Origin of the sequence: Neorhizobium sp. DAR64860/K0K1 (assembly GCF_050500205.1) — a bacterium.
GTDB lineage: Bacteria > Pseudomonadota > Alphaproteobacteria > Rhizobiales > Rhizobiaceae > Neorhizobium > Neorhizobium soli.
In genome coordinates, this window is record NZ_CP191459.1 from 3,167,232 (window position 1) to 3,279,373 (window position 112,142).

109 protein-coding genes, 1 tRNA gene and 1 other RNA gene (2 of these 111 cut by a window edge) are annotated in these 112,142 nt (G+C 61.0%); 61 read left to right on the top strand and 50 right to left on the bottom strand.

Annotation, left to right across the window (positions count from 1 at the left end; all coding sequences use genetic code 11):
* The 5 genes from phnE to ACQY1J_RS19995 all read left to right on the top strand — a co-directional run.
* Window positions 1-1,291, top strand: partial view of a phosphonate ABC transporter, permease protein PhnE gene (gene phnE, locus ACQY1J_RS19975; RefSeq protein WP_430250663.1) — the 3' portion only. The gene continues 62 nt to the left of window position 1, outside the view; the window shows 1,291 of its 1,353 coding nt (coding positions 63-1,353); its start codon lies beyond the left edge, outside the window; the stop codon is at window positions 1,289-1,291.
* 113 nt (window positions 1,292-1,404) lie between these two features.
* Entirely contained in the window at window positions 1,405-2,118 is a 714-nt protein-coding gene (locus tag ACQY1J_RS19980) for a DUF1045 domain-containing protein (protein ID WP_430250664.1), read from the top strand.
* Complete coding sequence (locus ACQY1J_RS19985) at window positions 2,115-3,254, top strand: alpha-D-ribose 1-methylphosphonate 5-triphosphate diphosphatase (RefSeq protein ID WP_430250666.1); 1,140 nt, start codon at window positions 2,115-2,117, stop codon at window positions 3,252-3,254. Before ACQY1J_RS19980 ends, ACQY1J_RS19985 begins: the two co-directional genes overlap by 4 nt.
* Window positions 3,254-3,847, top strand: a complete 594-nt coding sequence (phnN, locus tag ACQY1J_RS19990; RefSeq protein WP_062454168.1) for a phosphonate metabolism protein/1,5-bisphosphokinase (PRPP-forming) PhnN — start codon at window positions 3,254-3,256, stop codon at window positions 3,845-3,847. Before ACQY1J_RS19985 ends, phnN begins: the two co-directional genes overlap by 1 nt.
* A gap of 80 nt (window positions 3,848-3,927) precedes the next feature.
* Window positions 3,928-4,230 carry a hypothetical protein gene (locus tag ACQY1J_RS19995; RefSeq protein WP_156466409.1) on the top strand — a complete coding sequence of 101 codons (303 nt, stop codon included), beginning with the start codon at window positions 3,928-3,930 and terminating at the stop codon, window positions 4,228-4,230.
* 10 nt (window positions 4,231-4,240) lie between these two features.
* Here the strand turns inward: ACQY1J_RS19995 and polA are convergent, their stop codons facing one another.
* A complete protein-coding gene (polA, locus tag ACQY1J_RS20000; RefSeq protein WP_430252014.1) occupies window positions 4,241-7,231 on the bottom strand; it encodes a DNA polymerase I in 2,991 nt (996 codons plus the stop codon).
* Here polA and ACQY1J_RS20005 point away from each other — a divergent pair.
* The 3 genes from ACQY1J_RS20005 to ACQY1J_RS20015 all read left to right on the top strand — a co-directional run bounded on the left by ACQY1J_RS20005 (window position 7,169) and on the right by ACQY1J_RS20015 (window position 9,624).
* Window positions 7,169-7,381, top strand: a complete 213-nt coding sequence (locus ACQY1J_RS20005) for a hypothetical protein (protein WP_430244053.1) — start codon at window positions 7,169-7,171, stop codon at window positions 7,379-7,381. The two genes, polA and ACQY1J_RS20005, sit on opposite strands and share 63 nt — an antisense overlap.
* Window positions 7,382-7,629: 248 nt before the next feature.
* Entirely contained in the window at window positions 7,630-8,061 is a 432-nt protein-coding gene (locus tag ACQY1J_RS20010) for a MarR family winged helix-turn-helix transcriptional regulator (RefSeq protein ID WP_062454171.1), read from the top strand.
* 174 nt (window positions 8,062-8,235) lie between these two features.
* On the top strand, window positions 8,236-9,624 hold the full coding sequence (locus tag ACQY1J_RS20015) for a dipeptidase (protein WP_062454172.1): 1,389 nt from the start codon (window positions 8,236-8,238) through the stop codon (window positions 9,622-9,624).
* Window positions 9,625-9,927: 303 nt separating this feature from the next.
* On the opposite strand, the gene ACQY1J_RS20020 is transcribed toward ACQY1J_RS20015, so the two are convergent.
* Entirely contained in the window at window positions 9,928-10,137 is a 210-nt protein-coding gene (locus tag ACQY1J_RS20020) for a cold-shock protein (protein ID WP_062454173.1), read from the bottom strand.
* A gap of 550 nt (window positions 10,138-10,687) precedes the next feature.
* Between ACQY1J_RS20020 and ACQY1J_RS20025 the strand changes: the two genes are divergently transcribed.
* Complete coding sequence (locus ACQY1J_RS20025) at window positions 10,688-11,167, top strand: YbaK/EbsC family protein (protein ID WP_430250668.1); 480 nt, start codon at window positions 10,688-10,690, stop codon at window positions 11,165-11,167.
* Between the two features lie 15 nt (window positions 11,168-11,182).
* Here the strand turns inward: ACQY1J_RS20025 and ACQY1J_RS20030 are convergent, their stop codons facing one another.
* The 5 genes from ACQY1J_RS20030 to ACQY1J_RS20050 form a co-directional block, all read right to left on the bottom strand.
* On the bottom strand, window positions 11,183-11,557 hold the full coding sequence (locus tag ACQY1J_RS20030) for a hypothetical protein (RefSeq protein ID WP_139283901.1): 375 nt from the start codon (window positions 11,555-11,557) through the stop codon (window positions 11,183-11,185).
* 95 nt (window positions 11,558-11,652) lie between these two features.
* Complete coding sequence (locus tag ACQY1J_RS20035) at window positions 11,653-11,865, bottom strand: hypothetical protein (protein WP_062454175.1); 213 nt, start codon at window positions 11,863-11,865, stop codon at window positions 11,653-11,655.
* Between the two features lie 277 nt (window positions 11,866-12,142).
* Window positions 12,143-12,340 (bottom strand): hypothetical protein, encoded by a 198-nt coding sequence (locus tag ACQY1J_RS20040; protein ID WP_062454176.1) that lies wholly within the window; start codon window positions 12,338-12,340, stop codon window positions 12,143-12,145.
* A gap of 104 nt (window positions 12,341-12,444) precedes the next feature.
* Entirely contained in the window at window positions 12,445-12,687 is a 243-nt protein-coding gene (locus ACQY1J_RS20045) for a hypothetical protein (protein ID WP_174195417.1), read from the bottom strand.
* 114 nt (window positions 12,688-12,801) lie between these two features.
* On the bottom strand, window positions 12,802-13,005 hold the full coding sequence (locus tag ACQY1J_RS20050) for a hypothetical protein (RefSeq protein WP_062454178.1): 204 nt from the start codon (window positions 13,003-13,005) through the stop codon (window positions 12,802-12,804).
* Between the two features lie 240 nt (window positions 13,006-13,245).
* On the opposite strand from ACQY1J_RS20050, the gene ACQY1J_RS20055 reads away from it, so the two are divergent.
* From ACQY1J_RS20055 to ACQY1J_RS20070, 4 genes are all read left to right on the top strand, one after another.
* Complete coding sequence (locus ACQY1J_RS20055) at window positions 13,246-15,807, top strand: PBP1A family penicillin-binding protein (protein ID WP_430250670.1); 2,562 nt, start codon at window positions 13,246-13,248, stop codon at window positions 15,805-15,807.
* Between the two features lie 194 nt (window positions 15,808-16,001).
* On the top strand, window positions 16,002-17,903 hold the full coding sequence (dnaK, locus tag ACQY1J_RS20060; protein ID WP_430250672.1) for a molecular chaperone DnaK: 1,902 nt from the start codon (window positions 16,002-16,004) through the stop codon (window positions 17,901-17,903).
* 94 nt (window positions 17,904-17,997) lie between these two features.
* The gene (gene dnaJ / locus ACQY1J_RS20065; RefSeq protein ID WP_062454181.1) at window positions 17,998-19,134 is read left to right on the top strand and encodes a molecular chaperone DnaJ; all 1,137 of its coding nucleotides are present in this window, start codon (window positions 17,998-18,000) and stop codon (window positions 19,132-19,134) included.
* Window positions 19,135-19,289: 155 nt separating this feature from the next.
* Entirely contained in the window at window positions 19,290-20,468 is a 1,179-nt protein-coding gene (locus ACQY1J_RS20070; RefSeq protein ID WP_174195415.1) for a low temperature requirement protein A, read from the top strand.
* A gap of 3 nt (window positions 20,469-20,471) precedes the next feature.
* Here ACQY1J_RS20070 and ACQY1J_RS20075 read toward each other — a convergent pair whose 3' ends face one another.
* Entirely contained in the window at window positions 20,472-20,678 is a 207-nt protein-coding gene (locus ACQY1J_RS20075; protein WP_425503195.1) for a SlyX family protein, read from the bottom strand.
* A 197-nt stretch (window positions 20,679-20,875) separates the two neighbouring features.
* On the opposite strand from ACQY1J_RS20075, the gene recF reads away from it, so the two are divergent.
* From recF to ACQY1J_RS20090, 3 genes are read left to right on the top strand one after another with little or no spacing between them, the layout of a single operon-like run.
* Window positions 20,876-22,000 (top strand): DNA replication/repair protein RecF, encoded by a 1,125-nt coding sequence (gene recF / locus ACQY1J_RS20080; RefSeq protein WP_062578603.1) that lies wholly within the window; start codon window positions 20,876-20,878, stop codon window positions 21,998-22,000.
* A gap of 37 nt (window positions 22,001-22,037) precedes the next feature.
* Window positions 22,038-22,826 (top strand): molybdopterin-synthase adenylyltransferase MoeB, encoded by a 789-nt coding sequence (gene moeB, locus ACQY1J_RS20085; RefSeq protein ID WP_156461793.1) that lies wholly within the window; start codon window positions 22,038-22,040, stop codon window positions 22,824-22,826.
* On the top strand, window positions 22,823-23,305 hold the full coding sequence (locus tag ACQY1J_RS20090) for a GNAT family N-acetyltransferase (RefSeq protein WP_430250674.1): 483 nt from the start codon (window positions 22,823-22,825) through the stop codon (window positions 23,303-23,305). Before moeB ends, ACQY1J_RS20090 begins: the two co-directional genes overlap by 4 nt.
* Here ACQY1J_RS20090 and ACQY1J_RS20095 read toward each other — a convergent pair.
* Window positions 23,302-24,306, bottom strand: a complete 1,005-nt coding sequence (locus tag ACQY1J_RS20095) for a 2-hydroxyacid dehydrogenase (protein ID WP_062454186.1) — start codon at window positions 24,304-24,306, stop codon at window positions 23,302-23,304. The two genes, ACQY1J_RS20090 and ACQY1J_RS20095, sit on opposite strands and share 4 nt — an antisense overlap.
* A gap of 164 nt (window positions 24,307-24,470) precedes the next feature.
* Between ACQY1J_RS20095 and ACQY1J_RS20100 the strand changes: the two genes are divergently transcribed.
* Window positions 24,471-25,013, top strand: a complete 543-nt coding sequence (locus tag ACQY1J_RS20100) for an SH3 domain-containing protein (RefSeq protein ID WP_062454187.1) — start codon at window positions 24,471-24,473, stop codon at window positions 25,011-25,013.
* On the opposite strand, the gene ACQY1J_RS20105 is transcribed toward ACQY1J_RS20100, so the two are convergent.
* On the bottom strand, window positions 25,006-25,998 hold the full coding sequence (locus tag ACQY1J_RS20105; protein ID WP_062578597.1) for an adenosine kinase: 993 nt from the start codon (window positions 25,996-25,998) through the stop codon (window positions 25,006-25,008). The two genes, ACQY1J_RS20100 and ACQY1J_RS20105, sit on opposite strands and share 8 nt — an antisense overlap.
* Window positions 25,999-26,347: 349 nt before the next feature.
* Between ACQY1J_RS20105 and ACQY1J_RS20110 the strand changes: the two genes are divergently transcribed.
* On the top strand, window positions 26,348-27,292 hold the full coding sequence (locus ACQY1J_RS20110; RefSeq protein WP_062454189.1) for an AEC family transporter: 945 nt from the start codon (window positions 26,348-26,350) through the stop codon (window positions 27,290-27,292).
* Between the two features lie 25 nt (window positions 27,293-27,317).
* Here the strand turns inward: ACQY1J_RS20110 and ACQY1J_RS20115 are convergent, their stop codons facing one another.
* Window positions 27,318-27,905: a c-type cytochrome gene (locus tag ACQY1J_RS20115; protein WP_062454190.1), complete on the bottom strand. Its 588-nt coding sequence runs from the start codon at window positions 27,903-27,905 to the stop codon at window positions 27,318-27,320.
* A gap of 150 nt (window positions 27,906-28,055) precedes the next feature.
* On the opposite strand from ACQY1J_RS20115, the gene ACQY1J_RS20120 reads away from it, so the two are divergent.
* Together ACQY1J_RS20120 and ACQY1J_RS20125 are read left to right on the top strand one after the other, a co-directional pair.
* The gene (locus tag ACQY1J_RS20120) at window positions 28,056-28,814 is read left to right on the top strand and encodes a 3-deoxy-manno-octulosonate cytidylyltransferase (RefSeq protein WP_430250676.1); all 759 of its coding nucleotides are present in this window, start codon (window positions 28,056-28,058) and stop codon (window positions 28,812-28,814) included.
* A gap of 12 nt (window positions 28,815-28,826) precedes the next feature.
* The gene (locus ACQY1J_RS20125) at window positions 28,827-29,690 is read left to right on the top strand and encodes a prephenate dehydratase (protein WP_062454192.1); all 864 of its coding nucleotides are present in this window, start codon (window positions 28,827-28,829) and stop codon (window positions 29,688-29,690) included.
* 18 nt (window positions 29,691-29,708) lie between these two features.
* On the opposite strand, the gene nudC is transcribed toward ACQY1J_RS20125, so the two are convergent.
* Both nudC and ACQY1J_RS20135 read right to left on the bottom strand, forming a co-directional pair.
* Window positions 29,709-30,665: an NAD(+) diphosphatase gene (gene nudC, locus ACQY1J_RS20130; RefSeq protein WP_113109292.1), complete on the bottom strand. Its 957-nt coding sequence runs from the start codon at window positions 30,663-30,665 to the stop codon at window positions 29,709-29,711.
* Entirely contained in the window at window positions 30,662-31,072 is a 411-nt protein-coding gene (locus ACQY1J_RS20135) for an HIT family protein (protein ID WP_113109291.1), read from the bottom strand. The genes nudC and ACQY1J_RS20135 overlap by 4 nt, the downstream gene beginning before the upstream one ends.
* Before the next feature lie 85 nt (window positions 31,073-31,157).
* Between ACQY1J_RS20135 and ffs the strand changes: the two genes are divergently transcribed.
* The 3 genes from ffs (at window position 31,158) to ACQY1J_RS20150 (ending at window position 33,554) form a co-directional block, all read left to right on the top strand.
* Window positions 31,158-31,254: signal recognition particle sRNA small type (ffs, locus tag ACQY1J_RS20140), an RNA gene on the top strand.
* A gap of 76 nt (window positions 31,255-31,330) precedes the next feature.
* The gene (locus ACQY1J_RS20145) at window positions 31,331-33,208 is read left to right on the top strand and encodes a DNA polymerase III subunit gamma/tau (protein ID WP_174195408.1); all 1,878 of its coding nucleotides are present in this window, start codon (window positions 31,331-31,333) and stop codon (window positions 33,206-33,208) included.
* Between the two features lie 22 nt (window positions 33,209-33,230).
* The gene (locus ACQY1J_RS20150) at window positions 33,231-33,554 is read left to right on the top strand and encodes a YbaB/EbfC family nucleoid-associated protein (RefSeq protein WP_062454196.1); all 324 of its coding nucleotides are present in this window, start codon (window positions 33,231-33,233) and stop codon (window positions 33,552-33,554) included.
* A gap of 54 nt (window positions 33,555-33,608) precedes the next feature.
* Here the strand turns inward: ACQY1J_RS20150 and ACQY1J_RS20155 are convergent, their stop codons facing one another.
* Window positions 33,609-34,241, bottom strand: a complete 633-nt coding sequence (locus ACQY1J_RS20155) for an MOSC domain-containing protein (protein WP_430250677.1) — start codon at window positions 34,239-34,241, stop codon at window positions 33,609-33,611.
* 54 nt (window positions 34,242-34,295) lie between these two features.
* On the opposite strand from ACQY1J_RS20155, the gene recR reads away from it, so the two are divergent.
* Together recR and ACQY1J_RS20165 are read left to right on the top strand one after the other, a co-directional pair.
* On the top strand, window positions 34,296-34,901 hold the full coding sequence (recR, locus tag ACQY1J_RS20160; protein WP_430250678.1) for a recombination mediator RecR: 606 nt from the start codon (window positions 34,296-34,298) through the stop codon (window positions 34,899-34,901).
* A 66-nt stretch (window positions 34,902-34,967) separates the two neighbouring features.
* Window positions 34,968-36,149 (top strand): lytic murein transglycosylase, encoded by a 1,182-nt coding sequence (locus ACQY1J_RS20165; protein WP_430252016.1) that lies wholly within the window; start codon window positions 34,968-34,970, stop codon window positions 36,147-36,149.
* 18 nt (window positions 36,150-36,167) lie between these two features.
* Here the strand turns inward: ACQY1J_RS20165 and ACQY1J_RS20170 are convergent, their stop codons facing one another.
* Entirely contained in the window at window positions 36,168-37,817 is a 1,650-nt protein-coding gene (locus ACQY1J_RS20170) for an MFS transporter (protein WP_175487293.1), read from the bottom strand.
* Window positions 37,818-38,107: 290 nt separating this feature from the next.
* Between ACQY1J_RS20170 and rimP the strand changes: the two genes are divergently transcribed.
* The 10 genes from rimP to ACQY1J_RS20220 all read left to right on the top strand — a co-directional run bounded on the left by rimP (window position 38,108) and on the right by ACQY1J_RS20220 (window position 50,958).
* Entirely contained in the window at window positions 38,108-38,710 is a 603-nt protein-coding gene (gene rimP, locus ACQY1J_RS20175) for a ribosome maturation factor RimP (RefSeq protein ID WP_062454201.1), read from the top strand.
* A gap of 61 nt (window positions 38,711-38,771) precedes the next feature.
* Entirely contained in the window at window positions 38,772-40,388 is a 1,617-nt protein-coding gene (nusA, locus tag ACQY1J_RS20180) for a transcription termination factor NusA (protein WP_062578575.1), read from the top strand.
* Window positions 40,385-41,068, top strand: coding sequence for an RNA-binding protein (locus ACQY1J_RS20185; protein WP_430250679.1), 684 nt, complete (start codon window positions 40,385-40,387; stop codon window positions 41,066-41,068). Before nusA ends, ACQY1J_RS20185 begins: the two co-directional genes overlap by 4 nt.
* 100 nt (window positions 41,069-41,168) lie before the next feature.
* A complete protein-coding gene (infB, locus tag ACQY1J_RS20190) occupies window positions 41,169-44,015 on the top strand; it encodes a translation initiation factor IF-2 (protein WP_430250680.1) in 2,847 nt (948 codons plus the stop codon).
* 374 nt (window positions 44,016-44,389) lie between these two features.
* Window positions 44,390-45,349, top strand: a complete 960-nt coding sequence (gene exbB / locus ACQY1J_RS20195) for a tonB-system energizer ExbB (protein ID WP_430252018.1) — start codon at window positions 44,390-44,392, stop codon at window positions 45,347-45,349.
* A 4-nt stretch (window positions 45,350-45,353) separates the two neighbouring features.
* Window positions 45,354-45,860: a TonB system transport protein ExbD gene (exbD, locus tag ACQY1J_RS20200; RefSeq protein WP_092663993.1), complete on the top strand. Its 507-nt coding sequence runs from the start codon at window positions 45,354-45,356 to the stop codon at window positions 45,858-45,860.
* Window positions 45,857-46,768, top strand: a complete 912-nt coding sequence (locus tag ACQY1J_RS20205) for a cell envelope integrity protein TolA (protein WP_430250681.1) — start codon at window positions 45,857-45,859, stop codon at window positions 46,766-46,768. Before exbD ends, ACQY1J_RS20205 begins: the two co-directional genes overlap by 4 nt.
* A 56-nt stretch (window positions 46,769-46,824) precedes the next feature.
* The gene (locus ACQY1J_RS20210; RefSeq protein ID WP_430250682.1) at window positions 46,825-47,817 is read left to right on the top strand and encodes an Ldh family oxidoreductase; all 993 of its coding nucleotides are present in this window, start codon (window positions 46,825-46,827) and stop codon (window positions 47,815-47,817) included.
* Window positions 47,818-48,273: 456 nt separating this feature from the next.
* A complete protein-coding gene (locus ACQY1J_RS20215; protein ID WP_092663999.1) occupies window positions 48,274-48,900 on the top strand; it encodes a ribonuclease D in 627 nt (208 codons plus the stop codon).
* Window positions 48,901-49,206: 306 nt separating this feature from the next.
* Window positions 49,207-50,958 (top strand): hypothetical protein, encoded by a 1,752-nt coding sequence (locus ACQY1J_RS20220; RefSeq protein WP_430250684.1) that lies wholly within the window; start codon window positions 49,207-49,209, stop codon window positions 50,956-50,958.
* A 96-nt stretch (window positions 50,959-51,054) separates the two neighbouring features.
* Here ACQY1J_RS20220 and rpsA read toward each other — a convergent pair whose 3' ends face one another.
* From rpsA to aroA, 4 genes are all read right to left on the bottom strand, one after another.
* Window positions 51,055-52,758 carry a 30S ribosomal protein S1 gene (gene rpsA / locus ACQY1J_RS20225; protein WP_062578558.1) on the bottom strand — a complete coding sequence of 568 codons (1,704 nt, stop codon included), beginning with the start codon at window positions 52,756-52,758 and terminating at the stop codon, window positions 51,055-51,057.
* 156 nt (window positions 52,759-52,914) lie between these two features.
* Entirely contained in the window at window positions 52,915-53,568 is a 654-nt protein-coding gene (cmk, locus tag ACQY1J_RS20230) for a (d)CMP kinase (RefSeq protein WP_430250685.1), read from the bottom strand.
* On the bottom strand, window positions 53,565-54,206 hold the full coding sequence (locus tag ACQY1J_RS20235; protein WP_430250687.1) for an FMN-binding negative transcriptional regulator: 642 nt from the start codon (window positions 54,204-54,206) through the stop codon (window positions 53,565-53,567). Before ACQY1J_RS20235 ends, cmk begins: the two co-directional genes overlap by 4 nt.
* 11 nt (window positions 54,207-54,217) lie before the next feature.
* Entirely contained in the window at window positions 54,218-55,585 is a 1,368-nt protein-coding gene (gene aroA / locus ACQY1J_RS20240) for a 3-phosphoshikimate 1-carboxyvinyltransferase (protein ID WP_430250689.1), read from the bottom strand.
* Between the two features lie 213 nt (window positions 55,586-55,798).
* On the opposite strand from aroA, the gene ACQY1J_RS20245 reads away from it, so the two are divergent.
* The 3 genes from ACQY1J_RS20245 (at window position 55,799) to ACQY1J_RS20255 (ending at window position 56,885) form a co-directional block, all read left to right on the top strand.
* The gene (locus ACQY1J_RS20245; protein ID WP_062454214.1) at window positions 55,799-56,188 is read left to right on the top strand and encodes a TIGR02300 family protein; all 390 of its coding nucleotides are present in this window, start codon (window positions 55,799-55,801) and stop codon (window positions 56,186-56,188) included.
* 154 nt (window positions 56,189-56,342) lie between these two features.
* A tRNA-Ala gene (locus ACQY1J_RS20250) sits at window positions 56,343-56,418 on the top strand.
* A 155-nt stretch (window positions 56,419-56,573) separates the two neighbouring features.
* Complete coding sequence (locus tag ACQY1J_RS20255) at window positions 56,574-56,885, top strand: hypothetical protein (RefSeq protein WP_184654286.1); 312 nt, start codon at window positions 56,574-56,576, stop codon at window positions 56,883-56,885.
* Window positions 56,886-56,923: 38 nt separating this feature from the next.
* Here ACQY1J_RS20255 and ACQY1J_RS20260 read toward each other — a convergent pair whose 3' ends face one another.
* The 7 genes from ACQY1J_RS20260 to ACQY1J_RS20290 form a co-directional block, all read right to left on the bottom strand.
* A complete protein-coding gene (locus ACQY1J_RS20260) occupies window positions 56,924-57,187 on the bottom strand; it encodes a hypothetical protein (RefSeq protein ID WP_174195392.1) in 264 nt (87 codons plus the stop codon).
* A gap of 100 nt (window positions 57,188-57,287) precedes the next feature.
* Window positions 57,288-58,289, bottom strand: coding sequence for an ABC transporter ATP-binding protein (locus ACQY1J_RS20265; protein ID WP_062454216.1), 1,002 nt, complete (start codon window positions 58,287-58,289; stop codon window positions 57,288-57,290).
* A 74-nt stretch (window positions 58,290-58,363) separates the two neighbouring features.
* Window positions 58,364-59,428: a Gfo/Idh/MocA family protein gene (locus ACQY1J_RS20270; RefSeq protein ID WP_430250692.1), complete on the bottom strand. Its 1,065-nt coding sequence runs from the start codon at window positions 59,426-59,428 to the stop codon at window positions 58,364-58,366.
* Window positions 59,425-60,267 (bottom strand): carbohydrate ABC transporter permease, encoded by an 843-nt coding sequence (locus tag ACQY1J_RS20275; protein WP_062454218.1) that lies wholly within the window; start codon window positions 60,265-60,267, stop codon window positions 59,425-59,427. The genes ACQY1J_RS20270 and ACQY1J_RS20275 overlap by 4 nt, the downstream gene beginning before the upstream one ends.
* 13 nt (window positions 60,268-60,280) lie before the next feature.
* Entirely contained in the window at window positions 60,281-61,234 is a 954-nt protein-coding gene (locus ACQY1J_RS20280) for a carbohydrate ABC transporter permease (RefSeq protein WP_113165771.1), read from the bottom strand.
* Between the two features lie 168 nt (window positions 61,235-61,402).
* On the bottom strand, window positions 61,403-62,659 hold the full coding sequence (locus tag ACQY1J_RS20285; protein ID WP_062578544.1) for an ABC transporter substrate-binding protein: 1,257 nt from the start codon (window positions 62,657-62,659) through the stop codon (window positions 61,403-61,405).
* 18 nt (window positions 62,660-62,677) lie between these two features.
* Window positions 62,678-63,601, bottom strand: coding sequence for an N-acetylmuramic acid 6-phosphate etherase (locus ACQY1J_RS20290; RefSeq protein WP_430250693.1), 924 nt, complete (start codon window positions 63,599-63,601; stop codon window positions 62,678-62,680).
* Between the two features lie 205 nt (window positions 63,602-63,806).
* Here ACQY1J_RS20290 and ACQY1J_RS20295 point away from each other — a divergent pair, with 205 nt between their 5' ends.
* Genes ACQY1J_RS20295 through nagA form a run of 4 tightly spaced genes read left to right on the top strand, consistent with a single transcriptional unit; the run spans window position 63,807 to window position 67,651 of the window.
* Entirely contained in the window at window positions 63,807-64,700 is an 894-nt protein-coding gene (locus tag ACQY1J_RS20295) for a BadF/BadG/BcrA/BcrD ATPase family protein (protein WP_430250694.1), read from the top strand.
* Window positions 64,697-65,461, top strand: coding sequence for a GntR family transcriptional regulator (locus ACQY1J_RS20300; protein ID WP_184654292.1), 765 nt, complete (start codon window positions 64,697-64,699; stop codon window positions 65,459-65,461). Before ACQY1J_RS20295 ends, ACQY1J_RS20300 begins: the two co-directional genes overlap by 4 nt.
* A gap of 10 nt (window positions 65,462-65,471) precedes the next feature.
* Window positions 65,472-66,500: an SIS domain-containing protein gene (locus ACQY1J_RS20305; protein WP_430250695.1), complete on the top strand. Its 1,029-nt coding sequence runs from the start codon at window positions 65,472-65,474 to the stop codon at window positions 66,498-66,500.
* Window positions 66,497-67,651 (top strand): N-acetylglucosamine-6-phosphate deacetylase, encoded by a 1,155-nt coding sequence (nagA, locus tag ACQY1J_RS20310; protein ID WP_430250697.1) that lies wholly within the window; start codon window positions 66,497-66,499, stop codon window positions 67,649-67,651. Before ACQY1J_RS20305 ends, nagA begins: the two co-directional genes overlap by 4 nt.
* 12 nt (window positions 67,652-67,663) lie before the next feature.
* On the opposite strand, the gene ACQY1J_RS20315 is transcribed toward nagA, so the two are convergent.
* The 3 genes from ACQY1J_RS20315 to ACQY1J_RS20325 form a co-directional block, all read right to left on the bottom strand.
* On the bottom strand, window positions 67,664-69,046 hold the full coding sequence (locus tag ACQY1J_RS20315; protein ID WP_430250698.1) for a sensor histidine kinase: 1,383 nt from the start codon (window positions 69,044-69,046) through the stop codon (window positions 67,664-67,666).
* Complete coding sequence (locus tag ACQY1J_RS20320) at window positions 69,043-69,720, bottom strand: response regulator transcription factor (RefSeq protein WP_113109268.1); 678 nt, start codon at window positions 69,718-69,720, stop codon at window positions 69,043-69,045. Before ACQY1J_RS20320 ends, ACQY1J_RS20315 begins: the two co-directional genes overlap by 4 nt.
* An 84-nt stretch (window positions 69,721-69,804) precedes the next feature.
* Window positions 69,805-70,311 (bottom strand): DUF1993 domain-containing protein, encoded by a 507-nt coding sequence (locus tag ACQY1J_RS20325; RefSeq protein WP_062454227.1) that lies wholly within the window; start codon window positions 70,309-70,311, stop codon window positions 69,805-69,807.
* 165 nt (window positions 70,312-70,476) lie between these two features.
* Here ACQY1J_RS20325 and ACQY1J_RS20330 point away from each other — a divergent pair, with 165 nt between their 5' ends.
* The 4 genes from ACQY1J_RS20330 (at window position 70,477) to ACQY1J_RS20345 (ending at window position 74,744) form a co-directional block, all read left to right on the top strand.
* The gene (locus tag ACQY1J_RS20330; protein ID WP_430250699.1) at window positions 70,477-71,544 is read left to right on the top strand and encodes an ABC transporter substrate-binding protein; all 1,068 of its coding nucleotides are present in this window, start codon (window positions 70,477-70,479) and stop codon (window positions 71,542-71,544) included.
* A 230-nt stretch (window positions 71,545-71,774) separates the two neighbouring features.
* Window positions 71,775-72,719 carry a Bug family tripartite tricarboxylate transporter substrate binding protein gene (locus tag ACQY1J_RS20335; protein ID WP_062454229.1) on the top strand — a complete coding sequence of 315 codons (945 nt, stop codon included), beginning with the start codon at window positions 71,775-71,777 and terminating at the stop codon, window positions 72,717-72,719.
* Window positions 72,716-73,204: a tripartite tricarboxylate transporter TctB family protein gene (locus ACQY1J_RS20340; protein ID WP_062454230.1), complete on the top strand. Its 489-nt coding sequence runs from the start codon at window positions 72,716-72,718 to the stop codon at window positions 73,202-73,204. Before ACQY1J_RS20335 ends, ACQY1J_RS20340 begins: the two co-directional genes overlap by 4 nt.
* Window positions 73,205-73,226: 22 nt before the next feature.
* Window positions 73,227-74,744 carry a tripartite tricarboxylate transporter permease gene (locus ACQY1J_RS20345; protein WP_062454231.1) on the top strand — a complete coding sequence of 506 codons (1,518 nt, stop codon included), beginning with the start codon at window positions 73,227-73,229 and terminating at the stop codon, window positions 74,742-74,744.
* Window positions 74,745-74,824: 80 nt separating this feature from the next.
* On the opposite strand, the gene ACQY1J_RS20350 is transcribed toward ACQY1J_RS20345, so the two are convergent.
* The 6 genes from ACQY1J_RS20350 to ACQY1J_RS20375 are packed head-to-tail and all read right to left on the bottom strand — an operon-like array spanning window position 74,825 to window position 80,246.
* Window positions 74,825-75,757 carry a glutaminase gene (locus tag ACQY1J_RS20350; protein WP_113165751.1) on the bottom strand — a complete coding sequence of 311 codons (933 nt, stop codon included), beginning with the start codon at window positions 75,755-75,757 and terminating at the stop codon, window positions 74,825-74,827.
* Window positions 75,758-75,760: 3 nt separating this feature from the next.
* Window positions 75,761-76,444, bottom strand: a complete 684-nt coding sequence (locus ACQY1J_RS20355) for an ABC transporter ATP-binding protein (protein WP_113165750.1) — start codon at window positions 76,442-76,444, stop codon at window positions 75,761-75,763.
* Window positions 76,444-77,193 (bottom strand): ABC transporter ATP-binding protein, encoded by a 750-nt coding sequence (locus ACQY1J_RS20360; RefSeq protein WP_092664033.1) that lies wholly within the window; start codon window positions 77,191-77,193, stop codon window positions 76,444-76,446. Before ACQY1J_RS20360 ends, ACQY1J_RS20355 begins: the two co-directional genes overlap by 1 nt.
* Window positions 77,186-78,184, bottom strand: a complete 999-nt coding sequence (locus ACQY1J_RS20365) for a branched-chain amino acid ABC transporter permease (RefSeq protein ID WP_430250700.1) — start codon at window positions 78,182-78,184, stop codon at window positions 77,186-77,188. Before ACQY1J_RS20365 ends, ACQY1J_RS20360 begins: the two co-directional genes overlap by 8 nt.
* On the bottom strand, window positions 78,177-79,100 hold the full coding sequence (locus ACQY1J_RS20370; protein ID WP_430250701.1) for a branched-chain amino acid ABC transporter permease: 924 nt from the start codon (window positions 79,098-79,100) through the stop codon (window positions 78,177-78,179). The genes ACQY1J_RS20365 and ACQY1J_RS20370 overlap by 8 nt, the downstream gene beginning before the upstream one ends.
* 9 nt (window positions 79,101-79,109) lie before the next feature.
* Window positions 79,110-80,246: an ABC transporter substrate-binding protein gene (locus ACQY1J_RS20375; protein WP_430250702.1), complete on the bottom strand. Its 1,137-nt coding sequence runs from the start codon at window positions 80,244-80,246 to the stop codon at window positions 79,110-79,112.
* Window positions 80,247-80,468: 222 nt separating this feature from the next.
* Between ACQY1J_RS20375 and ACQY1J_RS20380 the strand changes: the two genes are divergently transcribed.
* Window positions 80,469-81,293 carry an alpha/beta hydrolase gene (locus ACQY1J_RS20380; RefSeq protein WP_430250703.1) on the top strand — a complete coding sequence of 275 codons (825 nt, stop codon included), beginning with the start codon at window positions 80,469-80,471 and terminating at the stop codon, window positions 81,291-81,293.
* 10 nt (window positions 81,294-81,303) lie between these two features.
* On the opposite strand, the gene ACQY1J_RS20385 is transcribed toward ACQY1J_RS20380, so the two are convergent.
* Genes ACQY1J_RS20385 through ACQY1J_RS20400 form a run of 4 tightly spaced genes read right to left on the bottom strand, consistent with a single transcriptional unit; the run spans window position 81,304 to window position 84,786 of the window.
* Window positions 81,304-81,825 (bottom strand): winged helix DNA-binding protein, encoded by a 522-nt coding sequence (locus ACQY1J_RS20385; RefSeq protein ID WP_062454239.1) that lies wholly within the window; start codon window positions 81,823-81,825, stop codon window positions 81,304-81,306.
* Between the two features lie 55 nt (window positions 81,826-81,880).
* Entirely contained in the window at window positions 81,881-82,864 is a 984-nt protein-coding gene (locus ACQY1J_RS20390) for a TRAP transporter substrate-binding protein (RefSeq protein WP_062454240.1), read from the bottom strand.
* Between the two features lie 20 nt (window positions 82,865-82,884).
* Window positions 82,885-84,198: a TRAP transporter large permease gene (locus tag ACQY1J_RS20395; protein ID WP_430250704.1), complete on the bottom strand. Its 1,314-nt coding sequence runs from the start codon at window positions 84,196-84,198 to the stop codon at window positions 82,885-82,887.
* A gap of 3 nt (window positions 84,199-84,201) precedes the next feature.
* A complete protein-coding gene (locus tag ACQY1J_RS20400) occupies window positions 84,202-84,786 on the bottom strand; it encodes a TRAP transporter small permease (protein WP_325263652.1) in 585 nt (194 codons plus the stop codon).
* Window positions 84,787-84,983: 197 nt separating this feature from the next.
* Between ACQY1J_RS20400 and ACQY1J_RS20405 the strand changes: the two genes are divergently transcribed.
* From ACQY1J_RS20405 to ACQY1J_RS20415, 3 genes are all read left to right on the top strand, one after another.
* Window positions 84,984-88,610, top strand: a complete 3,627-nt coding sequence (locus ACQY1J_RS20405) for a hydantoinase B/oxoprolinase family protein (RefSeq protein WP_430250705.1) — start codon at window positions 84,984-84,986, stop codon at window positions 88,608-88,610.
* 19 nt (window positions 88,611-88,629) lie between these two features.
* Window positions 88,630-89,838 carry a TIGR03862 family flavoprotein gene (locus tag ACQY1J_RS20410; RefSeq protein WP_430250706.1) on the top strand — a complete coding sequence of 403 codons (1,209 nt, stop codon included), beginning with the start codon at window positions 88,630-88,632 and terminating at the stop codon, window positions 89,836-89,838.
* Between the two features lie 67 nt (window positions 89,839-89,905).
* Entirely contained in the window at window positions 89,906-90,694 is a 789-nt protein-coding gene (locus ACQY1J_RS20415) for a YdcF family protein (RefSeq protein WP_430250707.1), read from the top strand.
* 18 nt (window positions 90,695-90,712) lie between these two features.
* On the opposite strand, the gene ACQY1J_RS20420 is transcribed toward ACQY1J_RS20415, so the two are convergent.
* Entirely contained in the window at window positions 90,713-91,177 is a 465-nt protein-coding gene (locus tag ACQY1J_RS20420; protein ID WP_092664052.1) for a hypothetical protein, read from the bottom strand.
* A gap of 121 nt (window positions 91,178-91,298) precedes the next feature.
* On the opposite strand from ACQY1J_RS20420, the gene ACQY1J_RS20425 reads away from it, so the two are divergent.
* Window positions 91,299-91,952 (top strand): trimeric intracellular cation channel family protein, encoded by a 654-nt coding sequence (locus ACQY1J_RS20425; RefSeq protein WP_192078009.1) that lies wholly within the window; start codon window positions 91,299-91,301, stop codon window positions 91,950-91,952.
* On the opposite strand, the gene irrA is transcribed toward ACQY1J_RS20425, so the two are convergent.
* Window positions 91,949-92,365, bottom strand: a complete 417-nt coding sequence (gene irrA, locus ACQY1J_RS20430; protein ID WP_192078008.1) for an iron response transcriptional regulator IrrA — start codon at window positions 92,363-92,365, stop codon at window positions 91,949-91,951. The genes ACQY1J_RS20425 and irrA overlap by 4 nt on opposite strands.
* 306 nt (window positions 92,366-92,671) lie before the next feature.
* On the opposite strand from irrA, the gene fabA reads away from it, so the two are divergent.
* From fabA to fabI, 3 genes are read left to right on the top strand one after another with little or no spacing between them, the layout of a single operon-like run.
* A complete protein-coding gene (gene fabA, locus ACQY1J_RS20435) occupies window positions 92,672-93,187 on the top strand; it encodes a 3-hydroxyacyl-[acyl-carrier-protein] dehydratase FabA (RefSeq protein ID WP_062454248.1) in 516 nt (171 codons plus the stop codon).
* A gap of 46 nt (window positions 93,188-93,233) precedes the next feature.
* Window positions 93,234-94,457 (top strand): beta-ketoacyl-ACP synthase I, encoded by a 1,224-nt coding sequence (fabB, locus tag ACQY1J_RS20440; protein ID WP_062454249.1) that lies wholly within the window; start codon window positions 93,234-93,236, stop codon window positions 94,455-94,457.
* Window positions 94,458-94,461: 4 nt separating this feature from the next.
* Entirely contained in the window at window positions 94,462-95,268 is an 807-nt protein-coding gene (gene fabI / locus ACQY1J_RS20445; protein ID WP_430250708.1) for an enoyl-ACP reductase FabI, read from the top strand.
* Between the two features lie 37 nt (window positions 95,269-95,305).
* On the opposite strand, the gene ACQY1J_RS20450 is transcribed toward fabI, so the two are convergent.
* From ACQY1J_RS20450 to ACQY1J_RS20480, 7 genes are all read right to left on the bottom strand, one after another.
* On the bottom strand, window positions 95,306-95,953 hold the full coding sequence (locus ACQY1J_RS20450; RefSeq protein ID WP_430250709.1) for a tetratricopeptide repeat protein: 648 nt from the start codon (window positions 95,951-95,953) through the stop codon (window positions 95,306-95,308).
* Between the two features lie 83 nt (window positions 95,954-96,036).
* On the bottom strand, window positions 96,037-97,044 hold the full coding sequence (locus tag ACQY1J_RS20455; protein ID WP_430250710.1) for a class I SAM-dependent methyltransferase: 1,008 nt from the start codon (window positions 97,042-97,044) through the stop codon (window positions 96,037-96,039).
* Between the two features lie 92 nt (window positions 97,045-97,136).
* Window positions 97,137-99,269 carry a polyribonucleotide nucleotidyltransferase gene (gene pnp / locus ACQY1J_RS20460; protein ID WP_062454253.1) on the bottom strand — a complete coding sequence of 711 codons (2,133 nt, stop codon included), beginning with the start codon at window positions 99,267-99,269 and terminating at the stop codon, window positions 97,137-97,139.
* A 339-nt stretch (window positions 99,270-99,608) separates the two neighbouring features.
* Window positions 99,609-99,878, bottom strand: coding sequence for a 30S ribosomal protein S15 (gene rpsO, locus ACQY1J_RS20465; RefSeq protein WP_062454254.1), 270 nt, complete (start codon window positions 99,876-99,878; stop codon window positions 99,609-99,611).
* A 144-nt stretch (window positions 99,879-100,022) separates the two neighbouring features.
* Window positions 100,023-100,952 carry a tRNA pseudouridine(55) synthase TruB gene (gene truB, locus ACQY1J_RS20470; RefSeq protein ID WP_192087734.1) on the bottom strand — a complete coding sequence of 310 codons (930 nt, stop codon included), beginning with the start codon at window positions 100,950-100,952 and terminating at the stop codon, window positions 100,023-100,025.
* Window positions 100,953-100,968: 16 nt separating this feature from the next.
* Complete coding sequence (gene rbfA / locus ACQY1J_RS20475; protein WP_092664064.1) at window positions 100,969-101,379, bottom strand: 30S ribosome-binding factor RbfA; 411 nt, start codon at window positions 101,377-101,379, stop codon at window positions 100,969-100,971.
* A 170-nt stretch (window positions 101,380-101,549) separates the two neighbouring features.
* Window positions 101,550-103,238, bottom strand: coding sequence for a chemotaxis protein (locus ACQY1J_RS20480; protein WP_430250711.1), 1,689 nt, complete (start codon window positions 103,236-103,238; stop codon window positions 101,550-101,552).
* Window positions 103,239-103,586: 348 nt separating this feature from the next.
* Here ACQY1J_RS20480 and yghU point away from each other — a divergent pair, with 348 nt between their 5' ends.
* Window positions 103,587-104,486, top strand: coding sequence for a glutathione-dependent disulfide-bond oxidoreductase (gene yghU, locus ACQY1J_RS20485; RefSeq protein WP_062578485.1), 900 nt, complete (start codon window positions 103,587-103,589; stop codon window positions 104,484-104,486).
* A gap of 36 nt (window positions 104,487-104,522) precedes the next feature.
* Window positions 104,523-104,900, top strand: coding sequence for a hypothetical protein (locus ACQY1J_RS20490; protein ID WP_062454259.1), 378 nt, complete (start codon window positions 104,523-104,525; stop codon window positions 104,898-104,900).
* A 60-nt stretch (window positions 104,901-104,960) separates the two neighbouring features.
* On the opposite strand, the gene ACQY1J_RS20495 is transcribed toward ACQY1J_RS20490, so the two are convergent.
* Window positions 104,961-106,079: a mandelate racemase/muconate lactonizing enzyme family protein gene (locus ACQY1J_RS20495; RefSeq protein ID WP_430250712.1), complete on the bottom strand. Its 1,119-nt coding sequence runs from the start codon at window positions 106,077-106,079 to the stop codon at window positions 104,961-104,963.
* A gap of 29 nt (window positions 106,080-106,108) precedes the next feature.
* Entirely contained in the window at window positions 106,109-107,101 is a 993-nt protein-coding gene (locus ACQY1J_RS20500; protein WP_430250713.1) for a GntR family transcriptional regulator, read from the bottom strand.
* A gap of 110 nt (window positions 107,102-107,211) precedes the next feature.
* On the opposite strand from ACQY1J_RS20500, the gene ACQY1J_RS20505 reads away from it, so the two are divergent.
* The 5 genes from ACQY1J_RS20505 to ACQY1J_RS20525 all read left to right on the top strand — a co-directional run.
* Entirely contained in the window at window positions 107,212-108,312 is a 1,101-nt protein-coding gene (locus ACQY1J_RS20505) for an Ldh family oxidoreductase (RefSeq protein ID WP_430250714.1), read from the top strand.
* Window positions 108,313-108,375: 63 nt separating this feature from the next.
* On the top strand, window positions 108,376-109,089 hold the full coding sequence (locus ACQY1J_RS20510) for a FadR/GntR family transcriptional regulator (protein ID WP_192087740.1): 714 nt from the start codon (window positions 108,376-108,378) through the stop codon (window positions 109,087-109,089).
* A 65-nt stretch (window positions 109,090-109,154) separates the two neighbouring features.
* Window positions 109,155-110,126 carry a sialic acid TRAP transporter substrate-binding protein SiaP gene (locus tag ACQY1J_RS20515; protein ID WP_062454264.1) on the top strand — a complete coding sequence of 324 codons (972 nt, stop codon included), beginning with the start codon at window positions 109,155-109,157 and terminating at the stop codon, window positions 110,124-110,126.
* A 70-nt stretch (window positions 110,127-110,196) separates the two neighbouring features.
* A complete protein-coding gene (locus ACQY1J_RS20520) occupies window positions 110,197-110,775 on the top strand; it encodes a TRAP transporter small permease (protein ID WP_062454265.1) in 579 nt (192 codons plus the stop codon).
* 4 nt (window positions 110,776-110,779) lie between these two features.
* Window positions 110,780-112,142: the 5' portion of a TRAP transporter large permease gene (locus ACQY1J_RS20525; RefSeq protein WP_113109244.1), read on the top strand. It continues 44 nt past the right edge of the window; the window shows 1,363 of its 1,407 coding nt (coding positions 1-1,363); it begins with the start codon at window positions 110,780-110,782; its stop codon lies beyond the right edge, outside the window.

Genomic DNA, 112,142 nt, shown 5'->3' on the forward strand with positions numbered 1-112,142 from the left:
GGTGTTTCACCGGTCCTTCCTGCAGCGCTACGGACTGCTGATCGGCTCCGGACTGATCCTCGCCTATCTGGTTGCCTGCTTTTTCGCCTTCAATGTGGGTCCCGCCTTCAGGAACGGCCAGTGGGACCGAGCCTCGCTCTATCTCCAGGACTGGTATTCATGGCGTGCCCAGCCGCGCCTGCGGTTCCAGGACGACGGCACCGTCAAGCCGCAGTGGTCGAGCCGTGGACAGTATGCCGAAGGTTCTAACATTTCCTGGCTGAAGCCAACCGAAGGCGGTGGCTACCGCGTGACCTATGGCAGTGAGGCAGACCGTCTGGATGTGACGCCGGGCCGGGTCGATGTCTATCTGAACGGCACGGTCTATCCGGTCACCATCGACAGCAACGCAGCGACTGCGCCAGCCGATGCGCCTTCGGCTCTCCGCCAAGACGGAGCCAAGGTGCTGGTCGATTACGGCTTCGAGGGTCAGGCGGAAATCCGCCCGGCACAGGTCTATGTGCAGCGTCGCTTCCTTGGATGGGCAAACTTCCTGTTCGACACCAAGTCGGCATTCTGGGGCAAGAGCTGGGGCGAGCTCGCACATCTTGCGACGATCGGTGAGCGGCTGGATCCGGCACGCTCGAACATCGGCTACATGCGCGACGACTTTCTCGGCAACAATGTCTGGCAGCACGCGGACATTCTGTCGAAACTGCTTCAGACGCTGGTCATGGCCTTTGTCGGCACGCTGCTCGGGACGCTGTTCGCCTTCCCGCTCGCCTTCATCGCGGCGCGCAACATTACCCGCAACCGGGCCGCCAACTGGGGCATGAAGCGCTTGTTCGACTTCCTGCGCTCCGTCGACATGCTGATCTGGGCGCTGTTCTTCACCCGCTCCTTCGGCCCAGGACCGATCCCCGGTATCGCGGCGATCTTCTTCACGGATGCGGGTGCGCTCGGCAAGGTCTATTCGGAAGCGGTCGAGAATGTCGACGACAAGCAGCGCGAGGGTGTCAAATCGGTCGGCGCGCCCTCCGTCATCGTCAACCGCTTCGGCGTCGTGCCGCAGGTGCTGCCGGTGTTCATCTCCCAGTCGCTGTATTTCTGGGAATCGAACACCCGTTCGGCGACTGTTATCGGCGCCGTCGGTGCAGGCGGCATCGGCCTCAAGCTGCTCGAAGCGATGGGCACCAATGCGGACTGGGACAAGGTTGCCTACATGGTTCTACTGATCCTGATGGTGGTCTTCCTGTTCGACAATGTGTCCAACGCGATCCGCTCACGTCTGATCGGTGGCCCGACACATTAAAAGGTTGCCGCATCATCATTCTGTCATGGAAATCTTTTAGCCGAAGGCTGTCTCGAGGCGCGACAGATGGTTAGTCTCGGGACGTCGCCCTTTCCTGATTCCGGAACCATGCCTTGCGATATGCTCTCTACTTTTCGCCCGCAGCGGATCATCCGCTGACGAAGACCGCCTCCCGTTGGCTTGGCCGCGACGCCTTCAGCGGGGAGCGCTTCGAGACAGCGGTCGTGGATGGCATTTCCGCTGAGGATGTGCACGCGCTGACGGCCGATCCGCGGCGCTACGCCTTTCATGCGACGCTGAAGGCGCCGTTCGAGCTTGCCGAAGGACGCAGCGAGGCCGAACTGCTCAACGCTTTCGAGAGGTTTGCGGCGGCGACACCGGGTTTCGACATTCCGAATGCCGTCATCGGCCAGCTCGGCCGTTTCTTCGCTCTGGTGCCTGACCAGGTCTATCCGGAACTGCAGGCCTTTGCCGCCCGCGTGGTCCAAGATTTCGAGCCGTTCCGCGCGCCGCTTTCGGATGCCGATATTGCCCGGCGCAAACCGGAGAACCTTTCACCCGAACACCGCGACAACCTGATGACCTGGGGCTACCCCTACGTCATGGACGAGTTCCGCTTTCACATGACGCTGACCGGACAGGTCCCGCCCGAACAGGCGCCTGCCATGCGCAAGGCGCTTGAAACCAGATTTGCAGATTTTACCAACGCACCGCTCTCCATCAACGGAGTTGCGCTCTTCGTAGAGCCCGAGCGGGGCGCAGATTTTACAGTTCACCGCTGGCTGCCCCTGGCGCCCGCCTCCGATATCAGAAAGACGACCCCATGACCGTCGAGACCGTATTCACAAATGCCCGTATCGTGCTGGAGGACAGCATCGTGACCGGCTCCATCCAGATCCGGGACGGCAAGATCGCAGACATCTCCAGTGGCACGGCACAGGCTGGCGAGGACTTCGAGGGCGATTACCTGATCCCCGGGCTTGTCGAACTCCATACCGACCATCTGGAGCAGCACTATTCGCCGCGTCCGGGCGTGCGCTGGAATGCGACGGCGGCGATCCAGGCGCATGACGCACAGATCGCTTCTTCCGGCATCACCACCGTGTTCGACTGCCTGCGGATGGGATCGGACGAGGATGGCGGCTTCGAGCAGGGCGAGATGCGGGACATGGCAGACGCCATCCAGGCCGCCGAGCGCCAGGGCCGCCTTCGGTCCGAGCATCTTATCCACCTTCGCTGCGAAGTTTCGGCCGACAATGTGCTCGATCACTTCGCCGATTTTGCCAACGACCCTTATGTCAGGCTCGTTTCGCTGATGGACCATGCTCCGGGCCAGCGGCAGTTCCAGACGATGGACCAGTACATTTTCTACTACCAGAAGAAGCGCGGGCTTTCCGACGAGGCCTTCAAGATCTTCATCGAAAAGCGCGTCGAGGAGTCCGAGCGCAATTCGACGCCGCACCGCATCGCCATCGCGAAGGTCTGCGCCGATAACGGCATTACGGTTGCCAGCCATGACGATGCGACGCTTGCGCATGTGGACGAGGCGATCGGCAACGGTGTGAAGCTCGCCGAATTCCCGACCAGTCTCGATGCCGCCAAGGCCTCGCACCAGGCCGGCATGAGCGTGCTGATGGGCGCGCCCAATATCGTGCGGGGCAAGTCGCATTCCGGCAATATTGCCGCCCGCGATCTGGCTGAGAAAGACGTGCTCGACGTGCTTTCGTCCGACTACGTGCCACTCAGCCTGCTCTACGCGCCGTTCATCCTGGCAGACGAGGTCGACAGCATCTCGCTGCCGAAGGCGATAGCCATGGTGAGTGCGACGCCTGCCCGCACCGTCGGCCTCGACGATCGCGGCCGGATCGCCACCGGCCTGCGCGCCGATCTGGTCCGGGTTCATCGTCCGGAGGGCGTGCCGGTGGCGCGTGCCGTGTGGCGCGAAGGTCGGCGGGTCGCCTGATGGACGGCCGCCCGGCGAATAGCGACAGTGGCAAAAGCGGCGTGATCGTCGTCGTGGTCGGCCCGAGCGGTGCGGGCAAGGACACGCTGATGGCGGAGGCTGCGCGGCATTTTGCGGATCGTGACGACGTGGTGTTTGCCCGCCGCACAATCACCCGGGACCCGGCGTCCGGCGGCGAGGACCACGACGGTGTCTCGGAGGACGAGTTCGCTGCGTTGGAAAAAGCCGGACGCTTTGCCGTGTCCTGGAATGCGCATGGGCTATCCTATGGCATTCCTAAGGATACGCTCGATGCCGTCGAAGGTGGCAGTCTGGTCATCGCCAATGGCTCCCGTTCGGCGCTTGCACACTTCCACTCAGCGTATCCGGCCATGCTGGTCATCAACGTCATTGCCTCGCGCGACGTGCTCGCCGCGCGGCTCGAAGCGCGGGGACGGGAATGCCGCGAGGACATCCTGCGGCGTCTCGAGCGCGGCTCCCTCACTGTCGATGGCGACTATTCGGTCGTAACGATCGACAACAGCGGGTCCCTGAGCGAAGCCGCCCAGACACTGATCGACACGCTGGAACGACGTCTTTTCCGGCGCGTGTGATTTTGCGACTATCTTCACGACGGGCACTTTACAGTCCCGATTTTGCCTCTATGTGGACTTTCTAACATAAGGGGCGCAGCATGGACCAAACGCGAAGGCTTGATGACTTAAACGACGTGGATGCTGCGGGAACGGCAAGGCTCAATTTGGAAGCCCGGATGACCGTGCTCGAGATCGTGTCCATCACCTCGCTCGCCATGGCGCTGGATACCTCCGAAAACGCGAATGTTGATCATGCCAAGGGCATTGCCAGCCTGATCCTCGACACCGTCCACCACCGCTGTCGTGAACTGGGCATGACGGATGAAGGCAGCCAGTCGGCGCACCGATACGCCGACGAGCTGCTATCGACAGCTCTTCTGTCCCTTTACCCCAACGGCTGATCAAGCCAGATCAGTGCGCCTCGTCCCAGTTCGCGGCGGCGCGCGCGTCCACCTTCAGCGGCACCCGCATCGAGACAGCCGGCATTGTCGCCTCTTCCATAGTCGATACGATCAGCGGGATCGCTTCTTCGATCGCCGCATCCTCGACTTCGAAGATCAGTTCGTCATGCACCTGCAGCAGCATGCGGACCTTTTCGTCGAGACCGGCCTTCTTCAGGGCAGGCTCCATCCCGATCATCGCACGGCGGATGACATCAGCGGCCGACCCCTGGATCGGGGCGTTGATGGCAGCGCGTTCATTGAAGGCGCGCATCGACGGGTTGGACGACTTGATATCGGGATAATGGGAGCGACGGCCGAAGATCGTTTCCACATAGCCATGCTCACGGGCAAAGGCCTTCGTCTGCTCCATGTAGTCCTTGATACCGGGAAAGCGCTCGAAATACCGCTTGATATAATCGCCTGCTTCCGAGCGATCGATAGACAGCTGGTTGGCAAGACCAAAAGCGGAAATTCCGTAGATGATGCCGAAGTTGATCGCCTTTGCGCGGCGACGGACCTCACTCGACATGCCCTCGACGGGAACGCCGAACATTTCCGATGCGGTCATCGAGTGAATGTCGATGCCATCCGCGAAGGCCTGACGCAGCTGCGGAATGTCGGCGACGTGGGCGAGGACGCGCAGCTCGATCTGGCTGTAATCCGCGGAGAGAAGCTTGTGGCCGGGGGTCGCGATGAATGCGGTGCGGATCTTGCGGCCTTCGGCATTGCGGACCGGGATGTTCTGAAGATTGGGTTCCGACGAGGAAAGACGCCCGGTCGTGGTCGATGCCAGCGAATAGGACGTGTGAACGCGCTTGGTCTGCGGATGGACGTAGCCTGGAAGCGCATCGGTGTAGGTGGATTTCAGCTTTGTCAGCTGGCGCCAGTCGACGATCTTGCGCGGCAGATCGTGACCAGTCGCGGCCAGATCCTCCAGCACGCTTGCCGAAGTCGACCACTGGCCGGTCTTGGTCTTGGCACCGCCGGGCAGGCCCATCTTGCCGAACAGGATATCGCCGAGTTGCTTGGGAGAGCCGATGGTGAATTTCTCGCCGGCTAGCGCATAGATCTCGTCTTCGAAGGCCGCCGCCTTCTGCGCAAGCTCGCCGGAAAGGCGCGACAGGATCTGCCGATCGATAGTGATGCCGCGTTCTTCCATATCGGCGAGAACAGAGACCAGCGGTCGCTCGAGCCGTTCGTAGACGCGTGTTAGGCCCGCTGCGGCGAGCTGCGGTTTCAGCACCATCCAGAGACGCAGCGTGACATCCGCGTCCTCGGCCGCATAGGCAGTCGCCTTCTCGATATCGACGTAATCGAACGTCACCCCGCTCTTGCCGGAACCGGCAACATCCTTGAAAGCGATCGGCTTGTGATTGAGCCAGCGTTCGGACAATGCGTCCATGCCGTGGTTGGCCTTTCCGGCCTCCAGCACATAGGACATCAGCATCGTATCGTCATGGGCCTGGACGGTTATGCCGTGCCGCTTCATGACGAGGTAGTCGAACTTGAGGTTCTGCGCGACCTTGAGGACGGTCGGATCTTCCAGCAGCGGTTTCAGGCGATCCAGCGCTTCGCGGCTGGCCATCTGGTTTTCGGCCAGACCACCGCCTAGGAGATCGCCGACACCGGTCTTGTGGGTGAGCGGGACATAGGCGGCGCGGACTTCGAGACCGGACGGGCTGTCGGTATTGTCGGCGATCGCCAGCGAGAAGCCGACCAGTTCGGCCTGCATCGGGTCGAGCGAGTTCGTCTCCGTGTCGAAGGCGACGAAACCGGTCTCGCGCGCCGCGCGGATCCAGTCATCAAGCACTTCCACATCGCGGATCGTGACATAGTTTTCCATATCGAGCTTCGCCTGCCCGAATGCGGCGATACGAGCTTCGGCAAAGGAGACAGGCGTCGCTTCGCCGGTTACCTTTGCGACCGTCGAAACCGCTCGCTCGACCGGCGCCGCGGCTGCGGTCTCTCCCGTGTCGGCCTTCGCCGCCTCGCCCGCATCGAGGTCTGGACCGCGGGCGGCATCGCCCCATTCGACCTCGACATCCGCCGCTTCTATTTCATCGGCGTTGCAGTCGCAGGCTGTGGCAACCCTTCGCGTCAACGTTCCGAAGTTCATGGCCTTGAGGAAGCCGATCAGCTTTGGTCCGTTCTGGGGTTCGAGAACCAGCGCATCGAGTTCGAGCTCCAGAGGGACATCGGTGCGCAGCTCCACCAGTCGCCTCGACAAGCGCGCCTGCTCGGCAAAGGCGATGATGCTTTCGCGGCGCTTGACCTGCTTGATCTCTCCGGCGCGGGAAAGAAGCGTTTCGAGATCGCCGAACTCTTCCAAAAGCTGCGCCGCCGTCTTCGGCCCGATGCCCGGAATACCCGGCACGTTGTCGACCGAATCGCCGACCAGAGCCTGGAGATCGATCATCTTTTCAGGCGCTACGCCCCACTTTTCGACCACGTCGGGCACGCTGATCTGCTTGTCCTTCATGCTGTCGTACATGTGGACCATCGGCGTCACCAGCTGCATCAGGTCCTTGTCGGAGGACACGATGGTGACGTCGGCGCCGGTCGCTTCGGCCTGGCGGGCATAGGTGGCAATGATGTCATCCGCCTCGAACCCCTCCGTCTCGATGCAGGGCAGGTTGAAGGCGCGGGTCGCCTGGCGGATCAGACCGAACTGCGGAACGAGCTCTTCCGGCGGCGCGGACCGGTTGGCCTTGTACGCATCGTAGATCTCCTTGCGGAAGGTCTTCGAGGAATAGTCGAAAATGACGGCGAAATGCGTCGGCGTGACGCCGACCGAGGTATCGCGCGCATCGGTCAGAAGCTTCCACAACATGTTGCAGAACCCCGACACGGCGCCGACCGGCAGCCCGTCTGATTTGCGGGTCAGCGGGGGCAATGCATGGAACGCCCGGAAGATGAAACCGGAGCCGTCGATGAGGAAGAGATGATCGCCTTTTTTCATGGTGATGGAATACCCCGAGGCATCTTCGGCGTCCACGAAAAGTTCGCCGACAGCGCCACCGAACGCTCACCGCAACGTTACCGATTTGTAATAGACCAATCCCTTGAAAAGCCGCATTCCGCCGCACATTTCAAGCTTACCGGCGATTGATCACGCCGCAGTCTGGCACCCGGCTTGCCCCCTGCCGCGTCAGACCGGACAAAGGCTCAACCCCCTCTCCGGGCCTTTGTTCTTCTATCATGCCGCCACGACCGCTCCCCTCCCGGTCGTGGCGGTTTTTGTTTGCGGCTCACAGCATCTAGCGAAGCGTCGCAGGGTTGGCGAAAGCACGGCGTGCGATATATCCTTCCTGGCAAGGTCTGTTTGGACTTTCAACCGGGAAGCAAGATACCGAAGCCATGGCATTCGATCGCTCTCATTCCGCAACCTATCTCGCCAACCAGCTTGCGAAGGGTTTTGCGCGATCCCTGCAACAGCGCTCAAGCAGCCTCGGCTTTTCCCCGGGCCAGTTTCCCGTTCTCCTGGAACTCTGGCAGCAGGATGGCCTTACCCAGAAGCAACTCCTGGACAAGCTCGAGGTGGAGCAGGCGACGGTCGCCAATACGCTCGCGCGGATGCAGCGCGACGGTCTCATCGAGCGCATCCCCCATCCTGACGACAAGCGGGCAAAGATCATTACCCTGACGGCGCTTGGCCGCAGCCTGGAGGCCCGTGCGGTGGAGGCGGCAGCGGAAGCCGACGCGGCCCTGTTTTCCGGGTTCAAGCGATTCGAGCGTGACCTGATGATCGAATACATGCGGATGATTTTGGAGAACGCCCGCAAGCTCTAGGGGGCGCCAGAGACTTGTCAGTGCAAGGTTGCAGTCGACGTTACTGCCCGCTAGTTGTCCTGCACCAATCAGCCTTTTCCATTGTACGGTGACATAAAGGCTTGCTAGTTTCCGGAACGAGCGTCGCAAGCCACGTCTACAGCGGCGCCGAGCATCCACACACAGGATATTGTTATGACCGAACTTTCCCCCGTTCTTGACCGTGCCGATCAGAACCTCAGCGCCAGCATCGATCGGATGTTCGATCTCGTGCGCATCAAGTCCATCTCGACTGATCCGGCCTTCAAGGACGATTGCCGCAAAGCTGCTGAGTGGCTTGTCCAGGAATTGACGACGCTGGGCTTCGAAGCATCCTTGCGCGACACCCCCGGTCATCCGATGGTGGTCGGTCATCACGCGGGAGCAACGCCGGATGCGCCGCACGTTCTGTTCTACGGTCACTACGACGTGCAGCCGGTTGATCCGATCGAGCTCTGGGAAGATGATCCCTTCGATCCGAAGCTGAAGGAGCTCCCGGGTGGCCGCAAGATCATGACCGGACGCGGGACATCCGACGACAAGGGCCAGTTGCTGACCTTCGTCGAAGCCTGCCGCGCCTACAAGGACGTGCATGGCGCGCTGCCGATCCGCATCACCATCCTGTTTGAGGGCGAGGAAGAATCCGGTTCGCCGTCGCTGAAGCCTTTCCTCGAAGCCAATGCCGAAGAGCTCAAGGCCGACTTCGCCCTGGTCTGCGATACGGGCATGTGGGACACCGACACACCGGCAATCGCTGCCGCCCTTCGCGGCCTGGTCGGCGAAGAGATCACTGTCACCGCTGCCGATCGCGACCTGCATTCCGGTCTTTACGGCGGTGCTGCCGCAAACCCGATCCACATTCTCACCGGTATCATCGCCGGCCTTCGCGACGACACGGGCCGCATCACCCTTGAAGGTTTCTACGACGGCGTCGAGGAAACGCCTGAAAACATCAAGGCAAGCTGGGAAACGCTTGGTCGCTCGGCCGAAAAGTTCCTCGGCGAAATCGGGCTCTCAGAGCCGGCCGGCGAAAAGGGCCGTTCGGTTCTGGAAATGACCTGGGCCCGACCGACCTGCGAGGTCAACGGGATCTGGGGCGGTTACACTGGCGACGGCTTCAAGACCGTCATTGCGGCCAAGGCTTCGGCAAAGATCTCGTTCCGCCTCGTGGGAACGCAGGACCCGGACAAGATCCGCGACGCGTTCCGCGCCTATGTGACATCCAAGATCCCGGCGGACTGCAACGTCGAGTTCCACCCGCATGGTGGCTCGCCCGCGATCCAGCTTTCATACGACTCACCGGCCTTGACCAAGGCGAAGAGTGCACTTTCGGACGAATGGGCAAATCCAGCCGTCATCATCGGCATGGGCGGCTCCATTCCGATCGTCGGCGATTTCCAGAAGATGCTCGGAATGGATAGTCTGCTGGTCGGCTTCGGACTCAATGACGACCGGATCCACTCGCCGAACGAGAAGTATGACCTGAAGTCCTACCACAAGGGGATCAGGTCCTGGGTCCGGATCATCACGGCCCTCGCAAAGTGAGGGCACCGGCGGGGCGCAGCAGACAGCTCCTTTGCCGATGCACGTCCAACTCATACGAAACGAAAAAGGTCGGGCTAGCCCGACCTTTCTGATCCCAATCACAAGTGCCAGTACATCCGTGGTCACTCTTATGGGCATGCAATGCGAAACAGCCGCCGTCGACGACATTGGCTCTAATGTTCATCGTCTCGCTAATTGGTTAATATTTGGTTAACGGCGCTCTGTGCCTTGCTCGAAAGGCATCGTCGGAACGCAAAAAGGCCGGTCGATGACCGGCCTTCATAAATAAATGAAACGGGTACCTTAGACGGCGCGGAGGCTGTCAGCCGATTCCTTGCCGGAACGGCGGTCGGTCGTCAGTTCGAAGCCGATCTTCTGACCGTCCTGCAGCTGGCCGAGGCCTGCGCGCTCGACCGCGGTGACGTGAACGAAAACGTCCTTGCCACCGTCGTCAGGGGTGATGAAGCCGTAGCCCTTGGTTGCGTTGAACCATTTTACAGTACCAGTCGCCATAACGATGCCTTTCTCTTGCAAATGACCGACTGCCCCGTTCGGAATTTCCCGGGGCGTTTGTGTTTCGTATTTGAAGAAAGATCGTCGCAGGCGGGGCAGTTTAGCCACGTGCTGGCTTGTCAAACAAATATCGATGCAGAGGATTTAAGGTCTGGCCGTTTTGGCGTCAAGCCTGCAGGACCGGGCGCAAATCGATCGATCCAGACGCGATCGTGGTGCCCTGTATCCGCTGTATCGACGCAAGTTCTTGAAGTTGCGGGCCTTTTCGAGAGCTTCAGGCGCTTCCGATATCTCATCGCTCCAGCCCCTCAGAAAACAGAAAAGCCCGACGCGGGAGGAGGTGCGTCGGGCTTCTGAAACTGGCCAACAACTGGGAGGAGGAGTGTTGCCGGCCCCATCGGGGACGCTGGGAGGAGGAGTGCGTCCGTCGATGATTTAAACATACAGCGGAAACGCACAAAAAACAGACGTAATTTCGCACCGCAGCATTGCAAGAATCGCATGCCTCGCGAGACTTGCCCGCTGGATGCGCTTCCGTCATGCTGCTCTTATGAGCCTTGAATCCGTACGCAGCTTTTTCGCGACCCACGCGCCTGACATCGAGATCATCGAGACCGAACAGAGTTCGGCGACCGTTCCGCTTGCAGCACTCGCGCATGGCGTCGATCCTGATCAGATCGCGAAGACAATCTGCCTGCGAGCGGGCGATGTCATGCTGTTGGTCGTAATGTCGGGAAATAGTCGCATCGACAATAAGAAGTTCAGGTCGGTCTTCAGCGCCAAACCGCGTATGCTGTCCGGCGATGAGGTCATGGCGGCAACTGGCCATCCGATCGGAGGGGTGTGCCCGTTTGGTCTTGCGACTGAGCTCCAGGTCTATTGCGACCTTTCGCTAAAGGATTACTCTGAGGTCGTGCCCGCGGCTGGAGCAACAAATGCTGCGATCAGGATAGACCCGGAACGACTTGCAGAACTCACCAAGGCCATCTGGATCGACTGCGCCAGCCGAACGGATAGTTCGGCCGGCTAGACGGATAAGGTATTCTTAGAAGCGGTCGTTGATGTAACGCTGATACCAGGCCTGCTTGCTGTCGACGGACGCGTTGGCGACGAGATAGCCGATCGCAAAGCCGATACCGCCAATCAGGGTGATCAGGGTCGTGGTTGCTGCAGGATGCTCGCGGACAGTGGCGGCCACGGAATTTGCTTCTTCCGAAACGTAGCTTGCGGCATCGGACGCACGGCTTGCGACGCGGTCATAAGCAACACTGCCTTTTTCTGCCAACAGATCACGCAAATTGGCGATCTCGGACTTGAGGCTGGCGATCTCGGAATTGAATGCCGAATTTTCGCTCGGCACATGATCGAAGGATGGCGACTGGGATTCGGTTGGCTTCAGGCTCTTTACGGATTCTGCCATTTTGGCCTCCTGTCTGTTGTTGATCGAGAGCACGGTCAACTTTCGAAGACAGGATATGTTCCTTGAATGGCCCGAATGTCTGTTCGACCCGGAATCTACCGCGCCTTGGCGAGAGTTTCCGCCAATGCAGCCAGTTTCTCTTTTTCGTCGGCGCCCTTTTGAAGCGAGTTGACGAGAATGAGCGCCAGTGCTTCTGCATCTGGACTGCTTTTATCGATGTGGTGCTCGGAGCAGGTCTCGTCGAAGACTTGCTGCAATAGGTTGAGCTGGCCGGAACTGACCGGCTTGCGGATAAGCTGACTTGGCATTTGCCCCTCACGTGCGGATGGCGAGGCTCCTCCCCATACCCCTGGGAGCCGCGATCAGGCTAAAAGACTTATCCGCTTGCAGCCTCCAAACCTCAGCGAAGGAAACGAGTGGATGCAGCCGGCAGTGTGAGATCTGACTAATTGAATAGCAATAACAAGATCGCACGGGTGCAATTTAGGGGGTTATTAACAATAGCCACACCCTTATCGCGAGCCACGACGCCCGGCGCGCTTGTCACCGGACGGCGTAGATCATCAATTTCTATCGGACCACGAATCAGGCAGCGCCTGCCGGGTCTCCCGTCGGCATCAGAGCCGGCTCCAAAGTGGGATCCTGCGGGTTTTTCGTATCCCCCGGATCCTGCGTCGGGGTCAGCGGCGGCTTTTCCTGCGTGCGGTCGGGCACTCCACCAGTCCCCACGGGACCACGGGGAGTCTCGACGCCGGGAGTTGGCAATGGGTCACGATTCGGCATGAATGCCTCCTTTGTCTCAGGGTAGGTCTACAGGAAACGGCTATAACCATTGATTGTTCCGGTCCGCTCATCGGGCAGGGCTAGCGCTGGACGCGGATTGCGGGTCAAAGCCAGCGTCGCCTGTCGTGGGGCCGGGACGAAACGCCCAGCAGATAACCGAGTAGAAATGCCGCCACGCCGATGGATGCGGCAACGGATGCAGTAGCGGCCGGGTGATCCACAGCGTGCGCTGCGACCATTCCCGCTTCGTCCTTCACCTTCGCGGCTGTGGATTTTGCTTTTTCAACGACGCCCGTTTCAGGGTCGATATCACCGGTGAAGCCGACATTGAGTGGTTTTCTCGCCATGGTCATCTCCTTTCGAAGACAATCCACGGGCCGGAATGAAGTTCCGTCCGCAAGACGCGACTGGGCACGCAGCGCCGCCGTAGCGGGTCTGCGGACAATCAGGCCGCGGAGCCTCTACATGAGCTGCAACTTCGACAGCGCCTCTCGCGTCAGAAACACATCGGTCTTTCCTGCCTCATAGGCCGGATGACTGAATTCAAACATGCCGCTGGAAAAGACGCCGTTATGTGGCATCTCGAGCGCCTGCTTGACGCTGACGAGACCGACCGGAACACGCCGGTCGCCATTGATGACCACAGCCTCAACGATCCTGTTCATGCACTCCCCTCCTCCAAGGTGGAACTCAAACCGATCCGACAGGCAAATTACCGTATATAGAAAGCAACTGTTTTACGTAGAAATCCAGCCTTTTTTAGGCGGCACTCATATTAAATAGCGTCCGATCGGATTTTACATCTCCTTAAATCGCCGCATTTACACTGCAGCGAGATAACTCGGGCGACAATTTGTGAGAACAGCGCATTCAGGATGCGCGTAACGGGGATATGCCGGCTCATCATGGCAGCCAGAAAATCGGACAAACGCGTCGAACCGTCTTTTGGCGGATCGCAGGACAAAGATGACTTCCGTCTCGACGCGGACGACCGCATCATTGGCAATGGACGCTCCACCCGGCGTGCGCAGAAGGCCGATGACGAGTACGACGATCTCCCGCCCCGCAAGACACGCAAGCAGTCCGACCCGTCCAACGACCGCGACAGGTCTTCGCGCAAGGCATCGTCAAATCGCGGTGGCGACAATGGTGGCTTCTTCGGGCCCCTGAAACGACTGGTTTACTGGTGCGTCGTCCTGTCGATCTGGGCAGCGATCGGCATCGGTGGACTTGTTCTCTACTACGGCGCGCAGATGCCGTCTGCCAGCAGCTGGACCATTCCAGACCGTCCGCCAAACATGAAGATCACCGCGACCGATGGGTCGGTCATCGCCAACCGCGGCACGACTGGTGGCGAGGCGCTGGCGCTGGAAGACATGTCGCCCTACCTGCCCCAGGCCGTCATGTCGATCGAGGACCGGCGCTTCTATTCCCATTTCGGCGTCGATCCGCTGGGTCTGGCGCGCGCCTTCGTCAACAACCTGACAGGCCAGCCGATCCAGGGCGGTTCGACGATCACCCAGCAGCTTGCCAAGAACCTGTTCCTATCCCCGGACCGCACGTTCGAGCGCAAGATCCAGGAAGTGCTCTTGTCCTTCTGGCTGGAGACGAAATTCACCAAGGACCAGATCCTGGCGATGTACCTCAACCGGGTGTACTTCGGCGCGAACGCCTATGGTGTCGAGGCCGCTTCGCGTCGCTACTTCAACAAGTCGGCACGGGACGTCAACCTCGGCGAGGCGGCAACGCTTGCGGGTCTCTTGAAGGCGCCCTCGCGGCTTTCGCCTGCCAGAGATCCGAAAGCGGCCGAAGAGCGGGCACAGGTCGTTCTCGGCACGATGCGGGAAGAAGGCTACATCACTGACAGCGACCTCAAGACCGCGATGGCGCAGCCGCCTTCCAACGCCAAGAGCTCCTGGAACGGCGCCCAGCACTACGCCGCAGATATGGTGGTCGATGAGGTCAAGCGTCTGATCGGGGAGCCGAAGGTCGATGTCGTCGTCGAGACCACCGTCGATCTGCGTCTTGAGGAAGCCGCCGAAAAGGCTTTGAAAGACGTGCTCAACAAGGAAGGCGGCAAGCTGAACGCATCGCAGGCGGCGCTTGTTTCCGTCGATGCGACTGGCGCCATCCGCGCAATGGTGGGCGGCCGCGATTACGCCCAAAGCCAGTTCAACCGGGCCGTCAAGGCCAAGCGCCAGCCGGGGTCGGCGTTCAAGCCGTTCGTCTATGCCTCGGCTCTCGAAGCGGGCTACAATCCGGACACGATCGTCAACGACGCGCCTGTCCGCATCGGCAACTGGACGCCGGAGAATTACGAGAAGGAATACAAGGGGCCGGTTCCGCTTTCCTATGCGATGGCCCATTCGCTCAACACCGTCGCCGCCCAACTGGTGATGGCGGTGGGGCCTGAAAAGGTCGTGTCGATGGCGCATCGGCTCGGCGTCGATTCCGACATCCAGCCGAACGCCTCGATCGCGCTCGGGACATCGGAAGTCTCGCTGACGGAACTCACCTCATCCTATGCGGCCTTCATGAACGGCGGCTACAAGGCGACGCCTTATATCGTGAAGCGGATCGCCGACACGGACGGCAAGGTTCTCTATGAGGCCGACTACACCAACCCGCCGCGTGTTCTCAGCGCGCCGGTTGCCGCTGCCATGAACAGCATGATGTCGGGCGTCGTCCGTGACGGCACCGGCCGGGCCGCGCGCCTCGATGGCTGGCAGGTTGCCGGCAAGTCCGGGACGACCCAGTCGTTCCGCGATGCGCTGTTCGTCGGTTATACCAGCATCATGACGACAGGGATCTGGTTCGGCAACGACGACGGCGCCTTCATGAAAAAGGTGACGGGTGGCGGCCTGCCGGCAAAAGCCTGGAAGGAATACATGACGGTTGCAATGAAGGGCTATACCCCGACGCCACTGTTCGGTTTCAACAGCGGCCTTCAGCTGCCACCGCCCGTCGAGGAAGAACAATCGCCATCGACATCGATTGGCGACATCATTTCCGGCATCATACCGGGGGCGAGCGATCAGCGTGAAGCGCCTGCGCCCGACAATTTTCCGCCAGCTCCGCGTGCGCCGGTCCAACAGGCGGCACCTCGTGGAGAAGCCTCTCTCGAACAGCCGGCACGCAGGCCTCCGCCCGCGACGCGCCAGCAAGTCCAGCCTGCCACCCCGGGCCAGCCCGATTGCGCCTATGGTGACAACGCGGTCTGCAACACCGGGACGGTTTATGACAACAGACCGCCGCCGCGACAGTATCGCGAAGGCGGTTCTGCCAACCGGGCGCAACCCGGAGAATACAGGGATTACCGCGAATATCGTGCCCCTTACGATAGCCAGGCACCGGTGCCGCCCGGCGATGTCGGCGGCCGTCCGATGCCGCCTTCGGACGTCGGACAAGTCTACCAGCCGCAGGAAACGCGTCGCACGACGCTGTACGATATCCTCATGGGCCAGTAGCCCGTTAGAAAGACAGAAGGAAAATTGCATTTTTTTGCGTGAATGCAGGCGAATTCCCGCCTTGCAGTCCGAAAAACCCGTCCTTATATACCCCGCATGACAGCAGCCGGTGCTGCGAAAATTCCCAGTCGAGGAACTGTCAAAGGAATGCCTTTCACGGGGTTCCGACAGTTCGCTTAAAGGAGAGAGAAGATATGGCAAAAGTAATTGGCATCGACCTTGGCACTACCAACTCCTGCGTCGCCATTATGGACGGCAAGGATTCCAAAGTCATCGAGAATGCGGAAGGCGCGCGCACGACGCCGTCCATGGTCGCATTTTCTGACGACGGCGAACGTCTCGTCGGTCAGCCGGCCAAGCGCCAGGCTGTAACCAACCCAACCAATACGCTTTTCGCAGTGAAGCGCCTTATCGGCCGCCGCTACGAAGACCCGACCGTTGAGAAGGACAAGGGCCTCGTACCCTTCGACATCGTCAAGGGCGACAACGGCGACGCTTGGGTGAAGGCCCAGGACAAGGCCTACTCTCCTGCCCAGATCTCGGCGATGATCCTTCAGAAGATGAAGGAAACCGCAGAAGCCTATCTCGGCGAGAAGGTCACGCAGGCGGTCATCACGGTTCCCGCATACTTCAACGATGCCCAGCGCCAGGCAACCAAGGATGCCGGCCGCATTTCGGGTCTTGAAGTTCTGCGCATCATCAACGAGCCGACGGCTGCAGCACTTGCCTACGGCCTCGACAAGAAGGAAGGCAAGACGATTGCCGTTTACGACTTGGGCGGCGGCACGTTCGATATCTCGGTTCTCGAAATCGGCGACGGCGTCTTCGAAGTGAAGTCGACCAACGGCGACACCTTCCTCGGTGGTGAAGACTTCGATATGCGTCTCGTCGAATATCTCGCAAACGAGTTCAAGAAGGAAAACGGCATCGACCTGAAGAACGACAAGCTCGCTCTGCAGCGCCTCAAGGAAGCATCCGAGAAGGCAAAGATCGAACTGTCGTCGTCGCAGCAGACCGAAATCAACCTGCCGTTCATCACGGCCGATGCTTCCGGTCCGAAGCACCTGACCTTGAAGCTGACCCGCTCGAAGTTCGAAAGCCTGGTCGACGATCTCGTCCAGCGCACTGTCGCACCGTGCAAGGCAGCCTTGAAGGATGCCGGCGTGACTGCCGCTGAAATCGACGAAGTCGTTCTGGTCGGCGGCATGAGCCGCATGCCGAAGGTACAGGAAGTCGTCAAGCAGCTGTTCGGCAAGGAGCCGCACAAGGGCGTCAACCCGGATGAGGTGGTTGCCATGGGCGCCGCGATCCAGGGCGGCGTTCTGCAGGGCGACGTCAAGGACGTTCTCCTTCTCGACGTGACCCCGCTGTCGCTCGGCATCGAAACGCTCGGTGGCGTCTTTACCCGCCTGATCGACCGCAACACGACGATCCCGACGAAGAAGTCGCAGACCTTCTCGACCGCCGACGATAACCAGTCGGCCGTGACGATCCGCGTTTCGCAGGGCGAGCGTGAAATGGCGCAGGACAACAAGCTGCTCGGTCAGTTCGACCTCGTCGGTCTGCCGCCGGCTCCGCGCGGCATGCCGCAGATCGAAGTCACGTTCGACATCGACGCCAACGGCATTGTCCAGGTTTCGGCCAAGGACAAGGGTACCGGCAAGGAACAGCAGATCCGCATCCAGGCATCTGGTGGTCTGTCCGACGCCGACATCGAGAAGATGGTCAAGGACGCCGAAGCGAACGCCGAAACCGATAAGAAGCGTCGTGCCGGTGTGGAAGCCAAGAACCAGGCCGAAAGCCTCATTCACTCCAGCGAGAAGTCGCTGGCTGAATATGGCGACAAGGTAACCGAGACCGACCGTAAGGCGATCGAGGATGCCATTGCCGCGCTCAAGGCTTCTGTCGAGGCTCCCGAGCCTGATGCAGATGACATCCAGGCGAAGACCCAGACCCTCATGGAAACATCCATGAAGCTTGGTCAGGCCATCTATGAGGCCCAGCAGGCTGATGTTGGCGCTGCCGAAGCCGGCAAGGACGACGGTGTCGTCGATGCCGACTACGAGGAAATCAAGGACGACAAGAAGTCGGCCTAAGTCTGGTTCCGTTGACGGATACCGCTAGATGGTCGACTAAGATATCCGGCTGCCATCGTGCAGCCGGAACCCTTTCTGGAGCCGGTTACCGCTTATGGCTAAAGCAGATTTTTACGAAACGCTGGGTGTCGGCAAATCCGCTGACGAGAAGGAGCTGAAAAGCGCCTTCCGTAAGCTTGCGATGAAATACCATCCCGACAAGAACCCCGGCGATGCGGAAGCTGAGAAGAAATTCAAGGAGATCGGCGAAGCTTACGAGACGCTGAAGGATCCCCAGAAGCGCGCGGCCTACGATCGCTTCGGTCATGCTGCCTTCGAACAGGGTGGCATGGGCGGCGGCGGTGGCGGCTTCTCCGGCGGCGCGGGAGCAGGTGGCTTCTCCGACATTTTCGAAGACATTTTTGGCGACATGATGGGTGGCGGCCGTGCGCGCCGGTCGTCCGGCGGTCGCGAACGTGGCGCCGATCTTCGCTACAATATGGAGATCACCCTCGACGAGGCCTATGCCGGCAAGACGGCGCAGATCCGGGTTCCGTCCTCGATCACCTGTGACGTCTGTTCGGGTTCGGGCGCAAAGCCCGGCACCCAGCCGAAGACCTGCGGCACCTGCCAGGGGTCCGGGCGCGTCCGTGCATCCCAGGGCTTCTTCTCGGTTGAGCGGACCTGCCCGACCTGTCATGGCCGCGGACAGACCATCACCGATCCGTGCACCAAGTGCCACGGCCAGGGTCGCGTCACCGAAGAGCGTTCGCTGTCCGTAAACATTCCATCGGGCATCGAAGACGGCACGCGCATTCGCCTGCAGGGCGAAGGCGAAGCCGGTGCGCGCGGTGGCCCAACCGGGGATCTCTACATCTTCCTGTCGGTCCGACCGCACGAGTTCTTCCAGCGTGATGGCGCCGATCTATACTGCGCCGTGCCGATCTCCATGACGACGGCAGCGCTTGGCGGCACGTTCGATGTCGGGACGCTGGATGGATCGAAGTCACGTGTGACCGTTCCTGAGGGCACACAGGCCGGCAAGCAGTTCCGCCTCAAGGGCAAGGGAATGCCGGTGCTGCGGTCTTCGCAGACGGGCGATCTCTACATCCAGATCCAGATCGAGACGCCGCAGAAGCTGACCAAGCGCCAGCGCGAGCTGCTGCAGGAGTTCGAGGACATCTCGTCCAAAGAGAACAATCCGGAATCGACGGGCTTCTTTGCCCGGATGAAGGAATTCTTCGACACCTGATGGCTGTCGCAAAGACGAAGATTGCAAAACGCCGGCCCTGCGCCGGCGTTTTTCTTCGTTAAAACCCTTATAGACACCGCAATCTGCCCAGCCATTATTATAGAGCTGAACAATCCCGCTCTGTAGTTGCGGGACTGAAACAATCGAGACCAGACATGACGGACGGTAAACACTACTGGCTTCGCAAAGACGACAAGCAGGCGACCAAGGCCAACTTCCCGGAACTGTTCTTCGACCTGGTCTTCGTCTTCGCCTTCATCCAGTTGTCGGAAACGCTGGCCGCGGATTTCTCGCTCGGGATCGCCGCCGAAGCGCTGATTTTCATCTTCGCGCTCTGGTGGGTCTGGATCCACACGACCTGGGTCACCAATCTTCTCGATGCCGAAATAGAGCCGGTGCGGATCCTGCTGTTCGGCCTGATGTTTCTCGGCGTCATTCTGGCAATTGCCCTGCCGAGGGCGTTTCAGGACATGGGCCTGACCTTCGCGCTCGCCTATTCGGCCATGCAGATCATTCGATCGCTGTTTGCGCTCTACGCCTTCCGACGCGCCGATCGGGCCTCCTATGTCACCTTCCAGCGGATTACCGTCTGGCTTTCGGTTTCAAGCGCTTTGTGGATCGCCGGCGGCCTCAGTGAACAGTCCCTCCGGGTGTACTTCTGGATCGCTGCGCTGGCGATCGAATATATCGCACCGATCCTACGTTACCGGGTGCCCGGGCTAGGTGCCGCGCCTGCGGAAACGCTTGACATCAACGGCGAGCATATGGCCGAACGCTGCGCGCTGTTCGTCATCATCGCACTTGGGGAAACGATCCTCACCACGGGCAAGAATGCATCCAGTCATCTGGAAAGCAGCTTGACGCCAATCGTGCTGTTTGTAGCCTTCCTTTCGACCGTGCTGATGTGGTGGATCTACTTCCATGACGGGCAGGAAAAGGCAGCCGACAAGGCGGAAGAAAGTTCAGAGCCACAGGCGACCGCGAATCATCTTTTCACCTACGGTCATCTGCCGATTATCGCTGGCATCATCCTTACCGCAGTCGGTGAAGACTTCGCCCTGTCGCATGCGCACGAGCATGCAACGCTTGCTCAGGCTTTCGCGCTTCTAGGCGGTCCGATCCTGTTCTTAAGCGGCATGATCTGGGTAAAGACGCATTCGACAAAGCATGTGCCATGGTCGCATTGTGCCGGCATTGCCGTCCTTGTTGCCTGCTTTCTGCTTGTTGCGAGCCTGACAACCGTTCACATCCAGATGCTTGCGACGGGTTCGCTTCTGGCCGTCGCAATCTGGGAATATGTGGCCCTGAGGCGCTTTGCCCGCGCCGCCGCGTGACGGTCAGTAGTGTGGCGGCCTGGTGTTGGCCGGTGCTTCCAGCGAGGTTTCCTCGAGGGACAGAAAGCGTACGGTCAGCCGGTCGAGCTTCGAGCGGGTCTGCTCGACGACCGTCCACTGTTCGGCAAGCTGGTCGGACAATTCCTCGATGACCTTGGCCTGATGCGCCGCCAATTCCTCCAGCTTCAAAATTCTATCGTCGTCGGTCACACTATTCACTCGCACTCGATTTCGGGCCTTCGCCGGATCCTTCCGGCTGAGGCTTTCTCCGAGACTACAGCGTTTGGAGCGGGAAGAAAACGGCGGGCACGGCCTGCAACTCGCTAAGGGTGATGTCAGTTACAGACCTGCGCTTGCCTTCTTGGCGCGAAGTCCTTAGCTCCTACGTGGAAACAACGCGATACAAGATGGCGCAAAAGACTTTCCTTTCCCGGCTGAAGCTGACCGACTTCCGGAATTACACCCAGGCTTCGCTCGATCTCGACGGCCGGCATGTCGTCCTGACCGGCGAGAATGGTGCGGGTAAGACCAACCTTCTCGAAGCCGTGTCCTTCCTGTCTCCGGGCCGTGGCCTGCGCCGCGCCGTGCTGAGCGATGTCACGCGCGTCGGTGCTGCCGCTGGTTTCAGCGTCTTTGCGGATGTGGACGGGATGGAGGGCGAGGTTTCGCTCGGCACCGGCATCGAAGCGAATGACGGCGACGGTGTCAGCCGTAAGCTCCGGATCAACGGCACGCCGGCAAAATCGACCGAAGAACTCTCGGACCATCTGCGCGCCCTGTGGCTGACGCCGGCTATGGATGGGCTGTTCACCGGCCCCTCGGCCGACCGCCGCCGCTTTCTCGACCGACTGGTTCTCTCGCTCGATGCAGGTCACGGCCGGCGGGCGGGCGATTTTGAGCGGGCCATGCGCAGCCGCAACCGGTTGCTGTCCGAAGGCCGGTTCGATCCCGCGTGGCTTTCCGCAATCGAGGCGCAGATGGCGGGTCTCGGTATATCCATGGCGGCGGCCCGGCACGAGATGCTGGGACTGCTGAAGACGCTGTCTGCCAATCTCGGCGACACGCCGTTTCCAACGCCAGAGCTTTCGCTGGAAGGGTTTCTGGACGGTGCCATGGATCGGCCCGCGGCGGACCTCGAAGATGAATATCTCGCCATGCTCGCGTCAGGGCGTGGCCGCGACGCTGCCGCGGGACGAACACTGGATGGTCCGCACCGTGTCGACCTAACCGTTCGTCACCGCGAGAAGGACATTGAGGCTTCGCGCTGCTCGACCGGGGAGCAGAAAGCCCTGCTGATCGGGCTCGTGCTTGCCCACGCCCGCCTGACGGCGGATATGACCGGCCATGCGCCAATCCTGCTTCTGGACGAGATTGCAGCACATCTGGACGAGGGACGGCGCGCGACATTGTTCGATCTCGTGCATGGACTGGGCGGGCAGGCCTTCATGACCGGCACCGATCGCCACATGTTTGCAGCGCTTGCCGATCGGGCGCAGTTCCTGACAGTTTCCCATGGCGGCATAACCCGCTGAACCTGCTTACACTCGATTTCTGCGGTGCTATGATCCCATGATGGAAAACCAGAATTCGGACACGCTCCGCCCAGATGAAATCGAGCGCTATCGCCGCCATATCCTGCTGCCGGAGATCGGCGGTCAGGGCCAGCAGAAGCTCAAGAGCGCACGTGTGCTGGTGATCGGTGCGGGCGGTCTTGGGGCGCCCATTCTCGAATATCTCGCAGCGGCCGGCGTTGGCACGATCGGCATCGTCGACGACGACCGCGTTTCGCTCTCCAACCTGCAGCGACAGGTGATCCACGATACCGGCACGATCGGCGAGATGAAGACACGGAGTGCCCGAGAGGCGATCGCCCGGTTGAACCCGAATACGCGGGTGATGGATTTCGAGGAGCGCTTCTCCGCCGAATGGGCTCAGATGCATCTCTCCCGTTTCCGCCTGCTGATCGACGGCTCGGACAATTTCGACACGCGCTATGCAGCAGCGGACGCGGCGGAAGCGGCCCGCATCCCCTTGGTGACGGGTGCGGTCGGGCGCTTCGACGGATCGTTGACGGTGCTGAAACCTTACGAGGCCGGCGAGGACGGAGATCTCAACCCCACCTACCGCGACCTCTTCCCCGAGCAGCCGCCGGAAGGCCTCATCCCCGCCTGCGCGGAGACTGGCGTGGTTGGTGCGTTGACCGGCGTGATCGGGACGCTGATGGCGATGGAAGCGATCAAGTTGGTGACAGGGATTGGCGAACCGCTGGTTAGGCGCCTGTTGCTCTACGATGGACTTGCAACGCGGTTCGATGTGATCAAGTACAAGCGCCGTGCGAAACGGACGGCTACCGAATGACTGAGATCGTTCGCATCGACGAGAGTTTCACCAGCTGGGAAGACCTGCTGACGCTGATCATGTCATCCTTTGCCTATATGGACGGGGTGATCGATCCGCCCTCCTCTGCCCACCGGCTCACGCTTGTGTCGCTTGAGCAGAAGGCGCGCGACGAGATTGCGTTCGTCGCGGTGGAAGAGGGACAGCTTGCAGGTTGCGTGTTTCTGAAGCCTGAACCCGGATGTCTCTATGTGGGCAAGCTGGCGATATCGCCTGCGTTCCAGAGCCGAGGCATCGGCCGGCATCTGCTTTCCGTGGCGGAGGATATCGCGCGGCAAAGAGGCCTGCCTGCGCTCAGGCTGGAGACCCGCATCGAGCTTACCGGCAATCACACGACCTTCGCGAGGTGGGGCTTCGTGAAGACGGCCGAGAATGCCCATGCGGGCTATGCCAGAACGACATCGATCGAGATGCGGAAGCGGCTTTCGCAGACAACCTAGTTCCGGCCGGGCAGAACCCGGTTCGGTGGGCGATGGCCATCGAAATACGTGCGGATATTGATGATCACCTTGTCGCCCATGTCGATGCGACCTTCGATCGTTGCCGAGCCCATATGCGGCAGCAGAACCACACGCCCTTCGCGCGCAAGCTTGACCAGCTTCGGATTGACGGCCGGTTCGTTCTGATAGACGTCGAGACCTGCGCCGGCAATTTTTCCGTCACGCAGAAGCTGCACCATCGCGACCTCATCGATAATATCGCCGCGGGCGGTGTTGACGATGATCGACCCAGGCTGCAGCAAGGCCAGCCGGCGGGCCGAGAGAAGGTGGAAGGTCGCCGGCGTCGACGGGCAGTTGATCGAGACGATATCGACGCGCGCAAGCATCTGATCGAGGCTGTCCCAATAGGTCGCCTCGAGCTCTTCCTCGGTGGCCGGGCTGACCGGTTTGCGATTGTGATAATGGATGGCGAGGCCGAAGGCCTTGGCCCGGCGCGCCACGGCACTGCCGATGCGGCCCATGCCGACGATGCCGATACGCTTGCCCCAGATCCGCCGGCCGAGCATCCAGGTCGGGCTCCAGCCTTCCCAGTCACCGGGCTTGTCGGTGAGGATCCGCGATCCTTCCGCCAGGCGTCGGTTGACGGCAAGAATCAGCGCCAAGGTCATGTCGGCCGTGTCTTCGGTCAGGACGTTCGGCGTGTTGGTGACCGTGATTCCTTTCTTCGCGGCCGCATCCACATCGATATGATCGGTACCGTTGGAAAAACTGGCGATCAGCTTCAGCTGCGGGCCTGCTTCCGCGATCAGCCCTGCGTCGATCCTATCGGTAACCGTCGGTACCAGCACATCGGCGGTCTTCATTGCAGCGATAAGCTCTTCGCGCGAACGGGGACAATCGTCGATATTGAGCTCTGCGTCGAAAAGCTCGCGCATGCGCGTTTCAACGGCGTCCGGAAGTTTGCGAGTGATGTAAACCTGGGGTTTTTTCTTCGCTGTCATGGTTTCAAAGCCGCATTGCAATCAGCTGCCATTAGGACGTCCTTAACCAAGGTGCGCAATAGTCGGAGGCATCCAGGGCGTTTTCTTAACAGACCCGTCGGCGAAGACAAACAAAACCTCGCATGGACAGGAACGCTTGTGGAATTTCAGCCGGAATGAGATTCATGCGCAGAACATTCTTTACATCCTTCCTTGCAGCCTCGATCGGGCTCCTCACCTGCCTTTCCGGCGCCGACGGCGCACTTGCACAGGGCGTTGCCAAGGGCGCAAGCGGCCTGCCGCTTCCCCGTTTCGTCAGCCTGAAATCGAGAAAAGTGAACATCCGCATCGGTCCGAGCACGGATTATGCGGTGTCATGGATGTACATGAAGTCGGGAACCCCGATGGAAATCATCCAGGAATACGACAACTGGCGCCGTGTTCGCGATGCCGAGGGCACGGAGGGCTGGGTCAACCAGGCCCTGCTATCGGGCGAGCGCACGGCCGTTGCAGCGCCGTGGATGCGCGGCAAGGGCAAGGACATCTATGTCAACATGCGCAACGAACCGCAGCAATCCGCGGGCCTCACTGCAAAGCTCGAGCCCGGCGTGATGATCAAGATCAGCGAATGCAATGGCGACTGGTGCCACGCAGAAGCGAATGGTGCAGAGGGCTGGATCGCCCAGGCGGAAATCTGGGGCGCTTACCCGGGAGAGGCCTTTAAATAAGGCCTCTTTCCTTCGCCGCCTGCGCGAGCGAGACCATCGGCCGCGGCCCAATCTGCTGAATGACGATGGCCGCGACCAGGCAGCCAAGCTTGCCGCAATCCTCAAGCGAACGATCTGCGGTATAGCCGTAGAGAAAGCCGGCGGCGAACAGATCGCCGGCACCGGTCGTATCGACGAGTTCCTCGATGGCATAGGCCGGGATCGCGATCCGCTCCTTGCCACGCACGAGAACCGCACCTTCCTCGCTCAACGTGATGGCCGCCAGCTTGCAATCGTGAGCGATCTTGCCGAGGGCGAGCTCGAAATCGTCCGTCTCGTAGAGCGACAGAAGTTCCTGCTTGTTGGCAAAGACGATATCCACGGTGCCGGATTTCATCAGCTCCAGGAATTCCTCACGGTAGCGGCCGACGCAGAACGGATCCGACAGCGTCATCGAGACTTCACGACCATGCGCATGGGCGATGCGGGCTGCTTCGCGGATCGCATCCTTGGCGCGCGGCGGATCCCACAGGTAACCTTCGAAATAGGTCACCTTCGATTCGGCCACCACGTCTTCCTCGACATGTTCAGGACCGAGTTCGACGCAGGCGCCGAGATAGGTGTTCATCGAGCGCTCGCCATCCGGCGTCACGAAAATCATCGAGCGGGCGGTCGGGGGATGAACACCGTCAGGCTTTGTTTCGTAGTGGACACCCTGGGCACGGATATCATGCTGGAAAATGGTGCCAAGCTGATCGTTGGCGACCTTGCCGAAGTAGGCAGCCCTGCCGCCGAGACTGGCAACGCCTGCCGCTGTGTTGCCGGCGGAACCGCCTGAGGCTTCGACCGCAGGACCCATCTTCGAGTAGAGAAGTTCGGCCCGCTCGGCATTGATCAGGTTCATCGCACCCTTGATGATCGCGTTGTCGCCGAGGAACTGATCGTCGCAGCGTGCGAGGATGTCCACGATGGCATTGCCGATGGTTAGCACGTCGAATTTCGGCATCCGGCTCTGATCCTCTTTCGAATGAATGGATGAGAGAACGGGTATTCGCCTTTGGCCATGATTGGAAGCAAAAAACGCTGTCGGCACTAAGGCTCCAAAAATCCGCAGCTGTCATTCTCCCGTCATGGTGAGCCGCTAGATAACGATCATCCGATTGCTGATGTCGACCACGGATGAACTGGCGACGAAGCGTTTGGACACCCCTGGCTGGACCGGGGAAGGAAGCGGGGATCAAGCCCCGCTTTTCTGTTTTCGGCTTTCGCCTGCAACGGGTTTGCGCCCGACGCATTTGTCGTTCAGCCAGATCTGCGCTAGACGCAGATAACAGTCTCCTCCGAAAGCCGCCTCCGTGTCGTCAGTCTTCGCCAATGTGCTGCCCGTCTTCATCCTGATCCTGATGGGCTGGCTCGCCGCCAAAACCGGGCTTTTGAAGGCCGAAACCGGTGACGCGCTGGGGGAATACGTCTTCAAGATCGCGGTTCCGATGCTGATCTTCCGGACGGTTGCGGACGCCCATTTTGGCGGCGTCTCTCCCTTTGGGCTGTGGAGCGCCTATTTCATCGCCGTTGCCGTCACATGGACGACCGGGCATCTGATGGCCACGCGGTTCTTCGCACGGGATGCCAAGGTCGGCGTCATCGCGGGCATGTCGAGTGCGTTTGCCAACAACATCTTCATCGGCCTGCCGTTGATCGATCACATGGTTGGCAAGGAAGGGCTTCTTGCCGTCTCGATCCTGCTCGCCATCCATCTGCCGATCATGATGATCGCCGGCTCGATCCTGATGGAGGGGGCAACTGCGCGGGTCGACGGCACACAGAAGCGCACGCTTTCCGTGGTTCTGCGGCAGGTCGCCAGCAACCTGGTCCGCAATCCGCTCGTGATCGCGATCGCGATCGGGATACCGTTCAATCTTCTGGGCTTCTCGATCCCCACGTCCGTGCTGCCTGTCGTCAACCAGATCGCCGCCTCAGCCGGGCCGGTGGCGCTGATTTCAATCGGCATGGCGCTCACCCGTTATCCGATCCGTGGCGATATCAATCTCGCCACGGCCGTTGCAGTCCTGAAGCTTACCCTGATGCCGGCGATCGTGTTCGCCACAAGCCATGCGATCGGGCTGCCGCGGGACTGGGCGGCCGCTCTAGTTTTGACCTCGTCTGTTCCAACGGGCATCAATGCCTGGCTGATTGCCCAGCGGTTCAGGTCCGGACAAAGCCTTGCGGCCTCGACCATCAGCATCACGACAGCGTTCGGCCTTATCACCGTAAGCTTCTGGGGTTGGCTGCTGTCGTGATCGGAATGTCTGCCGCCGGGTGGGATCAGTTCGTCGGGGCGGGAGCGGGTGCAGCGCCGGGTTCAGGCAGTGGCGCAGGGCTATCAGACTGTTCGCGGATATAAGCAAGCAGGTTGCCGCGTTCCTTGTCGTTCTTCAATCCGGCAAAGCCCATCGCTGTCCCCTTCACGTAGGCCTTGGGCGCAACGAGGAAGTGGTTGAGGTGATCGAACGTCCAGGTCTCCGCACCGCCCTTGGAGAAATCCTTCATGGCAGCAGAGTAGGAAAAGCCCTCATGGCTGGCGATCGGACGGTTCACAACACCCCATAGATCGGGACCCACCTTGTTGGGGCCTCCCTTTTCAATGGAGTGACAGCTCTGACACTTCTTGAATACCGTTGCGCCGGCAGCGGCATCGGCACCCGCCATCAGCTGACCAACAGGGACAACTTCCGCGGCACCGCCACCGGCAGCCGCTTCGCCGCCGGCTGGCTCTTCCAGCGCGGCGATTGCAAATCCTTCCTTCTCAGGCGACGGCGAGTGGAAAATCCCCTCCGACGCGATCGATACGGACATCATCACGAAAACCGTGGCAAGCAATGCGCCTACCGACATGTTTACATAGGGATTCATCAGCAAATTCTCCTCACCGGCCCGCCGTCCCAAAGCAGGCACCTTGAATTTGTTTGGAAGCTATGTCTTTTGCAGAGGCCTTGCAACACGATACGCTCGTTCTGCTTGAGACTTTTTGCCACTGCACAGGCTGGATTGGAAGGTTTTACGATGACTTACACGGCTTTCGACCGGACGCTCGTCCTCATTCCAGCACGAATGGCGTCGACGCGCCTTCCCGGCAAGCCGCTCGCAGACATCGCCGGCCTTCCCATGATCGTGCAGGTCGCAAAGCGCGCCGAGGAGGCCAATGTCGGTCGCATCGTCGTTGCCGTGGACCATCAGGACATTTTCGATGTGGTAAAAGCTGCAGGCTTCGAGGTAGTCATGACCCGCGAAGACCACCAGTCGGGTTCCGATCGGATCTTCGAAGCGCTGACCAAGGCAGACCCCAATGGCAAGGTGGAATACGTCATCAACGTGCAGGGCGACCTGCCGACCGTGGAAGCCGACGTCGTGCGCGCCTCGCTCAAACCGCTGCTGGACAGCCCGCAGACGGATATTGCCACGCTGACCGTCGAAATCACCGAAGAGCACGAGAAGACCAATCCGAACGTGGTCAAGATCGTCGGTTCGCCGTTGTCAGACACGCGGCTGAAGGCGCTCTACTTTACCCGCGCCACAGCCCCTTACGGCAACGGCCCGCTCTACCACCACATCGGGCTTTACGCCTATCGCCGCACTGCGCTTGAGAAATTCGTGACGCTCGGCCCTTCGGTGCTCGAAAAGCGCGAATCGCTCGAGCAGTTGCGGGCACTCGAAGCGGGCATGCGCATCGATGCCGAAATCGTCGCATCGGTGCCGCTGGGCGTCGACACGCCGGCCGACCTTGAAAAGGCGCGTGCCATCCTTTCCTCCCGCGGTTTGTAACGGATCAGCCTCATGAATGCCTCGACCAACCGCATTTCCTTCCAGGGTGAATTCGGCGCCAATTCCGATATGGCGTCCAGGGACATGTTTCCGGACATGGAACCCCTGCCCTGCCCGACCTTCGAGGATGCGTTCCAGGCGCTGGAGAACGGTGATTCGGATCTCGCAATGATTCCGATCGAAAACACCATCGCCGGACGTGTGGCCGACATTCACTACCTGCTGCCGGAATCGCGTCTGCATATCGTCGGCGAATATTTCATGCCGATCCGGTTCCAGCTGATGGTGTTGCCGGGTGTGGAGCGCGAAGAAATCCGCACCGTCCACAGCCATATCCACGCGCTTGGCCAGTGCCGCAAGATCATCCGCGCCAATGGCTGGAAGGCCGTTGTTGCCGGCGACACGGCGGGTGCTGCGAAACTCGTTTCCGAAAAGGGCGACCGCTCGATGGCGGCCCTTGCGCCACGGCTTGCGGCCAGTCTCTACGGGCTCGACATCCTCGCCGAAAATGTCGAGGACACGGAAAACAACGTCACCCGTTTCGTGGTTTTGTCGCGCGACGAGAAGTGGGTGCAGCGCAACGAGGCGGACGACGTGATCGTCACCACCTTCGTGTTCAACGTGCGCAACATACCGGCTGCGCTTTACAAGGCGATGGGTGGATTTGCCACCAACGGCATCAACATGACGAAGCTCGAAAGCTATCAGCTGGGCGGCAAGTTCGTGGCGACGCAGTTCTATGCGGATATCGAGGGGCATCCCGACGATGCCCCCGTGCGCCGTGCGCTCGAGGAGCTGCGGTTCTTCTCCGAGAAAGTCCGCATTCTCGGAACCTATAAGGGCCATCCGATGCGCGGCGCGCTGCAGAAAGGCTGACGGTCGGAAGCGCTCCTTTCAGCGCTTCCAGTCGATCCAATCGCGCATCAGCCGATAGGCAATCGCTCCCTTGGCGGGGCCGAACGGCTTGTCGTCCGGACCTGCATCCAGCATCGCCTGAACCTCGCCGCGCGAAAACCAGCGAACATCAGACATTTCGTGGACGTCGATGGTAATCTCCGTCGACGTCGCCTCGGCGAAACAGCCGATCATCAGCGAATGCGGCATCGGCCAGGGCTGCGATGCGTGATAGCGCACGCGTCCGACCTCGATCGCCGATTCCTCGACGGTTTCGCGTCTGACGGCCTGCTCGATCGTTTCGCCGGGTTCGACGAAGCCAGCCAGGCAGGAATACATACCCTCCTGGAAATGATGGCTGCGTCCCAAAAGGCAGCGATCGTTTTCCTCATCGATCGTCATCATGATCACGACGGGGTCGGTGCGCGGAAACATCATGTGCTGACACTGTGTGCAGACGCGCTTGTAGCCGCCGATCTTCATCTCGGTGGGTGAGCCGCATTTGCCGCAGAAGATATTGGCGGCATTCCAGTTGAGCAGGGACACGGCCTGGGCGACCTCACCCTGAAGCTCGTCATCGAGCAGCCCTTCCCGGAAAAGAGCGCGCGCCTCGGTCGGCTTGTAATGGCTTGCGAGTTCTTCATCGGCGATCGTGACCGGGACAGCGACGCGCGGCTCGCCATTCTGGTGATGGCCGAGCAGCACGGCGCGGTCGAAATCCGGCTTCAGCTCCGCGAGCTCATAGGCGGCAAACAGCGGATCGAGGATCTGGCCGTCGTGCTTCAGAATGACCCGGCTGCCGGAAAAGGCGAGGATATGGGTGCCATCGACGGAAAGCGCCTTCTCGATGCAGTCGTCTTCCCGGTTTTCCGCTTGCCGGTCGAGCTTGTTGCCGGAAAACGCCGTGAGACTGCTTGGGTCGGGATGCGGTGTATCGGTATCGAATATGCTGCTCATCGGGAAAGCTTTTCCATCAGTCTGTTCATCAGGGCCTGCCTTTTCTCGCCGTCATACGGTTCTGCGGATCCGTATCCCCAGATCGGGCCCGGCCAGTTCGCATCGCCTTCGAAGCGGGCAATCACATGAACATGGAGCTGCCGGACGATGTTGCCAAGCGCACCGACGTTAATCTTGGTCGCACCCGTTGTGGCTTTCAAAGCCGCCGCGATCTGATTGACCTCGGCCGACAGGTGCGCCTGATCGGCTTCTGAAAGCTCGAAGATCTCGGTCATGTCGGCCCGCTGCGGTACCATGACAAGCCATGGCCAGCGGCTGTCATTCTGGATCCGCAGCTGGCAGAGATCGAGGGTGGCGATGAGATCGGAGTCCCGCGCAATGCGCCCGTCCAGTTCGAACTCGCTCAAGCATTCCTCCTAATGTTTTTATCTGGTCGTAGTTTTTTACAGGCTTGGCTTGCATTTGGAAGCGTTATTGACGATATGAGCGGTGGGAGGTTGGTGGTGGACGAGCCACTCGCCAACCGGGTCAGGTCCGGAAGGAAGCAGCCCTAACGAGCCAGGCACGGGTCGCCGTGCCAGCCTCCCACCCTCTCATCTTGGTCAGCATCCGGCGCGCTCAGTCTCTGACGGCCGGAATGGCCCGTACAGGCTGGCAGGATTTTCATGAGCGACGACGGGCCGACATATTCCAGCAACCCGACTGCGCCCACGCCTTCCGGCAGTGGCTACCGGGTTCTCGCCCGCAAATACCGTCCCAAGGATTTTTCCGACCTGATGGTCGGCCAGGAGCCGATGGTGAGAACACTCACCAACGCCTTCGAAACAGGCCGCATCGCCCAGGCCTACATGCTAACCGGTGTGCGCGGTGTCGGCAAAACGACGACTGCCCGCATTCTGGCACGTGCGCTCAATTACAAGACTGCCGAAATCGACCGCCCGACGATCGATCTGCGCATTCCCGGCGAGCACTGCCAGGCGATCATGGAAGGCCGGCACGTCGACGTCATCGAGATGGATGCGGCCTCCCATACCGGCATCGACGATATCAGAGAGATCATCGAGCAGGTGCGCTATCGTCCTGTCTCGGCGCGCTACAAAGTCTACATCATCGACGAAGTGCACATGCTCTCCACGCAGGCCTTCAACGGCCTGCTGAAGACGCTGGAAGAGCCGCCGGAGCATGTGAAGTTCATCTTCGCGACGACGGAAATCCGCAAGGTGCCGATTACCGTCCTGTCGCGCTGCCAGCGCTTTGACCTCCGCCGGATCAGTGCTGCCGATCTCGTCGGCCTGTTCACGACCATCCTCGAAAAGGAAGGTATTCCGGCCGAGACCGAGGCACTGTCGATGATCGCGCGCGCGGCTGAAGGCTCCGCTCGCGACGGACTGTCCCTTCTCGACCAGGCGATTGCCCATGGCGCAGGCCATGTGGTGGCCGATACCGTGCGCGGCATGCTTGGCCTTGCCGACCGCGCCCGCATCGTCGATCTGTTCGAACAGATCGTGCAGGGCGACGTGACGGCTGCCCTTTCCGAATTCACCGCACAATACGAGGCCGGCGCCAACCCTGTCGTGGTTCTGACCGACCTTGCGGACTTCACCCATCTCGTCACGCGCTTCAAATATATCCCGGAAGCGGCGGACGATCCTTCGCTGAGCGAAGTCGAGCGTGTGCGCGGTCGCGAATTTTCCGAGACGATTGCGGTCAGCACGCTGTCGCGGATCTGGCAGATGCTGCTGAAGGGTATTCCGGAAGCGGAGAACTCTTCCCGCCCCGCCGGTGCCGCCGAAATGGTGCTGATCCGCCTCACCCATGCCGCCCACCTTCCCTCACCTGAGGACGCCGCCCGCCGGCTTGCCGACCTGTCCGGTGGTGATGGCCAGCGCGGTGCGCCCAATGGGAATGGCGGCGGCAATGGCGCAGGCCAGACGTCGTCATCGCAGCCGCCGCTCAATGCCCGCGGGATCGATATGCAGTCGCAGCGGATGCCTTCAGGCGGACCGACGGCGATGCTCAAGGCCGTGCCGAACGACAACCCGCGCGAGATGCCGGTCGGCCGTGTCGAGGAAAAGCCCGAGCCCAGCGTTGCTGTTCGCTCGCTGGCCGACATTGTCGATCTCTGCTCCAAGAACCGCGACGCGAAGCTGAAAGCGCTCGTGCGCAATTTCGTGCGGCTGGTGAAAATCGAACCGGGCCGGCTCGACATGCGCCTGACCGACGGCGGACCAACGACGCTGCCGGGTGAACTCGGCGTCAAGCTGAAGGAATGGACCGGCATTCACTGGATCGTCTCCCTCAGCAAGGAAGACGGTTCGCCGACATTGGTCGAGGCAGAGGGAACGGCGCGCGAAGCGCGGCTGACCGACGCGCGCTCCGACCCGGATGTTGCGGCGATCCTGTCGCAGTTTCCCGGGGCAAAGATCACCGACGTCCGGATCCGCGTGAGCGAGGACGAAATCGACGCAGACGAATTGCCGCCGCCAGCCGTGGTGGAAAGCGCCGAGGGCGATATCCTGCCGGGCGACGACATCGAACTTTAAAAATCAGGAAGAGGAGATCCCGATGCGCGACATCATGGGCATGATGGGCAAGGTCAAGGAAATGCAGGCCAAGATGGAGAAGATGCAGGCGGATATCGCCGCTCTCGAAGTCGAAGGCACGGCCGGTGGCGGCCTCGTGACGATCCGGATGAACGGCAAGGGCGACATGCTGGGTCTGAAGATCGATCCGTCCCTGTTTAAGGAAGACGAATCCGAGATCCTCGAAGACCTGATCATTGCAGCCCACAAGCTGGCCAAGGATCGGGCAGAAGAAATCACTGCCGAAAAGACAAAGGAACTGACCGCCGGTCTGCCGATCCCGCCCGGCATGAAGCTGCCGTTCTAAGACGAGACCGGCGCTCCGCATAGGAACCGCCTGCCGGCAAGACCCGCCTATTCGCTAGAACTTGGCGGGTTTTCCGGCTTCGATCGCCTCTCGCATATCGGCGTGGATCGGTGCGGATAAAAACCGCTGCCTGTCGTCATCCCCCAGACGCTTGCCGAATTTGGCGAGCAGTTCCGGAATGGAAACCCTCGTTCCCTGGTAGACGCTGAACTCGACCGCATCGCTCGCCGATGCGAAACCCTGCGTCAGCACCCGGCAGTAGATGCCGGGACGAGCAGCCGTCCGGTAGGCTTTGACGAAGGTGGGGTCGCCCATCTTGGCGGCAAGCGTCGCGCAGGGCGTGCGGGCCGATGTTGCCTGCAGCACAAGCTCGGTACCGATGCGAAAACAGTCGCCGGCGGCCACGTCGCGGTTGTCGAGCCCTTCGATGACGAGGTTTTCGCCAAACGTGCCGTCCGGCAAATCACGGCCGAGTTGCGACCGCCACCAATCCAGCGTCAGGCTGCCTTCAAGCAGGATCGCCTGCTCAGGGCCACCATGATATTTCGTATTGCAGACGGCATCGCCGACCAGGCCTTCCACGTCGATCATGACCGGATTTCTCATCGGCATCTTGTTGATGCCGGTCTTGTAGCTCTTGCCCGGAAGCTTTTCCGGATGACCAAGGCAGAGGCTAAGAAGTTTCATTCGGCTGGTCCTTCGTCGATTCCGTTTCCCCTGCATATGGGCTAAAGGAGAACCATGGCAAAGCGAGTCACCGGCCCCGAAATCGAAAAACTCATCCAGCTTCTGGCGAAAGTACCGGGTCTCGGCCCCCGTTCGGCCCGCCGGGCGGCATTGCATCTCATCAAGAAGAAGGACCAGCTGCTCGGTCCGCTGTCGAATGCGATGGGCGAGGCCTATGACAAGGTGAAGATCTGCTCGCGCTGCGGCAATGTCGATACGTCCGATCCATGCACGGTCTGCACCGATATCAGACGCGACCAGTCGACGCTGATCGTCTGCGAAGATGTGTCCGATCTCTGGGCTCTGGAGCGCGCAGGCGCGATGAACGCGGCCTATCACGTGCTGGGTGGCGCGCTGTCTCCGCTCGATGGCGTCGGACCCGATGATCTCAACATTCGCGGGTTGATCGACCGGGTGAGCGAAGGCGTGGTCAAGGAAATCATCATCGCCGTCAACGCCACGGTCGAGGGACAGACCACAGCACACTATATAACCGACCAGCTAGCCGGCATCGATGTCAAGATCACCCGGCTTGCGCACGGCGTGCCTGTCGGCGGCGAGCTCGACTATCTCGACGAAGGCACGCTGACGGCGGCACTTCGGGCACGAACGGCGATCTGAGGAGATTTCATGCGCAAGACACTCATCGCCCTTGGCGCCATCCTTTGCCTGCTTCCGCCGCCCGTGATGGCCCAAAACAAGCCGGATGTGGAAAAGCAGTTCCAGCGATGGATCGCCAGCGATCTTGGGCCGGAAGCCCGCAAAGCAGGTATTTCCGAGCGCACCTTGAAGACCGCGTTTAGCGGGATCTCGCTCAACTGGAGCATTCCTGATCTGGTGCCGCCGGGGTCAAAGCCGCCGAAAAGCCAGGATCAGAGCCAGGCGGAGTTCTCTTCCCCCGGCGCCTATTTCTCCGAAAAGCGGCTGCAGGGACTGGCGGCGACCGGCCGCGGCCTTGCGTCGGCGAATGCCGCAACGCTGAAGCGGATCGAGGCTGCCTATGGCGTTCCCGGCGAGATCGTCGTCGCCATCTGGGGTCGCGAATCCGGTTTCGGCAAGGCGCGGCTTCCGTATTCGGCGATCGAGGTTCTCGCGACCAAGGCGTTCATGTCCACCCGCAAACCGATGTTCCGCGAGGAGCTGATCGCAGCGCTGATGATGATCGAGCGCGGCGACGTGGATGCGGCGACGATGAAGGGTTCGTGGGCGGGCGCTCTCGGCCAGCCGCAATTCATGCCGACCAGCTACCTGAAATACGCCGTCGATTTCGACAAGGACGGGCACCCGGACATCTGGAATTCCGTGCCCGACTCGCTCGCGTCCATAGCCCACTATCTTCAGAAGGAAGGCTGGCAGCGCGGGCGTGACTGGGGTTTCGAGGTTTCCATTCCTGCCAAGGTTTCCTGCGCCCAGGAAGGCCCGGATCTGGCCAAGCCGATCTCCGCCTGGGCGGCGACCGGGATCACCCGCGTGTCGGGCAAGCCTTTTCCTTCCGCCGATCTCAAGGCATCCGGCATGATGCTGGTACCTGCCGGCCGCAACGGACCGGAATTCGTCGTCACGCCGAATTTCTACGTGCTGAAGGAATATAACAACTCCGACCTCTATGCGCTGTTCATCGGCAATCTGGCTGATCGTATCGCCCATGGTGCCGGCGCCTTTGAGGGCTCGTGGGGTGACGTTGGCAAGATGCTTCGCTCCGACGTGCTTGCCATGCAGAAGGCGTTGGTGGCCAAGGGGTATGATGTCGGCAACGTGGATGGTCTGCCGGGTTTCAAAACCCGCCGGGCGCTTGGCGACTGGCAGGCCAAGAATGGCCTGACGCCGACCTGCTATCCGGATGCATCGCTGAAAAGCCGGCTCAAGTAACGGACCACAGCCTTCGCCTTAGTGGTGAAGGTCGATATGCGGCTTGTGCATGATGTCGGAGGGCGGCGGGATCGTCTGCCGCTCGATCATGCGATGAACCTTCGGTTCCTCATCGCCCTGATGCAGCTTGCGGATCGCGTCCCAGATCTCCGCATCCATCTGCATGCGCCGCTGATTGTGGCGCACGTAATCTGCCCAGGTGGCGGTATGATAGGTCTCCGTCCAGACGTCGGGATGTTCGAGATCGCGCATCAAGGCCCACTGCCTTGCACCGTCGCGGATCCGCACCCGTCTGCGGCGTGCCATCAGGGTCAGGAATTCGGGGATGTCCGCCTCGCCGATCAGGTAATCGATCTGGAGCACGATCGGCCCGCTTCGCGGCTGCAGCGCGAGGCTCAGAAGCGGCGCGTTGAAGCGGTTGAGCGGATCGAGATTGACATCGCCGAACTGTGGCAGCGGCATGCGCCATCCGACGAGAGCGCCGACGAGCATGGCCAAGCTCGCGATGGACAGTGCAACCGAGGCGCCAAAGTTTTCGGAAAGTAGACCCCACATCCAGCTGCCCGCAGCAATGCCGCCGAAGGTTGCCGTCTGGTAGAAGGACAGGGCCCGCCCCACGACCCAGCGCGGGGTGGAGAGCTGGACGGTGGTGTTGAACAGCGATAGCGCGAGAACCCAGCAGGCGCCTGGGAACAAGAGCGCAATCACCGTCAGTGTCGTGTTCGTGCTTGCGCCGATCACGGCGGAACTTGCGGCAAAGCCGACGAACGCGAACCGGACGATCCATTCGCTCGAGAACTTTTCCCTGAGCCTCGCATTGGCAATGGCACCGGCGACGGCGCCGATGCCAAAAGCGCCCAGCATGATGCCGTAGGTGAACGGGCCACCGGACACGAGATCGCGGGCGACGATCGGCAGAAGGGCCAGAATGGCGCTTGCGGTCAGGCCGAACAGCAGGCCGCGCAGCAGCACATTCAGAATGTTCGGCGACATCGCGACGTAGCCAAGGCCGGCAGACAGCGCCCGCAGCAGGGTTTCACGCGGAAGCGAATCGTCGGCACGCTGCGGTTTCCAGCGAACCAGTGCGTAGATAATGGCAAAATAGCTCATCGCGTTGACCGCGAAGGCGGCAGCAGCCCCTGCTGCTGCGACGATCGCGCCGCCGATCGCCGGGCCGACGCTGCGCGTGATGTTGAAGCCGACGCTGTTCAGCGTCACTGCGGTCGGCAGGATTTCGCGTGGTACGATATCGCCGACCGAGGCCTGCCAGGACGGGTTATTGAGCGCCGTGCCGCAGCCGATCAGGAAGGTGAACATCAAAAGAAGCCACGGCGTCAGCAGGCCGAGATAGGCAAACACCGTCAGCGCAATCGACACGGTCAGCATGAAGACCTGCGCCGTCAGCATTAGGCTGCGGCGATTGTAATTGTCGGCCAATGCCCCGGCGACAAGCGAAAACAGCATGATCGGCAACGCGTTGGACGCCTGCACCAGCGCCACCATGTCTTGCGAACTGGCGATCGCCGTCATCATCCAGGCGGCACCGACGGCCTGGATCAACCCACCGAAATTCGACGCGATGCTGGCAATCCAGATCATTCGGAACGTCGGCAGCCGAAACGGCGCCAGCGTCGAAATCCGATCGGGCAAGTCTCTTCCTCCCATCATGGCACTGTCACCAAAGGGTTATAGACCTGAAGACCACAAATTCCACCCGCGTCATGTCCTAAAATGCCCGATGATGGAGATCTGCTGTCACCAACCCCATCACGGACCGGAGCGAATGCGACGAGTCTTGCGGCGGTCTTGCAATCGCCGGTGTGAAAGCGTATATGCAGGCCATATTCTTGATCGTCCGATGAAGAGTGGGCCCTCCCGGACCCGCTCTTTTTTGTTAGGCGATCGCTTTTCTCCCCCTCGTCCGGAAACCGGACAGGGAGCACGAATTCGGAGGGCGCATGCCACAAACCGACAGCGAACCGCGCCTGATCGTCGAGACCGGGCTTGAACTCAGAGTGGCCGAGATCATCGAGCCCGTTCTGACATCCATGGACTTCCGCCTCGTGCGCGTCCGGATGCTCAATCAGAATGGCGCGACGCTGCAGATCATGGCCGAACGCAACGATGGCACGATGGATGTCGAGGGCTGTGAAGCCGTCTCGATGGCGATCTCGCCCGTTCTCGATGTGGAAGATCCGATCGATCGCGAGTATCATCTCGAAGTATCGTCGCCCGGCATCGATCGCCCGATGGTGCGCAAGTCCGATTTCGAGCGCTGGAACGGCCATATCGTGAAATGCGAGACGTCGATCCTGGTCGACAATCGCAAGCGTTTTCGAGGCAAGATCACCGACGTCACGTCCGAGGGCTTCACGATCGACCGCGATCAGGTCGCCGATGGCGAGACACAGCATTTGCTCATTCCGTTTACGGCGCTGTCCGAAGGAAAGCTTGTCCTCACCGACGAACTGATCCGCGACGCGTTGCGGGCTGACAAGGCGGCCAAGCAGCAGGCCGCCAATCAGAACGACGAAACCGACGAAGACACTGACGAAGAATAACCGACAGCACGCCTTCCTTTGAGAAGGTCGCACATAGCTCGACTTACGGAGACCAACGACAATGGCAGTGAGCGCAAACCGGCTTGAACTTCTGCAGATCGCAGATGCAGTAGCCCGCGAAAAGGTCATCGACCGCGAAATCGTGCTGGCTGCGATGGCCGACGCCATCCAGAAGGCCGCCCGCTCGCGCTATGGTTCGGAAACCAACATCCGTGCCGACATCAATTCCAAGACCGGCGAGATCCGTCTCCAGCGCCTGCTGGAAGTGGTCGACGTCGCCGAGGATTACGGCACGCAGATCCCGCTGACGCTGGCGCTCGATCGCAACGTTGACGCCAAGATCGGCGACTTCATCGCCGATCCGCTGCCGCCGATGGATTTCGGTCGTATCGCTGCCCAGTCTGCCAAGCAGGTTATCGTCCAGAAGGTGCGCGAAGCGGAACGTGACCGTCAGTTCGACGAGTTCAAGGACCGCGTCGGCGAAATCGTCAACGGCACCGTCAAGCGCGTCGAATATGGCAACGTCATCGTTGACCTCGGTCGTGGCGAAGGCATCATTCGCCGTGACGAGATGATCCCGCGCGAAAACATGCGTTACGGTGACCGCGTTCGCGCCTATGTCTACGACGTGCGCCGCGAACAGCGTGGCCCGCAGATTTTCCTGTCGCGTACCCATCCGCAGTTCATGGTGAAGCTGTTCACCATGGAAGTGCCTGAAATCTACGACGGCATCATCCAGATCAAGTCCGTTGCCCGCGATCCCGGCTCGCGCGCCAAGATCGCTGTCGTTTCCAACGACTCGTCGATCGATCCGGTCGGCGCCTGCGTCGGTATGCGCGGTTCGCGCGTTCAGGCCGTCGTCGGCGAGCTGCAGGGCGAAAAGATCGACATCATTCCGTGGAGCCAGGATCCGGCATCGTTCATCGTCAACGCGCTGCAGCCGGCAGAAGTCTCCAAGGTTGTTCTCGACGAGGACAGCGAGCGGATCGAAGTCGTGGTTCCGGACGAGCAGCTGTCGCTGGCGATCGGTCGTCGTGGCCAGAACGTCCGCCTCGCATCGCAGCTGACCGGCTGGGATATCGACATCATGACGGAAGCCGAGGAATCGGAGCGCCGCCAGAAGGAATTCAACGAGCGCACCAACCTGTTTATGGACGCGCTCGATGTCGACGAGATGGTTGGCCAGGTGCTGGCGTCCGAAGGCTTTGCCGCGGTTGAAGAGCTTGCCTATGTCGAGCTCGACGAAATCTCCTCCATCGACGGTTTCGACGAAGATACCGCGACCGAGATCCAGACCCGTGCCCGCGAATATCTTGAGCGGATCGAGTCTGAAAACGATGCGAAGCGCGTCGCACTCGGTGTTGCCGACGAGCTGAAGCAGATCGAAGGCCTGACCGGTCAGATGCTGGTCGCGCTTGGCGAAGACGGCATCAAGACGATCGAGGATTTTGCCGGCTGCGCGGCCGATGATCTTGTCGGCTGGAGCGAGCGCAAGGACGGCGAGACCAAGAAGTTCGAAGGTCTGTTTTCGAAGTTCGAGGTTTCGCGCACCGAAGCTGAAAACATGGTCGTGCAGGCCCGCCTGCTGGCTGGCTGGATCACAGAAGCGGATCTTGCCACCGAAGAAGCACCAGAGGCCGAAGACGCCGAGGAGGCGCCTGCCGCCGAGCGGGAATGATCCCCATTGGCAATGAACCAGACGACGATGCAGACGACGAGATTATCGTGAATGACCGTACCTGCATCGTCACCCGTGAAGCCGTATCACCGGAAACGCTGATCCGCTTCGTGGCCGGGCCTGATGGCCAGGTTGTTCCCGATCTCAAGCGTCGCCTTCCGGGGCGGGGCTGCTGGGTAAAGGCCGAACGGGCGTTGATCGACCGGGCGGTCCAGAAGAAATCCTTCGCCCGCGCGTTGAAGACGGACGCTAAGGCGGATGCCGATCTGGGGGCGACGGTTGACAGACTGCTCGCGGCCGATCTGATCGGCATGATGAACATGGCTCGCAAGGCGAGCCAGTTTATCTCGGGCGCGACGAAGGTCGATGCCGCAGTTCGCTCCGGCGGCGCGATTGCCGTCTTTCATGCCTCAGACGCTGCGGCAGACGGTATCCGGAAGATCGATCAGGCCCGCAAGGCCTTCAAATTCGGCTCGAATGCCGAGGAAGAAATTCCATCCTTTTTGCTCTTCACGGGGGCCGAACTGGACGAAGTGATGGGCCAGAATGCTTTTATCCATGCCTGCGCGCTTGCGGGACAGGCGGGTGAAGGTGTAGTGAAACGCGCAAACCTACTTGAACAGTACCGCAAGGGCGGTCTGTCCCAGACAAAAGGTGTCGCTGACATGCCGAAACAATGACGCGGTTACCGGTTTTTGCCGGACGCACATCGATATGTACGAATTGAACGACAGGCACTGATGGCTTCCATCTGTTCCTGTCCGAAGGAACAGGAACGGAATGACTGATAACAACGACGACAAGACACTGGGCGTGAAGAAGACCCTTACCCTGAAACCATCGGGTGTGACCCAGGGTACTGTGCGCCAGGACATGGGTCGCGGCCGGACCAAGGCGGTCGTCGTCGAGACGGTCAAGCGCCGTCCGACCCGTCCGCTCGACGAAAAGCCAATTACACCGATCGCAGCACCTGCCCCTCGGCCAGTCGAGGCAGCCGCCGCTCCTGTAGCGCCACGCCCGCAGCCGGCAACCCCTGCAGCGCCGGTACCAGCCGCCCCTGTGGCCGCCGCCGCACCTGCAACCCCCGCCCCTGCTGCACCCGTCAGCCAGCCTAGCCCGCCGCAGCCGCGCGTCCAGCAGCCTTCATCGCAGGGATACCGCCCCAATTCTTCGCAGGGCCAGCGCCCTTCGTCATCGCAGGGTCAGCGTCCCTCGTCGCATCAGGGCCAGCGTCCGCAGCAGCCGTCACAGCCGCAGCGCCAGCCGCAGCGTTCGGGTGGTGCTGTCCTGCACGACCTGTCCGCAAGCGAGATGGATGCACGCCGTCGAGCACTCGTCGAAGCCCAGGCGCGCGATGTGGTCGAAGCCAAGCAGCGCGTCGAGGATGATGCACGCCGCAAGGTAGAAGACGAGCGCCGCAAGGTCGAAGAAGCAGCCGAAGCAGCACGTCTGGCCGAAGAAGCCAAGGCACGCGCTGCCGAGGAAGCTCTGCGTCCGGCACCCGTCGCGCCAGCGCCAGCCGCTGCAGATCGCAACGCCAATACACAAGACAACCGTAACTCGGCTCGCCCGACGCCGGGAGCCGCACCTGTTGCCGCCCCCGTCATCGGACGTGGTCGCCGCAACGACGAGGAAGAGGATCGCGCACCTGCCCGGACCATTCCAGGTCGCGGCCGAGTTGCAGCGCCGGTTCCTGCCAAGCCACCGACACGCCCGAAGGTCGAAGAAGGCCGTCGCCAGGGCAAGCTGACGATCACCGCTGCCAGCACTGATGATGACGGTACCGGCCGTGGTCGCTCGATGGCTGCCATGCGCCGCCGGCAGGAAAAGTTCCGCCGCAGCCAAATGCAGGAAACCCGCGAAAAGGTTATGCGCGAGGTGATCCTGCCTGAGACCATCACAATTCAGGAACTGTCGCAGCGCATGTCTGAACGCGCCGTCGACGTTATCAAGTACCTGATGAAGGAAGGCCAGATGATGAAGGCCGGCGACGTCATCGACGCCGATCTCGCTGAAATCATTGCCGGTGAATTCGGCCACACAGTCAAGCGCGTTTCGGAATCGGACGTTGAAGAAGGTATCTTCAACCAGATGGACGACGCCGGCGAAATGGTGTCGCGTCCTCCGGTCGTGACGATCATGGGTCACGTCGACCACGGCAAGACCTCGCTTCTCGACGCGATCCGCCAGGCCAACGTAGTTTCGGGTGAAGCCGGTGGCATCACCCAGCATATCGGTGCCTATCAGGTCGAACAGAACGGCCAGAAGATCACCTTCATCGACACCCCCGGTCACGCCGCCTTTACGGCCATGCGTGCCCGTGGTGCGCAGGCGACTGACATCGCGATCCTCGTGGTTGCAGCCGACGACAGCGTGATGCCGCAGACGATCGAATCCATCAGCCACGCAAAGGCTGCCGGTGTTCCGATCATCGTGGCGATCAACAAGATCGACAAGCACGAAGCCAACCCGGACAAGGTGCGCCAGCAGCTGCTGCAGCACGAAGTGTTCGTGGAATCGCTGGGCGGTGAAGTTCTCGACGTCGAAGTTTCGGCCAAGAACAAGACCAATCTCGACAAGCTGCTCGAGGCAGTTCTGCTGCAGGCCGAAATTCTCGACCTGAAGGCAGATCCGGTCCGTACGGCAGAAGGCATCGTCATCGAAGCCCAGCTCGACCGTGGCCGCGGTGCGGTTGCAACCGTGCTCGTCCAGAAGGGCACGCTGAAGCCTGGCCAGATCATCGTTGCCGGCGATCAGTGGGGCCGCGTCCGCGCGCTCGTGACCGACAAGGGTGTTCACGTCAAGGAAGCCGGCCCGGCCATGCCGGTCGAAGTGCTCGGTCTTTCCAGCACGCCTGCTGCCGGCGACAAGTTTGCCGTCGTTGAAAACGAGAGCCGTGCTCGCGAGATTTCCGAATATCGCCAGCGGCTTGCCCGCGACAAGGCGGTTGCTCGCCAGTCCGGTCAGCGCGGTTCGCTCGAACAGATGATGAGCAAGCTGCAGAATACCGGCTACAAGGAATTCCCGCTGCTCATCAAGGGCGACGTTCAGGGTTCTGTCGAAGCCATCATCGGCGCTCTCGACAAGCTTGGCACCGACGAAGTCCGCGCCCGCATCGTCCATTCGGGCGCAGGTGCTATCACCGAGTCGGATCTGGCGCTTGCCGAATCCTCCGAAGCAGCGATCATCGGCTTCAACGTCCGTGCCAACGCACAGGCGCGCATAGCGGCCGATCGTGCCGGCACCGAGATCCGCTACTACAACATCATCTACGATCTGGTGGATGACGTGAAGGCAGCAATGTCCGGTCTGCTTTCGCCAGAACGTCGCGAGACCTTCCTTGGCAATGCCGAAATCCTCGAGGTGTTCAACATCACGAAGACCGGCAAGGTTGCAGGTTGCCGCGTCGTCGAAGGCAAGGTCGAGCGTGGTGCAGGTGTTCGCCTGCTGCGCGACAACGTTGTCATTCACGAAGGCAAGCTCAAGACGCTCAAGCGCTTCAAGGACGAAGTTGGCGAAGTGCCGATGGGTCAGGAATGCGGTATGGCGTTCGAAAACTACGAAGATATCCGCGCAGGCGACACGATCGAGTGCTTCCGCGTGGAGCACATTACGCGCACGCTGTAAGTTTAGCGCTGCCGAAACCATCAACCGCCGGAGAGAAATCTCCGGCGGTTTTTTCGTTTGTGCGGAGCTTTGGGAGACAGGCTGCAGCTGGCAGCATGGCCATGCGGACCAAATCATGACGGACGCAGTCAAATTTAAGCGATACTCTCCCGATTATAGTTGCCAACCACACTCATGTTTATTATCGCATAGCGGCAAGCCGCCGCCCTCAGTTTTCGGACCGGCTGAATGATATCGAGCCGTTGGGCCACCTGAGCCTTCCGGCGACCAGTCGGAGTATCGCTGCCATGTCCGTTGTGCCGAAGTCTCACCTCTACAGAAAGCAGTTGCGCGTTGCCGGGCCCGGTCCCCTCGTGACAACGATTGCGGCCTTGATGCTGATGACGACAAATGCGGTCGCGCAGGTCGAGGCGCCTGCACCGGAAGCGCCTGCTCCGGCACAACAGACAGCGCCGGCCCTTGCTCCTCCAAGCGCTGCTCCTACGACACAGCAGACCCCGCCACCCGTTCAAGACGCAACCCCGGCAGAACCTGCTGCTCCCTCCGTGACGCCAATCGAGCAGGCTCCGGCTGCAACGGGTGCACCTTCCCCCGAAGCGCGCGCCGATATTCCTCACAATCTTTCGCCCTGGGGCATGTTCATGGCGGCCGACTGGGTAGTGAAGGCCGTGATGATCGGCCTTGCCATTGCGTCGCTTCTCACATGGACCATCTGGATCGCCAAGACGCTGGAGCTGATGGGCGCCCGTACCCGCGCCAAGCGCGTCCTGAAAATCATCCAGGGCGCGCATACGCTGCCGGAAGCGCTTGAGACGACGGGCCGTCGCGGCGGGCCTGCGGCCCTGATGCTGCGTGCCGCGACGGAAGAGGTGGAGCTTTCCGAAGCAGCTCTTGATTACGCGGAAACCGGTGGCGTCAAGGAGCGCGTGTCTTCGGTTCTGTCGCGCATCGAAGCCTATTCCGGACGGCGCATGGCCCGCGGCACGGGCATTCTCGCCTCGATCGGTTCGGTTGGCCCGTTTGTCGGGCTGTTCGGCACGGTCTGGGGCATCATGAATTCCTTTATCGGCATTTCGCAGTCCAACACGACCAACCTTGCGGTCGTGGCACCCGGCATCGCCGAAGCGCTGCTTGCGACCGCCCTTGGTCTGGTCGCGGCAATCCCGGCCGTGATCATCTACAACGCCTTCGCCCGCTCGGTCACCGGCTACCGCCAGCTGCTGGCCGACGCTGCTTCCGGTGTCGAACGACTGGTCAGCCGCGATCTCGATTTCCGCAAGGTGCCGCCAGGCGGACGCAGGCCGGCGTCGATGTCTCTGATCGCGGGGGAATAATTCCATGGCAGGCGGCATTCGCGAACATCACGGCGATGAACTTCCCGAAAATCACGAGATCAACGTGACGCCGTTTATCGACGTCATGCTGGTGCTCCTGATCATTTTCATGGTGGCCGCGCCGCTGTCGACGGTCGACGTCAATGTCGATCTGCCCGCCTCCAGCGCCAAGCCCGCAGAACGACCGGACGAGCCTCTCTACGTGACGGTCAAGGACGACCTGTCGCTCAATATCGGCAACGATCCGGTCGCGCGCGAACAGTTTGCCGCAAATCTCGACCGTCAGACCGAAGGCAACAAGGATACGCGGATCTTCCTGCGGGCCGACAAGGCCGTCGATTACGGGCAGTTCATGGAAGTGATGAACCTGCTGCGTGATTCCGGCTACCTGAAGATTGCGCTGGTCGGGTTGGAAGCCGCGTCGGGTGCCCAACAGGCGCCAGCGTCTACATCCGCCGCACCGGCAGGGCCTGCACCAGCCGCTTCGCCGGCCACCGGAGGCGCTCCATGAGCCTTGCCATGCAGCGCAGAGGATATGCGAGCCGGATCGGCGAGATCGCCCTGTGGGGATCTGCCGCTATCCTTGTGCTCACGGTCCACATTGCCGCCGCAGCGCTTCTGATGAGGCAAGAGCCGGAGGAACTTGCCGACAACGGTCCGCAGGCCGCCATCATGATCGAGCTTGCGCCGGAGCCGGAGGCGGCGATCCCAGACGAAGAGCAGATCGCTACCGACACCGAAGACCGGCAACTGGTCGAGACCCAGCAGACCGAGCCGGTCGAAGAGGTCGAACCCATCGAGGAGCCGCCACCGGTCGAACCGCCACCGGAAGTGGCTGAGGAGACACCCGAACCGCCGCCGGAACCCGTGATCGAGACGCCGCTGCCGGAGGAAACGCCCCCGCCGCCGGAGATCGTCGAAACGTCGCCGCCCGAGCCTGTCGATCCGATCGAGCAGAAGGTCACCGCCGCGTTGGAGAACGTGGAAGTCCCGCTGCCGGTCACTCGTCCACCACCACCGAAGCCGGTCCAGAAGGTAGAAAAGCCACGACGTCAGCCGCAGGCGCAGAAGGAAAAGGCGCAGGCAAAGGTTCAGGCAAAGCCGTCGGAGCGCACTGCCGCTGCGCAGACCTCGAGCGGATCGGTGGCCTCGACGATGTCACCGTCCACCTGGATGACCCGTGTGCGCACGAAGATCGCCCGTAATGCCCGCCGCTGCCCGTCAAACCAGAAGGGGATCGTGACGATCAGCTTCAATTTCGACAGCGATGGCAATATCGGGCGCGTGTCCGTTGCCAGATCGTCTGGAGATACGCGTATCGACGACTACGTCGTCTCAGCCGTTCGGCGCGCATCGCCTGTTCCGATCGCACCGGCAGGTGTTGCAAGCCTCGTCACTCAGTCGGTAGAGTGCAAGTAGCCGTGCTTTCGGGTTCGGTTGCCCTCCTTAACACTCGCTCCCGGAACAGCTTGTCCATGCAGATTACCCTTGAAGAAGCCGAAACGCTGGTGAGCGGCGTTTTCGAAGCCAACGGCGTGCTTGATAGCACCGCACGCTCGGTTGCCCGCGCCCTGGTGCAGGCGGAAGCCGCCGGCCAGTCCGGTCACGGGCTTCGCCGGATCCCGGCCTATGTCAAACAGGTGCGGACCGGCAAGGTGGATGGCACTGCTCGGCCTGAGGCGAGCAGGCCAAGGCCCGCAGTTCTTGCAATCGACGCGGACTTTGGCTTTGCCTATCCGGCGCTCGATCTCGCTGTCTTGGAACTTCCAGCGATTGCGCGCGAACAGGGCATCGCCTTTGCCGCCATCAACCGTTCGCACCATGCAGGCGTCATGGCGTTGACCGTGGAGCGCTTTGCCGAGCAGGGGCTGGTTGCGATGATGTTTGCCAACGCGCCCGCCTCCATGGCCCCCTGGGGTGGCAAGGTGCCGCTGTTCGGCACCAATCCGATCGCTTTTGCGGCGCCTATTGCCGGTGACGAGCCGCTGGTCATCGATCTAGCACTCTCCAAGGTTGCCCGCGGCAAGGTGATGGAAGCGACCCAGAAGGGGACGAGTATTCCCGACGACTGGGCGTTCGACACCGACGGCAATCCGACGACCGACGCATTTGCCGCGATCAAGGGAACGATGGCCCCTTCCGGTGGCGCCAAGGGGGCAGCGCTTGCACTCATGGTCGAAGTGATGGCGGCCGGCATCGGCGGGGCGCATTTCTCCTACCAGGCAAGCTCGCTGTTCGATGAGACCGGGCCTCCGCCATCGCTCGGCCAGTCGCTGATCGTCATCGATCCGGATGCCACGACGGGTGGCGGCGCGGCAGAACGCTTTGCGGCATTGGCGAGCGAAATGGCAAAGCAGGACGGTGTCCGCCTGCCCGGCCGGCGAGGCCGCGGTCTTCGCGCCGAAAGCATCCAGCACGGTCTCAAGATCGACGACGACGTGATGAAGGCGATAGAAGCTCTGGGCTGACCTGCAGATCCACCTTTATGCCGGACAAGCCAGTGCAGCGATGCGCTGGCTTTTTCTTATTGCGCAGCAAGGCGTTCTGCGGAGGCAGAGCCGGTCATAGAGGATTTTAAGGGATACAAAACGAGAAAAGCCTGGCGCGGGAGGAGGATGCGCCAGGCTTTAAACTTGATCAACAACTGGGAGGAGGAGGGTGTTGTTGATCCGTATCGAACGACACTGGGAGGAGGAGGTGCGTCGTTCGATGACCAAACTTCTAGCCGTATCTTCCCGGTGCGCCAAGAGGCTCTGCTGCAATGCAGCAATGCGTTTGCTGCATTGCTGGGCAATTGCTCACGCGTTCGTGTTTCGTCGTCGCCAAGCGGTAGCCATTGTCCGGGATAAGACGTCCTGGCTACGTGCTTCCGCCTGAGCTTTCCTCTAGGTTATCCGACAGACAGCGAGGCATCGGAGACACGTATGAAGACGACGATACGGTACCATCATGGAGATATTCCAGCCTCCGACGCGTCGCGCTACACGGGCGCGGTCGCGATCGATACCGAAACGCTTGGCCTCGTTCCCCGCCGCGACAGGCTCTGTGTCGTGCAGCTATCGCCGGGCGACGGAACGGCGGACGTCATCCGGATCGCTTCGGGGCAAAAAGACGCTCCCAATCTCGTCGCATTGCTTGCCGATCCCACCCACCAGAAAATCTTCCACTACGGACGGTTCGATATCGCAGTTCTGTTTCACACGTTCGGGGTTACGACCACGCCTGTCTTCTGCACCAAGGTCGCATCGCGGCTTGTGCGGACCTATACGGATCGACATGGCCTCAAGGACAATCTGAGAGAGTTGCTCGACGTCGACATCTCCAAGGCGCAGCAGCAGACCGACTGGGCGGCCGAAACCCTGTCGCAGGCCCAACTGGAATATGCGGCGTCCGACGTGCTTCACCTTCATGCGCTCCGCGACAAGCTGACCGAACGCCTGCTCCGCGATGAGCGTATCGAACACGCCACGGCTTGTTTCGAGTTCCTGCCGACCCGAGCCAAGCTCGATCTGCTCGGATGGGGCGAGACCGACATTTTTGCGCACAGCTGACCATCGGCCCGTGAAAACCAGCGATTAGCGATGATTTAACCATAGCGCGCTTAAAATTGCTGATCGGCAAATCGTGCGCCATGAGATGGCGGCACAGTTTCGGCGTGCTCCTTGCGCGTGCGGTCGTGTGCGGCCGAGTTGTCCCCTCCCTTCACACGCGAGAGATGGAAGCACGCCATGCTGACCCCCGTCGGTGCTACGCAAAGCATGCAGGCCGACCCACTCTCTTCGGCACGTCCGATTGCGACAACGCGTTCCATCGCTGCATCCGCAGAAGGTGATCCCGCAATCTCCTCCAGAGGCGGAATGCTTACGGGGGACCGCCTGAACCTTCTGTCGCTCTCCGGCCAGTTGCAGCTTGCCTACGGGTCGTCGATCTTCGCCGAAACGATCGGCCAAATCCTGCAGATACCACGAAACGACGGCGAGACGCTGGCAGACTACGCGGAGCGCCTGACTGTCACCGTGCAGTCCATGAATGCGGACGACATTGCAGCGCTCGAGAAAACGCTAAGCCAGCTGGTGAAGGGCATGTCCGTGTCGCTGCTGGCTGAAATTCTCAAGAACCCGGCAGGTCTCGATGCAGCACGGCTGATCCTGTCGCTCGAAGCAGCGCTGGTAGCGGATAGCGATCAGGCGGAGAATGCAGCGGTCAGCTCGTATCGACAGAATGAAATCGCCAGCCTTCCAAAAGACGGTGCGACACCCTCTCCTGCGACGCGGCCCGGCCCCCCGCCGGCAGTTGCCCCGACTGGCCCCTCCTTGCCCGGCCCATCATCGCCCGCGCCCTCAGCGCTCCAGCCCTCGACGCCCAGCCCCGCATCGCCGGTAGTGCCTCTGCCAGCTTCTGCTCCGGACACAGCAAGTACAGAGACCCCCAGGCCATCCCCCGGTGCTTTGCCTGATATCGGAGCAAAATCGCAGTCGGTGACGTCACCCGCCACCAGCGCAACGCCGCCCGCCACCGGTGCAGCGGCACCAGCTATCGCTCCGTTCTCGCCACCCCCTGCGGGATCAGCCGCCGCTGTTCCAGATACCAAGGTTCTGAGCGCGAACCTCGGGAGCAACCAACTGCGGCCGCCGCTCATCGGTTTGCAGGAAGAGCCGACCCGTGGGGCGATCCTTGCGCGGCCGATGCCGGTCCTAACAGACGGTCTCGCGACAGCAGCCGCGGAGCTTCAATCCAAGCCCGCTCTGCCGTCTCCCGCCGTCCCAAATCCGGTTCCGGTCAAGCCGGATGCGAGCCCCGTGCCTGCGCAAGTCGCGTCGATCGCGGCCGCAGATGCGAAGCCGATGCCGCAAGCCCTGCCGCAGACCTCCGTGCCGGGCATCGCGACCGTGACGAATACCGGGGCTCTGGTCGCAGCGGTTATCGACGCCTTCGACAACGAATTGAAGATCCCGCAGTTTGGAGACGCCACGACGGCGCCGAAACCCGCTGTGGAATGGCCCAGCAATCTCGCGCAACTCGTGTCTGCGATCGCACCAAGCGCGCTTCAGGCGGCGCTGCTCGCGACAGGAGCTCCGGTCGAGAATTCGACAGCGGCACTTTTCAAGAACCTGTTTGGCGGAGGGGGCAGTGGAACGGTGGCACATGCCGCCGGACAGGGACAACCTGCCCCGGCTGCTCCGGACATAGACGCAATGCATACGGCCGGGATAACGCATCCCGAGGACGATCTGCTGCGCATTGCAGAACGTCACACCACGGCCGCAAAAGCCAGCGGAGCCCCGGAGGGCGTGCCAGACCCTGACATCCAAGCGATGCCAGTGCCGCTGCCGCTCGTGCAGCGCGAGGCGATTGGCCTGCCCTTTGTCCCCTACCCAATGGCGGACGACGAGCCGCGGCGCGAAAACCGCAAGACGCAGCCGGTGACGGCGATCGACGAGGATGGCGAAGGCGACCACAGCCAGGGCCAGGCGTTCGACCACCCTGACGACGGGAAGGATCCTTCCGACGACGACAATCTCGGCGATGGCGAAGCCGCGTCTGCGGACGTCAGCAATGAGGAAAGCCGTCCGAACGACCTCTACTGGCGCATGGCTGGATGGACGTGAGCCGACGGTTCGAGACTCGGCCGAGATAAATAGCGGGCATGAAAAAAGCCGCCGGATCTTTCGATCCGGCGGCTTTCGCATTTCAAGCTACAACGATTACTCGCCGCCGCGGTTCTTCAGAGCCGCGCCGAGGATGTCGCCGAGCGAAGCGCCTGAGTCGGACGAACCGAACTGTGCAACTGCTTCCTTTTCTTCAGCGATCTCGAGAGCCTTGATCGACAGCATGACCTTGCGATCCTTCTTGGAGAAGTTCGTGACGCGGGCGTCAAAAACCTGACCAACCGAGAAACGCTCCGGACGCTGATCGTCGCGATCGCGTGCCAGGTCGTTGCGGCGGATGAAGGACGTGATGTCTTCGTGAGCCACGAGCTTCACTTCAACACCACCGTCGTTGACGGCGATGACTTCGCACGAAACGACAGCGTTCTTGCGCAGTTCGCCGGATGTTGCGGCTTCGCCGACAGCATCCTTGCCAAGCTGCTTGATGCCGAGCGAGATACGCTCCTTCTCGACGTCCACATCCAGAACGACAGCCTTGACGACGTCGCCCTTGTTGAACTCCTCGATGACCTGTTCGCCTGGACGGTTCCAGTCGAGGTCGGAGAGGTGAACCATGCCGTCAACGTCGCCGTCGAGGCCGATGAACAGGCCGAATTCGGTCTTGTTCTTGACTTCGCCTTCGACTTCAGTGCCGGCCGGATGGCTGAACGCAAATGCCTGCCATGGGTTCTCGAGGGTCTGCTTGAGACCGAGCGAGATGCGGCGCTTCGACGGATCGACTTCGAGAACGACAACGTCGACGTCCTGCGTGGTCGAAAGGATCTTGCCGGGATGTACGTTCTTCTTGGTCCAGGACATTTCCGAGATGTGGATCAGGCCTTCGATGCCTGGCTCCAGCTCGACGAATGCGCCGTAGTCCGTGATGTTCGTGACGGTACCGGAGATCTTCTTGCCAACCGGGTACTTGGCAGCAATGCCATCCCACGGATCCGACTCGAGCTGCTTCATGCCGAGCGAGATGCGGTGGGTTTCCTGGTTGATGCGGATGATCTGAACCTTGACCTGCTGGCCAATGGACAGGATTTCCGACGGATGGTTGACGCGGCGCCATGCCATGTCGGTCACGTGCAGCAGGCCATCGATGCCGCCGAGGTCAACGAACGCACCGTAATCGGTGATGTTCTTGACGACGCCGTCAACAACCTGACCTTCTTCAAGGTTCTGAACGATTTCCGAACGCTGTTCTGCACGGGACTCTTCGAGAACCGTACGACGCGAAACAACGATGTTGCCGCGACGCTTGTCCATCTTGAGGATTTCGAAGGGCTGCGGGTTGTGCATCAGCGGGGTCACGTCGCGGATCGGACGAATGTCGACCTGGCTGCGCGGAAGGAAGGCAACAGCGCCGTCGAGATCGACCGTGAAGCCGCCCTTGACCTGGTTGAAGATAACGCCTTCAACGCGTTCGCCAGCTTCGAACTTGACTTCGAGCTTGACCCAGCTCTCTTCGCGGCGAGCCTTCTCGCGCGACAGAACTGCTTCGCCAAGCGCGTTTTCGATGCGCTCGACATAGACTTCGACTTCGTCGCCGACCTTCAGCGAACCGTCTTTGCCCTTGACGCCGAATTCCTTCAGCGCGATGCGACCTTCGACCTTGAGGCCGACGTCAACAACGGCCATGTCCTTTTCGATCGCCGTTACCAGACCTTTGGTAACGTAGCCTTCGGCCAGATCATTGGTTGCGAAGGATTCTTCGAGAAGGGCTGCGAAGTCCTCCCGCGACGGGTTAGTTACTGCCATGAAATCTCCTGGTCGTGTCCAGTCAAGGACACATTGCGCCGTGGGTTCGTGTTGATCACACCCGAAATCCAAGCCCGCCTCGTCATGTTCAGAGGCAATCCGGCGCAAGGACTAAGATATCGGGCTCGAATGCGCCGCCGGTTATCCGGTCGGTCATCATCCTTTCAGGGCGGCGTCGATAATCGCCTTCGCGGCCTGAAACGCGGCCTCTATACCCATTTCTGACGTATCAAGCAAGTGCGCGTCTTTCGCAGGCTTCAAAGGGCTGTCGGCACGCCCCATGTCGCGCTCGTCGCGCTTTCGCACATCGGCAAAAATCTCGTCGAAATCTGCGGCATCGCCGCGGCCAACGATCTCGTCGTAACGGCGTCTGGCGCGCACTTCAGGCGATGCGGTGACATATAGTTTCACGGGTGCATCGGGGCAGACGACGGTGCCGATATCGCGCCCGTCGAGCACCGTTCCGGGCTTGCGCTTCGAAAACGCCTGCTGCGCTTCCACCAGCGCCCGGCGCACGGCGGGCATGACGGCGATCTTCGAGGCCGCTTCGCCAATCGCATGGGCCGAGAGCATTTCGCGGTCGAGGCCTGCAAGTTCAACGTCTCGCGCCATCGTCTCGGCAACGGCCTCGTCGTTGAGGGGCAGACCCCTATCAAGCAGCGCCTTGGCCGCTGCGCGGTAGGTGAGGCCCGTATCGAGATGCTGGAAGCCGTAGGTTTCGGCGATCTGGCGCGACAGGGTTCCCTTGCCGGCTGCCGCAGGGCCATCGATTGCGATCACCAGAGGCGTAGTGTTGTCTGCAGGATTCATGTCAGGCGGGAAGCTCCGTAGCGGCGTACAAGATCGGCCATTGCGTTCTGACCGGGCATATCATCAAGGCCAGAGGCAACGCCTTCACGATCGCCGACCGGGCGGTTCTGACTGACCTTCCACTTTCCTTCGATCGCCGAGATCTCGATCTCGACACCGACGATACCCTTCAACTGGGCGGAAATGAAATCGTCTGGCGCATCGTTGACGGACCAGGGCATTGGCCGGCTGTTCTCATGCTGGCTGGTGATTGCCTCTATCTGGGCAAGCAGCCAGCCGGCGTCTTCGACGATGCGGGCCGGGCCGCGGGCCTGAACGATGGCGTAGTTCCAGGTGGGCACGACCTTACCTGTCTCCTGCTTGGTCTTGTACCAGGAAGGTGTCACGTAGCTGTCAGCACCCTGGAACACGGCGAGCACCGTCGCGCCATCGCGGATGTCTTTCCACTGGCTGTTCGCCCGGGCAAGATGCAACCGCAGCACACCTTTTTCGGCAGCTTCTCCATCAAGGTGAAACGGCACCGGATTGGCCAGCAGACCGGAATTTCCCGATGTGATCAGCATGCCCAGCGGATGGGCGCGGATCAGCGCATGCTGGGTGCCGAGATCGTCTTCGCGGAAATGCGGCGGTTGGTACATTGGCGTGCGCCTCAGATCTTTCCGTCGGTCTGGTTCTCGATCTGCGCGCCGAGACCGGTCATCAGATCCATGAATTCTGGAAAGCTGGTGGCGATGATCGACGCGTCGTCGACCGTGACTTCGTGCTCCGATGCAAGACCGAGAACAAGGAAGCTCATGGCGATGCGGTGATCGAGATAGGTGACAACGGCAGCGCCGGACGCATTGCCGTAGCCTTTACCGCCTGGACGGCCGCGCACGACCAGCGTCTCCTTGCCTTCATCGCAATCGACGCCGTTCAGCTTCAGGCCTTCGGCAACGGCCGAGAGACGGTCGGACTCCTTGACGCGCAGTTCCTCGAGACCAAGCATCGTCGTCGTTCCCTCCGCAAAGGCTGCAGCGACCGCGAGGACGGGATATTCGTCGATCATCGATGGCGCACGATCGGCAGGAACGGTGACGCCGTTGAGGTCGGAGCCGCGGACGCGCAGGTCGGCCACATCCTCGCCGCCAGCGCTGCGGGCATTCATCACCTCGATATCCGCACCCATTTCCTGCAGCGTCAGAATAAGACCGGTGCGGGTGGGGTTCATCAGGACGTTCATGATGGTCACGTCCGATCCCGGCACCAGGATGGCGGCCACAAGCGGGAACGCGGTCGAGGACGGATCGCCGGGAACATCAATCACCTGCCCCTTGAGAGCGCCGCGACCTTCCAGCCGGATCGTGCGAACGCCGTCGGCATCGGTCTCGACGGTCAGATCAGCGCCGAAACCCTGCAGCATCTTTTCGGTATGGTCGCGGGTCATCACTGGTTCGATCACCGTGGTGACGCCAGGCGTGTTGAGACCGGCAAGCAGCACCGCGGACTTGACCTGCGCCGAGGCCATGGGCACGCGGTAGACGATGGGGTTGGGCGTGCGCGGACCACGCAGCGTGACGGGCAGCCTGTCGCCGTCCATCGACGTCACCTGGACGCCCATCTCGCGCAATGGATCGAGCACCCGGCCCATCGGCCGCTTGGACAGCGAGGCATCGCCGATAAAGGCGGACTCGAAATCGTAGACGCCGACGAGACCCATCGTCAGGCGGCAGCCGGTGCCGGCATTGCCGAAATCGAGAGGCGCCTGCGGTGCCAGCAGCGCGCCGTTGCCGGTGCCCTGGATGATCCACTCAGCGCCGACCTTGTCGATCTTCGCGCCCATGGCACGCATCGCCTTGCCGGTGTTGATGACGTCTTCGCCTTCCAGGAGGCCGGTGATCCGCGTCTCTCCGGCAGCCAGGCCTCCGAACATGAAGGAACGATGCGAGATGGACTTGTCGCCCGGGATGCGGACGGTCCCGGTGAGGTTTGTCGATCTTCTCGACTTTGCCGGTTTGAGGGCAATCCCATGCGACATGATCGGTCCTTGCTCGTATGCCTTTGATTTCCGCCGTCGTTATCACAAAGCAAAAGGCGGGTCATTAGCCTGCCTGCCAAGGAATTCAGGAAAAGTTAGTCTTTGACATGGAGCCCGCCAGGCCTTATGGGGACCGGCTTAGATTTTTCACCCATTGATTGCCGCTTTATGCGGCTTCGCCGACCTGTTCGGCCATCTCATGAGGCTTTGATAGTGGCTAAAGCGGAACTCGGAACCAAGCGCACCGACCCGGATACCGGCAAGAAGTTTTACGATCTGAACCGCGATCCCGTCGTTTCCCCCTATAGCGGCAAGTCCTGGCCGTTGTCGTTCTTCGCCGAAAACAGCGCCGCTGCAAAGCTGGAGCAGGCGGAAGAAGAAGATGTCGAGGAAGTCGACGTCGAGAACCCAACTGTCGAGCCCGTCGCAACCGACGACGCCGACGATGCGGCAACCGGCGACGACATCCCGGATCTGGGCGACGACGATGATGTCGATATCGGCGACGATGACGACAACACCTTCCTCGAAGCCGACGAAGACGATGAAGACGACGACGTAACCGGCATTGTCGGCGTTGGCGGCGACGACGACGAGAATTGATCTTTCGACCTAAAGCCCGGTAATTTGAAGAAAAATTGCCGGGCTTTGAAAAACAGGCTTGCACTCTCCGAAAACCGGACGTAATAAGCCGCCACTCCGGTCAGCATCGCTGCTTCGGAGTTCCCAAGGACCGGAACACCCGGACCACCCTGATGGGGCTATAGCTCAGCTGGGAGAGCGCTTGCATGGCATGCAAGAGGTCAGCGGTTCGATCCCGCTTAGCTCCACCAAATCTTTTCCTTTGATTGAACAATCTCAGAATGAAGTATTGAAAGCCGCCGAAGGTTTTTGATACCCCGGTGCGCTTACACACTCGGTCTCTTCACGATTGCTGCACCCATCGTCGAGTGAAACGACGGCACCAACTTGCATCGAAAGGTCAGTGATGGATCGGCTCGAACGTGATGCACCATTTCCTGCAGAAATGCAGGGCCGGTGGACGGACGTGGAAGACTCAAATTCGGTGTTGATAGTCGAGGGCAGCGAGATCATCTGCTTCGGCGAAAAAATCGCTTACGATTACAAGCTGATCGATACAATCGACGGCGCGCTGACCGTAAGTCTGAAGATCAACGATCGAACCGCTGACGACACCTTCCAGCGCGCCAACATCACCGAGTTGGTGATCACGCCCGAAGGCGATCTCCACGCATACAACGTCAAGTTCGCGAGCCAGTTTGCACGTACTGTCAGCTAGCGACCTCCATCGCAAAGCCTACCTTGTGACACCAAGGCTTAATTCGCGAAGTACGCGGCTGTGCTGTGCGCAGCTTTCGTCTGATGGATCCGGGTGCGGCGGGCGGCGAGTTTGCGGGTCTTGTGGGCCGCGTGCCGGAAGCGCTTCTTGGTGCGCTCGACTTCGCGCAGATAGCCGAGATCTGAGGCCAGAACCTCGTCCTGGTACTGCTGGCGGCGAGCATCCGCGATCTGGCGAACCACCAGGGCGCCGGTCCCTGCGAGAGTGGCGATCGCTGCAATCAGAATTAAAATTACCGTCATTGCCGTTTCCTCCATCCCCATAACGCGGAAGGAGCGCAAAGGTTCGCTTTCCCGCATTGGAGGTAGTGGAAGACGGAACTGGTTACGGCCGATTTAAAGGTTAACCGATCGCCTTGTCGTTTTCGTCGAACCGGTGCAGCGAGGCCTTATCCGGTGTGGCAAAGACGATGTCGTCTGGACCATAGCGATGCTCGCCGAACAGACGGACCGTGATGAGGCCCGCCGTCTCGGTTTCGAGATAGAGGATGGTATCGGCGCCGAGGTGCTCGGCATGGACTACCTTGGCCTTCCAGTCGCCGCTTTCTCGCGACAGAGCGATATGCTCCGGCCGGATGCCGATGGTCTTGATGCCGCTTTCGGAAAGCGTCTCGCCCGGGATAAAGTTCATCTGCGGCGAGCCGATGAAACCGGCGACGAAGACGTTGGCGGGCTTGTTGTAGAGCTCCATCGGAGACCCCACCTGCTCGATCGCGCCGGCGCTGAGGACGACGATCTTGTCGGCGAGCGTCATCGCCTCGACCTGGTCGTGGGTGACGTAGATCATCGTTGCCTTGAGGCGCCGGTGCAGGCGGGCGATCTCGAGCCGGGTCTGCACGCGCAGCGCCGCGTCGAGGTTGGACAGCGGCTCGTCAAACAGGAAGAGTTTCGGTTCCCGCACGATGGCACGGCCGATCGCGACGCGCTGGCGCTGGCCGCCGGACAGTTCCGCCGGACGACGGGCGAGATAGGGATCGAGCGATAGGAGCGACGAGGCATTCGACACCCGCGTCTCGATCTCGGCCTTGTCCGTTCCTGCCTGTTTCAGTCCGAGGCCCATATTGTCCTTCACCGTCAGATGCGGGTAGAGCGCGTAGGACTGGAAGACCATGGCGATGCCGCGCTTGGCGGGCGGGGTGGTTGCCATTTCTTGGTCGTCGATCCGGATCGAGCCCGATGACGCATCTTCAAGGCCTGCAATGACCCGCAGCAGCGTGGACTTGCCGCAGCCGGATGGACCCACGAAGATGACGAACTCGCCATCCTGAACCTCGAGGTCGATGCCCTTCAGCACTTCATGATCGCCGAAGGCCTTTCGGATGGATTTCAGTTGCAGCGAACCCACGAGCGTATTCCCACTTCTGTCGTTTGGTGCAATCGCGGACGTTTGTCCGCCCGGCTGTCTTGCTTGCGTTGCTTTCAGAGATAGATTGGCTTGCCGGTCCTTGCGCTTTCATCCGCCGCAAGGCAGATGCGCAGCGATTGAACCGCGTCGTCCATGTGCCTGGTCAGATCGATATCCTCGCGGATCGCCTTCAGCATATAGGCCTGCTCAAAATCGCAAAGCTCCTGATGGCCGGGCTCACCCGCCATCGTCATATCCTCGTCGGGCCTGATGAACCTGCCGTCCGGGCCGGTCTCGGCGTTGTGAAGGCGAATGACAGAGGTTTTGGTATGCGTGTCAATATCGTCGGACTTGGCATTGGGGTCCATGACGATGGAGACCGAGCCTCTCGGCGACATCACGTCCTTCACGAAGAACGCAGTTTCGGAGATCATCGGCCCCCAGCCCGCCTCGTACCAGCCGACCGACTTGTCATCGAAGATCACCTGAAGGTGGCCGTAATTATACATGTCGGTCGCAATTTCATCGGAAAGGCGCAGGCCCATGCCGCGCACTTCCACCGGCTTGGCATCGGTGATCTGGCACATGACATCCACATAATGCACGCCGCAATCGACGATAGGCGGCGTCGTCTGCATCAGGGCCTTGTGGACATCCCAGGTGGGGCCTGACGATTGCTGGTTGAGGTTCATGCGGAACACATAGGGCGGGCCGAGCTTGCGGGCTTCGGCAATCAGGCGGATCCAGGACGGATGGTGGCGCAGGATATAGCCGATCACCAGTTTCTTGCCCGCGGCCTTGGCGGCGGAAACGACGCGCTCGGCATCGGCAACCGTGGTTGCCAGCGGCTTTTCGACAAACACGTCGCAGCCGGCTTGGAAGGCTGCGACCGCATAGTCCGCATGGCTGTCGGAATAGGTGCAGATGGCGCAGAGGTCTGGCTTCAACTCGGCAAGGGCAGTCAGGAAATCGGCATGGATCTCGTAGCCGGCAAGGGCCGGATCGAGCGTCGGCTTCGAGCGGTTGACGAGACCGACGATCTCGAAGCCCGGGTTGTTGTGATAGGCCAGCGCATGACTGCGGCCCATGTTGCCGAGGCCTGCGACAAGAACGCGGATCGGCTTTTCGGTTGAACTCACTTGACGGCTCCAGACGTGATGCCGCGGATCAGTTGCCGCGAGAAGATGACGTAAAGGACGAGGATCGGCAGGATGGCGAGCGACAGGGCCGCCAGCACCGCATTCCAGTTGGTCACGAACTGGCCGATGAAGATCTGCGATCCGAGCGTTACCGTCTTGGTGGCTTCAGAGGGTGCAAGGATCAGCGGGAACCAGAGATCGTTCCAGATCGGGATCATGGTGAAGACGGCAACCGTTGCCATGGCCGGCCGCACAAGCGGCAGGACCAGGCGGAAGAAGATCGCATATTCCGAGAGCCCATCGATCCGTCCGGCATTCTTGAGGTCGTCGGAGACCGAGCGCATGAATTCGGACAGGATGAAGATTGCAAGCGGGATGCCTTGCGCCGTGTAGACGAGGATCAGCGCGGTGAGCGTGTTGACGAGGCCCGATGCGACCATGCCCTGCAGAATCGCCACAGTGCCAAGCCGGATCGGGATCATGATGCCGATCGCCATATAGAGCCCCAGCAGCGTATTGCCGCGGAAGCGATACTCGGACAGCGCAAAGGCGGCCATCGCGCCGAACAGCAGAACGAGGGCGATCGAGACGACCGTGACGATCATGCTGTTTTGGAAATAGCCGATGAAATCCGCCTGGCCGAGCACCGTCTGGTAGCCGATTAAACTGAAGCTCGATGGCGTCGGAACCTGCATCGGATTGCGGAAGATCGAATTGCGATCCTTGAACGAGTTGATGATGGTGAGGAACACCGGGAAGAGCGCGATCAGCGTGTAGGCGATCAAAGCCAGATGCACGAGGCTTGAGCGGATCGGTGAAGAGCGTGCCTTGTTGGACATATCTACACGCCCCCTAGAACTGGTAGCGGCGCATGCGCCGCTGGATGGCGAAAAGGTAAAACGAGACGCCGGCGAGGATGATGACGAACATCACCGCTGCGATCGTTGCCCCCATGGAGCGATCTCCGAGTTGCAGCTGGAAACCGAAGAAGGTGCGGTAGAGAAGCGTGCCGAGAATATCCGTCGACATATCAGGGCCCGCAAGCGCGCCCTGCACCGTGTAGACCAGATCGAAGGCGTTGAAATTTCCGACGAAAGTCAGGATCGAGATGATGCCGATCGCCGGCAGAATGAGCGGCAGCTTGATCTTCCAGAACTGGCTCCAGCCGGTAATGCCGTCGCATTCGGCAGCTTCGACCACCTCTTCCGGGATGCTGAGCAACGCCGCATAGATCAGCATCATGGGTATGCCGACATATTGCCAAACCGAGATGAGGGAAACCGCAATCAGGGCTGGGCCGGACTGACCGAGCCAGGGCGCAAACAGCCATTTGGCGCCGGCAAGGCTCATCAGCCAGGGCGCAACGCCCCAGATCGGCGAGAGGATGAGCTTCCAGATAAAGCCGACGATGACGAAGGAGAGAAGCGTCGGGAGGAAGATGGCGGTGCGGTAAAAGGCGGCAAACCGCAGTTTCGGCAGTGACAGCAGTGCTGCGAGCGCAATGCCGATCGGGTTCTGCACGCACATGTGGATGGCGAAGAAGATCAGGTTGTTGGTGAGCGCATTCCAGAAATCGCGCGCCCAGCGGACATCACCGAAGAGGACCTGGTAGTTTGCAAAGCCGACGAAGGACTGAGCACCATCGACAGTGTTGTAGAACGAAAGCCTGAGCGTCTCGATCAACGGCAGGATCATGATCGCCGTGTAGACCAGCAGCGCCGGCGCCATGAAGACGACGATATGCCAGCGGAACGGGCGCTTGATCGATACCGGCTGCAGGGCAGATGAAGGGTGGATGTCGCTCATGGCTTTGCCTGTTTTCTTGTGCTTGCGCTGGCGCAGCATCATCACGATACCTCCCCCTTGAAGGGGGAGGTCGCAGCGAAGCTGCAGGTGGGGGTGACACCACACGCACAAGGATCACCCCACCCCGGCCCGTCGGGTCGACCCTCCCTCAACGGGAGTGTAAGCTTCTTACTTACCTGGCTTGTACCAGCTGTCGAGGCCCTTCTGGAGCTTCTCGGCGGCAACGGCCGGGGTATCGGTGCCGTTGATGACGTTGGCCGATTCGACCCAGGTCTCGTTTTCGAGGTTCGGTGTGCCGCGCGACAGGATCTGGTAGGTCGAGCGGACCGTCGGCTTGTATTTTTCACGCCAGGAGACGAATTCCTGCGCCATCGGATCTGCCATTTTCACCGGCGACGAATTCAGGCTGAAGAAGCCTGGAAGCGAATTGGCGTAGATTTCTGCAAATTCCGGCGAGGCAACCCAGGTGAGGAACTTCTTGGCTTCTTCCGGATGCTTGCTCTTGGTGTTCAAGCCGACGCCGATATCCGGATGGTCGGAGATGTAGCCGGTCTCGCCAGCCTTGAGCACCGGCGGCGGGAACGCGCCCATCTTGAACTGGGCCTGGCTGGTGAAAAGCGCGATTTCCCATGAACCGGCAGGGAAGATCGCCGCGCGGCCGAGCGTGAAGAGGTTCTGGCTATCGGCGTAGGTCTGGGCTTCGAAACCGTCGCCGAGATAAGGCTTCCACTTGGCCAGCTCTTCGTAGGGCTTGACCCATTCCGGATCGGTCAGCTTCTGCTTGCCTTCGATCAGCGCCTTGCGGCCTTCCTCGCCCTTCCAGTAGTTCGGGCCGATGTTCTGGTAGCCCATCGTTGCGGCTTCCCAGAGATCCTTGGTTCCCATGGCAAGCGGAATGAACGTACCGTCAGCCTTGATCTTGTCGAGCGCGGCGTAGAATTCCTCGTTCGTCTTCGGCACTGCGATCTTCAGCTGGTCGAAGGCGTCCTTGTTGTAGATGAAGCCGTGGATGACGGATGCCATCGGCACGCAGAAGGTGGACTTGCCGTCGTCTGTCGACCAGGCGGCCTTGGCGACCGGCGAGAAATTGCTCATGCCCGACAGGCTGGTGAGATCGACGAGCTGCTTCTTGTTGAAGAGTTCGAGCGAGGCATCGAACGGACGGCAGGTGATGATGTCACCGGCAGAGCCTGCATCGAGCTTGGCGTTGAGCGACGCATTGTACTCGGTCGGTGCGGTCGGCGAGAAGTTGAGCTTGATGCCGGGGTTCTTCGCTTCGAAGGCCGGGATCAGCTTTTCTTTCCAGATCGCCAGATCGTCATTGCGCCAGCTCTCGATGTTGAGCGTGACATCGGCCGCAGACGCTGCGCCCGCAGACGCGATCACCGTCGTGGCCAAAAGAATTGTTTTCAACAGGCTGTTCATGCTGTTCTCCCTTATTGGTTAGCGCCTTGCGGCGCGAGTCTCGGTCGTTTCCGTCATCTTCAGTTCCGCAAGTGCTTTCCTCAACACCTGATCGAAACGAATAAGCAGCGATTGTGCGGCGTCGATATCGGGGGCGCCTTCAGCCAGAAGCACGGCGATCTTCACCGATCCGTCCGCCACCTGCAGATATCTTACCGCCTCGTCGGCAGTCACGCCTGCGATATCGGCAACCATGCCGGCGGCGCGGGTGCGCAGCTTGGCATTGTCGGCGCGCAGATTGACCATGTGTCCGTCATGCACGTGACCGAGCTTGATCGCAGCCAGCGTCGACAGCATGTTGAATGCAAGCTTCTGTGCGGTCCCCGCGCCCATGCGCGTCGATCCAGCCACCATTTCCGGCGGCGTTTCGAGGAGGACGGCGACATCGGCATGGTCAAAAAGGGGTGCATCGGGATTGTTGGCGAGTGCCACGACCTTTGCGCCACGGGCCCCGGCAATTTCGACGATCTTCAGCACGTAAGGGGTCGAGCCGCTTGCAGACACGGCGAGAACGCAGTCTCCCGCCGCAATGATCGCTGCATCCTGATCGGCCAGGGCGATATCATCCTCCGGCGCACCCTGCAGGTCAGCCAGGACGGACGTTCCGCCGGCAAGAAGAAGGACGATCTGCTCGCGTGCAATGCCGTAGGTTCCGGGAAGCTCGAGCGCATCGGCCATGGCCATCAGGCCGGAGCTGCCGGCGCCTGCATAGACAAGCTTTCCGCCACGCCTCAGAGCCGACGCAACGAGTTCCGCGGCATCCGCAAGAGCGGGGATCGCCGCATCGACGCTCTTGGCCGCCTGCTGCTGACCGGACGCCAGAAGCCGAAGGATTTCGGTCGGGGCGCGCGTATCGAGCCCTTCCGTATTCCCATGCCTGGCTTCGGTGGCTGTTTGGCTCATCCGTTTCTCCCTCAAGCAAAATGATGCCAAAAAAATACCAATTGTCCAGCAGGAAATTAACGAAAGTTACCCACGGAAACACGGCAGCTGTCGCTCAGGACTAATAATCGAGTCGAAATAGGGTGTTAGCCGTGATCTGTCCGCATCAATAATTTCGCGCTTGGTAAATGGTATTTTTTTGGTATCATTCTTCGTGGAGGTATCCATGGCGGATTACGTGATCGGGATAGATGGCGGCGGGACAAGCTGCCGGGCGGCGCTGGCCGATATGAACGGCACCCTGCTCGGCCGCGGCAAGAGCGGTGCATCCAATATCCTGACCGATCCCGACACTGCCCTGAGGCATATCGTTGAAGCCGCAGAGCTGGCGTTCGAAGATGCTGGGCTCACGCCGGATCTTTCATCCGCATCTGCAATCCTGGGTCTTGCCGGCAACAATGTCGGCGGCGCGGTGGGCTATGTGACCGAACGTCTCCCCTTTGCCAGATCGGAGATCGTGTCTGACGGCGTCATCGCCTTGCAGGGCGCGATCGGTGACGAAGACGGTGCGATCGGCATCGTTGGGACCGGGACCGTCTATATCATTCGCAGCCAGGGTCAGTTCAGATCCGTCGCCGGCTGGGGGTTTCAGGTGAGCGATCTCGGCAGCGGTGCAAGGCTGGGACAGCTCGCGCTGCAGGAAACCCTGCTTGCCTTCGACCGGATAAGGCCGATGACGCCGCTCTGCGAGGCGATCCTGGCCGAGTTCGACAACAATCCGGAACTGATCGTCGATTTCGCGCGGCTGGCAAAGCCCGGCGACTTCGGGCGTCAGACGCCTAAGGTTTTCAACTTTGCGGCGCGTGGCGACGAGATGGCTTTGCGGATCCTCCATACCGGTGCTGCCGGGATCGACGAAGCGCTCGATGCAGTTACCGCGCTTTCCGGCGACAAAGCAAAACTCTGCCTTCTCGGTGGCCTTGCACCGCTTTATCCTCCCTATCTTGCAGAGAGACACAGGCTCCGTCTTTCCGAGCCGCGGGCCGACGCACTGACCGGTGCCGTCGAACTGGCCGTCAAGGCCTTTGCATCTGGAGCACGGATGGAGGCGTGCGCATGAGCGAGGCGCTGACGGCCATCTTGCCCCTCGACGGCCTGCAGTCCGGCGGCTCCGGCCCGCTTTATCTCAAGCTGCGCCAGAGCCTGGAAGATGCGATCCGGTCCGGCAAGCTCGGTCACGGCGACGCGCTTCCCGCGGAGCGGGATCTCGCCGACTATGCGAGCGTCAGCCGCGTCACGGTGCGCAAGGCCGTCGACGATCTTGTCCGGGACGGGCTTCTGACCCGCCGCCATGGATCCGGGACCTTCGTGGTAAAACCGCTGTCGCGCGTCGAGCAACCCCTGACCAAGCTGACATCGTTTACCGAGGACATGGCACGGCGTGGCCTGGTTTCCCGATCGGAATGGCTGGAGCGCGGATTGTTTCATCCCTCGCCCGAAGAGATGATGATGCTGGGTCTCGCACCCGGCACGATGGTTGCCCGGATCGGACGTTTGCGCTTTGGGAACGACATGCCGCTTGCCATCGAGCGCGCCAGCATATCGGCAGAATTCCTGCCCGACCCGGTATCGCTCCAGCAGTCGCTCTATGCGGAACTGGAAAAGAAGGATGCGCGACCGGTACGCGCCATCCAGCGGATCTCCGCGACCAATCTGAAAAAGATCGACGCCGGCCTGCTCGAAGTGCCCATCGAGGCGGCGGGACTGTCGATCGAACGCGTTTCCTACCTGGCCTCCGGCCGGGTGGTGGAGCTTACCCGCTCGCTTTACCGCGGCGATGCCTATGATTTCGTGGCCGAGCTTTCGCTTGGCGACAGCTGATCAGACGAGGATGACGATGAAGACCCATATGCGCCAGGAAATCGACGAGATACCGGAGGCGACGGCCCGATTGCTCGACCGTTCGGCGGCAGACATTGCCAAGGCCGGTCAGGCCCTGCGCGACAAGGATCCGGCCTTCCTGGTAACGATCGCGCGCGGTTCCTCGGACCATGCTGCGACGTTCATCAAATATGCGATCGAGTTGACGGCAGGACGTCCGGTCGCCTCGCTCGGACCGTCGCTTGCCTCGATCTACGGTGCCAATCTGCAGCTTGGCGGTGGCGCTGCGATCGCCATCTCCCAGTCCGGCAAGAGCCCGGACATCGTCGCGATGGCGGAGGCTGCGACCCGCTCCGGGGCGGTGACGATTGCGCTCACCAACACGCTTCCCTCGCCGATCACCGAAGCATCGCTTTATGGGGTCGACATCAATGCCGGTCCGGAAATTGCCGTTGCGGCAACCAAGTCCTTCGTCAGCTCGATTGTTGCAGGCCTTGCCCTTCTTTCCGAATGGACCGCCGATGACGGGCTGAAGGCGGCGGTTCGCGCCCTGCCCGGCCATTTCGATGAAGCCATCAAGCTCGACTGGAGCGCGTTTGCGAGCGAGCTCGGCGATGCAGATTCGCTCTATATGCTCGGCCGCGGCCCGGCGCTTGCGATCGCCAGCGAGGCTGCGCTCAAATTCAAGGAAACGTCCAACATGCATGCGGAGGCCTATTCCGCGGCAGAAGTCCTGCATGGTCCGGTGGCGCTCGTCGAAAAGCGCTTTCCGGTGCTGACATTTGCCGCAAGGGACGCGGCGGAAGCTTCCGCGGTGCAGATCGCAGACAATTTCGCGGCCAAGGGCGCGCTCGCCTACGCGACTTCTGACAGGGTGAGGGCTGCACGAAAGCTGCCCTTCGTTGCAACCGGCCATCCGCTCACCGACGCGCTGGCGCTGATCGTGCCCTTCTACGGTTTCGTCGAAACATGGTCGCGGTCGAAAGGGTTCGATCCCGATCAGCCGGCAGCCCTCAATAAAGTCACCGAAACCCTATGACCGATCACAAGGCTCTGACTGCAAACCGCATCTTCGACGGCGCCGAATGGCATGAGAATGCCGCGGTCGTGTTTTCGAACGGCCGGATCGATCGCATCCAGCCTTCGGCGTCGCTCGCACCTGAGATCGAGAGGATCGACGGTGGCGAGATCATCGCTCCGGGTTTTATCGACCTGCAGGTCAATGGCGGCGGCGGCGTGCTCCTCAACGAAGAGCCGACGGTCGAGGGTATCGCCACGATCTGCGCCGCCCATGCGAAGTTCGGGACGACGGCACTGTTGCCGACCTTGATCACCGACACGCCTGACATTTCCGCCCGGACTGTTGCCGCCGGTATCGATGCGAAGACGCGGGGCATTCGCGGCTTTCTCGGACTGCATCTGGAAGGACCGCATCTGTCCGTTGCCCGCAAGGGAGCGCATGATCCTACGCTCATCCGTCCGATGGAGGATCGCGACCTCGATTTGATGCTCTCCTGCGCACGGGCGCTCGATGTGCTGATGGTGACCGTCGCGCCGGAAAGCGTGACACAAGAACAGGTGGCAACGCTCGCAGACGCCGGCATCATCGTCAGCCTCGGTCACACGGAAGCGAGCTATGATACGGCGACGGCCTATGCCGAGGCCGGCATTCGCACCGTCACGCATCTCTTCAACGCCATGAGCCCGCTCGGTCACCGCGAACCGGGGCTGGTTGGGGCGGCGCTCGATACGGGATCACTCTATGCCGGCCTGATCGCCGACGGCATCCACGTCCATCCTGCCGCAATGGGAGCAGCGTTGCGCGCCAAAGCCGGTCCGGGAAAGATCTTCCTGGTGACCGATGCGATGTCGACGATCGGGACCGATATGACATCGTTCACGCTCAACGGCCGCGAAATCCTGCGCAAGGATGGCAGGCTGACGCTCGCCGACGGGACGCTGGCCGGCGCCGATATCGACATGATCTCGTCGGTCCGATACGTGCATCGCAATCTCGGCCTGTCGCTGGAGGAGGCCTTGCGCATGGCATCTGCCTATCCCGCGCAGGCGGCGCGCATCGAAGACCGCAAAGGCTTTCTGAAGTCCGGATATGATGCGGATTTCGTTGTCCTTGGCGGGGATCTTTCCATGAAGAGTACCTGGATTTCTGGAGAATGTGCGTACGCTTAAGGGCTGAAGGACCTATCCCGCCAGCGGGAAATCGATCCGGACTTTCAAGCCTGTGCCGCCTGAGCCATCGTGAAGCGACAGGGTCGCGCCGTGAAGGCGGGCGATTTCTTCGACGATGGGTAGCCCGAGACCGGTGCCAGATGCATCGCCGCGGGCCAGACGTCCGAACCGTTCGAGCACGATAGCTCGCTTCTCGGGCGGAATACCCGGGCCGTTATCCTCCACTTCGAGCCGGGCCGTCTCGCCACTCCGTTCGATGCGGACGGTGACCTCCGTGCCGGAGCCCGCATGAAGGATCGCATTGACGATCAAGTTCTTCACCAGTTCGCCGATCAGCAGCGGCTCGACATTGACTTGCGTTACGCCCTCTCCTTCGAACCCGAGGTCGATGCCACGATCGGCGGCGCCCGGAACATGATCTCCCGTCAGGCCGCGGACGAGATCGGTGAGATCGAGCTTGCGGAATGCTGCCGAGCGTCCGGCCGCATCGATCTTTGCCATCAGCAGCAGTTGCGCGAGGATATGTTCGGCACCGGCGACCGCTTCATCCGCCTTGCGGACTGCGGTCTTTGCCGTGGCCAGATCGTCCGCCCGGTCCGCAAGTGCGAGCTGTGTGCGCACGATTGCGAGCGGAGTTCGGAGCTGGTGGCTGGCATTGCCGGTGAAGTGGCGCAGGGCATTCAACGCGCCTTCGAGCCGCACCATGAACGAATTGACCGTATCGACCAGGCCCTGAACCTCGTTCGGCACCCTTTCCCCGATCGGATGCAGATCGTCCGGGCTGCGTTCGGCGATCGCTTCGCTGAAGCGATAGAGGGGCCGAAGCGACAGCGTGACTGCAACCCAGACGATCACGGCAGCACCGATGATCATGAAGAGGATTCGCAGCGCCGACCGGATCAGGATCGTGCGCGTCAGCTGTTCGCGGGCCATGGTGGTTTCGGCGACCGTGACGACGAAGGGCACAGAGCGAATGCCGGTCGAGGCGGATCTGGCAAGGACTGCCACGCGGATGGGCTCGCCGCGGAAGTTGGCATTTTCGAACGCCACCGCCTGGCCTTCCCGCCGCGCGACGGACGGCAGGTTCTGATAGCCGGTGATGAATGTGCCGGGCGGCCCGTCGACGCGGTAAAAGACCCTGTCCTGCGCAGCAGAGGTCAGCATTTCCAGCGCCACATAGGGAATGTCGACCTCAAGCGCTCCGTCTTCCGCGACGATCACCCGTTCGGCGATGGCGAGAGCCGATCCCGCGAGCACACGATCGGAAACTTCATTGGCCGTATCTAGAGCCTCGTCCCAGGTATCGAACATGGCGACGCCACCGATCAGCGCCGTGGAAAGGAGCAGCCATGCGAGAAGCCGGCGGCGGAGCGAATAGGCGGCTGTCGGCGTCATTCCGGAGAGGCCATTTTCTCGAGATAATAGCCAATGCCGCGGGCGGTCTTGACGGTCAGGCCGTAGACCGCAAGCCGCTTTCGTAGTCGGCTCACATACTGCTCGATCGCATTGGACGAGAGGTCGTCGTCGAACCCTGTCAGCGACCGAATGATCGCCTCCTTGGACACGACCTTTCCTGCCCGCATGAAGAGGAGTTCGAGAAGCGCAACCTCGCGGGCCGGGATATCGAGCGGTACGCCCTGGCTCGAGAAGGTTCGCGACGTCAGATCGAAGGTAACGCCGCCATAGGTGACGACAGAGCTTCGAAGGCCTGCCTGACGGCGAAGAAGGACGCGAATGCGCGCCTCGAACTCCGGCACGTCGAACGGTTTCGTCATGTAATCGTCGGCGCCGAGATCGAGGCCTTTGACCCTCTCTTCCGGCGTGCCGCGGGCGGTGAGGATCATCACCGCCGCCCGGTTCTGGCGGGCGCGCATGGCCTTCAGAACATCGAGACCATCCATTTCGGGAAGGTTGAGGTCGAGAATGACCAGATCGTAGCTTTCGGCGGCGACCGTTGCCTCCGCCGACGTTCCGTCGGCCACGAGATCGACCACATAGCCGCTGCCGCGCAAAATCGCGGCAAGGCCCGATGCCAGCGTCTGATTGTCTTCGACAAGAAGGATACGCAAACCGTCATTTCCCCGTTCCGGCTGACTCTTATCGCCGGGACGCGGGGTTGTCACTGGACACAGCAGCGTCTGCCGATAGCTCGCCTAGCTACGGCCGAGATAATCGGTCTTGCCGATGGGTACGCCTTTGTGGCGGAGGATCGCGTAGGCGGCGGTGAGATGGAAATAGAAGTTGGGCAGGGCAAACCCGAGAACGTAGTCGGTGGCTGTGAATTTCATCTCGCCGGACCGGGTCTTCAGCACGACCTCGGCCTCGTCGCGACCGGACATGCTGGCGGGAACGACGGTCTTCAGGAAGGCGACCGTCTTGTCGATGCGGGCATGGAGATCGGCGAACGTGACTTCGTTATCCTCCATCGCGACGTTTTCGAGTTGGCCGACGCGCACCGGGACGAACTTGGCCGTGTCGCTAGCGCGCTGGATCTGACCCGTCAGCGGCAGCATGTCCTCGATCAGGCACGCTTCGAGAAGCTGGCTGTGGGGAATGCCCTTCTCGTCGGCGAAGGCTTCGGCCTTCTTCAGGATCTCGGAGAGATTGGCAAATCCACGGATAAACGCCGGGACGGAGACGTCGTATAGGGAAAGCGACATGGTTGTAACCTCAAAGGGCTGGTGGGGAAATCGCCATTCACAGGTAATAACGGCGACCGGCAATACAACAGGGGAGCGGTAAACCGCGAGCTCTGCATTCCGGACGCCAGTGAGGGATTTCCAACGGCTTGCCGCAAGCGCCCGGGTCGGGCATTCTTGCCCGCAATGAAAAAGCTTCTCCTCTGTCTTTGTCTCATCGCTGCGCCGCATCTGGCCGTCGCGGAAGTGCTGATGTTTCCTGCCCTTTCGGGCAACAAGGATGCGCCTGTCCTTACCGTCTATTCGTCGCTGGACGAGCCTCTTGCCAAGCCGATGATCACAGGCTTCCAGGCGTCCAACCCGGATGTGGCGGTGTCCTACGAGGACATGCTGACGGGAGAGATCTACGACAGGATCGTGCGGGAGACCGACGCGGGCCGCAAGACAGCCGATTTCGCGTTTTCGTCGGCCATGGATCTCCAGGTCAAGCTTGCCAATGACGGTTACGCCCAGGCAAGCGATCTGCCGATGAGCGCACGGTGGCCCGAATGGGCGAACTGGCGCAATACGGTTTACGCGCTGACCTTCGAGCCCGCCGTGTTCGTCTACAACAAGCCGAGTTTCAAGGACGAGGCGCCGCCTGCCACCCGCGCCGAGTTCATCGCGTTTCTGGCGCGCCAGGGTGACCAGGCGCATGGCCGCATCGGCACCTACGATATCGAACGCTCCGGCGTCGGTTTCCTGTTCATGTCGCGCGACCAGGAACAGTTCGGCGACATCTGGTCGGTGGTGCGGGCGATGGGCGAGGCAGGCGTCAAACTCTATTCGACAAGCGGCGCCATCCTCGAGAGGGTGGCGGATGGCCGTTTCCTGATGGGTTACAATATCGTCGGTTCCTACGCCGCCGACTGGGCCTCGCGGAACCCGAATGTCGGGATCGTGCTGCCGAAGGATTACACGGTGGTCATGTCGCGTATCGGGCTGGTGCCGCAAGCCGCTCAACGTGCCGATCTCGGAAAGCGCTACCTCGAATTCTTCATGTCGAAGGAGGGCCAGACGATTATGGCCCGCGAACTGCAGATCCCGGCCGTCAGTCCCGAAGTGTCCGGCAACAACACCGCAACGACGATGCGCGAGATGCTGGGTGGCCAACTGAAGCCGGTGCCGGTCAGCCTCGGGCTGATGGTCTATCTCGATCAGGTGAAACGGGCGCGGCTGATCTCGAAATGGAACGAGGTCTTGCGCCAGCAGTGATCAATTCTGGCGATTTTGAGGCATTTACCCTTGTCAAACAGACGCAGTCAGGGAAATGTCAGGTAGATGTCAGCTTGTTATGCTGCCTTAGAACCATTCGAGACCCGTTCGGAGGCGGACTCGATCGGTGACGGGAGGAGATCAACGGACGGCACCAGTCCGCTCAAATCGATCCTACCGTTGCGCCATCAAAGATTTCGTCCAAAAGGACGTCAACGGAGGACATACCCTTGAAACATTTTCTCATCGCATCTTTCCTCGCGGGCGCAGTCGCCTTCCCGGCCGTAGCGGCTGACTATTCGGTCATGGCACCGGCAGCGCCGGGCGGCGGCTGGGACCAGACGGCCCGCACCATGCAGGTCGCCCTGCAGCAGGAGAAGATCTCCAACCGCGTCCAGGTCATGAACGTTCCGGGCGCCGGCGGCACGATCGGCATCGCCCAGTTCGCCAGCCAGCAGAAGGGCAACCCGAACGCTCTGATGGTTGGCGGTTACGTCATGGTCGGCGCAATCCTCACCAACAAGTCGCCGGTAACTCTGAAAGACGTCACACCGATCGCACGCCTGACCGGCGAATACGAAGTGATCGTCGTCCCGACCTCTTCCGACATCAAGACGATGGCGGATCTGGTCACCAAGCTGAAGGCTGATCCGGGTTCCGTATCCTGGGGTGGCGGTTCGGCTGGCGGCACCGACCATATCGGCGCTGGCCTCATCGCCAAGGCTGCCGGTGTAGACCCGACCAAGATCAACTACATCGCGTTTTCCGGTGGCGGCGAAGCGCTTGCCGCGATCCTGGGCAGCCAGGTGACTGCGGGCATTTCGTCCTACGGCGAATTCGAATCGCAGATCAAGGCCGGCTCGCTGCGCCTGCTGGGGATCTCGTCCGACAAGAAGATCGACGGCATTGATGCCCCGACGCTGAAGGAATCCGGTCTCGACGTCGTGCTGCAGAACTGGCGCATGGTTGCCGCTGCTCCCGGCATTTCCGACGAGCAGAAGAAGACCATCACTGCCGACATCGAGAAGCTGGTAAAGTCCAAGACCTGGCAGGATAACCTGAAGACCAAGGGCTGGATGGACACCTACCTCTCCGGCCCAGCCTTCGATGAGCAGCTCGCCAAGGATATCGCTGCGACGGAAACCATCCTGAAGGACATCGGACTGGTCAAATGAGTTCTGAAAACACGACTACCGAACAGCGCCGCCCTGATTGGGCGGCGCTTGCCATTGCAGCCGTACTCGCGATCGTCGCCGCCGTCATCTTCATCGATGTGTCGCGGCTGACGAGTACGACTGGCTACTCGCCTGTCGGCCCCGCCTCCGTGCCCTACTGGATCGCTTTCGGCCTGATCGGCCTAGCCATCTGGACGGTCTTTGCGGCATTCCGTCGGGATTTCCCCGCGCGCGAACGGCAGGAATTCGGTCCCGTCGCCTGGGTTGTCGCCGGGCTTCTCGCCCAGATGATCCTGATCCGGTTCGTCGGGTTCTCGATTGCGACAGGCCTGCTTTTCGCTTTCGCCGCACGCGGCTTCGGTGCCCGTCGGCTGCATATCAGCATTCCGATCGGCATCGCGATCTGTCTCGCCATCTGGTACCTGTTTGCGGGCGTCCTGCAGCTTTCCCTTCCCGCCGGTCCGCTGGAAAACCTGCTCCTTTAACTTGGAGCCAGAGAGTTAATCCATGAGCACTTTCGAATTCCTTCTTCAGGGTCTGGCCTCTGCCGCAGAGCCGATGAACCTGTTTTACGCGCTCGTCGGCGTAACGCTCGGCACGATGGTCGGCGTGCTGCCCGGCATCGGCCCGGCAACCACCGTCGCGCTGCTTCTGCCCGTTACCTACCAGCTGGATGCGACCGGCTCGCTGATCATGTTTGCCGGCATCTATTACGGCGGCATGTACGGGGGATCGACGACCTCGATCCTTCTCAACACGCCAGGCGAAAGCGCCTCGATCGTGACCGCGCTCGAGGGCAACAAGATGGCCCGTGCAGGACGCGGGGGGCCAGCGCTGGCAACAGCTGCGATCGGATCCTTCGTGGCCGGTCTGATCGCCACGCTCGCGCTCGCCTTCGTTGCACCCTATATCGTGAAGCTGGCGCTGGTGTTCGGTCCGCGCGAATATTTCGCGCTGATGGTTCTCGCCTTCGTCACAGTCTCGTCGGCTTTCGGAAACTCGACGCTGCGTGGCCTGACATCTCTGTTCATCGGCCTTGCTTTGTCGCTTGTCGGCATCGATCAGCTGACCGGCCAGAACCGCCTCTCCTTCGGCGTACCTGACCTTCTCGACGGCATCGAGGTCACGACCATGGCGGTTGCCATGTTTGCGATCGGCGAGACGCTGTTTATCGCAGCCCAGGGTGCCCAGGCTCCCGACAAGGTGGAAGCGATCAAGGGCTCCGTCTGGATGACCGCCCAGGACTGGGCGCGCTCTTGGAAAGCCTGGTTGCGCGGGACCGTCATTGGCTTCCCGATCGGCGCAATGCCGGCCGGTGGTGCAGAAATCGGCACGTTCCTCTCCTATGCGACCGAAAAGCGTCTTTCCAAGCATCCTGAAGAGTTCGGCAATGGTGCGATCGAAGGTGTTGCCGGTCCGGAAGCTGCCAACAACGCATCCGCCGCCGGTACGCTCGTGCCGCTTCTGACGCTTGGTCTTCCGACGTCGGCGACCGCTGCCATTATGCTGGCCGGCTTCCAGCAATACGGCCTGCAGCCGGGCCCACTGCTTTTTGTCACTAACCCGCAGCTGGTCTGGGGACTGATTGCTTCGCTTCTCATCGCCAACCTGATGCTGCTGGTGTTGAACCTGCCGCTGGTCGGTCTGTGGGTGAAGCTGCTGACGATCCCGAAGCCTTGGCTCTATGCCGGCATTCTCGTGTTTGCGACGCTTGGCACGATTGGCGCCAATCCGTCGGTGTTCGAGCTTGGCATGCTGCTCGTCTTCGGTCTCGTCGCCTACATCATGCGCGTGTTCGACTATCCGATCGCGCCCGTGATCGTCGGCCTGATCCTTGGCCCGCTCGCCGAGCAGCAGTTGCGCCGTGCCTTGTCGATCAGCCAGGGCGACGTGACGGTGCTGTTCACCTCGCCGATCGCCGCAGGCCTGCTGCTCGTGGCAGCGGCTGCCCTGATCGTACCGCTGGTGCTGCGCATGCGCGGACGCGGCAACGTGCTGAACCAGATGGCAGCCAGCGAAGACTGAGGACCTCAGCCTTCCCCCAACGAAACAAGCCCGGTCTTCCGAAAGGAGGCCGGGCTTTCTGTTTTGAAGGGAGTGTTGTGTCAGTGCCCGAACACGGACCAGCCGGTTTCATCCGCCAGCATTTCGAGCGCCAGCGAACCGACCAGCGAATTGCCGTTCTGATTGAGACCTGGAGACCAGACGGCCATCGATGCGCGTCCCGGCGCCACGGCCATGATGCCGCCGCCGACACCACTCTTGCCAGGAAGTCCGACCCGATAAGCGAACTCGCCGGAGCCGTCATAGTGGCCGCAGGTCAGCATGAGGGCGTTGATGCGCCGTGCCCGCTGGCTTGAGACCACGGTGTGCCCGGTCATCGGGTTGCGGCCATTGGCGGCGAGGAATAGACCGGCCCGCGCCAGCTGGGTGCAGGTCATGGAGATGGCGCAGTGGTGGAAATAGACGCCGAGCACATGCTCGACCGGATGCGAGAGCTTGTTGAAAGAGCGCATGAAATTGGCAAGCGCAATATTTCGGTAGCCGGTCGCTTCCTCGGATTTCGCAACCGACGGGTCGATCGCGATCGTTTCGTCATCCGCGAGATAGCGGACGAAGCGCAGGATCTCCCCGATCGCCTCGCGCGGCGTATGGCCAGCAAGAACGAGATCGCTGACGGCAATCGCGCCGGCATTGATGAAGGGGTTGCGGGGCTTTCCGGCCTCCTGTTCGAGCTGGACGATGGAGTTGAAGGGAGAGCCCGACGGCTCCCGACCGACCCGGTTCCAGGTGGTTTCGCCATGCTTGCCGAGTGCGAGCGTCAGCGTGAAAACCTTCGACACGCTCTGGATCGAGAAGGGTTCGGCACAATCACCAGCGCTATGGACCTTGCCGTCGACGGTGACGACCGCCATGCCAAACTTGCGTGGATCGACATGGGCAAGCTGGGGAATGTAGTCGGCCACTTTTCCCTCGCCCAGCCGGCTCTGCAGCTTGGCGTGGATCCGATCGACGATGGCCTGCAGATCGTCCGTCATTGCTCACACTCCGAGATATCGATCCTGCAACCCTGGTGTCAGATCGGCTGGGGCGCCGGTCCAGACGCTTCTGCCGTTTTCGAGGATGACGCACCGGTCGGCAACCGGCAAGAGCTCGGACAGCGTCTTGTCGACCAGGAGAATGGACAGGCCCTTCGTCTTCAACTGGCGCAGCGCCTTCCAGATATCCTGGCGGATGACAGGGGCAAGCCCTTCCGTCGCCTCGTCGAGGATCAGCAGGCGCGGATTGGTCATCAGCGCGCGTCCGATCGCCAGCATCTGCTGCTCGCCACCTGAAAGCGATCTCGCCATCTGCGCATGCCGTTCCTCCAGACGGGGAAACAGGGCATTGATCTCTGAGACGGTCCATTCACCGGGTCTTGCGGCGGCGACCAGGTTTTCATGAACGGTCAGGTTCGGGAAACAGCGGCGGCCCTCGGGGACGAGCCCCACACCCAGCCGCGCCACCTTGTAGGGGGCCAGCTTGCCGGTGTCCTTGCCATCGAAGAGGATGCGGCCGGTTTTAGGGGCCAAGAGATTGCAAATCGACTTGATGGTCGTCGACTTGCCCATGCCGTTGCGGCCCATCAGGGCCACGACCTCGCCTTCCGCCACCGAAAATTCGACGCCGAATAGCGCCTGGCTGCTGCCGTAGTAGGTGGCGATATCCTGGACATCGAGCAGCATCAGGCATGATCTCCGAGATACGCGGTGCGCACCGCCGGATCGCGCCTTATATCCTCCACCGTGCCGGTTGCGATGATGCGGCCATAGACCAGAACCGATATCCGGTCGGCCAGCGCGAAGACGGCATCCATGTCGTGTTCCACGAGCAGGATCGGCGCTTCCTGGCGCAGCGTATCGAGAAAACCGGTGAGCCTTTTCGAACCCTCCGGCCCCATTCCCGCCATCGGCTCGTCGAGAAGCAGAGCCTTCGATTGCAGGGCCAGCGCCATGGCGATCTCAAGCTGGCGTCGCTCGCCGTGGGAAAGCTCGGCCGCCGGCAGCCGTGCTCGGTCGGAGAGGCCGACGCGCTCGAGGATCGCCATTGCAGGATCGATCAGCGATCTGTCGCGCATCACAGGTCGGAAAAAGCCGAAACTCGATCCTTGCTTCGCCTGGACCGCCAGCATGACGTTACGCAGCGCCGAAAACTCGGGCGCGAGCGACGATACCTGAAACGTGCGACCAAGCCCCCGTCGGGCGCGAGCGGCAGCACTCAGTGCGCCGATGTCTTCACCCGCGAGGCGGATCGTGCCGCTATCCTGCTTGAGCGTGCCGCAGATCTGGTGAATCAGGGTCGATTTTCCGGCACCGTTCGGGCCGATCAGTGCGTGGATTTCGCCGGGCTTCAGGTCGAGCGTGATGCCGTCGGTGGCACGAAGTGCTCCGAAACTCTTAACGAGATTGTCTGTCTGGAGAACCGGCTCAACCATGTTTCGTCTTTCCGGCAAGCAGGCCCAGCAATCCGCCGCGGGCAAAGAGCACCACGCCGAGAAGGATGAGACCGAGGAAGAACTGCCAGCGTTCGGTGAGGCCGCCCAGCGCGAACTCGAACGCCACATAAAGCGCTGCCCCTGCCAGCGGCCCGAACAGCCGCCCGGTGCCGCCGAGAATGATCAGCACGATGAGTTCGCCCGACATGTGCCAGGCGAGCATGGACGGGCTGACGAAGCGGTTGAGATCTGCGTAGAGAGCGCCGGCAAGGGCCGTGATCATGGCCGAGATGACGAAGCCCGCGAGCCGGATGCGGTAGGGGTCGATCCCGAGGGCGGCGACGCGGATCTCGTTCTGGCGGGTGGCAGCCAGCGCCGCACCGAACCGCGACGCGCGGATCAGCGCGAAAAGGCCGATGCCGGCCAGCAGAACGGCATATGCGACAAAGAAGAAATTGAGCGGCCGCATCGTGTTAGTGCCCGGAAACTGGTTGCGCACCGCAATCGATAGCCCGTCCTCGCCACCGTAAGCCGGCCAGGATATCGCGAAATAATAGACCATCTGCGCGAAGGCGAGCGTGATCATGATGAAATAGACGCCTGACGTTCGCAGGCTGAGTGCCCCGATGGCGAGCGCCACCAGACTGGCTGCGACGACCGCGACAAGCCAGATGATCGGCATCTGCGCCGTGCCCGGGAGATCGAACAGCAGCGGTTCGCCTGATAGCGCGTGGCTTGCAAGAATGCCGGCGGCATAGCCTCCGATGCCGAAAAAGGCTGCGTCGCCGAACGACACCATACCGCCGAGGCCGAGCGCGAGATTGAGGCCGAGGGCTGCCAGCGCCAGAATGGCGATCCGGGTCGCGAGGGTCACGTAGAACGGCTGGCCGAGGGCATTCGCGGCCACGGGCACGGCGAGCAGCAGGAGGGCCAGCGTGAGATTGACTGCGTTTTCGCGGGTCAGCACCATCGTTGAACGGCTTTCATGCATGGGCTGGCGGAAACAGGCCGCGAGGTTTTACCGACAGGATGACCGCCATGACCACATAGATCAGCATCGATGCCGCAGCGCCGCCGATCATGCCCGCCTGGGACGGGTCCATGAACAGAGCCAACAATTGCGGCAGAAGAAGCCGGCCGAGCGTATCGGTGATGCCGACGAGCAACGCGCCAACGAGCGCACCCTTGATCGAACCGATGCCGCCGATGACAATCACCACGAAGGCGAGGATGAGCACCGGTTCGCCCATGCCGACCTGGACCGATTGCAGCGGGCCGACGATTGCGCCAGCAAGTCCCGCCAGAGCGGAGCCCAGTGCAAAGACCAGCGTATAGAGCGTGCGGATATCGACGCCGAGCGCGCCGATCATCTCTCGGTCGCTTTCGCCGGCCCTTATGCGCATGCCGAGCCGGGTCTTGCCGATCAGCAGATAAAGGCCGAGTGCCACCAAGGCACCGACGGCGATGATCGCCAGGCGGTAGACGGGATAGGTTGCATCGCCCGGCAGAGCGACCGCGCCCTGCAGCAACGGCGGAATATCGAGATAAAGCGGGAAGGAGCCGAACAGCCAGCGGGTGCCTTCGGAAAAGATCAGGATCAGCGCGAATGTCGCCAGAACCTGATCGAGATGGTCGCGATCATACAGCCTGCGGATGACCAGGAGTTCGACGATTGCACCGGCTGCCGCCGCACAGGCGAGGCTGGCGACGAGGCCGAGCCAGAACGACCCGCTCCAGGCGGCAACGGCCGCGCAGGCGAAGGCGCCTACCATGTAGAGCGAGCCATGGGCGAGATTGATCAGGCCCATGACGCCGAAGATCAGCGTCAGCCCGGCAGACATGAGAAACAACATGACGCCGAGCTGGATACCGTTCAGCAGCTGCTCGAGAGCAAGCGAGATGGTCACATGCTTCCCTTAGATCTTGCAGTCTTTGGCGTAGGCGTCGCCATGATCGGCAAAGATCTTCTCGACCGTCTTGTTGGTCAGAACGCCGTCCTTCTTCACCACTTCCGTCAGGTAGATATCCTGGATCGGATGCTGGTTGGTGTTGAACTTGAACTTGCCACGCGGCGACTTGATATCGGCTTTCAGAAGTTCGGCGCGGAAAGCCTCGGCATCCTTGACGTCGGCCTTGGCAGCGGCCGACGCGATCAGCTGACCGGCATCATAGGCCTGAAGCGCATAGATCGACGGCAGGCGATTGTATTCGGCCTTGAAGTCGGCGACGAATTTGCGGCTGACGTCGGTATCGAAATCCGGAGCCCACTGTCCCGATGCCTTGGCGCCGAGCGCCGCATCGCCGATGGCCGGCAGGACGTCCTGGCTGAAGGAGAAGCCCGGGCCCATGACCGGGGTCTTCACACCCGACTGGGCAAACTGCTTCATGAAGGAAATGCCCATGCCGCCCGGCAGGAAGACGAAGATGCCGTCTGCACCCGATGCCCGCATCTGGGCAATTTCGGCGGCGTAATCGGTCTGGCCGACCTTGGTATAGACCTCGCCCGCCAGCTCGCCCTTGTAATAGCGCTTGAAGCCGGTGAGCGAATCCTTGCCCGCCGGATAGTTCGGCGCCAGGATGAACATCTTCTTGTAGGACTTGTTGGCATATTCGCCGACAGCTTCATGAAGATTGTCGTTCTGATAGGCGGCGTTGAAATACAGTTTGTTGCAGCCGGCACCGGCCAGCGCCGCAGGTGCTGCGTTGGTCGAGACGTAGAACTTGTCCTGCGCAACCGCACCGGGAACGACGGCCATCAACAGGTTCGACCAGACGATGCCGGTGAGCAGGTCGACATTGTCGCTCTGGATCATCTTGTCGGCGATCTGGACGGCAAGTTCCGGCTTCTGCGCATCATCCTCGGTGACGACGGTGATATCCTTGTTGCCGGACTGCTTGATGGCCAGCATGAAGCCGTCGCGCGTATCGACGCCGAGGCCTGCACCGCCGCCGGATAGCGTGGTGATCATGCCGATCTTCAGCGGCTCGGCGATGGCCAGACCGGATGCGCCGAGGCTGAGTGCCATCGTGGCGGCTGCCAGGATTTTCTTCATCGTCATTCTCCCCTTTTTTTATCCCCTGCTCCGCCAATCCGTCGAGGGCGGTGAAACCGTTACCTTCCACATTCGCCGGCAAACTTCCACCGCGTGCAAGCGCAAAAAGCATCACAAAGCAAACTATGCCGACGAGGAGAAGTCTTGGAACAGCAAGGCAGGCTTTCCAGCGACATCGGGGGCGGGTTATGACGCTTGTCGGATCGAACAGGGGACAATCACATGCGACACGGGATCATCGACTGGGACGACGCCTATGCCAATGGCCCGAACATTCCAAAGGGTGAACAATGGCCCGCCGCATGGGTGGAGCCGGCAAGACTGTACCGCGAAACGCTCGCGGCCGACGGCCGTGCGAAGCTCGGAATTGCCTATGGCGACAAGCCGCGCAACCGGTTCGATCTTTTCCTTCCCGCCGGAAAGCCGGAAGGCCTTGTCGTCTATGTCCATGGCGGCTTCTGGATCGCGCTCGACAACAGCTACTGGTCGCATTTTGCCCATGGCGCGCTGGAAAGCGGATATGCGGTGGCACTCCCCGCCTATACGCTTGCGCCGGAAAACCGGATCGCTGAAATCACCCGCGAGATCGGCCAGGCCATCACGGCCGCAGCAGATCTGGTGGACGGGCCGATACGGCTTGCCGGGCATTCGGTGGGCGGGCATCTGGTGACGCGGATGATCACCACCACGTCGCCACTCGCAGAGACCGTCCGAGACCGCATCGTCAACACGGTGTCGATCTCAGGCGTGCATGACCTTCGCCCGATCATGAAGACGAAGATGAACGAGAAGCAGCGGATCGATCCTGACGAGGCGCAGCGCGAAAGCCCGGCCTTGCTGGAACCCCTGCCGAACACGCGCCTCACCTGCTGGGTGGGTGGCAACGAGCGCTCGGAATTCCTTCGACAGAACGCACTGCTCGCCAATATCTGGAAGGGTCTGGGGACCGAGACCGAAGCCGTCGAGGAGCCGGACAGAAACCATTTCACGGTTCTGGACGGGCTATCCGATCCGAACCACCCGCTGACGAGAGCGCTTTTGGGCTAGCGTTTTGTCGCTAGAGAGACGCGGCGCCGCGGGCGGCCTGATCGTAGTGGCCGGACAGGGCGCGAAGGCGGGCGGCGACATCCGACAAGGAGTCTGCGGACACTTCGGTTGCCAGCACTGATTTGACGAGCAGGCTTTCCCGCATGGCCTTGTAGCGGGCGCAGGCGGCAGCACCCGCTTCCGTCACCATGACCAGCTTTTCCTTGCCGCGTCTGCCGGACTTGATCAGCTTCAGCCGTTCCAGTTTTTTCAGCGCGTAGGTCACGACGTGGGTGTCTTCGATATTGAGGACGAGCGCGATATCGGCCAGCGTCTTCGGCTTGTTGCGGCTGTTGACGTTGTGCAGGACGAGGATGTCCACGGTTGAAAGATCGGGGACTCCGGATGCCGCCATGCAGCGCACCATCCAGCGGCTGAACGCATGATTGAGCATGGTGAGGCCGAACTCGATTTCGGACAGAGCCGGCAGCGCGCCGCTTGCCAGGTGCTCCGAAGAAACGATCGGGCCAACAGTGTCTATCGGTTCGGACATGAGCTTCTCCGGAATGAGAGGGCGCCGCGGCACGATTGCCACGGCGCTTCCGAAATCACATCTTCTTGTAGGCGTCCAGAATGGCGGCGCCATCTGCGCCGGCTTTCTTCGACCAATCCTCGGTCAGCTTGGCGCCGATTTCGGAAAGACCGGTCTTCAGTTCGGCGCTTGGTTCCAGAACCTGCATGCCGTTCTTCTTCAGCGTTTCCATGTAGGACGCCGTCTTTTCGGCGGCCATCGACCAGCCGCGGGTTTCTGCAGCCGCAGCCGCATCCGTCACGGCTTTCTGCGTGGCGGCGTCGAGGGCTGCGAACGCAGCCTTGTTGACGAAGATGACGTTCTTCGGGATCCAGGCCTGGGTGTCATAGTAGTGGGTCAGTGATTCCCAGATCTTGCTGTCGACGCCCGTGGCGCTGGATGTCATCAAGCCATCGACGACACTGGTTGCCAGAGCCTGCGGCAGTTCGGCGGCCTGGACGGTGACCGGCTGGGCGCCGACCAGTTCCGCAATACGCGATGTGCCGACATTATACGCGCGCCACTTCAGACCCTTCAGGTCGGCAACGGTGTTGACGTCCTTCTTGGTGAAGAGGCCCTGTGGCGGCCATGGCGTGGTGTAGAGGAGCTTCAGGCCCTGCTTGTCGAGCGCCTGTTCGATAGCGGGCTTCGACGCTGTGTAAAGCTTCTTGGACTGTTCGAAGCTGGTGGCGAGGAACGGCACGACGTCGATCCCGAAGACAGGGTTTTCGTTTTCGTGCAGCGACAGCAGCACTTCGCCCGCTTGGGCCTGGCCTGTCTGGACCGCGCGCTTGATATCGGGGGCCTTGAAGAGCGAGGCATTGGGATGAACGGTGATCTTCAGCTCACCTTTGGTGGCCGCATCGATGTCCTTGGCGAACTGGTTGAGGTTCTCGACATGGTAGTTGGTCGGCGGATAGGCAGATGGCAGGACCCAGTTGGCTGCGAAAGACGATGCTGTGGACGCGAGAAGCGCGGCTGCGGCAATGCCGAGGCGGGCGAGTTTTCCAGTGACCTTCATTTTCAGTTCCCTCTTTGTGATTAACCCGGGAATGCCATTTTCGGCAGAACCATCACGATTTCCGGGAAAACCGTAATGATGGCGACGGTCGCCACAAGCAGGAAAAAGAATGGCAGCGAGGCTTTTGCCACCGTGAGGCTATCGCGCCCGCTCATCGTCTGCAGGACGAAGAGATTGAAGCCCACTGGCGGAGAGACCTCCGCCATCTCGACGATCAGCACCAGGAAGATGCCGAACCAGACAAGGTCGAAGCCGGCCTGCTCGATCATCGGCAGAACGACAACCGTGGTGAGGACGATCATCGAAAGACCATCGAGTGCCGCGCCGAGCAGAATATACATGATCGTCAACACAGCGATCAAAGCGTAGGGGCTGAGGTTGAAGCTATCGACCCAGGCGGCAAGCGCATTCGGAATGCCGGTATATCCCATGGCGATCGACATGAAGCCGGCGCCCGTCAGGATCAGCATGATCATGCAGGTGAGACGTGTCGCACCCATGACGCTGTCCCAGAAGGACTTCCAGCTGAGCGTTTTCGACCACGCCGCAATCGCGAGCGAGCCGGCCACACCCCAGGCCGCACATTCCGTCGCCGTGGCCCAGCCGAGCAACAGCGTTGCGAAGACGAGGATGATCAGGAGGCTGACCGGAATGAGGTTCGCCGATTCCTTCAGTTTCTCCTTGAAACTCATTTTCGGCGGCGCAGGCGGCTGCTTGTCGGGGTTGAGCAGCGACCAGACGACGATATAGCCGCAATAGAGAACCATCACGATCAGGCTCGGCAGGAAGCCGGCGAGGAAGATCTGGATGATCGAGACGTTGGCGGCGACCGCATAGACGACCATGGTGATCGATGGCGGGATGAGAATGCCGAGCGTGCCGGCACCGGCCAGCGAGCCGAGGCTGACCATTTCGTCATAGCCCCGCTTCTTCAACTCCGGCAGGGCGATCTTGGCGATCATCGCCGTGGTCGCGGCAGATGACCCGGAGATCGAGCCGAACAGGCCGCATCCGAGAACGTTGACATGCATGAGCCTGCCCGGCAGCCAGCCAAGCCAGGGTGCCAAACCCCGGAACATCTCTTCGGACAGCTTTGTCCTGAACAGGATTTCGCCCATCCAGACAAACAGCGGCAGCGCCGCCAGCGACCAGGACGCGCCGTTGCTCCAGGCGTTGGTGGCCAGCACCGCGCCAAACGGGATGCCCGGCACGAAAAGCATGGCAATCAGGCCGCAGATCAGCAGCGAGAAGCCGATCCAGACTCCGGCGGCCAGAAGCGCCAGCAGCGCGACGAGGACGACGCCGGCGATTTCAACGAGTTCAATCGTTCCCATGCGTCAGGCCCCGCTCTGCATTGCGCGTTCAATCACTTCTTCGGCGGTTTCGGCAGGCGGCTTTTCGTAGCGCGGCGACCCACCGAAAAGCACGTGCAGAAGCTCGTCCGTCATGGCGACAGCCAGGATGATCAGGCCGCCGGAAAAACCCATCTGCGGGATCCAAAGCGGCATGGCGATCACCCCCTGGGCGAGATCGTTGAACCGCCACGAGGTGACGTTCATGTCGAAAGCGTACCAGGCGAAATAGAGGGCAGCGGCGGACCCAACCAGCAGGGCAAAAATCTCGACCATCTGGCGGGTACGGCCGGTGAACCTTTCTACCAGCAAGCCGACGCGGATCATTTCGCCGGAGCGGAATGTATGGGCGAGACCGAGGAAGGCAGACGCCGCCATTGCCCAGGATGCGAAATCGTCGCCGGCCGGAACGTCTATCCCAAGCGGGCGACCTGCGGAAAGCGCGAGCATGATGAGGAAGATCGCAATCAGGAAAAGCCCGGCCAGCCAGCCGGACACGAGGTACAAACCGTCCAACCCTTTACGGAGCCATTCGGGGAAGATGCTGTGGCGTGGATCAACGGTGGACACAGTTTGCCCTCCGCACAAGAATGCGTAGATCGCTCATATGGCTTCCCCTCGGTTGCCTCTGCGGCGCGGCTCTTCTGGCCACTTTGCCTGTTATAAAGGCATGATGCCGTACTGGGCATTTTCCTGTCAATCGATCATTGACGTTTTATCGACGAAATGTTCTCGTGGCCTCAAATCGATCGTTACGGGGGCATTGCATGGCGCAGGACAAGTGGGATTTCTGGATCGACCGCGGCGGTACATTTACCGATATCGTTGGGCGCAAACCGGATGGGACACTTGTGGCCCACAAGGTCCTTTCGGAAAATCCCGAAGCTTATCGCGATGCCGCGGTGCAGGGCATTCGCGAGTTGCTGCAGGTCGAAGCCGGGCAGCCGATACCCGCCGAACTGGTCGGCGCCGTAAAGATGGGAACGACCGTCGCTACCAACGCGCTGCTGGAGCGCAAGGGCGAGCGGACGCTGCTCGTGACCACACGCGGCTTCAAAGATGCGCTGGCGATCGGTTATCAGGCCCGAACCGACATCTTTGCCAAGAAGATCGTGAAGCCCGAACTGCTCTACACGGCGGTCGTGGAAGTCGACGAACGCGTGCGTGCCGACGGAGAAGTCGAGGCGGAGCCGGACGAGGCGACGGTGCGCGCGGACCTTCAGGCGCAGTTCGATGCGGGCTACCGTGCGATCGCTATCGTCTTTATGCATGCCTATCGTTATCCGGCTCATGAACAGCTCGTTGCAACGATCGGCCGTGAGATCGGCTTTGCTCAGGTCTCGGTCAGCCATGAGGTTTCGCCACTGATCAAGCTGGTCGGCCGCGGCGACACGACCGTCGTTGACGCCTATCTCTCACCGATCCTGCGCCGTTACGTCGATCAGGTGGCGAGCGAGCTTGGCACGGATGCGGAGACTGCCGGTTCTGAGGGACCCCAGCTGATGTTCATGCAGTCTTCCGGTGGCCTTACCGCGGCAAGACTGTTCCAGGGCAAGGATGCGATCCTGTCCGGGCCGGCCGGCGGCGTCGTCGGCGCGGTCGAGACCTCGCGACTTGCCGGGTTCGACAGAATGGTCGGGTTCGACATGGGCGGCACATCCACCGATGTCTCGCACTATGACGGAGAGCTCGAACGCTCGTTCGAGACCGAAGTCGCAGGCGTGCGGATGCGCGCTCCTATGATGTCGATCCACACGGTTGCGGCCGGCGGGGGCTCTATCCTGCATTTCGAAAACGGTCGTTTCCGCGTCGGCCCGGATTCCGCCGGCGCCAATCCCGGCCCGAAAGCCTATCGGCGTGGCGGCCCGCTCACCGTCACCGATGCGAACGTGATGCTCGGCAAGCTTTCACCGGAACTCTTCCCTAGGATTTTCGGGCCAAAGCGCGACGAGCCGCTGGATGCGGTCGCCGTGCGAAAAGCCTTCGAGGAGATGGCGACGGTGGTCGGCGATGGCCGCACGCCGGAACAGGTGGCGGATGGTTTTCTTGCCATCGCGGTCGAGAACATGGCCAATGCCGTCAAGAAGATCAGCGTCCAGCGCGGTTACGACGTCACGCATTATGCGCTCACCTGCTTTGGTGGCGCCGGGGGTCAGCATGCCTGCCTGACGGCCGACGCGCTCGGCATCTCGACGGTCCTGATCCATCCATTTTCCGGCATCCTGTCTGCCTACGGAATGGGTCTCGCCGATATCCGCGCCACCCGCCAGCGGACGGTCTCGCGGCCGCTTACCGAAGCACTGGCGTCGCTTGCCCCTGTTCGCGACGAACTATCAGCCAGCGTGTTGGCGGAAATGGGTTCGCAGGGCGTGGCGCAAGCGCAGACCGAGGTACTGCACCGCGCCCATCTTCGCTATCAGGGCACGGATACGACCCTCTCGGTTGCCGTGACAGATACAGCGGAGATGACGGCAGCGTTCGAGACTGTCCACCGGAAGCAGTTCGGCTTTATCTTCGAGAACCGCGAGATCATCTTCGAGGCCTACGAGGTGGAGGCGATCGGTGGCGGTGCCGACGCATCGGAGCCTGAGTTTGCGATTGACGAAGCGGCTCCAACGGCTGCGGAGCACACGCGGTTCTATTCCACCGGCGCATGGCGCGAGGCACCTGTCTATCGCCGCGCCGACATCCGGCCCGGCGCACGTGCCAACGGTCCCTGCCTGATCGTCGAACCGCACCAGACGATCGTGATCGAGGATGGCTGGGCATTCGAAGTGACCCGGCTCAACCACGTGGTCCTAAAGCGCATCGTCACGTTGTCGCGTGGCAAGGCTGTCGGCACCCAGGCAGATCCGGTTCTGCTTGAGGTCTTCAACAACCTGTTCATGTCGATTGCCGAGCAGATGGGCGTGACGCTGCAGAACACAGCGTCGTCCGTCAACATCAAGGAACGACTGGATTTCTCCTGCGCCGTGTTCGACGAGAACGGCGCTCTGGTCGCCAATGCACCGCATATGCCGGTTCATCTCGGATCGATGGACCGCTCCGTCGAAAGCATCATCGCGCAGAACCGGGGCAAGATCCGTCCAGGCGACGTGTTTGCGTTGAACGCGCCTTACAATGGTGGCACGCATCTGCCCGATATCACCGTGGTGACACCGGTGTTCGATGACGCGGGCGAGAAAATCCTGTTCTACGTCGCATCTCGCGGCCACCACGCCGATGTCGGCGGGACCGCGCCCGGATCGATGACGCCGCTGGCAACGACCGTCGACGAGGAGGGCGTGCTGTTCGACAACGTGCTTCTGGTCGACCGCGGCCGGTTCGACGAGGCGGGCATCACCAACCTCCTGTCCGACCATCCCTACCCTGCCCGCAACGTTGCACAGAACGTCGCGGATCTGAGGGCGCAGATCGCGGCCAATGAAAAGGGCGTCTACGAAATGCGCCGGATGATCGCGCAGTTCGGGCTCGATGTCGTGCAGGCCTATATGGGCCACGTGCAGGACAATGCGGAAGAAAGCGTTCGCCGCGTGCTGGAAAAGCTTGGTGACGCGGAGTTTTCCTACGCGACCGACCAGGGCAGCACGATCAAGGTCAAGATCACCATCGACAGGCAAAAGCGCGAGGCGACGGTCGATTTTACCGGCACCAGCGAGCAGAAGAAGAACAACTTCAACGCACCCGAACCGGTGACGCGCGCGGCCGTTCTTTACGTGTTCCGCGTGATGGTGGAGAGCTCGATCCCGATGAATGCCGGGTGCCTGAAGCCGATCCGCATCATCGTGCCTGATGGTTCGATGCTCAAGCCGCAATATCCGGCAGCGGTCGTTGCCGGAAATGTCGAGACGTCGCAGCACGTGACGAATGCGCTGTTCGGCGCGCTGGGTGCCATCGCGGCAAGCCAGGGCACGATGAACAACCTGACCTTCGGCAACGCCACCTACCAGTATTACGAGACGCTGTGCTCCGGTTCGCCGGCCGGCCGGTTCAACGACGGCAGCGGTTTTGCGGGTACAGACGCTGTCCATGTGCACATGACCAACTCGCGTCTCACCGATCCGGAAATCCTGGAGACGCGCTATCCGGTGCTGCTCGAAGATTTCCACATCCGCGACAATTCCGGCGGACAGGGGCAGTTTGCGGCCGGCGACGGTACGAAGCGGACGATCCGGTTTCTCGAAACGATGGATTGCGCCATCCTCTCCTCGCATCGAACGCTTCACCCGCACGGCCTTGACGGCGGCGGAGAGGGAGAGCTTGGCATCACCACCGTGCGCAGGCTCGACGGCTCGATCGAGACACTTCCGGGCTGTGCCCAGACGGTGATCGAGGCGGGCGAAGCGGTGACGGTAACAACGCCGACGGCCGGGGGCTATGGCAAAACGCCGTAATCTGCCGTAACCGGAGATCATGACCAGACAGGTTGCGATCATAGGCGGCGGGCCGGCAGGACTGATGGCGGCGGAGCACCTTTCCGCCGACGGATTCTCCGTGACAGTTTACGAGGCGATGCCCACCTTCGGGCGGAAGTTTCTGCTGGCCGGAAAATCCGGGCTCAATATCACCCATGCGGAGGATTTTGGCCGGTTTTCCGGTCGTTTCAGCTCGTCTTCGTCGCGGATGCAACCGGCGCTCGACGCGTTCACGCCATCGGATGTTCGCGCCTGGGCACAGGAGCTCGGGACGGAAACATTCGTGGGGACATCGGGCCGGGTTTTTCCCGTTGCCATGAAAGCATCGCCACTGCTGCGCGCCTGGCTTGCCCGGCTGGGCAACCAGGGCGTGGTGCTGAAGACCCGCCATCGCTGGACGGGGTTCGAAGGCGGCGGTTACCGATTTGAAACTGTTGATGGCGACCTTCTCATCCGCCCGGATGCGGTCATTCTGGCGGTTGGTGGCGCAAGCTGGCCACGGCTGGGTTCGGATGCGGCCTGGGTGCCGTGGCTGAAGGCCGAGGGGATTGCGGTAACGGAGTTCCAGGCGGCCAATTGCGGCTTCGACGTTGCGTGGAGCGACGTGTTCGTCGAGCGTTTTGTCGGGGCACCGCTCAAATCCGTCTCGACGCGATCGGATGCGGGCACCTATCAGGGCGAGTTCGTGATTTCGAAACACGGGATCGAAGGCAGCCTTGTCTATGCGCATTCGGCAGTCCTGCGTGAGCTGATCAACAGGGATGGAAAGGCGGCTCTTGATGTCGACCTCGTGCCGGGCCGCAGCTTTGAGCGTCTCGTGCGCGACCTCTCGCGGCAGGATGCGAAAGCGAGCTTTTCCAACCGGCTGCGCAAGGGTGCAGGCCTCGACGGCGTCAAGGCGGCCTTGCTGCGCGAGCTGATACCGGATGTGAACCGGATGCCGCCGGAGGATCTGGCGCGGGCGATCAAGTCCCTGCCGATCCCGCTGCTTCGCCCCCGCCCGATTGCGGAAGCGATCTCGACGGCCGGTGGCATTGCCTGGGACGAGCTCGATAGCGGCTATATGCTCAAGCGGCGTCCCGGTCTGTTCGCAGCCGGCGAGATGCTCGACTGGGAGGCGCCGACCGGCGGCTATCTTCTGACCGCCTGCTTTGCCACGGGCCTTGCTGCGGCGCGCGGCGTTGAAGACTATCTCAAGACAGAGTGACCGTTGCCGCGTTCACCATCGGCCCGCGACAGGATAGACTGGCCGGGACTCAAACAGACGACGGTCCATGTTTTTTATTTCCAAGCTGATCTGGCTGCTCGCACAGCCGCTTTCCATCGCCTTCCTGCTTTCGGCCCTTGCCGCTCTCTTCGGACTTTTCGGCCTGCGGAAGCTTTCCGGCATCTCGGCACTTCTGTGCGCGCTCACCCTGTTCGTGACGCTCTATACGACGGCGGGCGCTTTGGCGCTGCAGTCCCTCGAAGCTCGCTACCCGAAGCCGGCAACCGATCCTGCCGACCTCTCCTGCATGATCATTCTTGGCGGCGCCTTCGAGAGCGAAGTGACGGCGGCGCGGGGTGGCATCGAGTTCAACCAGGCGGCTGACCGGTTTATCGAAGCGGGTCGGCTGGCGCTGGAATTTCCGCAATCGCGCATCCTGATTTCCGGCGGCGACGGGTCGTTCAGCGGCGTCTATGAAGGCGAAGCGCAAGCGTCCGAACGCTTCTTCACAGCCTTCGGCATAGCGCCGGACCGGGTAGTGAAGGAAAACACGTCGCGCACCACCTACGAGAATACGCAGAATACGGCCGACATCCTGAAACAGCAGGGTTTCAGCGATTGCGCGCTGATCACCTCGGCCTTCCACATGCCCCGTTCCGTCGCCCTGTTTCAGAAGGAGGGCATTCAGGTTCGCCCGTGGCCGACCGACTTTCGCACCAGCGGCATCGTAGCCGCCGGGCTCGATTTTACCCAGCCGGCGCTCAATGCGCAGCTGACGGCGACGGCCGCGCGGGAATGGATGGCCGTTCTCGGCTACACGCTGGCCGGCCGGATCGACAGCATCAAGGCGCCCTGATCCCTGAAGGGGCCGCGATTACTGTTTCGAGATCGTCACGAAACGACCGCCGCGGACGCGGACCCGCATGACGCAGGGCGCGGCATCGGTGCGCTCGCAGAACCGCGGATGCATCTGCAGCATGAACACCATGTTGCCGAAATACTGGACGAAATCGTAGCCGTAGATCTGGGCGGTGGCGATCATGATATAGCCGCCCTCCTTCGCCTGGACGTAGAAGTTCTGCGGGCAGCCATCTGCATTGCATTTGGGGCCGCGAACGCCGTCGCACGTCAGGTCGCTGTGATCGGTGACGACGTCCGTTATGCCATCATTGTTGATGTCGAAACGTTTGACGAAGCCCGGACCGAACTCGACTTTTCCGCAGGTTTTCTGGAAATGGCTCTTTTCCGTGACTTCCGGATCGCTGAACAGTTTCTGCTGGGCTGACGCGAAGGTCGGCAGCAGGACGAGAGCGACCAGAAGTATCAAGACCTTATTCACCGCACCTACCCATATTCTCAAATCATCTGTTCATGACATCATAGGACCTGACCGGAGATGCCGTTGCCGTCGTTAGCGTGATCATCTAGAGCAATGCACTTGCGCGACGCTGGAGAATGGAATGTCCCTGCTGATGATCCTCGATTATGCCGGCATCGCGGTGTTTGCCGCAACCGGTGCGCTTGCGGCATCAAGAAAGGAGCTCGATCTCATCGGGTTTTTGTTCTTTGCAGCCGTGACCGGGCTCGGCGGCGGCACGGTGCGTGACATCATTCTTGGCCGTACCCCGGTCTTCTGGGTTCTCGACCCGACCTATATCCTGATCTGCGTCGTAACCGGCGTTCTCGTCTACCTGACGGCACACCGGGTCGAATGGCGCTATCGCTTGCTGATCTGGCTCGATGCGGTGGGCCTTGCCGCTTACACCGTGCTGGGTGCGGCCAAGGGCCTGGCCGCGACCGGATCACCCACGATCGCGATCATCACCGGCGCGCTGACGGCGGCATTCGGCGGGATCCTGCGCGATCTTCTCGCAAACGAGCCTTCCGTGCTGCTGCGCTCGGAAATCTATATCACGGCCGCGATTGCCGGCGCGGGTGCGTTCACGGCGGCACAAGCGCTCGGTTTTCCGCAGTATGTCAGTTCAGGCTTCGGGGTATGTGTCGCCTTCGCCTTGCGGGGCGGCGCGATCCATTACGGCTGGACGCTGCCACGCTACAAGTCGCGGCCGGGGCGGCCGGCAGACGAGGCAATCAAGGGCAAGAACAAGGATTAGGCTCGCTTTTCGCGCAGCCGGATGATCACGTCGACATGGGCGATCTCCATGCCCTCGGGCGCATCCGGGAGATTGCCGATTTCCAGATTGCTGATCGGGATATCCAAAACCTCGTTGCGCCCTTCGACAAAGAAGTGATGGTGATCGGAAATATTGGTGTCGAAATAGGTGCGTGCGCTCTCCACCGCGAGAACGCGGATGAGGCCTGCCTCGGTAAACTGGTGGAGGGTATTATAGACGGTTGCGAGCGAGACCGGCACGCCGGCTTCCGTGGCTTCCGCGTGCAGTTCCTCGACCGTCAGGTGCCGATCACCCTTTGCAAACAACAGATCCGCCAACGCGACACGCTGCCTCGTCGGTCGAAGGCCGCAATGGCGCAATCTAATCTCGATGTTCGGCATGGCATCCGCCATATGTGCTTCGGCTCCAACCGTTTTGTCACACGGGATCTAATCTGATTTCCGATATAACTTTTAAGATGAATTCTTTCAATAGTGTCCCTTAGCACGTCCTTCCGCGGTCGGCAAAAACGCTAATTTTCGGTGTTTTACCACTGGTTTGCGCTCTCCGCTTCCTATATGCGGACCTGAATGCGATGCTTCCGCAGCTGCAGTCTTCCCCAGACAGCACCTGTGTTGTCATGGCAAGACTTCAATTTCGGCCCATATTGCTCTAAAGCTTGGGAAACAAAAGCTTCAAACGGGGGGAAACGGAAATTCATGTCCACCAGACAGTCCAGCTTCAGCTACGAAGAAATCCTCTCTTGCGCCCACGGTGATCTGTTTGGTCCCGGCAATGCGCAGCTGCCGTTGCCGCCCATGCTGATGGTCCACCGGATCACGGAGATCTCGGAAACCGGCGGCGCCTTCGACAAGGGTTACATCCGCGCTGAATACGACGTGCGTCCGGACGACTGGTATTTCCCCTGCCATTTCGAAGGCAACCCGATCATGCCGGGCTGCCTTGGCCTTGACGGCATGTGGCAGCTGACCGGCTTCTTCCTGGGCTGGCTGGGTGAACCCGGCCGCGGCATGGCGCTTTCGACCGGCGAAGTGAAGTTCAAGGGCATGATCCGCCCGGACACCAAGCTTCTGGAATATGGCATCGACTTCAAGCGCGTCATGAGGGGTCGCCTCGTGCTGGGCACCGCCGACGGCTGGCTGAAGGCCGATGGCGAGACCATCTATCAGGCGACGGACCTCCGCGTGGGTCTGTCCAAGGAAAAGACCGCCTGAACTGCTTGAAAAGCGCAGCTGTCGAAAACAACAAAGGTTTGATGAAATGAGACGGGTAGTTGTCACTGGGCTCGGTATCGTGTCCTCGATCGGTAACGACGCAGCCGAAGTCACCGAGTCCCTGCGGCAGGCAAAGTCCGGTATTTCTTTCTCGCCGGATTTCGCCGAGCACGGCTTCAAGTGCCAGGTCTGGGGCAAGCCCAACATCGATACGACGGAACTCGTCGATCGCCGCGCCATGCGCTTCCTCTCCCAGGGCGGAGCGTGGAACCATGTGGCGATGAAGCAGGCGCTGGCCGATTCCGGACTTGAGGAAAAGGATTACAGCGAGAACGAGCGCACCGGCATCATCATGGGTTCGGGCGGTCCTTCCACCCGCACCCTGATCGAAGCGGCCGAGACGACGATCAAGAACAACAGCCCGAAGCGGATCGGTCCGTTTGCCGTGCCGAAGGCGATGTCTTCGACAGCGTCGGCAACGCTTGCGACCTGGTTCAAGATCCACGGCGTCAACTACTCGATCTCGTCGGCCTGCTCGACGTCTGCGCACTGCATCGGCAATGCCGCGGAGATGATCCAGTGGGGCAAGCAGGACGTGATGTTTGCCGGCGGCCACGAGGATCTCGACTGGACCATGTCGAACCTGTTCGACGCGATGGGCGCCATGTCCTCCAAGTACAACGACCAGCCTGCAACGGCTTCGCGCGCTTATGACGCCGACCGCGACGGTTTCGTCATCGCCGGTGGTGCAGGCGTTCTCGTGCTTGAAGAACTGGAGCATGCCAAGGCGCGCGGCGCCAAGATCTACGCAGAACTCACCGGCTACGGCGCCACATCCGATGGCTACGACATGGTCGCACCATCTGGCGAAGGCGCCATCCGCTGCATGCGTCAGGCGCTTGCCAACGTGGAAGGTGAGGTCGACTACATCAACACCCACGGCACCTCGACACCGGTTGGCGATTCCAAGGAAATTGGCGCCATCCGCGAAGTGTTCAAGGACAAGATCCCGCACATCCAGTCGACCAAGTCTCTGACCGGCCACTCGCTCGGCGGTGCCGGAGTGCAGGAATCCATCTACGGCCTTCTGATGATGCAGGAACGCTTCATCGGAGAGAGCGCGCACATCCAGACGCTGGATCCGGAATTCGACGGCGTGCCGATTGTTCGCAAGCGGATCGACAATGCCAAGATCGACACTGTGCTCTCCAACTCCTTCGGCTTCGGCGGCACCAACGCTACGCTCGTCTTCCAGCGTCATAACGGATAATTTGATGTCCGGGATCATGCAGGGCAAGCGCGGCCTGATCATGGGCGTTGCCAACAACCACTCGATCGCCTGGGGAATTGCCAAGGCGGTCGCGGCACAGGGTGCGGAAGTTGCCTTCACCTATCAGGGTGAGGCGCTGGGCAAGCGGGTCAGACCGCTTGCCGCCGAACTCGGCTCAGATTTCGTGGTTCCCTGCGACGTCGAAGATATCGCGTCGGTCGACGCAACGTTTGACGCGCTGCGCGAACGCTGGGGCACGATCGACTTTCTCGTTCATGCCATCGGCTTCTCCGCCAAGAACGAGCTGAAGGGCCTCTACGCCGACACGACGCGCGAGAATTTCTCGCGTACGATGGTGATCTCCTGCTTTTCCTTCACGGAAATCGCCAAGCGCGCCGCAGCCCTGATGCCTGATGGCGGCTCTATGCTGACGCTGACCTATAACGGTTCACAGCGCGTCATTCCGAACTACAACGTGATGGGCGTTGCCAAGGCAGCGCTTGAGGCTTCCGTGCGGTATCTGGCCGCCGATTACGGCCCGAGCGACATCCGCGTCAACACGATCTCTGCAGGCCCCGTGCGCACGCTTGCCGGCGCCGGGATTTCCGATGCACGGGCGATCTACGCCTGGAACCAGCAGAACGCGCCGCTGCGCCGCACTGCCACAATCGAGGATATCGGCGGCTCCGCGCTCTATCTGCTGTCCGATCTCTCCCGCGGTGTGACCGGCGAAGTGCATTACGTCGATGCCGGCTACAGCATCACTTCACTGCCCAGCCTCGACAAACTGCGCAAGTCCGACGCTCAGTAGGGTTTAGCGCCTGCTATCCTAACATGGGCGGGCATTCTCAAAATGCGTTCAATTCCCGGATCGCGTCCGCATTGCCGGCGTTCGCTGCCTGCTTGAGCAGTTCTTTGGAGCGCCGTGGATCGCTCGCTCTGATCAACTGCGAAAGCTTTAGCTGTGCCCAGTGATCGTGGGTGAAAGGCAGGCTCTTTTCGAAATAGCGCTGCGCAAGGGCAAGGTCCTTTGCGACACCCTCCCCGTCCATCAGCATGAAGGCCAGCATGTGGTATGCCCACAGGTTGCCTTTCTTGGCGGAGCGTTCGTACCAATCGACGGCCCGTGACGGATCAACCTGCAGGCTCAAGCCCTTCTGATAGAACCAGCCGACCTTCAGCTCCGCATGCATGTCGCCAGCGTCGGCGGACTGGCGATACCAGCGAAGCGCTTCCGGAAGATTGATTGGGACACCTGAGCCTATCTCATAAGCTTCACCGAGCTTGTATGCTGCCGCAGCGTTGCCGTTCCTAGCCGCGAGCCGGAAGTAATGCGCGGCGATGCGAAGGTCATCCGGCCCTTTGACCTTGTATTTGCGATAGGTTTCCGCGGTGTTGAACCATTCCCAGGTCAAGCGAACACTGGCGCGCGGCTCTTCGGCGCTCGCCGTTTCAGTGGCGATCAAGAGCAGAAGTGCTGAAACAACGCCTTTCATACAAAAACCCCGACAGCTCGAACGCAACTTCAGTGTGCATTCGAGCTGTCGTGACGGGCAATCCTAGATTTTGAGGGGTGACGTTACTTCTTCGCCCACAGGATCTTGAAGCGGGCGTTGCGGCAGGTTTCGCCGTATTCCCGGAACGCTTCCTCGAGCACCGGCTCGTATTGCATGCCGCGATTGGCGACCAGCATCAGTCTGCCGCCGCTTCTGAGCGCCCCTGCAGCCGTGCGGATCATCGTCTTTCCCAGTTCCGGGTCCGCAGCCTGCGTCTCGTGGAAGGGCGGGTTCATGATGACGAGGTCGTATTTTTCCTTTGGCGGCTCGGTTCCCAGATCCTGCCAGAAGAAGCGGGCTTCGAGATCCGGGCAATTGTGCGCAACGTTCTGCTTTGCAAATTCCAACGCCCGGTGATCGGCCTCGAACAGGTCGATCCGGTTCACGCGGGGCGAACGCTCGGCGAGCATCACCGAAAGATAACCCCAGCCGGCACCGAAATCAGCGGCATTGCCGTCGAAATCCGTCGGGAAGCGGCTTACCAGAAGTTCGGAGCCCGGATCGATGCGGTCGTGCGAGAACATGCCGGGAGCGGCCTGGAAGCGACCGTCGACCGTCACAGCTGTCTTTTTCAGTGCCTGGATCGCACCGGATGCATCTTCCGGGCGACCGAACCAGATGGCAACGCCGTGATACTTCGGCGCGTAGTCCAGCGTGATGCCGAGCTTCAGCAGCATCGTGCGAATGGGTGCGATACCGTCTTCCTTGCCGCCGGCAACGACAATAACTCCGCCGACCTTCACCCGCGCAAGCGCTTCAGCGATGCGGTTTTCGTTTTCGCCACGATGCTTTCCACACAGGACAAGCGCACCGTCGTAATCCTCGCCCTCGGGCTGGGGAAACGCGTTGTCGCGCAGGCTGCGGAATAGTGGGCGGAACGGCTGGATAGCCGTGATCTCGGCATCAAACCCGTCAGGCAGGGCATTGCCCGCTTCCGCACCCAGAAACAGTATGCGCTCACCCTCGCCGGGCGTTTGGATCGCGTCGGTGGCGAAGGGATGGAAAAGGGTCTTCAGGGCTTCTCGGGTCATGATCGGATCTCGGGCGGTCGTGTCGTCGGTGAAAACAAAAAAGGCGCGGAAGTTATTCCTTCCGCGCCTCGATCTCTCGATAGGTCGAGGGCTTATTCGGCAGCTTCGCCGTCAGCCTTCTTGACTTCCTGGCCGGTGGCCTGGTCGACGGCCTTCATCGACAGGCGAACCTTGCCGCGCTCGTCGAAGCCCATCAGCTTGACCCAGACCTTCTGACCTTCCTTGACCACGTCCTGGGTCTTGGCAACACGGTCGGAAGCGAGCTGGCTGATATGGACCAGACCGTCGCGGGCGCCGAAGAAGTTGACGAAGGCGCCGAAGTCGGCGGTCTTCACAACGGTACCTTCGTAGATGGTGCCGACTTCCGGTTCTGCAACGATCGAATGGATCCACTTGCGGGCCGCTTCGATTTCCTTGCCGGAGGCGGAGGCAATCTTGACCGTGCCGTCGTCTTCGATGTTGATCTTGGCGCCGGTCTTTTCGACGATTTCGCGGATGACCTTGCCGCCCGAACCGATGACTTCACGGATCTTGTCGACCGGGATGTTCATCACTTCGATGCGCGGTGCGAATTCGCCGAGTTCCGAGCGACCTTCGGTGATGGCGTTGGCCATTTCGGCGAGGATGTGCTTGCGGCCACCCTGTGCCTGGCCGAGCGCGACCTTCATGATCTCTTCGGTGATGCCGGCGATCTTGATGTCCATCTGCAGCGAGGTGATGCCGTCGACAGTACCTGCAACCTTGAAGTCCATGTCGCCGAGATGATCTTCGTCACCGAGGATATCGGAGAGAACCGCAAAGCGTTCGCCTTCGAGGATCAGGCCCATGGCGATACCGGCAACAGGCTTTGCGAGCGGGACGCCAGCGTCCATCAGAGCGAGCGAGGTGCCGCAGACGGTTGCCATCGAGGACGAGCCGTTCGACTCGGTGATCTCGGAGACGACGCGCAGCGTGTAGGGGAACTGTTCAGCCGTTGGCAGCATCGGACGGATAGCGCGCCATGCGAGCTTGCCGTGGCCGATTTCGCGACGTCCTGGGGAACCCATGCGGCCGGTTTCACCAACCGAGTAGGGAGGGAAGTTGTAATGCAGAAGGAAGCGTTCCTTGTACATGCCGGTCAGGCTATCGACATACTGTTCGTCTTCGCCGGTGCCGAGCGTCGCAACAACGATCGCCTGGGTTTCGCCGCGTGTGAACAGGGCCGAACCGTGGGTGCGCGGCAGGATGCCGACTTCAGACACGATCTTGCGAACGGTCTCGAGATCACGGCCGTCGATGCGGCTCTTGGTGTCGAGGATGTTCCAGCGAACGATCTTCGCCTGCAGGTGCTTGAAGGTCGCGCCGATGACTTCGGCCGGGTACTTCGGCTCTACGCCTTCCGGGAAGAAGTGTGCCTTGACCTTCGCCTTGACGGCGTCGACGGCAGCGTAGCGTTCAGCCTTCTGCGTGTTCTTGTAGGCGGTACGCAGTTCGGCTTCGAAGTGCTGCAGCATTTCGGCTTCGAGCGCGGAATGATCTTCCGGCTGGAAATCGCGTGGCTCCTTGGCGGCAACTTCAGCGAGCTTGATGATCGCGTCGATAACCGGCTGGAAGCCCTTGTGGCCGAACATGACGGCGCCGAGCATGATCTCTTCGTTGAGTTCCTTGGCTTCCGACTCGACCATCAGGACGGCGTCCTGGGTGCCGGCAACGACGAGGTCGAGAACCGACTCGTCCATCTCGTCGAGATGCGGGTTCAGAACGTATTCGCCGTTGATGTAGCCGACGCGTGCGCCGCCAACCGGGCCCATGAAAGGAACGCCCGAGATCGTCAGGGCAGCGGAGGCTGCAACCATCGACAATACGTCCGGATCGTTTTCAAGGTCGTGCTGGATAACGGTAACGACGACCTGGGTCTCGTTCTTGTAGCCTTCCGGAAAGAGCGGGCGGATCGGACGGTCGATCAGGCGGGAAACCAGCGTTTCCTTTTCCGACGGGCGACCTTCGCGCTTGAAATAGCCGCCCGGGATCTTGCCGGCGGCATAAGTCTTTTCCTGGTAGTTGACGGTCAGCGGGAAGAAGTCCTGGCCAGGCTTGGCCGACTTGGCCGAAACAACGGTGGCGAGAACGACGGTTTCGCCGTAGGTGGCGAGAACCGCGCCGTCAGCCTGGCGGGCGATCTTGCCCGTTTCAAGCTTCAGCGGGCGGCCTGCCCATTCGATTTCGACGGAGTGGGTATTGAACATATGGTGTCCTTTAATGCGGGAGCACGCGCAGTGCCGTAGCCGGCGCAGTGCATAGTCGACCGCAATCGATGTGACAGATCACGGGCAAGACAACGGGAGGCTTCGGGTCGGCGACTTCGGTGGTCGACGTCTGATCAGGGTCTTTGAGTGATCCCTGGTCGAAAGCATCCGGCAATCCTGCCCCATGACAGGTCAACGGTTTGGTTTTTGCAGATCCGGCCCATCCGGGTCTGCGGGCATTCTTGCGGCGCGAGATAAAGCGCATCGCAAACATTGCATCGGACGCTTGGCCCGAATGAGAAACCGGCAGGCGCCCGATTGAGCGCCCGCCGGAAATTTTTAGCGGCGAATGCCCAGAGCAGCAATCAACTTGCTGTAACGGGATTCGTCTTTCTTCTTGACGTAGTCGAGAAGCGAACGACGTGTGGAAACCATGGTCAGAAGGCCACGACGGGAGTGGTTGTCCTTCTTGTGGCCCTTGAAGTGTTCGGTCAGATTGTTGATCCGCTCGGTGAGGATCGCAACCTGGACTTCCGGCGAACCGGTGTCGCCTTCAACGGTTGCGTATTCCTTGATGAGTTCGGCCTTGCGCTCTGCAGTGATCGACATCGTGTTATCCTTTCGAATATGAGGATTATGGGTCGCCTAAGGCCGGGATGTCGTCCAGTCTTGGCCGTGAAACGCAAAACAGGCGGAAAAGCCTGCTTTTGCTGGCGGTGCCTATAGACCATTCAAGGAGAGAATGGAAGAGGCTCAGCCAAACACCCGCTTGGGACGGAACTCTCCCTGGCCGATCTCGCCGATGGCGAGCAGCTTGCCGCGCACGGTCGCATAGGCTTCCGCTTCGTCAGCCGGTGCATCGCGGCCGCGCAGGATAATCGGATTGCCCATCTTGATGCGGTGGGCCTGATCGTCTGTGACAGGCAGATGCGGCAGGCTGGAAAGCGCTTCAGACGTGTTGATCATGAAGGCATCAAGGGCTGCCAGCCGTTCGTCGCGATCCTCGATCTGTTCCAGCGCCACAAGTTCGGCGAGCGGCACCATGCGGTCTTCGGCAAAGGGCGCAACGAAGGTGCGGCGCAGTTCCGAGATATGACCGTAGCAGCCGAGATCGCGGCCGAAGTCGCGGGCGAGCGCCCGAACATAGGTGCCTTTGCCGCATTCCACTTCGAAATGCGCCTTGTCTGCCGTTACGCCGAGCAGCGTCAGGCGGAAGATCTGGACCTCGCGCGACGGGATCTCGACAATTTCGCCGTCGCGGGCGAGGTCATAGGCCCGTTCGCCGGCAATCTTGATGGCGGAAAACTGTGGCGGGATCTGATTGATCGTGCCGGTGTAGTTGGGCAGAAGTGCGCGGATCTGTTCTTCGCTCGGACGGCTGTCGGACGATGCGGTAACGGCGCCTTCGAGGTCGTCGGTCGACCGTTCCTCGCCCCAGGTAACGGCGAATTCGTAGATCTTCCGCCCATCCATGACATAGGGCACGGTCTTCGTCGCATCGCCGAGCGCGATCGGCAGCATGCCTGACGCAAGCGGATCCAGCGTGCCGGCATGGCCGCACTTCTGGGCATTGAACAGCCACTTGATCTTGGACACGGCTTCGGTCGAGCCGAAATCGATCGGCTTGTCGAGAATAAGCCAGCCGGAAACCGGCCGGCCCTTTGGTTTGCGGGGTTTTGACATCAATACTTCTTGATTGTTATTTCTGGTCTTTGGTTTCGTCGCTGTTGAGATCACGCTGGACCTCCGGCGAGCGAAGCAGCTCGTCGATCTTCTTGTAGTTGTCGAAGCTCGTATCGTCGCGGAAGCGCACTTCCGGCATGTATTTCATCTGACGGAGCTGGCCGGCTATGCGGCCGCGGATATATTTGGCATGCCGGTTGAGCGCTGCGATCACGACGTCATGGTCAGGGACGCCGAGGGGGGTCACATAGGCCGTCGCGACCTTCAGATCGGTCGACATGCGCACTTCCGAAACGGAAATCACGGTTTTCTCGAGCAGGTCGTCGCGAACTTCGCCACGTTGCAGGACCTGGGTGATGGCGGCGCGTACCTGTTCGCCAACACGAAGCATGCGCTGCGACGGCGCCGAGGATGTGGGCTTGGTCATGTTGTTTCTTTCGTATAACGCCGCCGGGGCTCGTCCCGATGGGGCGCTTCGTCAAATGAAGGCGGTCACATGACAAAGGCCCGGCGAAAGGTCAAGGTCCAGCGGGTATTTAATCGGTCTGACTTGGAGGCCGTCGATGCCGATGACACCTGAAAACAGCGTGTCGTCACTCATGCAACCGAGACGAGGGACGTTTCGCCAAGGGGTGTGGTTCCCATGATCTTCGCGTGCAGTTCACGTTCCAAACCCATTGTGTAAAGGGCGGAAATGCGAGCCCCGAGTTCGATGAGGGCAGGCTCGATGGCGGCCATTGGCCGGGCGCTTGCGAAGGCTTCGCCCTCTTCCACGCAGGCCCGCAAAACCTCACCAAGCTCAACCTTGAAATCAAGCCGAGCAAGCGAGGCATCGATTTCGCCGACGGCGGATCGGCTGTGTTCGCCAAGCAGCGACATTTCGGTCCCCATGCGATCGCCGACAACGCGGATATTGGCGAGTGCCTGTTCGAGCCGAAGATCGAGCGAGCCGCCCGTATCTTCGCAGGCGCTGAGCTTTTGCGCAGATTCTTCCAGCATTCTGAGATGAACGAGGATCTTGTCGGCGGCACCATCCAGTTCGCCCGCGTAATTGCGCAGTTCGGCGGCAACCACGTTGATCGCCTTGCCCTGATCGCCGATCCTGCCGCAGCGCAGATTGGTATTGAGGGCCATGTAGTGAATATCGGTGCGGACCAGTTGCACGACGCCGATGCTGGTGACGAGCTCGCTTACGGTCTGGCCGGTCGACCGGCTGAGTTCCGTCGCCTCGCCGGCAACGGCTTCGATCTGGCGAACCGCTTCGCGCGCAACGCCGACGCCGGTGTCGAGCTGGCGCATGGCAGTGTCGCCGCCCTCGCCTTCTGCTATCGTTTCCCGGATTGCATCGATCTTTTGGAGATCTGAACGGAAACCCGCCACGCTTGCGACGATCTTTGCCGTGTCACGCTCGAAATGATCGATGGACTGCCTGAGCTGATGGGAGACAAGCCTCCGGATGACAGCGGACAGGTTGTCGCGCTGAGGACCGGTCAGCGGCGTAGCGTCCGGTGAGGCCAGAAAATCGTCGAGGAGCGTGAGCGTTGACTGGCAATGCTCGATCCGCTGGCGGGTTGTGTCGCCGATCTGCATGGCAGACAGCGTCGAGGCGAGCTTGGTCTGGATGCCGCGCGCGATTGCCCGGACGCTTGCAGCCTGTTCGATCATCGATCTGCGATTGAGAGCGATCGCCTCGCCGCCGTTCGACAGTCCTGCTGCGATCTGCGGGATTGTGTCCTCGTAGGAGCTTACAATCCTCTTCCCTCTTGTGATCAGGGAACCCAGTCCCTGGCCGAGATACTGGACCTTGTCCGAGAAATCATTGACCTGACGGGTGCCGTCCTGAATCCTTTGCAGGATTTCCTCAGCAAATCCTGCAAAGTCGGCAATTCCGGCGCCGGTGATCTTTGCAGTAACTGCAAAGGTGCGCAGATAGCGCAGGGTTTCCTGCATGTCCTCGGCATGGCCCTTCAGGTGCCCCTGGGCGTCGGAAATGAGGGTGAACTGGACCTGTCGGCCTTTCTCGTTTTCGCTCAGCTGAGAAAGCCGCGCGACCGTCTGGGTGAGCTCGAACAGGGATGCGTTCGCCGTTTCTTCGTCGAGCGAGCTCTCGGCCTGATCGAGCGAGGCGACCAAGCGGTTGAGAACGTCGAGAATGGAAAGAAGCGCTCGTCCGCCTTCGGTGAAGCGTTCCTCAAGGCGCGAACGGGCAGCGTCCAGCCGCGCGGCAAACGCCGAGGCGTCTGCGGAAACACCCTCTTCTATCGATACGACCGCTCTGACTGCCATGTCCACCACCTTTTCCAGCTTCGCCGCAACGTTGAGTTCGTCGCTGGAAAAACCGTTCGCCCTGTTTGTTGTGGGACACGTCTCCGCCTGAAGCAGGCACGGGTGTCCTCGAATAGCTGGACAGTGCCGGTGCAACAGTTAACTGAACAAGAACCGACCGCGGAGTTGCGTGTACGTGGTTAACCATTGCGCTCGTTCGGAACACGATGGGGCAGCATAGAGAGATCCTGACCAGCACCAAAAAACGCGATACGATGGCGCTATAAAACGGGAAATCTCTTCTCGTTTTTCCTATATCGCAGGCATCGTTCGTATTTTAAGAGCAATTTTTCAGGAAGGACCGCCCTGATGACCGAGAAAACTCCTGCCGACAATTTTCCTGCCGGCTACGAGCCGCCGAAGATCTGGACCTGGGAAAAGGGCAATGGCGGCCAGTTCGCCAGTATCAACCGCCCGATCGCCGGCCCGACGCAGGACAAGGAACTGCCGGTCGGAAGGCATCCGCTGCAGCTTTATTCGCTGGGCACGCCGAACGGCGTCAAGGTGACGATTATGCTGGAAGAGCTTCTGGCAGCCGGTCACACACAGGCCGAATACGACGCCTGGATGATCAATATCGGCAAGGGCGACCAGTTCGGCTCCGGCTTTGTCGACATCAATCCGAACTCAAAGATCCCCGCACTTTGCGACCATGCGCCAAAGGATGGTGGCAAGCCGCTGCGCGTGTTCGAATCGGCCTCGATCCTCGTCTATCTGGCGGAGAAGTTCGGCGCCTTCCTGCCGACCGATCTGCGCACCCGCACGGAAACGATGAACTGGCTGTTCTGGCAGATGGGCTCGGCACCGTTTCTCGGCGGTGGGTTCGGACATTTCTATGCCTATGCGCCGATCAAGATCAAATACGCGATCGATCGCTATGCGATGGAGACGAAACGCCAGCTCGACGTGCTCGACCGGCATCTTGCCGACAACCGTTATATGGCGGGCGACGAGTACACGATTGCGGACATGGCGATCTTCCCCTGGTACGGCACGCTGGCGCTTGGCCAGGTTTACGGCGATGCAGGTGATTTTCTTGAGGTAAAGAGCTATGAGAACCTGCAGCGCTGGACGGCGGAGGTTTTCGCACGGCCGGGCGTCAAGCGCGGTCGCATGGTCAACCGGACATCCGGCGAGCCATCGGAGCAGCTGCATGAGCGCCACGACGCTTCGGATTTCGATACGAAGACACAAGACAAGATCGGCTAAAAGTCGATCAGCCGCATAGGACTTGAGGATACGAGCATGGCAAACCTGCCTGAAATGACAAAACACCGAGGCTTTCCAGGCGGGATGCCAAGCACGGGGGTGCAGTTCACCATCCGCCGGGCCAATCCGAAAGGCGTGACGCCGATCAAGGCTCTGCCGCGCAGGGCACGTCCCGGCACGAAAGAGCACAAGATCGACGGGGCATTTCTGCATGCGCTATGGCATCATTTCGGCACCGAACCCTTCGAGCGCGGCAATCTCGATGCCGCGCGTCTGAGCCTTCTGTTCGGGCGTGAAGTGCTGCCGGCCGACAAGACGTTCGATCCGCTTTCCTATGAGGCAATGCTCGTCATCAACGAAAAGCTGGCGCGGCAGAACTTTCCGGAATCGTTCGAGAATATCTTCGAGATCTGACGGCGTTTGTCGACGTTGTACAGGAGGCCGCTGGCGATTGACGCCAGCGGCCTTTCGCATTCAGCCGAGGCTCTTGCCGTATCGCTCGAAGCTTTCCTTCAGCACCGTCGTGCTGGCACCGGGCTGCTGTGGCCGACGGTAAATGCCGGCATCGACATTGGACGGTTCCTCGAAGTGATCTTTGATCCAGGGAATGTATTCAAGGATCGTCGAGGCCGGATGCCAGTAGCTGAGATGGACGTGAACCTGGCTCATCTCGCCCGCATGCGGCACAACGGGCAACCGGTGGGCAAGCGCCAGATCCGCGACCTGGATATATTCGGTGACGCCGCCGAGACGCGTGACGTCAGGCTGAACGTAGGACACGGCACCGGCTGCGATGAAGGCCCGGAACGCATCCACGGTATAGAGCTGCTCGCCAAGCGCGATCGGGATCGTGCTGCTTTTCGCAAGCGCCGCGTGGCCGGCGATATCGTCGTACCAGAGCGGCTCCTCGAACCAGTAGATGTCGAGATCGCGGGCTCTCTCGCAAAACCGCTGGCAGGTCGGGAGATCCCATTTGCCATTGCCATCGATGGCGATCCGGACATCTGGGCCCAGCCGCTTGCGCACCGCTTCCAGGCGGCGGACGTCGATATTTGGATCGTCATGACCCACCTTGAGCTTGATCCGGGTGAAGCCGTCCTCCTCCACGGCGCGCGCCGACCCGGCCAGCAGGTCCTCCAGCGAAAACGACAGCCAGCCGATATCGGTATTATACGCCTCGAGACGATCGGTTCTTGCCCCGCCGAGCAGGCTCCAGAGCGGCACGCCGGCCTGCTTCGCCTTGAGGTCCCAGAGCGCGACGTCGACGGCGGCCAGCGCCAGATGGGTGATCCCCGCACGGCCGACCCATTGCAGGGACGGATAGCGTGCGAGTTTGGTCCACAGACGCTGGTTCTCGTTTGCGTCCTCGCCGATCAGCAGCGGCGCATAGCAATCCCTTATACAGGACGTGATCAGCCGGTCGGAGGCGATATGGGCATGGGTGCCGGTAAAGCCGTAGCCCTTCAGCCCGTCGGTGGTCTCGATCACGGTGCCGACGACACCCCAATGTGTGATGCTGTGGGTGCTGTCGGAAATCGAGTCCGAGGTCAGCGGCAGATGCAGGATGAATGGCTGTACGGATTTGATTTTCATTGTTGGGCTCCTCCTCCCGGTGGTAGACATCAGTCTGTTTTGACGTGCCCCTGCCGCTCCAGATAAGGCAGGTCAGGCAGGGCGATGTTTCGCGATGCGGCAGCCCCAATGCGGGCGATTGCGCGGTCGCGTGAGATCCGCAAATGCCTCTCCAGCGCATCGCATGCGGCGCCGATATCGCCGGAAGCGAGCGGCGAAAGCACGTCCAGATGCTCCAGCAGGAATGGCTCGCCGTCATAGCCGGTGGTCTTCGGCTGATAGAGAAAATGGTGGGCGACCAGGATCGCCTGCGGCAGGCTGATCGCCTGCATCAGCGCGCGGTTGTCGCAGTATCCGAGAAGCTCCGAATGCAGCTGATGTTCGACGCGGTCGAGCATGTCGCCGGTAACCGTCTCGGCAGCGGCAACCGCCTGTTCGACGAACTCGATGCATCCCGTCACGTAGCCATCGGGCAGGTGCGCAAAGGCCTGCGCGAGCGCCAGCGGTTCCAGCACCCAGCGCAGCTCGTAGAGCTGGCCGATATGGACAGGCGTCAGGCCCGGCGCCAGCCAGCGGCCGGCATCGTCCTTCAGCACCACGCCGCGTTGCTGCAGCCTTGCCATCACGTCCCGTGCTACGGTTCGGCTGACACCGTGGGCTGCGGCAAGCGCTGCTTCGTTGATACGCCAGCTGGCAAGCGAGGTGCGGGAAACGATCTCGATCTCGATCTGGCGGTAGATCAGTTCCCAGCTCGACAGGAAATGGATCTTCTCGTCGGAGCCGGCAGGATGGTCCGAGGGCGCGACGGGCGCGGCGCCGCTTTCCGAGGACAGGATCTGGTATCCCCTGCCCGGGACGCGCTGCATCAGGCCTCGCAGTTCAAGCTCGCCCAAGGCATGGCGCGCTGGCGCCCGGCTGATGCCGAAGCGGTCGGCAAGGCTGGTTTCGGTCAGATACGTGCCGGCAGACAGCGCACCGGAGGCGATCTCGGATGCCAGTATCTCGCACACACGTTGATGAAGCCTCGGGGACGGGCCAGCCATTCGGGTCTCCAGGACATGAAACGCAATCGATCGAAATCGCAGTGCATGGATTGCATCTTCCAAATCGGATGTCTAGTGTAGACAAAAGACATTGTGGAGGATGTCCTGACATGCCGACTGGGAATGACAGAGCGTGCGTTTCGCTTGTGGAGCTCGATCGCTTCTGCCGCGAGGTTCTTCTGGGATGCGGCGCCGACGCTGCGACGGCAGACGCTGCAACGCGGGCGATGATGCACGGAACCCGCCATGGCGTGGATAGCCACGGGGTGCGTCTTCTCGACCATTACGTGACTGCGCTTGAAGGCGGGCGCCTCAACAAGGTGCCGAAGCTAAAGCCCGCTGGCGGTTTCGGGGCGGTGGAGACGCTGGACGCGGATCATGCGCATGGCGCACTCGCGACCTATACGGCGATGGACCGCGCAATCGCGCTCGCGCGTCAGTTCGGCATCGGCGCTGTGGCGATCCGCAACAGTTCGCATTTCGGCCCGGCCGGCGCCTATGCGCTGGAGGCGGCCCGCCAGGGCGTGATCGGCTTCACCTTTTGCAATTCCGACAGTTTCGTGCGCCTGCATGAGGGCGCATCGCGCTTCCACGGCACCAACCCGATTGCCGTCGGCGTGCCGGTGAAAGGGCAAGATCCGTGGTTGCTGGACATGGCAACCAGCGCCATTCCCTATAACCGCGTTCTGCTCTACCGCAGCATGGGCACGACCCTGCCGCAGTCGGTCGCGTCAGATGTTTCGGGCATCGACACGCTCGATGCGGACAAGGCCGACATGCTGGCGCCGCTCGGCGGCGAATTCGGCTTCAAGGGCGCGGGTCTTGCCGGGCTTGCGGAAATCCTCAGCGCTGTCGTGACCGGCATGAGCCTGAGTTTCGACCTCGCCCCGATGGGCGGTCCAGATTTTTCGACGCCGCGTGGTCTTGGAGCCTTTGTCTTTGCGATCCTGCCGGAGGCGTTCGGCGATCGGGAGACGTTCGATGCGGGCATGACACGCTATTTGGACGCGTTGCGAGGTTCTCCGGCCCGTGCCGACTGCCGCGTCATGGCGCCAGGCGACCGGGAATGGGTGGTTGCGGCGGATCGAGAAGCATCTGGCGTCACGCTCGATCCGGCGACACACGCCGCTTTCGAAGTACTTGCGGGTCGCTACGGGGCGCAACTGCCGGTTTTGGAGATGCCGGCACAGTCACAGGTTGATGGCACTTGACTTCCCAAAATTGGTAAGACAATCTGACCGCATTGCGCGTCGGGAGGATGCGTGGAGGACACCATGTTCGTCGCCCTTGAGCCGCGCCGCCTTTACAGGCAGGCCGCGGAACAGCTTCGTACGCTGATCGAAGCCGGAGAAGTCCGGCCAGGTGAGCGGCTGCCGGCCGAGCGTGAGCTTGCCGAGCGCCTTGGCGTGTCCCGCCCCACCATTCGCGAAGCCCTGATCGTGCTCGAAGTCGAGGGTCTGATCCAGATCCGGATGGGATCCGGCGTCTATGTGAGCGCCAGATCAAACCGGCAGCCGGAAATCCTTGCCGCCGATGACAGCGATGGTCCTTTTGAAATCCTGCAGGCGCGCTGCCTGATCGAGAGCGCTATTGCCGAAGAGGCAGCCCGCAAGGTCGACAGCGAGAGCATCGCCAAGCTCAATTCGATCCTTGCGGAGATGGAGGGTTCGCTCGACGATTCGCACCAGGCGCTGGCGCTGGACCGGGCGTTTCATACGGCGATTGCGGACATGATCGGCAATTCGGCGCTCAACCGCTTTACCGGCCTGATCTACGACAAGCGGCTGTCGCCGTATTTCACCAAGCTGGCCAGCTATTTCGAAGGCCCGCACACCTGGAAGGCAGCACTCGAAGAACACAAGATCATTCGCGACGCGCTTGCTGCGGGCAACCCCGCCGATGCGCGCGAGGCCATGCGGCAGCATTTGACGCTGTCGCAGAAGAGATTCTCGGAAAGCTTCGGAGAGGAGCCGACGAGGAACGACTGATCCGACCGCGAGGAGGCGGCGGATCGAGACGATAGTTTGAGATTTCAATTCGGGAGGAGAAAGTTATGTTGAAGTTTACCACTATTTTAGGTGCCGCCGCCGTCGTCATGGCGTCGGCAATCGGCGCACAGGCGCAGACAGCGCTCAAGTGGGCGCATGTCTATGAGACCTCGGAGCCGTTCCATACGGAATCCGTATGGGCTGCGGGCGAAATCGCCAAGCGCACCGAAGGTCGCTACAAGATCGATGTGTTTCCCGCTTCGCAGCTGGGCAAGGAAGCCGACATCAACCAGGGTCTGAAGCTCGGAACGGTCGACATGATCATTTCCGGCTCCAGCTTCGCGGCCCGCGATTACAAGCCGATCGGCGTGACCTACTTCCCGTACATCTTTCGCGATCCGGCGCACCTGATCGCCTATGTGAAGAGCGACGTCTTCAAGCGTCTCTCCAAGGGGTATGAAGACAAGACCGGCAACGTGATCACCGCCGTCAGCTACTACGGCACGCGCCATACGACATCCAACAAGCCGATCGAAAAATGCGCCGACCTGAAGGGCGTCAAGATGCGCGTTCCGGACGTTCCGGCCTACCTTGCCATGCCACGGGCCTGCGGCGCCAACACCACGCCGATCGCCTTTGCGGAAGTCTATCTCGCCCTGCAGAACGGCACGGTCGACGCCCAGGAAAATCCGCTGACCACGATCGAGGCGAAGAAGTTCTTTGAAGTCCAGAAGAACATCGTTCTGTCCGGTCACATCGTCGACCATCTCAACACGGTCATTTCCAAGAGCCGCTGGGCAAGCCTGTCGGACGAAGACAAGAAAATCTTCACGGAAGTGACGCAGGAAGCCGCCACCCGCACCACCAAGATCATTGAGGAACGCGAAAAGGCGCTCGTCGAGGACTTCAAGAAGCGCGGCCTCAACGTTGTTGAAGTCGACAAGGCCGACTTCGAAAAGACGGTGCTCGAGAAGGTGACCTTCGAAGAGTTCGGCTACGCGAAATCCGATTGGGAAGCCATCCGCGCCATCAAGTAACGCGGATCACGCCAACGTTCGCGCGGCTCGCAAGAGCCGCGCCTTCCCTTCGTGAAACTGGATCGGATCCATGTCGACATCCCCGGAAATCCACACTCAGGTGACCCCTGAGGAGCTTGCCCATACATTCGACGAAGCGCCCGTCGATGTGGACCTTAAAATCTATGCCTTCGAGGACTGGGTCACGCTTGCCCTGTTCTGGGTGATGACGGGCTGCGTCTTCCTGCAGTTCTTTACCCGTTACGTCCTCAACGACAGCTATGCCTGGACAGAGGAAATCGCCGTCAATTGCCTGATCGGCGTGGTTTTCCTCGGTGCCGTCATGTGCGTGCGCATGTCGCGCCACATTCAGGTGGACGTTCTCTATCACTACCTTCCGCCGCATGTGACGCGCATCATGGCGACGTTGGTCGACATTATCCGGGTCGGTTTCTTTGCCTACGGATCATGGCTGATGTGGCGGTACATGGAAATCGTCGAGGGCGAGGAGATGGTCACCGTAAACCTGCCCCGCAACATCGTCTTCTACAGCGTGCTGGTTGCCTTCGTGCTGATGCTGCTGCGCTCCATCCAGGTTTTCGTCGCCAACATGCGCCGCGGTTATTCGGTGCTCGAGCGCCCCGAAGAATTCCAGAACGCCGAGGATTGATTTCATGCTGCTGCTTATCGGTTCGTTTCTTCTCCTGATGGTGCTGGGTCTTCCGGTCGCCATCTCCATGGCAACCTCGTCGGTCCTCTACATCGTCTTTTACAATGTTGCGCCTGACATCATCGTCGCGCAGCGGCTGATTGCCGGTGTCGAGAGCTTCCCGCTTCTGGCTGTTCCCTTCTTCATTCTGGCCGGCAACCTGATGAACAGCGCCGGCGTGACCGGCCGCATCTACTCTTTCGCAGTCGCGCTGGTCGGCTGGATGAAAGGTGGTTTGGCGCAGGTCAACATCATCGGTTCGGTCATCTTTTCCGGCATGTCCGGAACAGCGCTTGCCGACGCTGCCGGCATCGGCACGATCGAGATCAAGGCGATGAAGGACCACGGCTATCCGATCGAGGCCGCCGTCGGCGTCACCGCGGCATCGGCAACGCTTGGTCCTATCTTTCCGCCATCGCTGCCTTTCGTGATCTACGGGATGATGGCCAACGTTTCGATCGGCGCGCTGTTCATGGCCGGCATCGTGCCGGGCGTCGTCATGACGGTGCTGATGATGCTGACCGTTGCCATCTTCGCCTATGTGAAACGCTGGGGTTCCGATACGCCGTTCAGCTGGAGGAATATCCTCAGCGCATCGACGGAAGTCCTTGTTGTGGCCATGGTGCCGCTTGGTATCTATCTGCTGACGCTGATGGGACTGTCGCTCAACCTGTCGATCCTGATCGCGCTCGTCGTGCTTCTCGCCTGCGACTGGTATTTCGACTTCTCCGCCGTCATGGCGCTGATGACCCCGGTCATCCTGATCGGCGGCATGACGATGGGTTGGTTCACGCCGACGGAGGCAGCCGTTGCCGCCGTGCTGTGGTCGCTGTTCCTCGGCCTCGTGCGCTATCGCACCATGACCTTCAAATCGCTTGCCAAGGCAACCTTCGACACGATCGAAACGACGGCCTCCGTGCTGTTCATCGTGGCCGCGGCCTCCGTCTTTGCATGGCTTTTGACGGTCAGCCAGACGGCGCAGCTTCTGTCGACGGCGATCACCAGCCTGACCGACAGCAAGTGGGTGTTCCTGATCCTCGTCAACCTGTTGATGCTGTTCGTCGGCTGCTTCCTCGATACGATCGCCGCCATCACCATTCTGGTGCCGATCCTGCTGCCGATCGTGCTGCAGTTCGACATCGATCCGGTGCATTTCGGTCTGATCATGACGCTCAACCTGATGATCGGACTGCTGCACCCGCCGCTCGGCATGGTGCTGTTCGTCCTGTCCCGCGTCGCGAAACTGTCCGTCGAGCGCACTACGATGGCCATCCTGCCCTGGCTGGTGCCGCTGCTGCTCGCACTGGTGCTGATCACCTTCGTGCCGG

Coding starts and splice junctions, on each gene's coding strand:
- ACQY1J_RS20410 (WP_430250706.1), top strand. CDS start 88,630: ATGACCAGACAGGTTGCGATCATAGGCGGCGGGCCGGCAGGACTGATG.
- ACQY1J_RS20205 (WP_430250681.1), top strand. CDS start 45,857: ATGAGCCTTGCCATGCAGCGCAGAGGATATGCGAGCCGGATCGGCGAG.
- ACQY1J_RS20010 (WP_062454171.1), top strand. CDS start 7,630: ATGGCATTCGATCGCTCTCATTCCGCAACCTATCTCGCCAACCAGCTT.
- ACQY1J_RS20360 (WP_092664033.1), bottom strand. CDS start 77,193: ATGGTTGAGCCGGTTCTCCAGACAGACAATCTCGTTAAGAGTTTCGGA.
- cmk (WP_430250685.1), bottom strand. CDS start 53,568: ATGAATCCTGCAGACAACACTACGCCTCTGGTGATCGCAATCGATGGC.
- ACQY1J_RS20095 (WP_062454186.1), bottom strand. CDS start 24,306: ATGACAGCGAAGAAAAAACCCCAGGTTTACATCACTCGCAAACTTCCG.
- ACQY1J_RS20455 (WP_430250710.1), bottom strand. CDS start 97,044: ATGACCCGAGAAGCCCTGAAGACCCTTTTCCATCCCTTCGCCACCGAC.
- ACQY1J_RS20235 (WP_430250687.1), bottom strand. CDS start 54,206: ATGTACCAACCGCCGCATTTCCGCGAAGACGATCTCGGCACCCAGCAT.
- ACQY1J_RS20365 (WP_430250700.1), bottom strand. CDS start 78,184: ATGCATGAAAGCCGTTCAACGATGGTGCTGACCCGCGAAAACGCAGTC.
- ACQY1J_RS20395 (WP_430250704.1), bottom strand. CDS start 84,198: ATGGGAACGATTGAACTCGTTGAAATCGCCGGCGTCGTCCTCGTCGCG.
- ACQY1J_RS20510 (WP_192087740.1), top strand. CDS start 108,376: ATGTTCGTCGCCCTTGAGCCGCGCCGCCTTTACAGGCAGGCCGCGGAA.
- ACQY1J_RS20150 (WP_062454196.1), top strand. CDS start 33,231: ATGCGCGACATCATGGGCATGATGGGCAAGGTCAAGGAAATGCAGGCC.
- ACQY1J_RS20325 (WP_062454227.1), bottom strand. CDS start 70,311: ATGTCGCTTTCCCTATACGACGTCTCCGTCCCGGCGTTTATCCGTGGA.
- ACQY1J_RS20495 (WP_430250712.1), bottom strand. CDS start 106,079: ATGAAAATCAAATCCGTACAGCCATTCATCCTGCATCTGCCGCTGACC.
- ACQY1J_RS20275 (WP_062454218.1), bottom strand. CDS start 60,267: ATGTCCAACAAGGCACGCTCTTCACCGATCCGCTCAAGCCTCGTGCAT.
- exbD (WP_092663993.1), top strand. CDS start 45,354: ATGGCAGGCGGCATTCGCGAACATCACGGCGATGAACTTCCCGAAAAT.
- yghU (WP_062578485.1), top strand. CDS start 103,587: ATGACCGAGAAAACTCCTGCCGACAATTTTCCTGCCGGCTACGAGCCG.
- ACQY1J_RS20185 (WP_430250679.1), top strand. CDS start 40,385: ATGATCCCCATTGGCAATGAACCAGACGACGATGCAGACGACGAGATT.
- ACQY1J_RS20050 (WP_062454178.1), bottom strand. CDS start 13,005: ATGAACAGGATCGTTGAGGCTGTGGTCATCAATGGCGACCGGCGTGTT.
- ACQY1J_RS20380 (WP_430250703.1), top strand. CDS start 80,469: ATGCGACACGGGATCATCGACTGGGACGACGCCTATGCCAATGGCCCG.
- ACQY1J_RS20255 (WP_184654286.1), top strand. CDS start 56,574: ATGGATCGGCTCGAACGTGATGCACCATTTCCTGCAGAAATGCAGGGC.
- fabA (WP_062454248.1), top strand. CDS start 92,672: ATGTCCACCAGACAGTCCAGCTTCAGCTACGAAGAAATCCTCTCTTGC.
- ACQY1J_RS20500 (WP_430250713.1), bottom strand. CDS start 107,101: ATGGCTGGCCCGTCCCCGAGGCTTCATCAACGTGTGTGCGAGATACTG.
- ACQY1J_RS20210 (WP_430250682.1), top strand. CDS start 46,825: ATGCAGATTACCCTTGAAGAAGCCGAAACGCTGGTGAGCGGCGTTTTC.
- ACQY1J_RS20040 (WP_062454176.1), bottom strand. CDS start 12,340: ATGCCGAATCGTGACCCATTGCCAACTCCCGGCGTCGAGACTCCCCGT.
- fabI (WP_430250708.1), top strand. CDS start 94,462: ATGTCCGGGATCATGCAGGGCAAGCGCGGCCTGATCATGGGCGTTGCC.
- rbfA (WP_092664064.1), bottom strand. CDS start 101,379: ATGACCAAGCCCACATCCTCGGCGCCGTCGCAGCGCATGCTTCGTGTT.
- ACQY1J_RS20355 (WP_113165750.1), bottom strand. CDS start 76,444: ATGCTGCTCGATGTCCAGGATATCGCCACCTACTACGGCAGCAGCCAG.
- ACQY1J_RS20520 (WP_062454265.1), top strand. CDS start 110,197: ATGTCGACATCCCCGGAAATCCACACTCAGGTGACCCCTGAGGAGCTT.
- ACQY1J_RS20260 (WP_174195392.1), bottom strand. CDS start 57,187: ATGACGGTAATTTTAATTCTGATTGCAGCGATCGCCACTCTCGCAGGG.
- ACQY1J_RS20090 (WP_430250674.1), top strand. CDS start 22,823: ATGACTGAGATCGTTCGCATCGACGAGAGTTTCACCAGCTGGGAAGAC.
- polA (WP_430252014.1), bottom strand. CDS start 7,231: ATGAAAAAAGGCGATCATCTCTTCCTCATCGACGGCTCCGGTTTCATC.
- ACQY1J_RS20330 (WP_430250699.1), top strand. CDS start 70,477: ATGAAAAAGCTTCTCCTCTGTCTTTGTCTCATCGCTGCGCCGCATCTG.
- ACQY1J_RS20505 (WP_430250714.1), top strand. CDS start 107,212: ATGCCGACTGGGAATGACAGAGCGTGCGTTTCGCTTGTGGAGCTCGAT.
- ACQY1J_RS20120 (WP_430250676.1), top strand. CDS start 28,056: ATGACTTACACGGCTTTCGACCGGACGCTCGTCCTCATTCCAGCACGA.
- rimP (WP_062454201.1), top strand. CDS start 38,108: ATGCCACAAACCGACAGCGAACCGCGCCTGATCGTCGAGACCGGGCTT.
- ACQY1J_RS20055 (WP_430250670.1), top strand. CDS start 13,246: ATGGCAGCCAGAAAATCGGACAAACGCGTCGAACCGTCTTTTGGCGGA.
- nudC (WP_113109292.1), bottom strand. CDS start 30,665: ATGAGCAGCATATTCGATACCGATACACCGCATCCCGACCCAAGCAGT.
- ACQY1J_RS20300 (WP_184654292.1), top strand. CDS start 64,697: ATGAGCGAGGCGCTGACGGCCATCTTGCCCCTCGACGGCCTGCAGTCC.
- ACQY1J_RS20515 (WP_062454264.1), top strand. CDS start 109,155: ATGTTGAAGTTTACCACTATTTTAGGTGCCGCCGCCGTCGTCATGGCG.
- dnaK (WP_430250672.1), top strand. CDS start 16,002: ATGGCAAAAGTAATTGGCATCGACCTTGGCACTACCAACTCCTGCGTC.
- ACQY1J_RS20045 (WP_174195417.1), bottom strand. CDS start 12,687: ATGGCGAGAAAACCACTCAATGTCGGCTTCACCGGTGATATCGACCCT.
- ACQY1J_RS20490 (WP_062454259.1), top strand. CDS start 104,523: ATGGCAAACCTGCCTGAAATGACAAAACACCGAGGCTTTCCAGGCGGG.
- ACQY1J_RS20305 (WP_430250695.1), top strand. CDS start 65,472: ATGACGATGAAGACCCATATGCGCCAGGAAATCGACGAGATACCGGAG.
- infB (WP_430250680.1), top strand. CDS start 41,169: ATGACTGATAACAACGACGACAAGACACTGGGCGTGAAGAAGACCCTT.
- ACQY1J_RS20020 (WP_062454173.1), bottom strand. CDS start 10,137: ATGGCGACTGGTACTGTAAAATGGTTCAACGCAACCAAGGGCTACGGC.
- ACQY1J_RS20375 (WP_430250702.1), bottom strand. CDS start 80,246: ATGAAGAAAATCCTGGCAGCCGCCACGATGGCACTCAGCCTCGGCGCA.
- ACQY1J_RS20115 (WP_062454190.1), bottom strand. CDS start 27,905: ATGAATCCCTATGTAAACATGTCGGTAGGCGCATTGCTTGCCACGGTT.
- ACQY1J_RS20105 (WP_062578597.1), bottom strand. CDS start 25,998: ATGCCGAAATTCGACGTGCTAACCATCGGCAATGCCATCGTGGACATC.
- ACQY1J_RS20280 (WP_113165771.1), bottom strand. CDS start 61,234: ATGAGCGACATCCACCCTTCATCTGCCCTGCAGCCGGTATCGATCAAG.
- ACQY1J_RS20165 (WP_430252016.1), top strand. CDS start 34,968: ATGGCCCAAAACAAGCCGGATGTGGAAAAGCAGTTCCAGCGATGGATC.
- ACQY1J_RS20405 (WP_430250705.1), top strand. CDS start 84,984: ATGGCGCAGGACAAGTGGGATTTCTGGATCGACCGCGGCGGTACATTT.
- ACQY1J_RS19985 (WP_430250666.1), top strand. CDS start 2,115: ATGACCGTCGAGACCGTATTCACAAATGCCCGTATCGTGCTGGAGGAC.
- dnaJ (WP_062454181.1), top strand. CDS start 17,998: ATGGCTAAAGCAGATTTTTACGAAACGCTGGGTGTCGGCAAATCCGCT.
- ACQY1J_RS20035 (WP_062454175.1), bottom strand. CDS start 11,865: ATGCCAAGTCAGCTTATCCGCAAGCCGGTCAGTTCCGGCCAGCTCAAC.
- fabB (WP_062454249.1), top strand. CDS start 93,234: ATGAGACGGGTAGTTGTCACTGGGCTCGGTATCGTGTCCTCGATCGGT.
- ACQY1J_RS20390 (WP_062454240.1), bottom strand. CDS start 82,864: ATGAAGGTCACTGGAAAACTCGCCCGCCTCGGCATTGCCGCAGCCGCG.
- recR (WP_430250678.1), top strand. CDS start 34,296: ATGGCAAAGCGAGTCACCGGCCCCGAAATCGAAAAACTCATCCAGCTT.
- ACQY1J_RS20005 (WP_430244053.1), top strand. CDS start 7,169: ATGGAACGCCCGGAAGATGAAACCGGAGCCGTCGATGAGGAAGAGATG.
- ACQY1J_RS20290 (WP_430250693.1), bottom strand. CDS start 63,601: ATGAGCCAAACAGCCACCGAAGCCAGGCATGGGAATACGGAAGGGCTC.
- ACQY1J_RS20170 (WP_175487293.1), bottom strand. CDS start 37,817: ATGATGGGAGGAAGAGACTTGCCCGATCGGATTTCGACGCTGGCGCCG.
- ACQY1J_RS20385 (WP_062454239.1), bottom strand. CDS start 81,825: ATGTCCGAACCGATAGACACTGTTGGCCCGATCGTTTCTTCGGAGCAC.
- ACQY1J_RS20450 (WP_430250709.1), bottom strand. CDS start 95,953: ATGAAAGGCGTTGTTTCAGCACTTCTGCTCTTGATCGCCACTGAAACG.
- ACQY1J_RS19995 (WP_156466409.1), top strand. CDS start 3,928: ATGGACCAAACGCGAAGGCTTGATGACTTAAACGACGTGGATGCTGCG.
- nusA (WP_062578575.1), top strand. CDS start 38,772: ATGGCAGTGAGCGCAAACCGGCTTGAACTTCTGCAGATCGCAGATGCA.
- nagA (WP_430250697.1), top strand. CDS start 66,497: ATGACCGATCACAAGGCTCTGACTGCAAACCGCATCTTCGACGGCGCC.
- ACQY1J_RS20285 (WP_062578544.1), bottom strand. CDS start 62,659: ATGAACAGCCTGTTGAAAACAATTCTTTTGGCCACGACGGTGATCGCG.
- ACQY1J_RS20315 (WP_430250698.1), bottom strand. CDS start 69,046: ATGACGCCGACAGCCGCCTATTCGCTCCGCCGCCGGCTTCTCGCATGG.
- ACQY1J_RS20070 (WP_174195415.1), top strand. CDS start 19,290: ATGACGGACGGTAAACACTACTGGCTTCGCAAAGACGACAAGCAGGCG.
- ACQY1J_RS20125 (WP_062454192.1), top strand. CDS start 28,827: ATGAATGCCTCGACCAACCGCATTTCCTTCCAGGGTGAATTCGGCGCC.
- ACQY1J_RS20220 (WP_430250684.1), top strand. CDS start 49,207: ATGCTTACGGGGGACCGCCTGAACCTTCTGTCGCTCTCCGGCCAGTTG.
- recF (WP_062578603.1), top strand. CDS start 20,876: ATGGCGCAAAAGACTTTCCTTTCCCGGCTGAAGCTGACCGACTTCCGG.
- ACQY1J_RS20350 (WP_113165751.1), bottom strand. CDS start 75,757: ATGACGGACGATCTGCAGGCCATCGTCGATCGGATCCACGCCAAGCTG.
- ACQY1J_RS20155 (WP_430250677.1), bottom strand. CDS start 34,241: ATGAAACTTCTTAGCCTCTGCCTTGGTCATCCGGAAAAGCTTCCGGGC.
- ACQY1J_RS20015 (WP_062454172.1), top strand. CDS start 8,236: ATGACCGAACTTTCCCCCGTTCTTGACCGTGCCGATCAGAACCTCAGC.
- phnN (WP_062454168.1), top strand. CDS start 3,254: ATGGACGGCCGCCCGGCGAATAGCGACAGTGGCAAAAGCGGCGTGATC.
- ACQY1J_RS20295 (WP_430250694.1), top strand. CDS start 63,807: ATGGCGGATTACGTGATCGGGATAGATGGCGGCGGGACAAGCTGCCGG.
- pnp (WP_062454253.1), bottom strand. CDS start 99,269: ATGTTCAATACCCACTCCGTCGAAATCGAATGGGCAGGCCGCCCGCTG.
- ACQY1J_RS20100 (WP_062454187.1), top strand. CDS start 24,471: ATGCGCAGAACATTCTTTACATCCTTCCTTGCAGCCTCGATCGGGCTC.
- exbB (WP_430252018.1), top strand. CDS start 44,390: ATGCTGATGACGACAAATGCGGTCGCGCAGGTCGAGGCGCCTGCACCG.
- rpsO (WP_062454254.1), bottom strand. CDS start 99,878: ATGTCGATCACTGCAGAGCGCAAGGCCGAACTCATCAAGGAATACGCA.
- ACQY1J_RS20340 (WP_062454230.1), top strand. CDS start 72,716: ATGAGTTCTGAAAACACGACTACCGAACAGCGCCGCCCTGATTGGGCG.
- truB (WP_192087734.1), bottom strand. CDS start 100,952: ATGTCAAAACCCCGCAAACCAAAGGGCCGGCCGGTTTCCGGCTGGCTT.
- moeB (WP_156461793.1), top strand. CDS start 22,038: ATGATGGAAAACCAGAATTCGGACACGCTCCGCCCAGATGAAATCGAG.
- ACQY1J_RS20215 (WP_092663999.1), top strand. CDS start 48,274: ATGAAGACGACGATACGGTACCATCATGGAGATATTCCAGCCTCCGAC.
- ACQY1J_RS20415 (WP_430250707.1), top strand. CDS start 89,906: ATGTTTTTTATTTCCAAGCTGATCTGGCTGCTCGCACAGCCGCTTTCC.
- irrA (WP_192078008.1), bottom strand. CDS start 92,365: ATGGCGGATGCCATGCCGAACATCGAGATTAGATTGCGCCATTGCGGC.
- ACQY1J_RS20425 (WP_192078009.1), top strand. CDS start 91,299: ATGTCCCTGCTGATGATCCTCGATTATGCCGGCATCGCGGTGTTTGCC.
- ACQY1J_RS20025 (WP_430250668.1), top strand. CDS start 10,688: ATGAGCCTTGAATCCGTACGCAGCTTTTTCGCGACCCACGCGCCTGAC.
- ACQY1J_RS20145 (WP_174195408.1), top strand. CDS start 31,331: ATGAGCGACGACGGGCCGACATATTCCAGCAACCCGACTGCGCCCACG.
- ACQY1J_RS20030 (WP_139283901.1), bottom strand. CDS start 11,557: ATGGCAGAATCCGTAAAGAGCCTGAAGCCAACCGAATCCCAGTCGCCA.
- aroA (WP_430250689.1), bottom strand. CDS start 55,585: ATGTCGCATGGGATTGCCCTCAAACCGGCAAAGTCGAGAAGATCGACA.
- ACQY1J_RS20345 (WP_062454231.1), top strand. CDS start 73,227: ATGAGCACTTTCGAATTCCTTCTTCAGGGTCTGGCCTCTGCCGCAGAG.
- ACQY1J_RS20480 (WP_430250711.1), bottom strand. CDS start 103,238: ATGGCAGTCAGAGCGGTCGTATCGATAGAAGAGGGTGTTTCCGCAGAC.
- rpsA (WP_062578558.1), bottom strand. CDS start 52,758: ATGGCAGTAACTAACCCGTCGCGGGAGGACTTCGCAGCCCTTCTCGAA.